This window comes from Janthinobacterium sp. OK676, assembly GCF_900103595.1.
Classification (GTDB): Bacteria; Pseudomonadota; Gammaproteobacteria; order Burkholderiales; family Burkholderiaceae_D; genus Janthinobacterium.
The window spans coordinates 572,490-684,435 of the sequence record NZ_FNHA01000002.1; the positions used below are offsets into that span (position 1 = coordinate 572,490).

Here is a 111,946-nt window from a genome sequence, read left to right on the forward strand (position 1 = left end):
CAATCTGAACCTGGTGCACATGAAGCCGCTGCGCGGTACGGCCCTGATGGTCTTCGATCCGGGCCTCGTCTTCCTGCTGGTCGACAACCTGTTCGGCGGCGACGGACGCTTCCATACGCGCGTCGAAGGGCGCGACTTTACGCAGACGGAGCAGCGCATCATCCTGCGCATCCTCGACATCGTCTTCGAAGCCTATACCAAGTCGTGGGAACCGGTCTTCCCCGTCGAGTTCGAATATATCCGTTCAGAAATGAACACGCAGTTCGCCAATATCGCCACGCCGAACGAGGTGGTCGTAGCGTCCACGTTTACGGTGGAACTGGGCTCCGTTTCCGGACAGATCCACTTCTGCATGCCGTATTCGATGATCGAGCCGATCCGCGATTCGCTGACCTCGAGCCTGCAGGGCGAGGCGCTGGAAGTGGACAAGCGCTGGATCCGCCTGATGACGCAGCAGATCCAGATCGCCGAAGTCGAGCTGGTGGCGTCGCTGGGCACGGCGCGCGTGTCGTTCGATGAAATCCTGAACATGAAGGTGGGCGACATCATCCCCCTGAATATTCCCGAACTGATCGCCGCCACCGTCGACGGCGTGCCCGTGATGGATTGCACATACGGCGTGTTGAACGGACAATATGCATTGAAGGTGGAGAAACTCCTCGCTAATGCCGATAACATGAACAACCACTAAACACCTGACCAAACCTACTGCGCGTCGCGCTTTGCGGCCTGCGATGCTCACCGTGCTCCAGCACGGTTGCGCTTCTTAGCCACAAATCACTGCCGCTCGCTACGGTTTTGCCGGGCGTTACAATTAATATATACACTGGCCGCTTGGCGGCCAACTCTGTACAACAGGAGAAACACATGTCTGACAACCAAGACGACCAAAGCGCGGAAGACGATTGGGGCGCGGCCATTGCCGAGCAGGCCAAGGCGGAAGCCGAAGCGCTGCAGAACCAGGCGGCCAATACGGCCAGCGCGGCCAGCGCCGCCGTGTTCAAGGACTTTTCCAAGCAGGCGTCGAAGTCGGAAACGCACAACGATATCGATTTCATCCTCGATATCCCCGTGCAGCTGACGGTCGAACTGGGCCGCACCAAGATCGCCATCAAGAACCTGCTGCAGCTGGCGCAGGGTTCCGTGGTCGAGCTCGACGGCCTGGCCGGCGAACCGATGGACGTGCTGGTCAACGGCTGCCTGATCGCCCAGGGCGAAGTGGTGGTGGTCAATGACAAGTTCGGCATCCGCCTGACCGACATCATCACGCCGTCCGAACGCATCCGAAAATTGAATAAATGAAGCCTGGCCTGTTGATTTCCACCGTGCTGCCGCTCATGGCGGCATGCAGCATTGCCCTGGCTGAAGCGCCAGCCGCGTCCACGCCGGCGGCCAGCGCCGCCAGCGCTTCCGTCGCGGTGGCCAGCGAGACACCGTCAGCGGTAGCGGCGCCGGCAGCGGCGCCTGCCGTGTCGCCGGCCGCCGCCCTGCCCGCCATGCCGCCCGGCGCGCCGGCGACGATGGCGCCGGCAAGCTCGGCCGGCAGCCTGCTGCAAACCATTTTCGCGCTGATGTTCGTGCTGGCCCTGTTGATCGGCCTGGCCTGGTTCATGAAACGCTATGGCCCCAAGGTCATGGGCGGCAACAACAAGATGCGCGTCGTCAGCTCGCTCAACCTGGGCGGGCGCGAACGCATCGTCCTCGTCGAAGTGGCCGACCAGTGGATCGTCGTCGGCGCCTCGCCCGGCAGGATCAACGCGCTGGCCACCATGCCGCGCCAGGAAGGCGATCTGCCGCAGCTGGCCACGGCGCAAAACGGCCCCGCGGCCGCCAATTTTTCCGAGTGGCTGAAACAGACCATCGAAAAACGCAATGGGAAATAAGCAGCAGATGGCGTGGTCCACCTTGAAGACTCCCCTGACGTGGCTGCTGGCGGCCGCCACCCTGGCCTTGCCGCTGTGGGCGCTGGCCGAACCGGGCATCCCGGCATTTACCAGCACGCCGGCGCCGGGCGGCGGCCAGAATTATTCGCTGCCGGTGCAGACGCTCATCCTGATGACGTCGCTCACCTTTTTGCCGGCGGCCCTCTTGATGATGACCTGCTTTACGCGCATCATCATCGTGCTGTCCCTGCTGCGCCAGGCCATCGGCACGCAATCGGCGCCGCCGAACCAGGTGCTGGTGGGCCTGGCCCTGTTTTTGACCCTGTTCGTCATGGGCCCCGTGTTCGACAAGATCTATACGGATGCGTATCTGCCCTACCAGGAAAACAAGATCACCATGCAGCAGGCGATGGACAAGGGCGTCGATCCCCTGAAAACCTTCATGCTCAAGCAGACGCGCCAGGCCGACCTGGCCCTGTTCGCCAAGATGTCGCGCTCGCCCGCCCTGCAAGGCCCGGAAGACGTGCCGCTGCGCATCCTCGTGCCCGCCTTCGTCACGAGCGAACTGAAGACGGCGTTCCAGATCGGCTTTGCCATCTTCATCCCGTTTTTGATCATCGACATGGTGGTCGCCAGCGTGCTGATGTCGATGGGGATGATGATGATGTCGCCCGCGACGATCTCGCTGCCGTTCAAGCTGATGCTGTTCGTGCTCGTCGACGGCTGGCAATTGCTGCTGGGCTCGCTGTCTCAGAGTTTTTACTAGGGGAAGCAGATGACACCCGAAAGCGTCATGACCCTGGGCCGCCATGCGATGGAAATCACCCTGATGGTGGCCGCGCCCATGCTGCTCGTCGCCCTCATCATCGGCTTGATCGTCAGTATCTTCCAGGCGGCCACGCAGATCAACGAGGCGACCCTGTCCTTCATCCCCAAGCTGGTCGGCATCTTTGTCGCCATCGTCGTGGCCGGCCCGTGGATGCTGTCCGTCATGCTCGACTACATGCGCCAGGTATTTACGGGCATCCCGAACCTGGTGGGCTAGTGCCGCGATTGCTGCCATGCTGACCCTGTCCAGCATCGAACTGAACACGTGGATCGCAGCATTGCTGTGGCCGCTTAGCCGCATCCTCGGCCTGATCGCGGCCGCGCCCCTGTTCGGCAACGCGGCCGTGCCGGCCACCGTCAAGGTGAGCCTGGGCGCGCTGCTGGCCATGATCATCGCCCCCACCGTGCCGGCCTTGCCTGCCGTCAACCCGATGTCCCTGCCCGGCTTGCTGATCCTCACGCAAGAGATGCTGGTGGGCCTGGCCATGGGCTTTTCCATCCGCATCGTGTTTTCCGCCATCGAAATGGCGGGCGAACTCAGCAGTCTGACCATGGGCCTGGGCTTTGCCTCGTTCTTCGACCCGCAAACCAAGGGCAGGTCGTCGGCCATCAGCCAGTTCCTCGTCATGCTGGCCACCTTGATGTTTTTGACCGTCAACGGCCACCTGGTCTTGCTGGCGGCGCTGGCGGAAAGCTTTGTCAGCCTGCCCATTTCGGCCAGCCCCATCAACGGCGGCGGCTTCCAGCAATTGGCGGCCTGGGGCGGAGAAATCTTCCGTTCCGGCCTGCAAATCTCGCTGCCCATCATCGCCGCCCTGCTGCTGACCAACGTGGCCCTGGGCATATTGACGCGGGCCGCGCCGCAGCTGAACATTTTCGGTATCGGTTTTCCCGTCACCCTGGGCGTAGGCTTGCTGGTGATCGGCATGGTCCTGCCCTACCTGGCCACGCCCTTCCAGAACATGTTCCTGCGCGGCATAGAAACGGCGCGTTTGCTGCCGCGCGGCTTTGCCACGCGCGACCGGCCACCGCCGCCGGCGCCGCCGAATCCCCTGCGCCCGGCGCCACCGGCGCCGCTGCCTGCCGCGCGCTGATCAGGGCTATCAGCCCAGCGCATGGCGCAGCAGCAGCGCCGACAGTACGAACATGGTCACGCCGATCAAGCCATCGAGCACTTGCCAGGCCCGGGGCCGCGCAAACCACGGCGCCAGCCAGCGCGCGCCATAGCCGAGCGAGGCAAACCACAGCAGGCTGGCCGCGCTGGCGCCCGCGATAAACCAGGCACGCAGCGCGCCCGGCTGCTGGGCACCGATGCTTCCCACCAGCAATACCGTATCCAGATAGACATGGGGATTGAGCAAGGTAAAGGCGGCCGCCTGCGCCAGGATGGCAGCCAGGCCGAGGCCAGCCCCGCCCTCGGCGGCGTGCAGCTGCTGGGGACGGCGCGCGCGCCGCAGGGCTTGCCAACCGTAGACGGCCAGGAAAATGGCGCCGCCCAGCGCCAGCGCGCTGGCCAGCATGGGACGCTGGCCCAGCGCCCGGGACATGCCCAGGACGCCGGCGGCAATCAGCGCCGCGTCCGCCAGGGCACAGAACAGCACGATGGCGCCCACGTGGTCGCGGCGCAAGCCTTGCCGCAAGACAAAGGCATTTTGCGAACCGATGGCAACGATGAGTCCCAGGCCCAGGGTCAGGCCCTGCGCAAAGACGGAAAAAACCAGTGGTGTGGTGGCGGTCGAGAGTGTCATGCAACGATCTTGCCAGCCGCATGCAATGAAGGCAAACTACCTTTTCTACAGTTAATTAAGGAAAACTTCATTCATGCTCGATTATGCCGCCCTCGCCGCACTGGCCGCCGTCATCCGCGAAGGCAGTTTCGAGCGCGCGGCGCGCGCCTTGCACGTGACGCCATCGGCCATTTCGCAGCGCATCCGCGTGCTGGAAGAGCGCGTCGGCTGCGCGCTGGTGATACGCGACCAGCCCTGCCGCGCGACGGAAACGGGCCGGCGCCTGTGCCAGCACGTGGACCAGGTGCAATTGCTGGAACAGGATTTGCATGGCACCTTGCCGGCGCTGGCAGCGCAGGGCATGTCGCGCGCCAGCGTGCCCGTCGCCGTGAACGCCGACAGCCTGGCCACCTGGCTGGCGCCCGCCATCGCCGCCTTCGCGGCCGCGCATCCGGTGCTGCTGCAAGTGGCCGTCGATGACCAGGACCATACGGCCGAATGGCTGCGCAGCGGCGCCGTGCTGGCGGCCGTCAGCGCCACGGCCCGGCCCGCCTCGGGTTGCAACAGCCGTCCGCTGGGCGCCATGCGCTACCTGGCGGCCGCCAGTCCCGCCTTCCTGCGCCGGCATTTTTCCCATGGCGTGGGCGCCGCCAGCCTGGCGCTGGCGCCCAGCCTCGTCTTCAATGCCAAGGACGAGCTGCAGGCGCGCTGGGTGCGGCGCCTGTGCCACCGGCACGTGGAATTGCCGCGCCACGCCCTGCCCTCGTCGCACGCCTTCGTCACGGCCGCGCTGGCCGGCATGGGCTGGGGCTTGCATCCGCAGGCGCTGATCCAGTCCCATCTCGACAGTGGCAGCCTGGTCGAACTGCTGCCCGACACGCCCCTGGACGTGCCTCTGCACTGGCATACGGCGCGCGCCGCCTCGAGCCTGCTCGACGGCTTGAGCGCCGCCATCCTGGCGGCCGCCCGCACGGGACTGCTGCCGCTCTGACAGCTGGCGTCAGCGCTGGTCGCTGCTGAGTGCGAAGCGCCAGCGCCGCAGGTCGATGTTCAAGCGCAACTGGTGATGCCTGACCAGGTAGCGCACGCCGACGAGGGCCGCCGCCAGGCCCGACAAAGCGCCGATGCCCATTGCCCAGCGCGGGCCGAAGGTGTCGGCCACCCAGCCCACGATGGGCGCGCCCAGCGGCGTGCCGCCCGCCGAAATGGCCAGCACGATGGCCATCACGCGGCCCCGCATGGCGGGCGCCGTCGACAGTTGCACGCTGCTGTTGACGCTGGTGGTAAAGGTTTGCGCCGCGATGCCGATGACCACCAGCATCATGCCGAACAGCCAGTAATTGGGCATCACGGCGGCCAGCGCGCAAGCCAGGCCGAACAGCGCTGCCGCCCCCAGCAGCAAGGCCAGGGTGGGCTGGCCGCGCCCCGCCGCCAGCAGGGCGCCGGCCACGGAACCGCAAGCCATGATCGAGCTGAGCACGCCATACTGGCCGGCGCCCGCATGGAAGGCCGTCACGGACATGGTCGAGAGGAAAATCGGGAAATTCAAGCCGAAGGTGCCGATCAGGAACAGCATCAGCAGGATGGCCATCAGGTCGGGCCGCTGGCGCACGTAGCGGAAACCCTCGCCCAGGCTGGCGCGCGTGGCCTTCAGGCGCGGCGCGCGGCGCAGCAATTCCACGCGCAGCAGCAACAGCGAACCGATCACGGCGGCAAACGAGACGGCGTTGATGATGAAGACCCAGCCGCTGCCGACGCTGCTGATGAGCAAGCCGGCCACGGCCGGGCCCAGCATGCGGGCCGCGTTGAACGAGGTGGAGTTGAGCGCCACGGCATTGGTCAGGTCTTCCTCGGCGACGATTTCGGAGACAAACGTCTGGCGCACGGGCGAATCGAAGGCCGTCACGCAGCCGAGCAGGAAGGCAAACACATACACATGCCACAGTTGCACGAGTCCGCTAATACAGAGCAAGCCCAGGCCCAGCGCCAGCAATCCCATGGCCGCCTGCGTGCACAGCAGCAGTTTGCGCCGGTCGAGCAAGTCGGCCGCCATGCCCGTCAGGGGCAGCAACAGCAGTTGCGGGCCGAATTGCAAGGCCATGACGATGCCGACGGCGCTGGCATTGTGCTGCGTCAACTCACTGAGCACCAGCCAATCCTGCGCCGTGCGCTGCATCCAGGTGCCGACATTCGACACGAGGGCGCCGCCGGCCCAGATACGGTAATTGGGATTGCGTAGCGAACGGAATGTGTTGTTCATCTGCGGGGGTAAGGCCTCCTTGCCTTGGGTTTCAGGGTAGCAATGACGAGCTCATTGCGCCAAACGGTTGAGTAGCGCCACCGCCCTTTCCAGTTCGGTGACTTCGGCCGGCGCGAGCCGGGTTTCGATGGTGCGCGCCAGCCAGTCTTCGCGCGCGGCGCGGCTGGCCGCGATCCAGGCGCGGCAGCTGTCCGTCAGGGTCAGGATGGTTTGCCGGCCGTCAGCCGGATCGGGCGCGCCCGTCACCATCCGCGCTTCCGTCAAGGCTTGCACGGTGGCGGCCATCGACTGGGGCCGCATGCCTTCGGCGCGGGCCAGGCTGCTGGCTGTGGCGGGGCCGTCGCGCTCGAGACGGCTCAGGACGGATGCCTGCGACATGCTGACGTCGCCAAGGTGCGCTTCCTCGCGCAGGCGGCGGCGCAATTTGCCGATCAGGATGCGTAATTCTCCGGCCAGTTGCAGCACTTGTTCGTGGTCTTCTTGCGGGGTGCTCATGGTAGCCGTGTGGTGGATCAACGGGCTCCACTATAACAGATAGCCAGTTAGACTGCACAGTTTGCCTGTACATATTATCCAAGTGACCAGATTGCGGACGCAAAAAAGCCGGGGCGGGAGATGCACTCCCTGCCCCGGCCCGGCTGGCCGTCGTGCTGAAATGACGGCTTAGCTGATGTAATTGAACAGCGACAAACCCGAGATCGAGGTGAACGATTTCTGCGCCGCCTGCAGGGTCACCTGCTGCTGGCTGAAGGTGGAAATGGCTTTGACCATGTCCAGGTCTTGCAGGTCGGACAGGGTGGTGGCGTACTGGATGTCGAGGTCGTCGCCGGCACTGTCGAGGTAATCGAGTTCCTTCATGCGGGCACCCACTTCCGCGCGCACGGACAGCACGTTGTCGTAGGCCGTGTCGAGGATATTATGGGCGGCATTCAAGCCGTTCGTCAGGCGCGCCTGGCCCGCATCGCCGCTGCCTGGCTGGCGCAGCACGCCGATCAGGTTTTTCACGGTGGTAAACAGCGATTCCTTGGCGCTCGGCTCCAGGGTGAAGCTGTCCTGGTCGGCCGGCTTGCCCGTGATGCTCACTTGCTGGCCGTCGAAGGTGATGGCGTCGCCCGCCTTGTAGGGAACGGGCACGGCGGGGTTCGGCACCGTCTGGCCCAGGGTGGCGTCGGTGACGGTATAGGTGGTGACGGCGTCCGTCCCCGTGCCCGTCACCTTGAAGTCGATCGAATACTTGTGCCCCGTCAATGCCGACGGGTCCGTCACCGTGCCGCCCGAAACCACGCCCGAGCCGCCGCGCGTGAAGTTGGCGGTGGCGGCGGCCGTGGTGAACTTGCCGTTGCCCGTCAGGTTGTTTTCAAACACGGCGGCACCGGAATCGCTGGTGGCCAGGTAGCGCGCCGAACCGACCTGCAGTTCGCGCTGGCCCTGGTCGCCCACGTAACTGGCGCCCGTCGGCGTCTGGCTGAATGGCTGGGTCGTGGATTTATAGCCGGAAAACAGGTAGCCGCCCGCGCCGTCGGCCGTATTCGCGATGCCCAGCAAGTCCGTCAGCCGGCCTTCCAGTTCCCTGGCCAGGGTATCGCGGTCGACGTCCTTCAGGGAAGGATTGCCGGCCTTGACGACCAGGTCCTTGACGTCGGCGATCAGCGACGTGGTGCTGGCCAGCGCCAGCTCTTCCTGCGACAGGAAATTCTTCGCGTTCGAACGGTTCGTCACGAACTGGGTATTGATCGATTGCGACTGCGTCACTTCGAGCGCGCGCGCCGAGGCGATCGGATCGTCGGCCGGCGTCAGGTTGCGGCGGTTGGACGACAGTTGCATCTGCGTGCGGTTCAAGGCGCCCTGCAGCGTATTGAGCTGCGAGCTGCCCTGGTCATAAATCATTCGTGTGCTGATGCGCATGATGCTGCCCTTCCAGAAAGCCGCCGCGCGCTGCGCCGCGGCAAAAAATTGATTAACGTCCCAGGCCGATCACCACGTCGAACAGGGTGCTGGCGATCTGCATGACCTTGCCGCACGCCTGGTAGGACTGCTGGTAACGCAGCAGGTTGGCGGCCTCTTCGTCGAGGTTGACGCCGGAAACGGCCTGCTGCTGGGTGCTAACCTGCTGCAGCAGGGCCAGGCTGGCCAGGCCGCTGACCTGCACTTCGCGCGTCTTGTTGCCCACGAAGCTGACGGTTTGCGCATACGAACCCTGGAACGTGGTATTGCCGCCATCGAGGATATTCTTCGTCTGCAAGCCCGCCAGCAGCGCCGCATTGCGGTTGTCGCCCACGCCGCCCGTATTGGGCTTGATGCTGAAGGTATCGCCCTGCGCCGGCGCACCCGTCATGCTGACGTTGATGCCGCCGAAGCTGAAGCTGTCGCCTTCCGTGTAGGGGATGTTGGCCGTGCCGGCCGGATAGGTCGTGGTGGCGCCATTCAAGCCCTTGACCGTCACCGCCTGGCCTGCGGGGAAGCCCGTCAGCGAGGTGGTCGCCTTGTCGTACGTCAAGGTCACGGGACCTGCCAGGGCATTGCCCGGGGCCAGGTAAGCCTTGTCGACGGAGCCGGCGCTGAGCTTGCCAGAACCCGTATTGGCGACGGGCGCCGACGTGGCGATGGGCGCCGCGGCGGCGATCTTGTTGCGGTCGGTGATCAGCACGTTCAGGCCGGCCGCGCCATTCGCCGTCGGCCGGATGACGTAATTGTCGCCCTGGGCGGCCGTGCCCGAGATCGAGAAATCGACGCCGTCGATGGTTTGCGGCCCCGTTTGCGGATACGGATTGATGATGGTGTGGGTACCGTCGGATTCGCGCGTCACCACATAGTTGCTGCCGTCGTATTTCAGGCTGTAATCGCTGGCCGTCAGCTTGGTCGGATCGCTGACCTTGGCCGACAGCACGGTGGTGCTGCTGGTGTTGTTGCCGCGGTCGGCGCCGATCACGGGGTCGGGTATCTTGAAGAAGTCGCCGCCCATGGCGCCATTCAAATCCTGGCCCAATTTGTGCTGGTCGTTGAAGGTGCTGGCCAGCGCGATGGCCACCTTGCCCAGCGAGTTCTGGACGTTGTCCAGGGTGCCGCTGCGAAATTCCAGCAGGCCGCCCAGCGAGCCGCCGGTCAGGGAACTGTCCGGCAGCACGGTGACGGTACTGCCCGTGACATAGCCCACCTCGATGCGGTTCGGATCCGTGCGCGAAGGCGTGGCCGCCAGTTCGAAGCTGCGGTCCGCCACCACCAGGGGCTGGCCCGCGCCGATGGAAATGGTGACGGTATTGTTGGCGGCGGGCTGCACCGTCGCCTTGACGTATTTGTTCAATTCCGTGATCAGCTGGTCGCGCTGGTCCAGCAGATCGTTGGGCTGGTTGCTGGCGTCGACCGACAACTGGGAAATCGATTTGTTCAGGTCGGCCAACTGCTTGGCGTAGGTATTGATGACCGTCACGTTCGACGTGATCTGCGAATTGACGCCGTCGCCGATCTCCGTCAGGCGCGCGCTCAGGCCCTGGAAACGCGAAGCGAGCGAGCCGGCGCTCGACAGCAGCGCCTGGCGCGACGCGACCGACGAGGGATTGGCGCTGAAATCCTGCACGCCCTTGAAGAAATCCTGCATGGCGGGCGACAGGCCCGCCGTGGGATCGGCCAGCAGGTTGTCGATCTGGCTGATCTGCGTGTAATACGTATCGAGGGCGCTGGTCGCGCTTTGCGCGGCATTGACCTGGGTGGCCATGAAGCTGTCGTACTGGCGCTTGATCTGCGACACTTCCGTGCCCGTGCCGACGAAGCCATAGCCGGCAAAGTTGGACTGCGAAGTCTGCTGCAGCACCGTCTGGCGATTGTAGCCCGGTACATTCGCATTGGTGATGTTATGCCCGGTCGTCGACAGGCCCACCTGCGCTGCAAGCAAACCGCTCTTACCGATGCTGAGGAGATTCGAAGTCATGGTGTCTTATTGGTTACCGTCAAATGTATTTACGGCAGCCGCGGCGAAAACTTGAAGCGCGCGGCCTGCACAAGGGACAGGCGGGGGATTAGCCGACCAGCGAATTCTTGATAATTTTTGTCAATTTGGCAGCGTAATTCGGGTCCGTCGCGTAGCCGGCCTTCTGCAGGCCATGGGCGAACGTGCTGGCGTCGCCCGCGCTGGCCAGGACTTTTTCGTAGCGCTTGTTGTTGGTAATTAACTGCGCATAATCCTTGAAGCTGTCCGCATAGCTGTCGTAGGCGCGGAATTTTTCCACCTTGCGCTGCGCCTTGCCATTCACGTATTCCGTGGTGACGGCTTCCGTCACCTTGCCCTTCCAGTCGCTGGAGGCCTTGATGCCGAACAGGTTGTGGCTGCTGCTGCCGTCGCGGGCGATGATTTCGCGCTTGCCCCAGCCCGTTTCCAGCGCTGCCTGGCCCAGCATGAACTTGGCCGGGATGCCCGTCGCGCGGCTCGCTTCTTCCGCATGCACGCCCAGCTTTTCCTGGAAGGCGCGCACGTGCGGCGCCTGCGTGGCGTTGGCCTTGTCGCTCAGCGTCTTGACGGTGGCGCCGCCTGCGCCATCCGTCAGCGCGCCCTGCTGCTGGCGGAACGCGGCCAGCGCCTGCGCCATGCTGGAGGAACGGGGCGACGGCGCTTCGGCGCCATCGGCGGCCAGCGCCTGGTTCGACGACGACAACTGGCGGATCAGCATGTCCGCCAGGCCCGTGCCCCGCTTGGCCAGGTTCTGGCTCGTCTGCTGGTCCAGCATCGAGGTGTACATCTTGCTTTGCTGGCTATCCATGATGCCGTCCTGCGGCGTGGCTTCGCGCATGCTTTTCATCATCATGTTGATGAACATGGCTTCGAATTGCGTGGCCGCCTCTTTCAGGGCGGCGGGGTCCTTCGCCTTGGCGGACTGGCGCAAGCCATCCATGCCCTTGACGTCATAGGCGGCGGTATTGCTGAGGTCGGTTTGGCTGATCATGGCAAGCCCATCAAATGATTTCAAGTTCGGCGCGCAGCGAACCGGCCGCCTTCATCGCCTGCAGGATGGCCAGCAAGTCTTGCGGCGAGGCGCCGATGGCGTTCAAGGCTTTCACCACGTCGGACAGCGAAGCGCCACCCTTGACCAGCATGACCTTGCCCGGTTCCTTCTTGATATCGATCTGCGCCGTCTGCGTGACCACCGTGCGTCCGCCCGACAATGGCGGCGGCTGGCTTACCTGCGGCTCGACATTGATGGTGACGGACAGGTTGCCGTGCGAAATGGCGCACGTTTCCAGGGTCACGGACTGGTTCATCACGACGGAGCCGGTGCGCGCGTTCATGATGACCTTGGCCGCCAGGCGGGCCGGATTGACTTCGATGCTTTCCAGCTGGCCCAGGAAGGACACGCGCTGGTCGCTGCCGCCCGGCGACTGCACCTGGATCACGCGCCCATCGAGCGCGGCGGCCGTGCCGGCGCCGTAGCGGCTGTTGATGGCGTCGACCACGCGGCTGGCGGTGGCAAAATCGGTGGCGTTCAATTCCAGGCGAATCGTGTTGTTGGCGCCCAGCGCCGAAGGCACGCTGCGCTCGACGGTCGCGCCGCCCGAGATGCGTCCCACGCTCAGGTGATTGATGACGACCGAGCTGCCGGCCGCCTGCGCGCCCACGCCGCCGACGAGCACGTTGCCCTGCGCCATGCCGTACACCTGGCCGTCGGCACCCTTCAATGGGGTCATCAATAAAGTGCCGCCACGCAAGCTTTTCGCATTGCCCATCGACGACACCGTCACGTCGAGCAGCTGGCCCGGCTGGGCAAACGCGGGCAAGGCCGTCGTCACCATCACGGCGGCCACATTTTTCAGCTGCAAACTCGTGCCTTGCGGCAAATTGATGCCCTGCTGCTGCAGCATGGCCGCCACGCTCTGGATGGTAAATGGCGTTTGCGTGGTCTGGTCGCCGCTGCCGTCGAGGCCGACGACGAGGCCATAGCCCATCAGCTGATTCTGGCGCACGCCGGCGATGCTGGCCAGGTCCTTGATGCGCTCGGCTTGCGCCACGGGCGCGAGCAGGGAGAGTGCCAGGCCGCACAGGGCCAGCAAGCGGGGAAAGGTCACGGTCGCCATGGTCAGAACGGCAGCAGGCTGAGGAAGAAGCGCGACGCCATCGAGGCCATTTCGGCGCGGTCGATCTGGCTGTTGGTGCGGTACTCGACGCGCGCGTCGGCCACCTGGGTCGATGGCACGACGTTGCCCGTGCCGATGGTGTCCGGATTGACCATGCCCGAGAAGCGGATGAATTCCGTGCCCTTGTTCATGGCGATCTGTTTTTCGCCGGCGACGATCAGGTTGCCGTTCGGCAGCACTTCAATCACCGTCACGCCGATCACGCCGGAAAAGGTGTTGCTGGCGGACTGGTTGTCGCCATCGGCAAATTTCGTCGCGCCATTCGCCGCCACGGTGGCGCCGAAGCGGCCCTGGGCGATGCCGGGCGTGGAAAAGCCCACGCTGCCCGACTTGTTGCCGGAACTGGCGCCCGCCTTGACGGCATTCGTGCGCTCGGTGATGGCGATCGTCATGGTGTCGCCCACGTGGCGCGCGCGGCGGTCTTCGAAGGCGGGACGGTAGGTCGACGGCTGGTAGATGGAGCCATTGTTGACGACCACGGGTTCCGGCATCGGCGCGCGCGTGGTGGTCGGATATTGCACGATGGACGTGGGCGTGATGGCGCAGCCGGACAGCAGGACTGCAGAGAACAAAGCGATGATGGGGTATTGCATGGCGAACCTCCGCTGCCATCCGGCGGCGGATGGCATGACGACTATGAAAATTAAAGTTGCGACAATTTCTGCAGCATTTGATCGGACGTGGTGATGGCCTTGCTGTTGATCTCGTAGGCGCGCTGCGTCTGGATCATGTTGACCATTTCCTCGGCCACGTTGACGTTCGACGTTTCGATATAGCCCTGCATCAGCACGCCGGCGCCGTTGGTGCCCGGGGTGTTGGTCTGCGCCACGCCCGAGGCGCCCGTTTCCATGTACAGGTTTTCGCCCTTCGACTCGAGGCCGGCCGGATTGACGAAGGTGGTCAGCTGCAGCGAGCCGATCTGCGATGGCGCCACGGTGTCGGGCAAGGTGACGGAAACGGTGCCGTCGCGCGCCACGGTCAGGCTCAGCGCATTGGTCGGCACGGTGATGGCGGGCTGGATGACGAAACCTTCGGAAGTGACGAGCTGGCCGTTGCTGTCCGTCTGGAACGAGCCGTCGCGCGTGTAGGCGGTGGCGCCGTCCGGCAGCAGCACCTGGAAGAAACCGGTGCCGTTGACCATCACGTCGCGCGAATTGCCCGACGCCTGGGGATTGCCCTGGGTATGGATGCGCTCGGTAGCCACGGTGCGTACGCCCGTGCCGATCTGCAAGCCCGATGGCAGCTGGGTTTGCTGCGACGATTGCGCGCCAGGCTGGCGCACATTTTGATACAGCAAGTCTTCAAACACGGCGCGCGACTTCTTGAAGCCCGTCGTGCTGACGTTGGCCAGATTATTGGAGATCACGTCCATCTGCGTCTGCTGCGCTTCCAGGCCGGTCTTGGCTATCCAAAGGGAACGAATCATGTTTTTTCTCCAATAACAGCGCTAACCAGCCCTGTAGACTATTTCTATGCAAGCATTATGCGGTGGTCCCCATCAATTCAAAGCGAGGATCTGGGTTGCTTTCGCCGCGTTATTCTCGGCATTCTTCAATAAACTCATTTGCGTTTCGAATTGGCGCGCCAGGGCGATCATGCTGACCATGGAGTCGACGGGGCTGACATTGCTGCCTTCCAGTGCACCGGTGGTCAGCTTGACGGCCTGGTCGGCCTGGGCCACCGTGCCGTCCTTCAGGCGGAAGAGACCGTCGTCGCCGCGCACCAGTTGCTGCTCGGGCGGGTTGACCAGCTTGATGCGTCCCAGCACCGTCGATGGCCCCGGCGGCACGTCCGTGGAAATCGTGCCCACGGTGCCATCGCTGGCGATGGATACCGTCACGCCGGGCGGAATGGCCATGGGGCCCGTATCGCCCTGCACCATCAGGCCCGACTGCGTTTGCAGCATGCCGTTTTCATTGAGCTTCAAGGCGCCGTTGCGCGTGTAGGCTTCGGAACCGTCGGCCGACTGCACGGCGATCCAGCCCCCGTTTTCCACGGCCACGTCGAGCGCGCGGCCCGTGTGCTGCATGGGGCCTTGCGTGAAATCGGAACCGACCGTCGAATCGACGACAAAGGCGCGCGTCGGCATCATGCCGTCGGCCACCACGGGCACGGCGCGGAACGAGTCAAGCTGGGCGCGGAAACCCGTGCTGGTGGCATTCGCCAGGTTGTTCGCCGTGGTCGCCTGCTTGTCCAGGATGTGCTTGGCGCCCGAGCCGGCGGTGTAGATGAGACGGTCCATGTGTTTCTCCGTGCAAAACGAAAGCTGGGGTCAGACCCGGCGGGGGAATGCGCCGCAATGCGGTACATTCCGGTCACGAAGTGACTGCCCCCGGTACCATTAACGCAGGTTAACCAAAGTCTGCAGGACCGAGTCCTGCGTCTTGATGGTCTGCGCATTCGCCTGGTAGGCGCGCTGGGCCGTGATCATGTTGACCAGTTCAGCCGTCAAGTCCACGTTCGACACTTCCACGGCCGAGGCCCGCAAGTCGCCCAGGCCGCCCGAGCTCGGCTCACCCGTCATCGGGCTGCCCGAGGTCGAGCTTTCCGCCCAGGCATTGTTGCCCAGCGGTTCGAGGCCATTCGGATTGGAAAACTTGGTCAGCACCACCTGGCCCAGGTCGCGCGTCTTGCCATTGTTGTACTGCCCCTGGATCACGCCATCGCTGCCCACGACGAAACGGTCCAGCTGGCCGGCCGCGTAGCCATCGGCCACGGTGCGCTTTTCGCTGGTGGAGGAACTGAGCTGCGTCGAATTGGTGAAGTCGACCTTGATCGCCAGGTTCGCGTTCGCGCCCGTGGCGGGGAAGACGGGCAGGTTGACCGTCACCGGCAAGGTTTGCGGCGGCGTCAGGGCCAGCATGGCGGCCTTGTCCAGGCTGCCGACGCTGTTGAATACCAGCGACGCGGACCGCACGGCGGGCACTTCCGTCACTGCGGAGATCCTGCCATCGATCTGGTCTGGCGTCAGACTGGAATTGACGCCGTCCGGCACGGCGCTGCCATAGGTGGCGCTGATGGCGGCCAGCTGGGCGGGGCTGGCGCCAGCCGCCGCCGCGGCGGTGCGTATGGCGGCACCGGCCGCATTGCCGTAGGCAACGGCGGCGGCCGTGATATTGGCCGGCACCAGCGGCACGGCCGTGACGGCGGCCTGGTAGGCGGCGCGCGCGGCCAGCGACGCGGCATCGGTTTGCGCCGCGGCCACTACTTTCGCGCTGGTAATTTCCTTGCCGTCAGTGGCCGTGTAGACGTCCCAGGTATTGGTGCCCGTCTTGACGTAGAAGTTGGACATGGTGTGCGAGTTGCCCAGCGAATCGTAAACGGGCACGGGGAATTGCTTGGTCCACGATTTTTGCTCGCCCACGGTAAACGGCACCACGGTCGGCATGGCCGAGTTGGAATCGAGGTTGACCTGGGTATCGACCTTGGTGGTCGCCTGCGGCGCCATGTCGGCCGGGTCGATCTGCAGCGGCACGGTGGCGCCGGCCAGGATCTTGCCGTTCGCGTCGGCCGGATAGCCGGTCAGCTGGGCTTTCTGCGCATTGATGATGAAGCCGCTCTTGTCGACCTGGAACTGGCCATTGCGCGAATACTGGATGGCGCCGTTCACGCTGGTGCGGAAGAAACCGCCGCCGTTGATGGCGATGTCGAGCGGATTGGACGAACTTTCCAGGTTACCCTGGTTGAACAGCTGCGCCACTTGCGACACGGATACGCCGATGCCCGGCTGGTTGCCGCCCACGCCATACAGCGAGTTGGCATAGATGTCGGCGAACTGCGCCTGCGATTGCTTGAAACCCACGGTGGCCGAGTTGGCGATATTGTTGCCGATGACGTCCAGCGATTTGGCGGCACCGTTCAAGCCGCTCAGGCCTTGTTGGAAAGACATTGTGTTCTCCTGGTAGAAAATAGGGGTAGAGGGTCTACGCTACAAATGAGCGGCTTACAAAATCTGCTTCACATCGGCCATGGTGATGCTGCCCACGCCAGGCACGTTCAATTTCACGCCGCCGGCGCCCGTCGACACGCTGGCGACCGAACCGAACATCAGCGCCGCCGCATCGGTCAGCTTGGCGCCGCCCCGCTTGGCTTCCACGGAAAACGTGTAGGCGCCGTCAGGCAGCACGATGTTTTTGCCGTCCTTGTCAAGCTCGGCCGTGGAACCGTTCCAGCCCAGCGGCAAGGTACCCGCATCCTGCGGTCCCAGGTCGATGGAATGGACTTCCTTGCCCGTGCTGTTGTAGATGATGACCTTGACGCTGTCGACCGGCGTCGCCAGGTCGACGCCCAGCAGGGCCGCGCTCTTGCTCAAGGTGATGTTCTTGCCTGCCGTGAGCACGCCGTGGCCGATGATATTGGCCGCCTGCATGGATTCGGCCTGCTGGTAACTGGTCTTGAGCGTTTCCAGCGTGGTATTGAGCTTGTTGACGCCCGTCACCGTGGACAGCTGGGCCAGCTGGCTGGTCAGCTGTGCATTGTCCAGCGGGTTCATCGGATCCTGGTTTTGCAGCTGGGTCACCAGCAGGGTCAGGAATTTATTCGTTTCTTCCTCGACGCTGCCTTTCGCGGCCGTCGTCTTCTTCGGATTCATCGTCGCCATCAGGTCGGTGACTTTGGCGGTGCTGGTATCGATGGTTGCCATAATGATCAGTCAGCCTTATTGGCCGATGGAGAGGGTTTTCAGGAGCAGCGACTTGGCCGCGTTCATGGTTTCCACGTTGGTCTGGTAGGAACGCGAAGCCGACAGCATGTTGACCATCTCGTCGACCGCGTTGACGTTGGGCATGGTGACGTAGCCCTTCTCGTCGGCGAGCGGATTCTTCGGGTCGTAGACCAGCTTCATCGGCGACGGATCCTCGATCACCTTCTGCACCTTGACGGCCGTGGCGCCGTTGGCCATGGGCACGGCCTCGAACACCACCTGCTTGGCGCGGTAGGCTTCGCCCGTGGCGCTGGTGGCGCTGTCGGCATTGGCCAGGTTGCTGGCCACCGTGTTCAGGCGCTGCGCCTGGGCGCTCATGGCCGAACCGGACACATTGAAGATATTAAACAGCGACATGATTATTGTCCTCCCTGGATGGCCGTCAGCATGCCCTTGATCTGCGAGTTGAGGAACGTCACGGCCGCCTCGTAGCGGATGGCGTTGTCGGCAAAGGCGTTGCGCTCGAGGTCCATGTCGACCGTATTGCCATCGACGGCGCCCTGGGCCGGCGCGCGGTACAGCAGCGGCGTGCCGTCGACCAGGGTCTCGACCTTGCCGCCACCGGTCGCGCCCGCAGCTGCGGCCACGCCCTTGCCCGGCATATGCTGCGGCGCCGTGCCCTTCAGGGCTGGCGGCACGCCGTCCTTGCGCGCCATCGCGCCCTTCAGGGCGGCGGCGAAATCGACGTCGCGCGCCTTGTAGTTGGGCGTGTCGGCATTGGCGATGTTCGAGGCGAGCAATTCCTGGCGCGTCGAGCGCAGGCTCAGCGCCGCCTCGTTGAAGCGCATGTAATCGTCGAGTTTCCCTATCATGTCAGGCTCCGGAAAGATCTGCCACTGGCGCCCGAGATGGCGGAAGGATGGCGGTATAGTGATGACAGGAAACATAGTACGGCGCCCACCAGCAAGACCATCGCCGGATCAGACCGTACTTTTACCCCTTAATCGGCGCTTCGAACGGCGCGGCGCGCACTATCATGGCACTATTCCAGAGGCCTATCACCATGAAAACACCGCTTGCTTCCCTCTTCGCTCTTGCCGCCCTGCCACTGCTGGCCCAGGCGCAAAACGCCGGCCGGCAAACGCCGGAAGCGCTGCGCAACAGCGTGGAACAGTTCCTGCAGGTGCAAAGCAATGGTTTACCAGGCAAGGTGACGGTCACCGTCGGTGCCGTCGATCCGCGCCTGAACCTGGCCGCCTGCCCCGCGCCGCAAGCGTTCATGGCGCCGGGCGCCCGCGCCTGGGGCAAGACCACCGTCGGCGTGCGCTGCACGGCGCCCAGCAACTGGACTATCTATTTGCAAGCGAACGTGGCCGTCGTCGGCGACTACGTCGCCAGCGCCGTGCCGCTGGCGCAGGGACAAGCCATCGACGCCAGCCAGCTGGTGACGATGCAGGGCGACTTGGCCGCATTGCCGGCAGGCATCGCCACGGACATGGCCCAGGTCGTGGGCGCCAGCACGAATATTTCCTTGCCACCAGGCACGCCTATGCGCCTCGACACCCTGCGCCGCAAGCCGGTGGTGATGCAGGGACAGCTGGTGCGTGTCGTTTCCAGTGGAAACGGTTTCCAGGTGGCATCAGAAGGACGCGCCATCGGCAGCGCCGGCGATGGCCAGACGGTACAGGTACGCACGCAGAGCGGCCAGCAGATCAGCGGCGTGGCGCGGGCTGGCGGCATGGTGGAGGTCGCTTTTTAAACTCGAATGGACAGCGATATTGTGGTCCGGCGCACTAAAGTTTCGGAAGAAGGTGCCGATAATGACACATATCCCGGAGTTTTTTGACTTCGACCAGACGAGGATCACGCTGTGAAAATTACCGATAACACCATTAAAAGCAATCCCGGCCTGCCGGTGGCGCCCGCGAGTACCTCGGGCGCCCGGAATGCCGAGAAAGCCCAGGCAACACCGACGACGTCGGACAATGTACGCCTGTCGCCGCAAGGACAGGCATTGGCGGCCAGTGCAACCGCCGGCAGCGGCGCCGTGTTCGACACGAAAAAGGTCGAACGCATCAAGCTGGCGATCGCCGACGGCCAGTTCCAGGTCAACTCAGAAAAAGTGGCGGACGGTCTCCTCGACACGGTCAAGGACTTGCTGCACTCACGAAATAGATAGGTTCCCTCATGCAATCAGTGACTCCGTTTTCCAGCCTGCGCGACGAGCAACAGCTCATGACCACATTGCTGGCATTGATGAAAGAAGAACAGCGGCATCTGGTTGCCGCTGACATCGATGCAATCACGGAGCTCACGGCGCGCAAGACGGCACTGGTCGGACAATTGAGCCAGCTGGCGGCGCAACGCCACCAGGCGCTGGCGGCAGCAGGCTTTACCGCCGCCGAAGCGGGCATGGAAGACTGGCTGGTCAGCGCCAGCGAAGCGGAAGCGGCGCCGCTCTGGAAAGCCCTGCTCGAGACGACGCGCGAAGCGAAGGAGCAGAACCGACTCAACAGCCTGCTGGTCAACAAGCACATGCTGCACACGCAAGGCGCCCTGAACGCCATGCGCCCCACGGCCCAAAGCGGCAATTTCTACGGCCCCAGCGGCCAACCGATGACGAACACGGCCAGCCGTCGCGTCGTGATCGGCTAAGTTCTCACTCGACGTTCACTACTCCAGGCCAGGAAACAGCAGCGACAGGCACAGCAACAAGCCATTGCTGCTCGCATGTGCCGCAGCCGCCGCCACATAGGCGGGCGCCACGCCCATGCTGCGCGCCGCCAGGTAGCAGGCCGCGAAGAAGCCGCCTGCAATGAAAGTCATGCCAGCGTGCAAAATGCCGGAACCACCCATGACATGCAACAGGGAAAACAGTGCCGCGCTGGCCAGCAGGCTGTATCCGGCACGCACCCTGTAGCGGCGCAACACCTCAAGCGGCAGCCACTGCCCGATGATCGTCTCGAACAGCGGTGCCCAGACGACGACCATCCAGAAGATCGTCGCCATGCCGGCGCCTTTCAGCGATGACGCAGCGGTGCCGCCCAGCTGCTCCGGCGAAAACAGTGCCATGGCTGCCAGCAACAACAATATGCAAATGAGACAATTCACGGCGCCTGCGCACAAGCCCAGGCATATGGCGCCCCGCATGGGCCGCGCCGCCATGCGCGCCCGCAGCGCGGCCAGGCTCACAGATGGTTGCAATATTGGCAAATTCATCGTTTTCAACATCCGTGTGCCGCTCCTCATGCGTATCTTGCCCACCCAGGCAAATGTGCGGCCATCATAGCCCGGCGCGGCAGTCACAAACTACGCCAATTGTTGCAAGCCAATGCGGACACGGGCGCAGCAGCCATTCCCTCCAGAACGCCGCACACAGAAACAACAACGGCAGCCCTTCGAAGCCGCACCTTTGAGCGCGCTCAAACTTGAGACGGATGATGACTATATGCTAATCCCTAGCATACGCCGCACATCTCCAGGTGAGACTTTCCTCGCCGACACGAACATCGTTCCGCAGGCATAGCTAATCCATTTCACGCGTCCAGCCTGCGCTTTGCGCTGCGCCATGACGCACTCCACTTCAATCGCAAGTAGACAGGAGCATGATATGAACTCTCTCTCAGTAAGCAAGGCTGGCGCGGCGCTGTTGCTCGGCTGCACCCTTCTGGCGCCGGGCGCCCAGGCCGAAACGCAAGCCGTTTTCTACAACCATCTCGTCTCGACGGCCGTGGTGGCCGCGCCACTACTGGCGCAAGACACCTTGTTCGTCGACACCTTCACGACGGAGCGCGGCTCGCTGCTGCAAACGACCACGTTTACGATCGGCGCCGGCGTGCAGTCGTTCGCGGGGAATGCCGCCTGGCTGGTCACGGGCGCCAACGAAGTCGGTCCCCGCCTGACTGGCGTCAACATTGACTTGTTCGACTCCAGCAATAATCTCGTGCAATCGGATACCTTTGCCGGCATGCTGGGCGCGTTTGCCCATTCGACTTTCAACGGCCTGCTGGGGCCTGGCACCTACACCCTGGTGGCAAGCGGCATCGGCGAGCGTGATTCCGTGCTGGACATTTCCATCACGACGGCCGTACCCGAACCGGCCACCTATGGCATGCTGCTGGCGGGAATCGGCCTGATCGGCTATAGCATACGGCGCCGCAAGACGGCTGACTGAGCGGCATCCGGGCGTCTGCAAGCACTGCCATTGCCGGCAGACATGGGGCCGCGAGGCGGCTCCATGCACGGACTGTGGCTTATGTACGGCTTAGTTTGTGCATGGCTTCGCTCATGCAGGAGCCGCTTCATGCAAGCGCTGGCTTAACACGGGCCAGATTGCGCAGGGGCGGGCTCACGCACTCAACCGTGTGCGGGCCGGCCCGTATGCTGGCGAAATTTCGCGGCGATGCCATTCGCCTTGATGAGGGCGGCGGCCTGCTGTTCCGGCGTCAGCTCGTTTTGCAGCCAGTGCCAGTACTCATCCTGGTAAGGGTTCGTCGTGCCCGGCGTAAGGATATCGCTGTACACCATGCGCAGGGCCAGCAGGTAGCCATACGCTTGCGGCGCGTCTTTCTGCACCACGTCGCCATCGCGCAGATACGCCATCATCAGGGTCGACACGCTGGTCATCTCCGCCTCGTCCGCCTGCGCCGTCAGCTGGGCGATGGCTTGCCGTTTCCATGCCTGCACCAGCGGATCGTCGGGGCGGTTGCGCAGCGCGCTGCGGTCGCCGAACGGGCCTTCCGACAGGAACAGGGTAGCCGCGCCCGGCACGCCGGCCTTCGCGGCGGCGGCCAGGTAGCCGAGGCGGTCTTCGCGCTGGCGCTGCGTCAGGCCCGCGCACAGCTGCTGCTGGGCCGTCTTTTCTTCCACCGTCATTTCGCGCCCCAGCTCGAATTCCAGCCCCGGCAAGCGGCTTTCCTGCTGGAAGACGATGCAGTCGTCGATCAGGTTGTAGGCCGCATACGCGTCTTCCGGCTTGCCGCTGGCGGCCAGGCGCGCAAGCTGCTGCGCCAGGGTCACGGGAGCAGGCCCGGCATCGGCGGCCGGAGTGGCGTCGATATTCAGATACGACGCCAGGCTGCGGCCCGGCGGCGCGCTGGCGACAGCGGTGGCGGCAGTGTCCGGCGCGTCGTCATCAGGCGCCGGCCAGTAAGCGAACGCCAGCACTGCCGCGATGGCGGCGGCGATGGCGATACCGGTCAGTTTGCTATTCATGATGAGGTGGCGCGCGTGATGGGAAACGCACGTTACCACAGGCGCGCGGCAGCGGGCCGCACGCCTCCGCACGCACGCGTCCCGCCTAGCCGCCGGCCTTTTTCGGCTGGTGCCCCAGTTTCACCAACGCGGCCAGGATGATGTCGACATGGTCGCCCTGCACTTCGATCACGCCATCCTTGACCGTGCCACCCGAGCCGCACTGCGTGCGCAGCTGCTTGCCCAGCAGGGCCAGCGCGATGGCGTCCAGCGCCAGGCCCTTGACCACGGTGACGCTCTTGCCGCCGCGCCCCTTGGTCTGGCGCGACACGCGCACCACGCCATCGCCGGCGGGCGCCGCCTTCGCTTGCGCCTTGCACGCGCATTGCGCCAGCGGCTGGCGGCAGGCGGGGCACATGCGGCCCGTTTCGGTGGAATAGACGAGACCGCCCTGGGAGCTGCTTTTCATGATGAAGAAATAAAAGAAAGAAGGCCGCGATTGTACCAAGCGGGGACGGTGCGGGATCAAGCGGGATCCCGCACCGTCCGGCGGCGCACGGCCGACGATGCTATTAACGCAAGGTAAGGAACACGGGATTCGCATAGAACCACAGGCTGCGGTAATTGCGGTCGTTGATATCATTGAAACGCTGGGTGCTGTCCGTCGTGCCCGTGCGCTGGTCGGCCAGCGGCTCGCCACCCTGCGTCAGGCCGGCGACATCGGTTCCCAGATTGGTGCCACGCAGACGGAAATACTGGTTCTTCGTCGCCGTCGTTTCGTAGCTCACGCTGTAGTAGCCGTCAGCCCCGAGTTTCCAGTCCGCGCTGGTAAAGCGCTTGAGCACCCGCGTGCTGGCATTGGCGGCAACATGGTAGGCCGGCGTGCCCGCCGCCGCCTTCGCTCCCACATCACCGACGATCAGGTCGACATGATCGACCACGGGCTTGACGCTGGCGGCCACGCCGCTGTCGACGGGCTTTTCGTGGTTGTTTTTGGCCGGGCTGCGGAAGCGGATGGTGATGGTGACTTTCTCGCCGCTGGCCACTTTCAGCTCTCCGCCCATCTCCTTGCGGTCGTCCTTGCTGGCCAGGTTGAAATCCAGCGCGTTGATCAGGTCGCCATAAGTGGAAAACATCTTGCCCGAACGCAAACCGGCCAGCAAGTCCTTCGCCAGCGGCGCACCCTGCGCGCCGTTGAACACATAGTTCTTCGCATATTCGCCAGGGAAGTAACCGCTGCTGTTGCCGCCGACGATCTTGAAGTGGGTATCCGAATCGGTCAGGTTCCAGATGCGGCGTCCCTCGCCCAGCAGCGCATCCCATGGCCCCCCCAGCTTGGCCACCACGTAATCGACACCGCCATATACGCGCAGCAGCGCATTGTCGTCCGTGTAGGCAGCCGTATAGCCGCCGCGGTCCGGCTCCATCTGGTTGCCGACCATGCCTTCGATGGCGAACATGATGTTGGGGGCGGCATCGTTAAAGGCGCGGAAATCGGCAATGCTGTAGCTGCCCTTGTTGCGCGACGGATGGTTGATGACGGCGTAGCTGGTTTCCGGGTAATTCTGCTTGAGCCAGTTGATGGCTTGCAGTGCATCGGCAGCCGTCCTGTTATAGCGGGCCTCGCCATATTTGCCTTTCCATGCCGCGACGTCGGCGGCGTCGAACATGGCCGCGTCGCGCGTGGTAAACAAATATTCGAACTCCTTCATGCCCCGGGTGCTGGTGCTGAGCTTGTCGGCGCCGTCGAACAGGCCGATGCCGACGTGATCATGGGTCGGCATGTCCCACTCGAAGCCGGAGAAGACAAGCTTGTCGGCGTAGGTGCCGGCGGCCTGCAGCGCCTGGACGCGTGGAATTTCATAGCGCTCGGCGCCGATGGACATCGGGATGGGCGCCGCCAGCGGCGCGCCCAGCGCGTCGCGCGTGGAGACGCGCAAATGGTTGGACAGCGCCATCCAGTCGAGTCCATACGTGGTGAACGACTTGGCCAGCACCTTGTCCAGCGTCTGGCTGACATCGGCGTCGGCCGATTGCGTGGTGTGGGTATGCAGGTCGCCGGCGATCCAGCGGCCGGCTGGCAGCGGCGGCACGCCGCCAGCGGGATCACTATCGCCGCCGCAAGCGGCAACGCTCAACAGGATGGCGATGGCCGAAGGAAGCAACGTTCTGGAGTAAGACATGGGATCGACCTGGAGGCTGAAAAGAAGTGCGACAGCCTAGCATTCCAGTATGACCAGCGAATGACACGCGCCCGATCCGCCGGACTGGCGCCGGCCCGCAAGCCCGTCCTAGTTGGCCGGCGGCGCCGTCGGCACTTCCGTCACCGTTTCGGGGATGCCCGACAAGATCGTCACGGCGACCCGGCGGTTGCGCGCGCGCCCTTCCGCCGTGTCGTTGGGGGCGACGGGAATGTTGTCGGCGTGGCCGACGGCCGTCAGGCGCGACGCTTGCACGCCGCTGGCGATGAACAGGCGCACCACGGCGCTGGCGCGCGCGGCCGACAATTCCCAGTTCGAGGCGAAATTGGAATTGCTGATCGGCTGCACGTCCGTATGCCCTTCCACCTGCACGTCGTGCGTATCGTCCTTGAGCAGCACGGCAACGGCGCGCAGGGCCTGGTCCGACTCCGTCGTCAGGCGCGCCGCGCCCGGGTCGAACAGCACGCTGGCATTGATTTCCACGCTCACGCCGCGGCTCGTCTGCGTGACCCGCACCTTGCCTTCCTTGACCAGCGGCGCCAGCGTGGACGTCAAGTCTTGCGCCAGGCGCGTCATGTGTTCGCGCTCGCGGCGGATGGCTTCCGTGCGGCGTTTCAGGGCGGGGTTCGGCAGCGGGATCGCTTGCGGCGCTTCCATGACGATGGGCGGCGCACCCTTTTCCAGGCTGAAGGCCTGGCCGATGGCGTTCTGGAAGACGCGGTACTTGCCTTCGTTGACTTGCGAAATCGCGTACATCACGACGAAGAACGCGAACAGCAGGGTGATGAAGTCGGCGTACGAGATCAGCCAGCGGTCCTGGTTGTCCGGTTCCTCGTCATACTTCCTGCGCGCGCGCCGCATCATGGTCAGTGCTCGTGCAGCAGGCTGGAAACGCGCTCTTCGATGATGCGCGTATGGTCGCCCGTGGCGATGTCGTACAGCACGGCGGCCGTGATTTCGTACTGCAGCACGCGGCGCGAGACGATGGCCTTGAGTTTGTTCGCCACCGGCAGGAACAGCAGGTTGGCCAGGCCCACGCCATAGATGGTTGAGACAAACGCCACGGCGATGCCGCTGCCCAGTTTGCTTGGGTCGGTGAGGTTTTCCATCACGTGTATCAGGCCCAGCACGGCGCCCAGGATGCCGATCGTGGGCGAATAGCCGGCCGCCGATTCCCACACCTTGACGGCCTGGCGCTCGGCCATCTCATAGGCGGAGATTTCCACGTCGAGCAGCTGGCGCAGCTTGTCGGGCGCGATGCCGTCGACGATCATGCGCAAGCCCTTGGCGTTGAAACGGTCGGCCGTGTTTTCCATCAGGCGCTCGAGCGCCAGCGGGCCGTCGCGGCGCGCCGTCAGGCTCCATTGCCCGATGTCGCGCGCCAGCGCGGCGCGCGTGTCGGCCGGCGGCAGGAAGACCCAGCGCAGCATTTCCAGGCCGCGCACGAAAGTACGCAGCCGCGTTTGCAGCAGTACGGCGCCGAAGGTGCCGATGATGACGATGGCAAAGGCGGCCGGCTGCAGCAGGGAGGCCATCTTGCCGCCTTCCAGTGCCTGGCCGACCAAGAGGCCCGCCAGCGCCAGCGCCAGCCCGATTACGCTGGACCAGTCCACGCCTGCTCCCTCAAGGTTGCGCGCAGGCGCGCGACGGCCTGGGTATGCAGCTGCGAGACGCGCGATTCCGACACGCCCATCACCGCGCCGATCTCCTTCAGGTTCAGCTCTTCTTCGTAGTACAGGCCCATGAGTATTTTCTCGCGTGGCGGCAGCGCATCGATGGCATCGATCACGGATTGCCGAAAATCGGTATCGAGCAGGGACCGCAAGGGGTCGCTGTCCTCGTCCACGCAGTGGCGGTCGAGGAAGCTGTCATTGCCGTCCGGGTCGTGAAAGTCTTCGTAGTACACGAGCTGGTGGCCGCCGCCGTCGCCCAGCATTTCCTGGTAGTCGGCCAGCGACATTTTCAGCAGTTTCGCCACTTCCGACTCGGTCGGCGGGTGGCCGAGGCGCTGCTGCAAGGTGCTCATCGCCTCCTCGATCTTGCGCATGTTCTGGCGCATGCTGCGCGGCAGCCAGTCGCTGGTGCGCAATTCGTCGAGCATGGCGCCGCGGATGCGCAGCACGGCATACGTCTCGAACTGCGCGCCATGCGTTTCTTCATAGCGGCTGATGGCATCGAGCAGGCCGATCATGCCGGCCTGGATCAGGTCATCGACCTCGACCGAAGGCGGCAATTTCGCCTTCATATGGTGCGCCAGACGCTTCACCAGCGGAATGTGCTCCGTCAGCAAATAGTCCTTGTTCGATTTCCCTTTGACCGTGTACATAGGCTGCTTATTGTTTTCTCGTCTTATCTGGTGCTACGGTTGGCTTCAGGCGCTGAACTGGTGGGCGCTCCCCGTCTGGTACAAGGTGCCGCCCAGCACCGGCGCCGCCGAACGGGCCAGCCGCTCGGCCAGGCCGCGAAACGCCACCGAGGCGCCGGCCAGCGGAAACGCATCGACCACGCTGCGGCCGAGGCGCGCCGCGCGGTGCAGATACTCATCGGCAGGCACCGAACCCATCGACGTCAGCTTCACGGCCAGGTAACGGCTCGCCGCCTGTGCCATATTATCGTATACCACTTTTGCCTCGGATTCGGAAGCGCCGGTGACGAGAATGCCGAACGGACGGCGTCCCAGTTCCTGGCTCAAGCGCTTGATCAGGCAGTAGGCCGCCTTGATCGAGGTGGCGCTGGTGGACACTTGCACGACGATATCGGACGACGCCATCAAGGGCACGGGGAAACAGGCGCCCTCTTCTGCCACGACGCCGTCGACGAGCACGATGCCGCTCTGGCGCGCCAGCACGTCGAAGGTCTTGCCCAGGCGGCGCAGTTCATCTTCGCCCGCGTAGTCCATGCTGTCCATCAAATGGTTGCGCGCGCCCAGGCTGGCCACGCCGAAGCCTTGCGGCACCTGATGGATGACCTGGTTCAAGCCGCACTGCTGGCGCGCCACGTCGCGCAGGCTGGCGCCGTGCGCCAGTCCCAGGCGCGCGGCCACGCCATCGCTGCCGCCGCTGGCGTCGAGCAGCAGCACGTCATTGCCGCCGTAGGCGAGCGAAGCACCCAGGTTGACCAGCATGGCGCCCTTGTCGTCCTGCGGCGTGGCCGACAGGAACGTCATGACACGCGGCTGCGGGCCGGCCAGCATGCGGCGCAAGCCTTCGGCCTGGTCGAAATCAAAATTAGCCAAGATGCACCCCGCGCGCTTCATTGTTGCGGGCGGCCGCCTGCGCCATCAGCAGCGGCAGTTCGGCATCGGAAAACTGCGTGGCCGCCGAGTCGCGCTTGAGCTTGAAGGCGCGGTCGATCAGGTAACCGCGGTCGGCCAGGTACAGGTCTTCCGGCACGCGCTGGCCGTTCGACACATAGAACAGGTTCAGCTTCTGGCGGATCACCACGTCGAGCACGTTGCCGATCGAGGCCGCTTCATCGAGCTTGGTCATGATGCAGCCGGCTAGGCCGCTGCCTTGATACGCGCGCACCACTTCGTTGAGGGTTTCCTGGGTCGCCGTGGAGTTCAGGCACAGCAAACGCTTCACGTCGGCGCCGGCGCCCGACAGCATGGCCACCTGTTCCGTCACCATCTGGTCGCGCTGGCTCACGCCCACCGTATCGATCAGCACCGTGTGCTTGTTCTTCAATTCTTTCAGGGCGATGCGCAAGTCCGCTTCATCCTTCACGGAATGCACCATCACGCCAAGGATCTTGCCGTAGATGCGCAGTTGCTCATGCGCGCCGATACGGTAGGCATCGGTGGTGATCAGGGCCAGCTTTTCCGGGCCGTGGCGCATCACGCAGCGGGCCGCCAGCTTGGCCGTGCTGGTGGTCTTGCCCACGCCGGTCGGGCCGACCAGGGCGAACACGCCGCCCTGCTCGAGCATGGCGTCTTCATTGGCCACCGTATTGAGGTTGCGGCTGAGGACCGTCTTGATCCAGCGCATGCTTTGCGCACCGTCGAGGCCGGCGGGCAGCTTGTCGATCAGGTAGCGCGCCAGGCTGGCGGAAAAGCCGGCGGCCAGCATTTCGCGCAGCACGACGGCTTTTTGCGGCTCGCGCTGCTGCGTCGAACCCCAGGAAATTTCCGCCAGCTGGGTTTCCATCATGCCGCGCATGGCGCGGATTTCATTCATCATGCCGCTCATCTCGGCGGCGGCGTTCTCTTTGACGTGCGCCAGCGCGCTGGCCATCATCTGCTGCATGCGGGCCATGTCCACTGGCTCGGAGGCAGCCTGGCGCGGCGCGGCAGGACGTGGCGCGGCCGGGCGCTGGGCCGGGGCGGCCGGACGCTGCGGCGTGGCGAACTGGGTCTGCAACTGGGGACGGGGCTGGGCCATTTCGGACGCGGCCGGCGGCGACGCCAGCGAAGCGGCATCGTCATTGGCCAGCGCGAGGATTTCCACCACGCCATCGGCCTGGCGGTTCGACAGGATCACGGCATCGGGGCCCAGCGCTTCGCGCACCTTGCGCAGCGCATCGCGCGACGAGGCGCCCGTAAATTTCTTCACATTCATGACCGGCCTCCCAAGGCGGGGGTGGCGCAATATTGGCTGAACTGTGTGACCATCATCGACTCCTGTTGCTTGAGTGCTGTCTTCCACATGGACACAGATCACCCGGACAGTTTCCATTATTAGCGATGCTTGCAGGAAACGATCGAAGGAACAGGACGGGAAAGTACCCGTTATTCAGTTTGCCGGGAGGAAATTGATGTTTTTCTTGACCCAAACGAAGGCTGGGGTCAGACCCGGCGGGTCTGACCCCGGTACTAATGAAGATAACTACTGCGCGCCCACCAGCGCCGTGACGCGGATCGTCTTGGTTTCCGGCACTTCCGCATGCGACAGCACCTTGAGTTGCGGCAAGGCGCGGCGCAGGAAGCGCGACAGCAGGGCGCGCAGCGGCGCCGGCACCAGCAGCACCGGCGTCAGGCCCAGCGCTTCCTGCTGCTGGGCAGCCAGGCCCGCCTGGTGGGCGATGGTGTCGGCCAGGCCCGGCTCGATGCCGGCGCCGTCGCCGCCATTGCCCATCGCCTGCATCAGCAAACGCTCGAGGCGGCTGTCGAGCGTCATCACGGACAGTTCGGCCGCGCCGGGGAACAGTTGCTGCACGATGGCGCGGCCCAGGGACACGCGCACCAGCGCCGTCAGCTCGTTCGGGTCTTGCGTGCTGACCGTGTACTCGGCCAGGGTTTCGATGATGGTGCGCATGTCGCGGATGTGCACGCCTTCGGCCAGCAGGTTCTGCAGCACTTTTTGCAGGGCCGACAGCGACAGCATCTTCGGCACCAGGTCTTCCACCAGGCGCGGCGCGTCCTTGCCCAGGTGATCGAGCAAGGACTGCACTTCCGCGCGGCCCAGCAACTCCGACGCATGCGAGGTGATCAGGTGATTCAGGTGCGTGGCCACCACGGTGCCCGCATCGACGACCGTGTAGCCCATCGATTGGGCCTGGTCGCGCAGGCTGGCGTCGATCCAGGTGGCGGGCAAGCCGAACGCAGGGTCATTCGTGGCCAGGCCCGGCAGGGTGCCGCTGGCCATGCCGGGGTTGATGGCCAGGAACTGGCCGTTGAACGCTTCGCCCACGCCCACTTCCACGCCCTTCAGGGTGATGCGGTAGGCGGACGGCTTCAATTCCAGGTTGTCGCGGATGTGCACGGGCGGCGCCAGGAAGCCCACTTCCTGGGCGAACTTCTTGCGGATGCCTTTAATGCGCTTGAGCAATTCGCCACCCTGCGTCTTGTCGACCAGGGGAATCAGGCGGTAGCCCACTTCCAGGCCCAGGGTATCGACGGGCATGATGTCTTGCCAGCTGGCTTCTTCCTGCTCGGGCGCCACGGTCGCTTGCGGCGCTTCGGCCGGCTTCTCGGCCGCCTCCTTCGCCTGCTCGCGTTTCTTGCTGATCAGATAGGCGGCTCCCGCCAGCATGGATGCCAGCAGGATGAAGACCATGTTCGGCATGCCGGGAATGAGGCCCATGCCGCCGATGATGCCGGCGGTAATATACAGCACTTGCGGTTTCGCAAACAGCTGGCCCACCAGCTGGGTGCCGATGTCCTGTTCGCTGGCCACGCGCGAGACGACGATACCGGCCGCCGTGGAAATGATCAGCGAAGGAATCTGCGCCACGAGGCCGTCACCGATGGCGAGCAAGGTGTAGTTCTTGAGCGCATCGGCAAAACCCATGTCGTGCTGCAGCAAGCCCACCAGCAAGCCGCCGATGATATTGATGACGGTGACCATGATGCCGGCGATGGCGTCGCCGCGCACGTATTTGCTGGCGCCGTCCATGGCGCCGTAGAATTCCGCCTCCTGCGCCACTTCCGTGCGGCGGCGGCGCGCTTCGTCTTCGCCGATCAGGCCGGCGTTCAGGTCGGCATCGATGGCCATCTGTTTACCTGGCATGGCGTCCAGCGCGAAGCGGGCGCCCACCTCGGCGATACGGCCCGCGCCCTTGGTCACGACGGTAAAGTTGATGATGGTCAAAATAATGAAGACGACGATACCGACCGTGTAATTGCCGCCGATCAGGAAGTGACCGAACGCTTCAATCACCTTACCGGCCGCGTCGGCACCCGTGTGGCCTTCCGTCAGCACCACGCGCGTGGACGCCACGTTCAGCGACAGGCGCAGCATGGTCGACACGAGCAAAATGGTCGGGAACGCCATGAAGTCGAGCGGCTTGACCGTGTACAGCGCCGTCAGCAGCACGATGATCGATAGCGCGATATTGAAACTGAAGAAGATGTCGAGGATGAAGGCGGGCAGCGGCAGCACCATCATCGCCAGCAGCATGATGATGATGACCGGCGCGGCGATGCCCTTGCTGGCGTTGCCTTTCAATCCGCTGAGCCAGGCTGGCATGGTCAGGCCGTTCATGGTGTGCTTCCTTTATTCTTGTCTGCCGCGTCTGCCGCGGGTTTGGTCTGCGATGCGGGGTCGAGCGGGTCGAGCTCGGGCGGCACGTCGAGTTTTTTCGGCTTGTCGGGACGCTGGCCGTGGCCGCTGCCATAGCTGCGCAACTGGAACACATAGGCCAGCACTTCGGCCACGGCGCCGTACAGCGCCTCGGGAATCTCGTCGCCGATGTCCGTGTGTTTGTACAGCGCGCGCGCCAGGGCGGGCGCTTCGAGGATGGCGACCTTGTGTTCGCCCGCCAGTTCGCGGATCTTCGCCGCCACTTCGTCGATGCCCTTGGCCACCACTTGCGGCGCGCCGCGTGAATTCTCGCCATACTTCAGCGCCACCGCGTAATGGGTAGGATTCGTTACCACCACGTCGGCCGTCGGCACGTCGGCCATCATGCGGCGGCGCGACATTTCATGCTGCATCTGGCGTATCTTCGCCTTGATCTGCGGATTGCCGTCCGATTCCTTCGACTCTTGCTTGACTTCCTGCAAGGTCATTTTCATCTTGTTGGCGTAGTGCCACATCTGGTACGGGCCGTCGATGGCGGCGATCAGGCCCAGCGCGCCGACGATCAGCAAAAAGGCCGTGATCAGCAGGCTGATCAGATGGGCCGAACCGGCGCGCAAGGATTCCACCGACAGGCCCAGCACGGCGTCCTTTTGATGCTGCATCACCATCCAGGCGACGACGCCGACGACGAGGGTCTTGGCGATGGCCTTGAGCAACTCCACCAGCGCGTTCTTCGAAAACATATTGCCCAGGCCGCGAATCGGGTTGAGCTTGCCAAAATTGGGAGTAAACGCCTTGGAACTGAACAGCCAGCCACCCACCAGCACGGGCGAAGCCAGGGCGACGAGCATGATGGCCGCGGCGTACGGCAGGCAGGTCAGCAAGACCGAGCCCACGTCATAGCCGATGCGCAACATCATCGCATCCGGATTGAGGATTTGCTCGCGGTCCAGCGTCAGTCCGGAAACCATGACGGCCGTCAGCCGCCGCACGATGGCGTCGCCGGCAAACCACAGGCAGCAGCCGGACGCCATCAGCACCGTAAACGTGGCCACTTCACGCGATCGCGGAACGTCGCCTTCCTCACGCGCCTGCTCGAGGCGCTTCGGTGACGCGGCTTCGGTCTTTTCTGCGTCGCTGTCTTCCGACATCAATCAACTCCGGTGAAGTCCTGCAGCCTGGCTAGGCGCAATACGGACTGGGCATGGAGCATTATCGGTTCCAGCGAGAGAATGCCATCGGGGGAACAGGGGGGCAATTCCCCTGTATTTCCTTTGCTCCTCAGAAACCTTAGCGCGACTTCCTGGCTTCCGCCTGCTTCACCGTCTGTTCGATGGCGCCAAACAGCGATTTGCCATCATCACCCAACATTTCCAATCGAACAACATCACCAAACAGCAGATACGGTGTGCTGGCGACACCATCGGCGATCATCTCCTGGTTACGTCGTTCAACGATACTGGAAAACCCCTTCTTGACTTCCTTGTTGGCGACGCCGCCCGCGCTGACCACGCTGCCGGCGCGCGCATTGCGCGTCTGGCACAGATGGGCGAGCAATTGCGGGTAATTGAAGGCCATGTCGGCGCCCGCGTGGGGCTGGCCCGTCAATTTGCCGTTCAGGCTGCAGCGCAAGGCGTAATGCACCTTGCCGCCGCGCCAGGCGTCGCCCAGTTCGTCGGGCGTAATCGCCACGGGAGAACAGGCCATGGCCGGTTTCGCTTGCAGGAAGCCATAGCCGCTGGCCTGCTCGTCGGGCGCCAGGTTGCGCAGGGTGATGTCGTTAACCAGCATCAACAGCTTGATGTTCAGGTGCGCCTGGTCAGGCGTCGCCCCCATGGCCACGTCGTCCGTGATGGCGGCGATGCCGGCCTCGTAATCGATGCCCCACTGCTCGTGCGCCAGGATAATGTCATCGTGGGCGCCGAGGAAATCGTCGCTGGCGCCCTGGTACATCCTTGGCGCATCGCGCAAATTGGCGGGCGTCTCGACTCCCGCCGCCTTGCAGGCCCGCTCGATCTGCTGCAGATAGGATGCGCCTGCCACGCGCAAGCTGCTGCGCGGCAAAGGCGCCATGCAGTTGGCAGGATCGAACTCGAAGGCGCGATGGCCGCGGCCGCTATTGATGGTCTGGTACAGCAAGTCGAGCTGGGGCGCGATGAAGCTCCAGTCGTCGAGCGCCTTTTGCAGGGTCGAGGCGATGCCATCGGCCAGGTGGGCCGTTTTCAGGTCGCGCGAGACGACAGCCAGCTGGCCATCGCGCGTGCCATCTTTTAGAGTTGCTAATTTCATGTGCGGGAAACTTCGTCAGATGCGGGCAGTTGGAGGCTAAAGACGCCAAAAAGCCGGGATATCCCCGGCTTTGGCGATCAGGAAGAGATTACGCCAGCAGCGCTATTTGCTCAGGCGTGAGATAGCACCACTCGCCTTCGGCAATGCCCAGCGATTCCAGGGTCAGGCTGCCGATGGCGGAACGGTGCAGCGCGCTGCAATGGTTGCCGGCGGCGGCCAGCATGCGCTTGACCTGGTGGTATTTGCCTTGTTCGAGCACGATTTCCAGCTGGTGCTCTCCCCGCTTGATGCAGACGAGGGCCGCCAGCGGGGCCGGCTCATCGTGCAATTGCACGCCAGCCAATAGCTGTGCCACCAGTTCATCGGTCACGGGCTCTTGCGTGGTGGCCTGGTAAATTTTCGGAACGTGGCGCTTCGGCGACGATTGTGCATGGATAAACGGGCCATCGTCGGACATCAGCAGCATGCCGGTCGTATCGTGGTCGAGCCGGCCGACGGGCTGGACTTCGCGCCAGGTGAACTGTTCCGGCAGCAGGGTCAGCACGCCAGGATGATGGCTGGGCTTGCGCGAGCATTCGAAGTTGGCGGGCTTGTTCAGCGCCAGGTACAGGTGCGCGCGGTAGACCCACTCTTCTTCGAACACGTGCAGCACCAGGCCTTCAGTCTCGACGGTGGTGCGGTAATTGGTCTGGGTGACGCCATCGATGATGACATCGCCATCCTCGATAAGGGAACGACAGTATTTACGGGTGCCAAAACCCTGCGATTGCAGGATGCGGTCTAGGGATAATTTACTCATGGGCGTGACTTTACCAGAAGCGGCTGACAGCGTGAAGCGGCGCCGTAGCGCGCCTGCGCCAGGCTGCGGAGGGCGCAGCAGGCTTGCGCACGCACAGATAAGCTGAAGTACAAGGTGAGATTTCGATATAAATGGCCAATTCCTTTGAGAAATATCAAGCGCTCGGAATATCGCATTGATAGACTGAAACTTCGTTAGGAATCCGCCTAATGAGCTTTAGGAATAATAACCAAGCAACGACTCACAAGGACATTGTATGAAGCATATCGATACCATCGCCTTACAAGGCAGCATCGCCGACATGCGCCAACGCATCGCCGAGGAACAGGCGGCCATGCACAAGGTGAGACTGGGCGTGGCGCGCTGGAGCAGCGCCCCTGCGCCGCAGGATGAGGACGCCCCCCCATCGCCAGCGAGCCAGACGCATTGGCATGCCGAAGCGCAATGCCATTTCATGTGCTGGCTGGAACTGGGCGGTTTTGCGCACGCGGATGCGGATGCCGACGATGTGACCACGGCCCCCATGGCAAACACGGCGTCCGACAGAGGCTCCAGCAACAGCGTCAGCACCAGCGCTGCGGCAGCCCGTCAGGTCAACGCGTCTCCCCTGCCCATCCACTGCAACGGATGCGCCGTCTGAACCCGGCCCACCCGACCAGCCATGCCCCGCCCTCGCATGCCTGCCTTGCCGGCACATCCAGAATACACATCCAACGCCGTCAACCCATACGGCACGCACGACGCACAAAAGGAAACGGCGGCATTGCGCCGCCGTTCCCAAGCCCCATCGGGACTTTAGTGAGGAATGTAAATTCACTCAAAACCACATCTGCGATGCGGCGAGTAGTTCCAAGACCTGCCAATCAAGTTAGTACTGACAACATAGTTGATATATCGCCCCTCCTTGAAAAGAACTACGTCTTCACTATAGCCCAAGCGGCCCCATTTTCAAGCCAATTTACCACCTTATTGAAAACGATTCTCGATTGGATTGCCTGCCAGTCAAGAGTGATGTCCTCAGCGCAACGCCGGTTGTGACTGCTGTACGGCCGCCTTCATGGCGCCCGCACCCATGGCGGCGCCAAATTTCTTGAGCACCCGTTCCGGCAAGCCTTCGTGCTGCGTGTAGTCGACGATGTCTTCCGCCTTGACGACGTCGCGCGCCACGCTGTCGACCGTGCCGAAATCGTCGGCCAGACCCATTTCCACGGCTTTCGCGCCCGTCCAGTACAAGCCGGAGAAGGTATCGGCCGTTTCCTTCAGGCGCTTGCCCCGCCCCGCCCGTACCACCTCGATGAATTGCTGGTGGATTTCATTGAGCATGCCTTGCGCATACGCCTTGTGTTTTTCCGTCATGGGGCTGAACGGGTCCATGAAGCCCTTGTTCTCGCCCGCCGTCAGCAAACGCCGCTCGACGCCCACCTTTTCCATCACGCCCGTAAAGCCGAAACCATCCATCAGCACGCCGATGGAGCCGACCACGCTGGCCTTGTTGACGTAGATGCGGTCGGCGGCGGCCGCGATGTAATAGCCGCCCGAAGCGCACATTTCATCGACCACCACATATAAAGGCTTGTCCGGATAGCCCTTGCGCAGGCGCTGCATCTCGTCGACGATCATGCCGGCCTGCACGGGACTGCCGCCGGGACTATTAATATGCAGCACCACGGCCACGGAGCCGCTATCGGAAAACGCCTTGTCCAGCGCGGGGATGACGACGGCGGCCGAACCGCTGCCTTCGGACTCGATGGCGCCGTTGATGTCGATCAGGGCCGTGTGGCGGCCCAGGGTTTCGCCGTCGTCGGCCGTGTTGTAGTCATAAAACACCCACAGGGCGAACAGCACGATCAGCAGACCGAAGACCTTGAAAAAGATGCTCCAGCGGCGGTGCGCGCGTTGCTCTTGCAAAGTGGCAAATACCAGCTTTTCCAGCACGTCGCGCTCCCAGTTCCCCGCAGGGGCGCCGTGACCGGCCGCTGGCGCGCTGCTGTCCAGCTTGTCATTCGTGTTATCGCTCATGATTCACTTTGCTTAAATTACAATAAGGCCGGCAACGGCTGGACATACTCGTCGGGCTGCCAGTACAGCTGGCCGTCGCGCTCGACCACGGCGATCGGACGCAAGCGCCCGCCCTTGCAGGGGCCGCCCGCGCAATAGCCGCTTTCCGGCACATAGATGGCGCCATGCGTCGAACACATCAGGTACAAGCCGCTGGACTCGAAAAACTCGCCCTCCGCCCAGTCCAGTTCGATGGGCACGTGGGCGCAGCGGTTCAGGTAGCCATACGCCTTGCCGCCGTGGCGCACGACAAAGCCCGTGGTCGTTTCGCCACCGGCCGAGACGGGAAAGCGCACGCCCTTGCCGCCATCGGCGACGGCGTCGGCGGCACAGATGAAAACGTCGACAACATCGCTCATCATGCGTGCTCGCTCAGCCATTGATGCAGATCGGCCACCGTGGCGGCCGAGTACAGGGGCTTGCAAGCCTGCAATTGCTCCACAGGATGCGCCCCATACTCTACGGCAATACCCGCCGCGCCTGCATTGCTTGCCATCAATAAATCATGACTGGTGTCGCCGATCATCACGGTACGACGCATGTCTTGCCCCAATTCGCGCGTCAGTTCCTGCAACATGGCCGGATGCGGCTTGGAAAACGTTTCATCGGCGCAGCGCGTCGCATCGAACAGGGACAGCAGCTTGACGGCATTCAGGGAGCGGTTCAGGCCGACACGGCTCTTGCCCGTGGCCACCGCCAGGAAGTACGCCTGCTGCGACAGTTCCTGCAGCATCTCGTGTACGCCGGGAAACAGGGTCAGCTCATGGTCGCGCGACAGATAGTGATAGCGGTAGCGCTCGGCCATGCGCGCATGGTATTTCGGCTCCACGTCGGGTATCACCAGCTGCATGGCTTCCTGCAAGCCCAGGCCGATCACGTGCGAAGCGAGCAACTCGGTGGGAATGGGCAAGCCGAGGTCTTTGGCCGATGCCTGGATGCACTTGACGATGGTCGAGGTACTGTCTATCAGGGTACCGTCCCAATCGAAGACGATCAGATCAAATTGCTTTCTTGCCATGTTTCCCGACGATATAGCCGCCGGCTCCTTGAGAATGAATGATGGCGACTGACTACCTTGTGAGTAGTGTCGCGCGCACGCGGTGGATACTATACTTATCGTGCGGCAACGGCCAATGGTTTGCCCAAGCTTACCAAGAAACGCTCGCATTCGGCAGCCAGCGGCGCATTCAGGGTCATCGTCTTGCCCGTTTCCGGATGCACAAACGTGATCTGGTGCGCATGCAGGAACATGCGTTTCAGGGCGCCGCGCGTGCTGTCGGCTTTCAACAGGGCACGGTTGAGGGCGAAGTCGCCATATTTATCATCGCCGGCGATGGGGAAACCGGACGAAGACAGGTGCACGCGGATCTGGTGCGTGCGTCCCGTCTTCAATTCCGCTTCCAGCAAGGCGAAGTTGTGATATTTATGCAACAGTGAAAACACCGTGTGCGAGGCCAGGCCATCGGCCTGCACGGCCACCCGGCGTTCGCCTTCGGCCGTCGTATATTTGTGCAATGGCAACTTGATATGCTGGCGCGCATTCTTCCAGTCGCCGGCCACCAGCACGAGGTAACGCTTGTCCGTGACGCCGTCGCGCATCTGTTCGTGCAAATTCGTCAACGCGGAACGTTTCTTTGCCAACAACAACAAGCCGGACGTGTCGCGGTCCAGGCGGTGCACCAGTTCCAAAAACTTGGCGTCGGGGCGCGAAGCACGCAATTGCTCGATCACGCCGAAGGACACGCCCGAGCCGCCATGCACGGCCACGCCCGCAGGCTTGTCGATGACGAGCAGCTGCGCATCTTCGAAGATGATCTTGAATTCGGCGGCCGGCGCGCCCGTAGGCGCCTTTTCGGCCACGCGCACGGGTGGAATGCGCACCACGTCGCCGGCGGCGAGACGGTACAGCTGATCGATACGGCCTTTATTGACCCGCACTTCTCCCGATCGCAATATCCGGTAGATGTGGCTTTTAGGCACTCCCTTGCACACTCTTAATAAGTAGTTGTCGATACGCTGGCCTGCTTCTTCTTCGGCGATCGTGACGAATTGCGCTTGCGGCTGAACCGGGGGTGTTGAAGGGGGAACAACATCATTTTGACTCTTCATTTACTATGTCTTCCCAGAAATCTCTCTAAGTCCTTCATTTTGAATATATAATTGTTTTTGCTGCGGCCCTGGCTGCTGCGAGTGTAAGAATAAAAGCACATTTTACACAGGGGCGTCTCCACCGGCCTCGCCAAATTGCAAATTCGGTGGAAAAAAATGTATATGCACCATCCCTGCGCGAATCAAGGTTGCACCGTAGTTGTAATCGGATAACGCGTGGAGATGCTGAAGTGAGTGTGGGATTATAAGGATAAGTACCCGTTAGCGCGACTTATCGAGTCGGGCTCGCGGGTTGATGAAGTTGATAACGCTTGCCGTTTTCGCCAAACCCCGTATGTGGCCAAATACTGAGGGTTGTCGATGATAGGCTGAGGCCAAGCCTCGCCATCGCGATCCCTGTAATGAGCCGGCTAACGATTTTGGCTCTGAATTTGCTGACCACTTGCATTCTCTGTCCCCGATGCAGTTCATTCTCATCCGGGCTGTTTCAGATGAGTTGCAAGTGTCCCGTGCACTCGGCATGACGATCGACCTCACCGCGCCTGTTGCGGCCGTAACGTATACCTCGTACGCGTTGTTGCTCCGCACGCCTGGGCATTTCCCCCGCCAGCACTCCCGTTCTCGCATATATCCCTGTACTTCGCCGCTTCCCCGGAAGCGGCTTTGAGATGGCCTACGGGTCGCGGAGTTATAAAAATGAAACGCATGTTGTTTAATGCCACGCAGCAAGAAGAACTGCGCGTAGCGATTGTCGACGGACAAAAACTGATCGACATCGATATCGAGACAGCCGGGCGCGAACAGCGCAAATCCAACATCTACAAGGGCGTGATCACGCGCATCGAGCCATCGCTCGAAGCGTGCTTCGTCAGCTATGGCGAAGACCGCCACGGCTTCCTGCCTTTTAAGGAAGTTGCCCGCACGTATTTCCGCGAAGGCGTCGACGTCCGTAACGCCTCCGTCAAGGAAGCGTTGCGCGAAGGCCAGGAAATCATGGTCCAGGTTGAAAAGGAAGAGCGCGGCAACAAGGGCGCCGCCCTGACCTCGTTCGTTTCCCTGGCCGGCCGTTACCTGGTATTGATGCCGAACAACCCGCGTGGCGGTGGCGTATCGCGCCGCGTGGAAGGCGAAGAGCGCCAGGAATTGCGCGAAACCATGGATAAACTGGACTTGCCAGCTGGCATGTCCGTGATTGCCCGCACGGCAGGCATCGGCCGCAACGTCGATGAACTGCAGTGGGACTTGAATTACCTGATGCAACTGTGGCGCGCCATCGAAGGCGCCGGCAAGTCGGCCAACGGCGCTTTCCTGATCTACCAGGAATCGTCGCTCGTCATCCGCGCCATCCGCGACTACTTCCAGCCCGACATCGGCGAGATCCTGATCGACACCGACGAGATCTACGACCAGGCGCACCAGTTCATGAGCCACGTGATGCCCGACATGGTGCACCGCGTAAAACGCTACAGCGACGACGTGCCGCTGTTCTCGCGCTTCCAGATCGAACACCAGATCGAAACGGCCTACAGCCGCACCGTGCCGCTGCCATCGGGCGGCGCCATCGTGATCGACCATACCGAAGCGCTGGTGTCCGTCGACGTCAACTCGGCCCGCGCCACGCGCGGCTCGGACATCGAGACGACCGCCTTCAACACCAACTGCGAAGCGGCCGAAGAAGTGGCCCGCCAGCTGCGTCTGCGCGACCTGGGTGGCCTGATCGTCATCGACTTCATCGACATGGAAGTGGCGAAGAACCAGCGCGAAGTGGAACAGCGCCTGAAAGACGCGCTGCACCATGACCGCGCCCGTGTACAAATGGGCAAGATTTCCCGCTTCGGCCTGATGGAACTGTCGCGCCAGCGCTTGCGCCCTTCGCTGTCCGAAGGTTCACACGTGACGTGCCCGCGCTGCTCCGGCACCGGCCACATCCGCGATACGGAATCGTCCGCCCTGCAGGTGCTGCGCATCATCCAGGAAGAGGCGATGAAGGAAAACTCGGCCACCATCCACGTGCAAGTACCCGTGGACGTGGGCGCCTTCCTGCTCAACGAAAAGCGCGGCGAAGTGCTGAAGATCGAGAACCGCCACCGCATCGCCGTGATCCTGATCCCGAACAAGCATCTGGAAACGCCGCACTACAAGCTGGAACGCATCAAGCACGACGATCCGCGTCTGGAAGACAGCCAGGCCAGCTACAATCTGGCGGAAAGCGCTGAAACCGACATGGCGTACAGCAAGCGCCAGAAGGAAGAAGCCAAGCCGCGCCAGGAAGCCGTCGTCAAGACGATCACCCCTGACCAGCCGGCACCGATGGTCGAGCGCAAGCCCGTCGAAGCGAAACCGGCTCCCGTGGCCGCGCCTGCCGCGCCACAGGGCCTGATCGCCAAGATCATCAGCTTCTTCACCGGCGCTCCGGCACCGGTGGCGCCCGCACCCGCCCCTGTCGCACCGGCCAAGCCGGCCGGCGCCGACCGTGGCGACCGCAACAGCCGTGGCCCGCGTGGCCGTGGCCGCAACGGCAAGCCAGGCCGCGAAGAACGCGAACCGGGCCAGGGCCGTCCAGCCCAGGACGATGCAGCGAAAGAAGCGGAAGCACTGGAAAAAGCGGCACGTCCGCCACGCCCACCGCGTCCGCCACGCGAACCGCGTGAAGCGCGCGAGAACGGCGATACGGCAGCAGCACCACGCGAACGCGGTGAACGCCCTGAACGCGCCGAGCGTCCGGAACGCGCGGAACGTCCAGAGCGCGCCGAGCGTCCGCCACGCCAGCCACGCGAAGCGCGCGAACCACGCGCCGACAAGGCTGTTGTTGCTGAAGTGAAAGCTGAAGAGCTGGCACTGGTTGGTGCCACCGCCAGCGCAGTCAACGTCGTCGTGACGTCGAACGGCCCTGAATTCGACGCCGCACCGGCCAATCTGCTGAAAGCGCCGGCGAATGCCGGCCCTGAAGGCGAAGAGACGGAAAGCGACGTGGAAGGCGAAGAACCGCGCCGCCGCCGTCGTCGTGGCGGCCGCAACCGCAACCGCCGCGACCGCGAAACGGGCGAGCTGATTGAATCGGCAAACGGTGACAACGAAGGCCAGGACGCGCCAGTGATCAGCTTTACGGTTGCTCCGGCGCCGGAAGCCGCCGCTGCCGCCGTTGAAGCCGCCGCACCGATCGCCGTCGTCGCTGCCGCTACTGTCGTGGCCGTCGCTGCGCCAGTGGAAGCTGCTGCCGAAGCCGCACCAGCCGTCGTGACTGAAGTAGTCGAAGTAGTCGAAGTGGTCGAAGTGGTCAAGGCCGTGGAGATCGCCAAGGTCGAAGAAGTCGCTCCGGCTGCTGAAGTGATCGTGCCGCCAGCTCCTGTGGAAGCCGCCGTTGCTGCCGAACCAGCGCCAGCTGCCGAGTACAGCTTTGCCGAGAAGACGGAAGTTGCGCCGACTCCAGCTCCAGCGCCAGCGGAAGTGAACGCCGAAGCGGCACCAGCCGTGGAAACGCCAGCTGCCGTGGAAACCGTCGCCGTGGCGGAAGAAGCGCCAGCAGCCGCGCCAGCACCAGTAGCGGAAGCTGCCCCGGCGGTTGCCGAAGTTGCTCCTGCGCCTGTCGTTGCTCCCGCTCCTGCTCCGGCGCCAGCCCCTGTGGCGGCGCCGCTGGACTTGAGCGCAGTGCTCGGCTCGGCCGGCCTGACCCTGGCTGCCACCGATCCGGAAAAACTGCGCCTGGCGCAGGAAGCGGCCGCCAAGGCAGTCGCTCCGGTACGCAAGCCACGCGAACGCAAGCCATTGCCGCCGCAATCGGATGAGCCGTTGATCCAGGTCAACACGCAGCGTCCATAAGCGCGCCGGGTTCGCCCAGCCGCCAATGATGAAAGGGGAAGCTCAGGCTTCCCCTTTTTTATGTCCACTTTTTGCTGCCATCCGCCCGCCATGCACGAGAACGCCAATCTGCCTCCCGCCCCCGTCAGCCTGCGCAACGCCTTCTGGTACTGGCTCAAGCTGGGCTGCGTCAGCTTTGGCGGCCCGGCCGGGCAAATCGCCATGATGCATGCGGAACTGGTGGAAAAGCGGCGCTGGATTTCCGAGCAGCGTTTCCTGCACGCCCTGAACTACTGCATGCTGCTGCCGGGGCCGGAAGCGACCCAGCTGGCCATCTACATCGGCTGGCTGATGCACCGCACGCGCGGCGCCCTGGTGGCGGGCCTGCTGTTTTTGCTGCCCTCGCTGCTGGTGCTGATCGTCCTGTCCTGGCTGTATATGGCGTATGGCCACGTGGGCGCCATCGCCGGCGTCCTGTACGGCATCAAGCCGGCCGTCGTCGCCATCGTGGTGGCGGCCGCCTGGCGCCTGGGCCGGCGCACCTTGCGCAGCCCCGGTCTGATCGCCATCGCGGCGGCCGCATTTGCCGCCATCGCCGCGCTTCATCTGCCATTTCCGCTGATCGTGCTTGCCGCTGCCCTGCTGGGCATGGCGGGCGGGCGCTGGCTGCCCGCGCACTTTCATGCCAACGGCGCGTCGCATGGCGGCGCGGCCCGCTACGGCGCCGCCCTGATCGATGACGACACGCCCACGCCGGACCACGCGCGTTTCAGGTGGCCGCGCCTGCTGGCCACCTGCGCACTGGGCCTGGCGCTGGCTTTCTTTGTCTGGCTGGGCCTGGCACTGGCGGGCGGTACGGACCAGCCGCTGGCGCAGATGGGCGTGTTTTTCAGCAAGGCGGCCCTGCTCACGTTCGGCGGCGCGTATGCCGTGCTGCCCTACCTGGTGCAGGGTGCCGCCGACCATTACCACTGGATCACGAGCGCGCAAATGATGGATGGCCTGGCCCTGGGCGAAACGACGCCCGGCCCCCTGATCATGATCGTTGCCTTCATCGGTTTTGTCGGCGGCTGGAGCCATGCGGCAGGCATCGCGGGCGAGCAGCTGTGGCTGGCGGGCGTGTGCGGCGCGCTCGTCGCCAGCTGGTTTACTTTTCTGCCTTCGTTCATCTTCATCCTGGCCGGCGCGCCGCTCGTGGAAGCGTCGCGCGGCAATTTGCGCCTGAGCGCGCCCCTGACGGCCATTTCGGCGGCCGTGGTGGGCGTCATCGCCAGCCTGGCCCTGTTCTTTGGCCGCCACGTTTTCTGGCCGGACAACCCGCTGCCGCACTGGGACTGGCTGGCGACGCTCATCGCGCTGGCGGCCGGCGTGGCGCTGATCAAGTTTCAAATGGGCACCATCAAATTGCTGCTCGCCTGTGCCATCTTCGGCCTCGTGCTATCGTATCTGCCTTGAACGACTTTACGTAAGCGCATTACCTTTCATGGCTGACAAGATTATCTACCTCGCCGAGGCCCGCAATGGGGCCGTGGCGATACCCGAGCGCCTGGAAAGTCCCAGCGGCAACGTCGCCGACCGCCTGGGCAGGCCCCTGCACGACTTGCGCATCTCGATTACCGACCGCTGCAATTTCCGTTGCGTGTATTGCATGCCGAAGGATGTGTTCGACAAGAACCACGTGTATCTGCCGCACACGGATTTGCTGTCGTTCGAGGAAATCACGCGCGTGGCGCGCCTGTTCGTTGAACACGGCGTGGAAAAGATACGCCTGACGGGCGGCGAACCGCTGCTGCGCAAGAATATCGAAAAGCTCATCGCCATGCTGGCCGAGCTGCGCACGCCATCGGGCCAGCCGCTGGACCTGACCCTGACGACCAATGGTTCCTTGCTGGCCAGAAAAGCGCAAGCGCTCAAGGATGCGGGCCTGAACCGCGTCACCGTGTCGCTCGACTCGCTCGACGACGCCACCTTCAAGCGCATGAACGACGTCGATTTCGCCGTCGCCGACGTGCTGCACGGCATAGCTGCGGCGCACGCGGCGGGCCTGGGTCCCATCAAGATCAATATGGTCGTCAAGGCCGGCATGAACGAGCAGGAAATCGTGCCCATGGCGCGCCACTTCAAGGATACGCCCTACATCCTGCGCTTCATCGAATACATGGACGTGGGCGCGTCGAACGGCTGGAACTTGCAGGAAGTCATCCCGTCCGCCGAAGTCGTGCGCCGCATAGCCTCACACATGCCCTTGCTGCCCATCGACCCGAACTACACGGGCGAGACGGCGGCGCGCTGGCGCTATGCGGATGGCGGCGGCGAAATCGGCCTCATTTCCAGCGTCACGCAAGCGTTCTGCGGCGACTGCAGCCGCGCCCGCCTCTCGACCGAAGGCAAGCTGTACACGTGTCTGTTCGCCAGCAGCGGCCACGACTTGCGCAGCCTGCTGCGGGGCGGCCATAGCGATGCGGAAATTTCCTCGGCCGTGGCGCAACTGTGGCGCGGCCGCGGCGACCGCTATTCGCAATTACGCACCAGCCAGACGGATTTGACGGGCGGCGCACTTGAGCACGGTAAAAAGAAAGTGGAAATGTCGTACATCGGCGGCTGAATCCGGGGCGGCGCACGCCCCGCGCTGCTACCATGGCGCATGCACCAATTTTCCTACCTGACATGATCAACAAACACGACATTACCGGCCTGATCCTGGCCGGCGGCCTCGGCACGCGCATGGGCCAGCGCGACAAGGGCATGCTGCCACTGCATGGCCAGCCCCTGGCGCGCCACGTGCTGCAGCGCCTGGCGCCGCAAGTGGGCCAGCTGGCCATCAGCGTCCACGCCGATGCGGGCGAGTACGCGCGCTTCGGCCTGCCCGTGTGGCCCGATGCGCTGCCGGGCCAGCTGGGCCCGCTGGCTGGTTTACACAGCGGCATGCGGCACGCCGGCACGCCCTACCTGCTGACGGTGCCCTGCGATTCGCCATTGCTGCCACCCGACCTGGCGGCGCGCCTGGCGGCCGGTTTGATCGACGGCGATGCCGACCTGGCCATCGCAGTCACCGAGGAGATCGACCCGGCGACGGGCTTGGCCGTGCGCCGCCCGCACCCCGTCTTTTGCCTGGTAAAAACCTCGGCCCTGCCCCAGTTGGACTCGTATCTGCGCGCCGGCGAGCGCCGCATGCGCACCTGGCACGGTCCCTTGAGACTGGCCGAAGTACTGTTCGAGGACGGCGCCGCGTTCGGCAACATCAACACCCCGGACGAACTGGCCGCCCTGCAGGCGCAGGGATTGAGCGTGCCGATGGCGCAAGCCATCCTGGCCGACACGGTCGCGCCCGTCGCCGAGATCGAGGAACTGCCGCTGCCGCAAGCGTTCGAGCGCATCCTGGCGGCCGACATCATCTCGCCCATCAGCGTGCCCGCGCACGACAATTCCGCCATGGATGGCTATGCGCTGCACGGGGCCGACCTGGGCGGTAGCGTGCCGTTGACCCTGGCCGTGGTCGACACCATCCTGGCCGGACGTCCCGGCACGGTCAACGTGCGGCGCGGGCAATGCGCGCGCATCATGACGGGCGCCGTCATGCCCGATGGCTGCGACAGCGTCGTGCCGCAGGAACTGGTGCGGCAAGCCAGCGAGCACAGCATCACCATCGCGCCCGACTGCATCCGCCCCGGCGACAACCGCCGCTTCAAGGGCGAAGACTTGATGCAGGGCCAGCCTGCGCTGCTGCAGGGCAAACTACTCGGACCGGCCGAGCTGGGGCTGCTGGCCTCGCTGGGCATCGCCACGGTGCCCGTGCGCCGCCGCCTGCGCGTGGCCTTCTTTTCCACGGGCGACGAGTTGCGCTCGATCGGCGAGCCGCTCGACGCCGGCTGCATCTACGACAGCAACCGCTACACCCTGCTGGGCATGCTGACCCGTTTGGGCTGCGAAGTGCTCGACATGGGCATCGTCAAGGATAATCCGCAAGCGCTGGAAGCGGCCCTGCGCGGCGCCTGCGCCCAGGCCGACGTCATCGTCACCTCGGGCGGCGTGTCCAGCGGCGCGGCCGATTTTACGCGCGAGATCCTCGCCCGCCTCGGTGAAGTGGCTTTCTGGCACATCAACATGCGCCCGGGGCGCCCCATGGCCTTTGGCCGGATAGCCAGTGACGGCGACACGGCATTGCTGCTGGGCCTGCCCGGCAACCCCGTGGCCGTGATGGCCGCGTTTTATTTTCTCGCCCGCCCCACCCTGCTGCGTCTGATGGGCGCCAATGCGGACACATCCACCCTGCCGCTGCTGCAGGTGGCGGCGCAAGCGCCCATCCGCAAGAAACGGGGCCGCACGGAATACCAGCGCGGCATCGTCGAACGGGGCGCGGACGGACGCCAGCACGTGCGCGTGACGGGCGCGCAAGGCTCGGGCATCCTGCGCTCGATGACGCAAGCCAATTGCATGATCGTGCTGCATGAAGCGCAGGGCCACGTGGCGGCCGGCGACCTGGTCGACGTCGTGCTGTTCCATGGATTGATATGAAACTGCTGCTGGTAATGGCCCTGCTGCAGGGCATGACGGCATATGCAGGCGAAGTCCGCAGCAATGGCTACACGGTGCGCTTCGACGAACGCATCGAAACGGCGCCAGGCGACTTGCACGGCGAAACTGTGGGCGGCATCCGCCTCGTGCGCACCGCCGACCAGGCGCTCGTGTGGCAGGAAAACACGCCTTTGCGCCCCGGCTGCGGCAACGTTGCGGCCGTGACCGCCATTAATGATCGCTACATGGCCCTGTGCGGCCACCTGGGCGGACGCCATTACACGCAGAAGATCATCTTCACGCAAGGCAGCTCACTCTCCATGGCCAGCGTCGACCAGTACGATTCGCCCAGTCCCGTGCGCGTGGAGCGCAACGGATCGCTGGCCATCGACGTCCTGCGACGCGACCTCTTCCCTGGCGAACTGACGGGTCCGCATTACTTCCCCACTGTGTACCGCTTGCGCCACGATGACGCCATGTTCGGCTTCCTCCCCAGCTTTGATGGCGACGTCGCCGAGCGCTACTGGCTGCACTACCGGGCCACGCGCCAGGCGGCGCCTGCGGCTGAGGTGCTGCCAGAACTGCTGGCGTCGCTGCTGGCGGCCCAGTCCGGCAAGCAATCCATCTGCGCGGAACTGGACACCCTCGCCGCAGATTTGCAACAAGGGCGACAGTACGATGCACAAGGCGCGCGCACCTTGATGCGCACGTGGCTGCACAAGCTGCCCGCCGTTGGCTATCCCGCCTTCGATACGCAAGCCTGTCCAGACCGCATCTAACACGCATTTCCGGCCTCACCGCCGCCTGCCGACGGCGCGCCCGCCTCACCTTCACCTCATTCCCACCGGCCCGCCCTGCGCGGGCCGTTTGCATTTCCCCTTTGCACAAATTTTCCCTGCGCGGCAGGCGCTTGCCCATCGAGATAAAAATATTAACCATTTCCACTTACAACAGATCAATAAACACAACACTAATTGTAATAATTTTATTTATTAGTTGATATTGAAGTTTCTTCGGTGATAACATTCGGACTCACATAAAAAGTTCAATTTTGATATTGTTTTCACGAGGAAACTAAGAATGAGACACAGCTCTTGGATCGCGGGAGTCAGCTTGCTGGGTGCGGCATGCCTGCTTGCCACCTTGTCCCTGGCGCCCGTGCCCGCCAGCGCGAAAGGCATCGCGCGCGCCGACGTGCTCGACAACTGCAACTGGAACCGTCCCGGCGTCGACCCGTTCATGGGTGACGTGGTCGCGGCCGTGGACCGCTATACGGATATCGCGCCGCCCGTGCGCGAACAATTGAAGGAGCGCATGCGCACGCGCCAGTACGATGAGATCGTCGTGATCAGCCGCGACGCCATCCGCGGCAAGGGCAATTACAACGCGCGCATCAGCGACATGCATTTCGGCCCGGGCCGTGTCTGCCGCAATGTCACGCGCGCGGGCTGGAGCGAGCAGATGCAGGAAAGGGGACTCGTGTATTGCGTGCAGGGTCAGTGCATCCTCGTGCCGACGATTTGCCGCAACGTCAGCCGTATCACGCAGGCGCCCGCATCGGCGCCGCCGGCGGCCGGTGCCGCGCCCGGCGGTGCGGCACCCGTCGCCGCCGTGCCCGCCGCGCCGGAAGCGGCAGGCGTGCCCGTGATCGACAATCCCGACGCCTTGCGCGGCGGTTCTTTCACGGGCGGCACCATGCCGCCCGCAGTGACCAGCATTCCCTTCCTGCCCTTCGATCACGTGCGTACCGTCGGCAGCATCACGCCGCCGGCCGGATTCGGCGGCGGAAGCGGCGGCGGTGGCGGTGGCGGCATGCCGCCAGACCAGGGCAGCAGCATCATCGTGCCGCCCACGGTGATCATCCCCACCTTGCCGCCCACCGGCCCGACAGTCTTGCCGGCCGTGCCGGAACCGCAAACCTGGGGCATGCTGCTGGCAGGACTGGCGTTTCTGGCCTTCGGTGCCAGAAAAAACCGTGCCGGCAAGCATGCCGCCTGAGGCGTAGCCAGCCGTGTGAGGACTTGTTACTATGGTGCATTCCAGACAAGGACCGCCATGCCCGACATCGATAGCCGTTCGACACGTCTCATTGCACTGCGCAACGAGGGCCGGCATGCGGAAGCGCTGCCGCTGCTGCAACAGCTGTTCGCCGAGGCCGGGCAAACCCTGAATCCGGCGAGGTCGAGCTATTTCATGATCATGCTGGAGTGGAAGTTTTTGGCCGAGGCATACGCGCCGGCGTACGCCGCCCTGCAGGCGGAGCGTGATGCGCAAATCCAGTTGCTGCTGTCGGGCCAGCATGATTTCGGCCGCCACGACAGCCGCGCGCCGCAGGCAGGCAACACGTTTGGCCGCAGGTCGCGCTTCTCGCTCATCGCCAAAATGAACGACACGCTCGGCGATGCCCGCTCCACCGCCGAGCTGTTCGCCCAGCTGGACACATGCGCCCCCCGAACTGGCGCGCCAGTACGCCTGGCAAGCCTTGCCAGCCGTCGTCGAAGCGGGCAATTTCGCGCTGGCGCAGCGTTATCACCGCGCCCCGCTGGAACACCTCGATATGGTCAATGCCCTGTCCGCCAGCCTGCCCCTGTTTCCTGCGCCGGACACGCCGCCGCGCCTGGCGGCGGAGTTGATGAATCTGGTAAAAGACGTGCTGATCGCCGCTGCCATACTGCGCGGACAGGGACAAACCGCCGAGGCGGACGCACTGTGCGCCGCCTTGCCAGCCGGCCTGGCAAATGACGCCATGCGCGCGCTGGCACAGCGCGAACTCGATGCGCCGGGCAGCATCACCGCTGAACTAGTCAACCATCAGATGGCGCAGGAACAGCAAGACCAGCAGACTTAGCCGGCCGCTGCGGCGAACGAGGCAGCGCTATTCGGCGTCCGCCTTACCCAGCAGCAAGGCGGCCGCCTCGCCCGGCAAGGCTTCCACGGATTTCAATTTGCGCGCCATCTGCCGGCTGCGCACTTCCGCGCTTTCGATATTTTTCGCCGCCTTTTCCAGGGTCAGCCGGGTTTGCGACAGCACCTCGCCGAACTTGCCGAATTCCGTCTTCACGGCGCCCAGCACCTGCCACACTTCGGACGAGCGCTTTTCCAGCGCCAGGGTGCGGAAACCCATCTGCAGGCTGTTGAGCAAAGCCGTCAGGGTGGATGGCCCCGCGATGCTGACCCGGTGCACGCGCTGCAATTCGTCGGCCAGCCCCGGGCGGCGCAGCACTTCCGCATACAGCCCTTCCGTAGGCAGGAACAGGATGGCAAAGTCAGTGGTCAGCGGCGGCGCCAGGTATTTCTCGGCGATGGTTTTCGCTTCACCGCGCACGGCCCGCTCCAGCTCGCGGCCGGCCAGGGCCACGCCATCGGCATCGGCCCGCTCGGCCGCCTCGACCAGGCGCTCGTACTGTTCCTTGGGGAATTTCGCGTCTATCGGCATCCACACGGGCGGTCCGCCGTCGACCATGCCCGGCAGTTTCAAGGCGAATTCCACGCGCGCGCCGCTGCCCGGCACCGTTTCCACGTTCTTGGCGTACTGGTCGACAGTGAGTACCTGCTCCAGCAGCATTTCCAGCTGCACCTCGCCCCAAGTCCCGCGCGTCTTGACGTTGGTGAGCACCCGCTTCAAATCGCCCACGCCCAGCGCCAGCTGCTGCATCTCGCCGAGGCCCTGGTGGACTTTTTCCAGCCGCTCCGACACTTGCTGGAACGAGGCGGACAGGCGCGTTTCCAGGGTCGCGTGCAGTTTCTCGTCGACCGTCTTGCGCATCTCTTCCAGGCGCGCGCCATTGTCGGCCTGCAAGTCGCGGATCTTGTTCTCGAGCGTGGCGCGCACTTCCAGCATGCGCTGCGCATTCGATTCCGTCAGCTGCGCCAAAGTTTGATTGGTACTCTCGGCAAAGCGCGCCAGGCTTTGCGCCTGTTCTTCGCGCCCGACCTTGCCCTGCGCCTGCATCTGCGTGCGCAGGCTGTCGAGCTGCTGCAGGGTGGCCGCCTGGAATTGCGCCAGGCCGGCCGCCAGGTCTTGCCGCGTCGCTTGCGCCGACGCCTGCAGCTGCAGCCGCACCTCGCGTTCGACCCGGTCGATGCGTTCCAGGCTTTGCTGCTGGTGCTGCTGCACCAAGGCCAGGGTGGTGGCGCCATCGCCGGCCGCGCCACGGGGGCGCAGCAAGATCAATAGCAACAGGACGATGGCGACGATGGCGGCGCCCAGCAGGCTGTAAAACTCGATTGGGCTCATGGGTGTCAGTCAGGTTTGTTGCGCATCCAGTCGGCCGTCTGATAGAACGATTCCATCAGGCGCACGCGCAAGGACTCTTCGATGCCCGTGTCTTCCATGGCCCAGGCCATGGCGCGCAGCCACTGGTCGCGCTCGCTGGTGCCGATGGCATACGGCAAGTGACGGGCGCGCAGGCGCGGGTGGCCGAATTTCTCGATATACAAATCCGGTCCGCCCATCCAGCCTGTCAAAAAGAAATACAGCTTGTCGCGCGAGCCGTCCGTCGACGGCGGATGCATGACGCGGATGCCGGCGAACTCGTGCTCGAGCTCCATCAAGTCATAAAAACGGTCGACCATTTCGCGCAGCACGGAGGCGCCGCCGATGGTCTCGTACAGGGTGGGGGCAGTGGTATCAGTCATGGCCGCCATGATAGCGCAAGCGCCGGCGCTCTCTGCCACAATAAATGGCGATATACTTGACTAATCAAGCTTTTATCAAATACCATGCAATTTTTAACGAGAGATAAAACAGCATGTCAACCACCGCCCAACCTCCTTTGCTACGCAATACCAACTTCCGCTGGCTGCTCGGTGGCGGCCTCGTGTCCATGCTGGGCGACCAGTTCAGCATGCTGGCCCTGCCCTGGCTCGTGCTGAGCCTGACAAACGATAGCCTGAGCCTGGGCATCGCCGTGGCCCTGATGGGTGCGCCGCGCGCCGTGCTCATCTTGTTGGGCGGCACCGTCGCCGACCGTTACTCGCCCCGGCGCGTGCTGCTGCTGAGTAAATATGCGAACGCCGCCATCCTGCTGGCGCTGTCCGGCCTGCTGATGCTGGACCAGGCCAGCCTGGCGCTCGCGTATGCGGCCGCGCTGGCGCTGGGTATCGCGTCCGCCTTCGCCATTCCCGCCGGCACGGCCATCCTGCCGCAAGCCGTGCCGCTGCAAACACTGCAGACGGCCAACAGCCTGCAGATGGGCGCACGACAGCTGTCCTTGCTGGCCGGCCCCTTGCTGGCGGCGCTCGTGCTCGGCGCCCACGATGGCGGGCAACAAACCGGCATGGCGGCGCTGGCCGCCGCCTTTGCCATCGATGCGCTGACGTTTCTGTTTTCCGCCTGGACCTTGCGGCAAGTCAGCCTGCGGCCACCGGCGGCCGCGGCGGCGCAGGGCATGTGGCGCGACATGGCGGCGGGCCTGGCCATGGTGTGGCGCGACATGGCCTTGCGCAGCTGCTATGCCTACTGGGCCGTGGTGGCCTTCTTCGTCATGGGTCCGTTGCAAGTGGCCTTGCCCGTGCTGGCCAGCGAACGCCTGCACGGCGCCCCGGCGCTCGGTTTATTGATGGGCGCGCACGGCGCCGGCACCCTGGCCGGCATGCTGGCGTCCAGCCTGGGCGGCGCCTGGCTGCGCCGCCGCTTCGGCGCCACCCTGCTGCTCGTCGATGCGGTCGTGGGCTTGCTGCTGATGGCGCTGGGCCAAATCGATACCGCCTGGCAGGGCGCGGCCTTGCTGGCCGTCACGGGATTGCTGGGCGGCTACGTGCAGGTGGCCATCTTTACCTGGATACAGCGGCGCGTGGCGCCCGCCATGCTGGGCCGGGCGATGGCCGTGTTCATGGGTATCTTCCTGGGACTGGCGCCCCTGTCGGCGGCGGCCACGGGCGCGCTGCTGCGCCACCTGAGCGTGGGCGAACTCTTCTGCGCCGGCGGCGCCCTGCTGCTGGCCGCCGCCATCGCCGCCGCCCTGTGCACGAACATTGCGCGCATCGCAAGCACCGACCACGTCACCCAAACTTGAGGAAACCGCACCATGGATAAAACACAGCAAGCCGCCCTGAAAGCAGCTTACCGGCAACAAGCGCCCGCGCTGGGCATCATCGCGCTGCGACATGTGCCCAGCGGATGCACCCTGCTCGAACGCAGCCGCAACGCGCCCGGCGCGCTGAACCGCCACCGTTTCGAACTCGCGCTGGGCTCGCACCGCAATGCGCGCCTGCAGGCGGACTGGCGGCGCGACGGCGAGGCGGCTTTCCGCTTCGACATCATCGACACCGTCATGCCATCGGCCGATCCCGCTTTCGATGCGGATGCCGAGCTGGATGCCCTGCTGGCACTGCACCTGGAACAACTGCAGGAGCGGGGGCAGCCACGCTATTGAGCGCCCATGCTTTACACTTGCGCACTCACGCACCACGCAGCAAATGAAAAGGACGTCATGACCGATCACACTTCCCCGCCGCCGGACGGCGGCAGCGCGCTGGACTTTTGCCTGCGCCTGGCGCGCGCCCAGGCCATGCTGGTGCGCCGCTTCGACAGCACCCTGGGCAATCTGCATGGCCTGAGCTTTGGCGATTATCAATTGCTGTACCACTTGCAGCGGGCGCCCGGCGGACGCCTGCGCCGCATCGACCTGGCCGAGCGCCTGGCGCTGACGGCCTCGGGCATCACGCGCTCGCTGATGCCGCTGGAAAAAATCGGCCTCGTGGCGCGCCAGGCCGATGCGCGCGATGCCCGCGTCGGCTACGCCGCCATCACCGAGGCGGGACTGGCATTGCTGGCGCACGCGAATACGACAGCGCAGGCGCTGGGCCAGGAATTGCTGGGCAATGCCAGCGCGGAACAGCTGGCGCCCCTGTCCCTGCTATTGAACGGCATCGCCGGCAACCTGCCTGGCCAGGCCTGACGTTTACACCAGCGCCAGCTTGCGCAAACGCCGCGTCGATGGCCAGCGCGCCATGCTCGTCTCGTCGCGGATCGCGGCGCAGGCGGCCAGCACTCTGGCGCACTCGTCCTCGCGCAAGCCCGCATTCAGGGTCAGCCGCACCAGCGAACGGTTTTTCGGCGTGGCTGGCGCGCAGAACACGGCGCCATAAATGCCATGCCGTTCCAGCGCCTTGCGCAAAATTAAGGTATCGGGTTCGCTGCCCGCTTCCAGCGCGATGATCTGCTCGGTCCCGTCGCTGACGTTGTAGCCCAGATCCATCAGTCCCTGGCGCAGCTGCACGCTGTGGCGGCGCAAGGCGGCGCGGCGGACGTCGGCGACGCGGATGAAGTCGAGCGCCGCATCGAACCACGCCAGCTCGTGTTCGAGCAGGCAGGAGCTGAAGATGGCGGGCCGCGAGGCGGACAAAAAATACCCCTTGAAGCGGGCCGAACAGGTGATCAGCCCGGCCCGGCCCGCAAACGCCTTGGCCAGCGACGCCGTGCGGAAATGCACGCGCTCGGCCAGGCCCAGCTCCACCACCAGGCCCGCGCCTTGCGGGCCGTGGGTGCCCAGCGAGTGCGACTCGTCGACGATCAGCATGCTGCCGCTGCGCTCGGCGATGTCCACCATCTCCAGCAGCGGCGCCACGCTGCCATTCGTGCTGTACAGCGCATCGACGACGATGATGCCGGGGCCATGCTTGTCGAGCTGGCGCTGCAAATGGGCGCCATCGTTGTGCAGAAAAGCAACAGGCACGGCTTGCGCCGATTGCACGCCCTCCCACAGCGACGCATGGGCCTGCATGTCGAGGTACACGGGGATGCCGGGCCCGGCCAGGCTTTGCAGCAAGCCCACGTTGGCGGCCCAGCCCGACTGCGCCAGCACGCACGCTTCGCTGCCCAGATAGTCCGCGAATTTTTGTTCGAGCCGGTGCTGGCGGCTGCCTTCCTGCAGGAATACGGACGACATCAGCATCGCGCCGCCGCCCTGCAAGACGCGCGCCTGGGCCGCCAGCAGGGCCGCCTCGCCGGCGATGTTCAGGTAATCATTACCTGCCAGCATGACCGCACGGGCTGGCATGGCTTGCCATTCATGCAAGTGCTGGCCGCCGAGCAGCTTTTCAATGCGCTCGACGTAATGTTCATCCATGCGCGCACACACAAAGGCGGGCATCATTTGTTCGGCGCGGACGGCGGGGGATTGCAGGGGGGAAATGGCGTTTAACATAAGAACTCCTGATTGGTTGCGAGGGAACTACCGCGTCCAACATGCGCGAGCCATCCGGCAAGTGTTTGATACAGCTCAACAGTTATGTCGATATTGTGCAGATACAGAGGGAACCCGCCGATCATGGTGTATTGACCCGCCTCAACGAACACGCCCCCCTGACCATGATGCATGCGCAGTCCCCTTCCGGAAAACAGTGGCAAGGCAAGCTGCTCCAGCCTTTCCTGCATTTCCACGACGCCATCGAACACACGCCCGCGCGGCGCGCCCAGGTGCGTACGCTGGCGCTCATCGGTGCGCTGGGCATGCCCCTGTACTACGCGCTATGGCATTATTTCTTTCCACAAGAATACGAACCGCCGCTGCTGCGCACCGTGGCGGCCCTGCTGTTCCTGCCCGCGCTATGGCCTGACCGCTTCAGCAATACCTGGTTCAGCGTCTACCTGTTCCTGGGACTGACCTTCGAACTGCCGTTTTTCTTCACGTACATGTTCCTGATGAATCACGCCTCGCCCATGTGGATGCATTCGCTGCTGGTGGCGCTGGTCGTGCTGTTTCATTTCGATACGCGCATCGCCATGCTGGCCTACCTGAGCGGCACCTTGCTGGCCTGCCTGACGTTTGCCGTGGCCGGCGATCCCGCCTTCCTGCTCAACCGAGACGTCTTGGAACAATTGCCCGTGCACTGGTTCACGATTGCCGTGCTATCCGTGGTCAAGGTGGGGCGCAACGTGGGCGCGCAAGAGAAACTGGCCGGGCTGGCGGCCGGACTGGGCAGCGTGGCGCACGAATTGCGCACGCCCCTCGTCAGCGTCGAGGCGAATGTGCGCGGGCTGCAGCGCAACCTGCAAGGCCAGCCGCCGGACGCGGCCAGCCGGGAAGCGCTGGCGCGCATCCAGTTTGAAGTGCGGCACATGCACCACATGATCGACCTGTTCCTGCTCAGCGCCAGCGCCGTCAACCGCAAGCTCGAAGCCAACGAAGCCGTGGCCATGCACGACAGCGTGGCGGCCGTGCTGCGCCGCTATCCGTTTACCAGCACGGCCCAGCGCGACATCGTCAAGGTCGACGTGCGCGCCGATTTCACGTTTCCCGGCCAGTCGGAACTGTGCGTGGTGATCCTGCTGAACCTGCTGCGCAATGCCTTGAAAAGCATCCACCGCGCCGGCAAGGGGCGCGTGCGCATCATCATCGATGGCGCCCATCCTGTGCCGCGCGTGCTGTTCATCGACACGGGCTGCGGCATCGCCACCAGCCGCCTGCCGCTGATCTTCGACCGCTTCTATTCCTATCCCTCGCACAACGGCAGCGGCATCGGCCTGGCCCTGTGCCGGCAAATCATGCAAGCCTGGCAGGCGCGCATCCGCTGCGTCGCGCGCGAAGGCGCCTACGCCATCTTCGTGCTGGAATTTCCCCAGCCCCTGCCCGTGCCCACGCACAGCCGTTTTCCATCCATCCACCGCGCGAGGTGACGCATGCAACTGCCCGTCTACACACATCCGACCCTGACCGTATTGATCGACGACAGCGATTCCTTCCTGAAAAGCCTGGCGTTCCAGCTCGATCCCTGCCTGGCGCGCAAGACGTTCCACGACACGAGCAGCGCGCTGCACTGGCTGCGCCAGAGCACGCAGCCGGGCGAGACGCCCCTGCACGTCAACTTCGACACGCAAAACCTGCCGCCCGACCAGTGCAACGTGGCGCTCGACATCGAACGCATCTGGCGCATCAGCGGCCAGGCGCAGCGCTTTGCCATGCCCTCCGTGCTGGTGGTCGATTATTCGATGCCGCAGATGAATGGCCTGGAATTCTGCCAGGCCGTGCGCGACCTGCCGTGCAAGAAGATTTTATTTACGGGGGCGGCCGATGAAAAGGTGGCCGTGACGGCCTTCAACCGGGGCTTGATCGACCGCTACATCAAGAAGAGCGACGACGATGCGCTCGACATCCTGGAACAGGAAATCCATGCCCTGCAGCGCGAATTCTTTATGCAGCAGACGGACACCGTGCGCGACTTGCTGATGCTGCACGACTACAGTTTCCTGCAAGACGAAGCGCTGGCCGCCGTCGTGCACGAGCTGTGCCAGCGCCATGGCTTTGTCGAATACTATATTTTCCCCAATCCCAGCGGCATCCTGTTCTTCACGCGCGACGGCCACGCCAAGCTGATGATCATCGAGACGGAACGCAGCCTGCACACGCAGTACGAAATGGCGCGCGACAGCGACGCGCCAGAATCCCTGCTGCTGGCCCTGCTGGAAATGCGCGTGATCCCCTACTTTTCCGACGCCGACAGCGACGGCATGTACGCGGCGCAGATCGGCGAGAACTGGTTCCGCTACTGCGCCGCGCCCACCATCTGCCTGGGCCGCGTGACGTACTTCTGGGCCCTGTTCGACGTGCCGGCGCACCAGCTGGGGCAACCGGTCATGTCCTATGCGCAATTCTTGCGCGCGGGGGCGGGCGACAGCGTCAGTGCTTAGCCTTCCCTCAAGGTTTGCAACGGCGGATGTTTCAAGACATTGCGCAAGCCCAGCCAGCCGCCGGCGATCGCGCACAGGGCGCCGGCCAGCAGGCCGAATGCCCACACGCCGGGCGCGAAGCTCCAGGCGAACTTGAACTGGTAGGTCGCCAGGGCCCAGCCCATGGCGGCCGCGCCCGATGCCGCCAGCAAGCCGGCCAGGGCGCCGACGAGCGAGAATTCGATCAGCTGCGCCTGCGCCAGTTGGCGCCGCGTGGCGCCCAGCGCGCGCAGCAATCCCGCTTCGCGCGTGCGCTCGTCCTGCGAACCCATCAGGGCCGCATACAGCACCAGCAAGCCCGACGCCAAAGTAAACGCGAACAGGAATTCGACGGCCGTCACCACCTGGTCCAGCACGCCCTGGATCTGTTTCAATACGCCCCCCACGTCGACCACCGTCAGGTTCGGATAGTCGCGCAGCAAAGCATTCCCCAGGTCCGCCTGCGCGGCCGGCAAGTGGAAGGCCGTGATCCACGTCTGCGGCGTGTCCGCCATGGCGGCCGGATTGATGATGACAAAGAAATTGACGCGCATCGAGCCCCATTCCAGCTTGCGCAAACTGGTAATGGCCGCTTCCACGGGCTGGCCGGCGATGTCGAAGCGCAGCTTGTCGCCCAGTTTCAGCTTCAGGGTCTTGGCGATGCCCTCTTCCACCGACGCTTCGGCAGGCGCGCCCGCTGCGTTGCTGAACCACTTGCCGGCCACCAGCTTGTTTTCTTCCTGCATGGTGGACATCGTCGACAGGTTGAACTCGCGGTCGGCCAGGCCCTTGGCACGGTCATCCTCGTAGGTGGTTTCCGTGATCGCGTTGCCGTTCACGGCCACCAGGCGCCCCCGTATCATCGGATACAAGGGGGCATCGGCCACGCCGGCCTTGGCCAGGCGCGCGGCGATCGGGTCTTTCTGTTCCGGCAGAATATTGATCATGAAGCGGTTCGGCGCATCGGGCGGCGTGGCGTTGCGCCAGGCCACCATCAAGTCGCCGCGCACCACCGTCAGCAGCAGCAAGGCCATCAGGCCCAAGGCCAGCGACACGACCTGGATGACGGTGGCGCCCGGACGGCGCTGCAAGGACGTGACGGCAAAGCGCCAGCCCTGGTGCTTGAAAGCGCCGCGCAGGGTTTTCAGCGACTTGATGCCCAGCCAGCCGGCCAGCGCGAACAGGGCGAAGCCGCCGAGGAAGCCGGCCGCCGTCAGCAGCGCCAGTTTCACGTCGCCCGCCTGCCACAAGAGCAGCACGACGAAGGCGGCGATGCCGAGGCCATACGTGGCCACGGCCAGCGCCTGCGGCGGCTCCTGTTCGCGGCGGATCACGCGGTTATGGGGCACATTGCGCAACTGCAAAATCGGCGGCAGGGCAAAACCCAGCAAGAGCAGCATGCCGGTGGCCACGCCCTGCAAGGCGGGCAGCATGGAAACGGGCGGCAAGTCGCTTTGCACCAGTTTTCCCAGCAACTCGAGCAGCACCAGGTGGCCGCCGAAGCCTACCACCACGCCGACGACGCTGCCGGCCAGCCCGACGAGCAGGAATTCGATCACGTACATGGCCGTGACCTGGTTTTGTGTCAGGCCCAGGCAGCGCAGCATGGCGCAGGCGTCCAGGTGGCGCAGCATGAAGCGGCGCGCGGCCATGGCCACGGCGACGGCGGCCAGCATGGCCGACAGCAAGCCGACGAGGGACAGGAAACGGTCGGCGCGGTCCAGGGTCGATTGCATTTGCGGGCTGCCCGATTCCAGCGACTCGATGCGCACGCCCTTGATGGCCTGCGTCTTGATCTGGCTTTCCAGCTTGGCTTGATATTGCGCAAGCTCGGCGGCCTTGGCCGGTGGCGCCGACAGCAGCAGCCGGTACGACACGCGCGAGCCGTTCTGCACCAGCGCCGTGGCGGCCAGGTCGCCCAAGGGCAGCATCACGCGGGGCGCGAAGTTCAAAAAGGACGCGCCGCGGTCCGGTTCACTGGCGATCAGTTGCGTGACGGTAAATGCCTTGTCGCCCAGGGTCAGGGTGTCGCCCAGCTTCGCGTTCAGGCTGGACAGGATCGCCGCATCGACCCATACGGTGCCGGGCGCCGGCACCTGGTCCGTGGGCCGGCCCACGGCATCCTGCGCTTCGCTGGCGCTGGTCGTGATTTTCAGCTTGCCCCGCTGCGGGTAGCCGGGCGAGACGGCCTTGATGGACGCCAGTTGCGACAGCGATTGCTCGCCCTCGCCCGCCTGCGCCATGCTGGGAAACGTCACCGTGTCGGCCAGGATGAACCCGCGCTTCTGCGCCTCGGCGCGCCACGCGGCATTGACGGGCTGGTCGGCGTTGATGACGAGGTCGGCCCCCAGCAGCTGGTGCGCATCGCGGTTCAGGCCCGCGCGCAGGCGGTCGACGAAGAAGCCGACGGCGGACAAAGCCGCCACGGCGACGATCAGCGCGACGAGCAGGAAACGCAGTTGCCCGGCGCGCCAGTCGCGGCCGGTCATTTTCAGGGAAAGGCGGAACATGGGCGGCGGGTCTTTATGCGAGTTGATTGTGATGCGTTATTGCGCGCTGCCGTGGGCGGCCGCGTGCTGGGCGAAATATGCATCGACGGTGGCGAGGAAGGCGTCTTTCTGTGCCTGCGGCAGGAAGGCGGCGATAAAACCGTTGCGCGCCAGGCGATGCGCGTGGGACAGGCCCAGTGGCAAGGCGTCGAAGATGGCGTCGAAATTGTCGTTCATGTAGCCGCCGAAATACGCGGGATCGTCCGAATTCACCGTCACCAGCAGGCCGGCGTCGAGCAGTTGCACCAGGTTATGGTCATGCATCTGGTCGAACACGCGCAGCTTGGTGTTCGACAGCGGGCACACGGTCAGGGCGATCTGTTCGCGCGCCAGACGGGCAGTCAGTTCCGCGTCTTCCAGGCAGCGCACGCCATGATCGATGCGTTCGACCTGCAAGTCGTCGAGCGCCGTGCGGATGTAGGCCGGCGGACCTTCCTCGCCCGCGTGGGCCACCAGGTGCAGGCCCAGCTCGCGGCAGCGGGTGTACACGCGCGAGAATTTCTCGGGCGGGTTGCCCACTTCCGACGAATCGAGGCCGATGCCGATGAATTTGTCGCGGTGCGGCAAGGCGTCTTCCAGGGTCTCGAACGCTTCTTCCTCGCTCAGGTGGCGCAGGAAGCACAGGATCAGGGCCGCGCTGACGGGGCTGTCCTGGCAGGCGCGGTGGATGCCGTTGATCACGTCGGCCATGGCCACGCCGCGCGCCGTGTGGGTTTGCGGATCGAAGAAAATTTCCGTGTGCAAGACGTTATCGGCCTCGGCGCGCCGCAGGTAGGCTTGCGTCATGTCGTAGAAATCCTGCTCTTTCAAGAGCACGCTTGCGCCAGCGTAATAAATATCGAGAAAAGACTGCAAATCCGTAAAAGCATAGGCGCTGCGCAAGTGTTCCACCGATTCATAGCCCAGAGGCACGCCATTGCGCGCCGCCAGTGCGAAAATCAGTTCTGGCTCCAGCGAGCCTTCGATATGGATATGCAATTCGGCTTTCGGCATGCCGCGGACGATCGCGCGCAATGGGGAGTTCATCATGGGTGTTCCTTATAGGGTGACGATAAAAATGCTGGCTCGCGCACGCGCGGCGCGCGGGGCCATCAGACATGCAGGCATCTTAGCGCAAGATGGCCGGCCTCACCGGCGAGCGGCCGCCATGGCGCCGGCTGCGGCAGCGCCATGGCACGCACCGGCACGCGCTGGCGAATTGTCGTATGATGGTTTAAAAGGTATATAAAGGTTCATTGGAATCGATGAAAAATTTGATGATTTATCCAATTAAATCAACAATTTACAAACAAGTATTAAGGATATGCTGACATATCTTTTGACTTCCTGATCCTTTAGAGCAATAATTAATTTCATCGGGTAAAGGTAAGTGCAACAAGCGCTATCAACAGTGAAAAATAAGCCGGCTGGCCACGTCAGCACACGGCATCAAGCGCCAGTTTTTTGGTCCGGGCAATCCGGACTCGCAAAGACAGCCGGGCTTGAAACAACAATAAAAATCGGTACGGGGTACAGGAAAAGTTCAGACGGCAAGCCCAGGCGAGTGCCAGGCGGGCGGCCATGGTGACTGGCAGTTCAGGTTTACATTAAAGGACATTGACATGACCATTTTTGATAACTATGCAGCACGCTACGAGCGCACCCGCGAAGAGGAAATGTCGCTCACCGAATACCTGGCCCTGTGCAAGAAGGACAAGCTGACGTACGCCAGCGCGCCCGAACGCATGCTGGCCGCCATCGGCGAGCCGCAGCTGGTCGACACGCGCAACGACACGCGCCTGTCGCGCATCTTCGCCAACAAGGTGATCAAGATCTATCCCGCCTTCCGCGAGTTCTACGGCACCGAGGAAGTGATCGAGCAAGTCGTCTCGTATTTCCGCCACGCGGCGCAAGGCCTGGAAGAACGCAAGCAGATCCTGTATTTGCTGGGGCCTGTCGGCGGCGGCAAATCGTCCATCGCGGAAAAACTCAAGTCGCTGATGGAGCACGTGCCCTTCTATTGCCTGAAAGGCTCGCCCGTCAACGAATCGCCGCTGGGCCTGTTCAACGAGGAAGAAGACGGCACCATCCTGGAAGAGGATTACGGCATCCCGCGCCGCTACCTGCGCAACATCCCCAGCCCGTGGGCCGTGAAACGCCTGCATGAATACAATGGCGATATCAACCAGTTCCGCGTCGTCAAGCGCTATCCGTCCGTGCTGAAACAGATCGCCATCTCGAAAACGGAGCCGGGCGACGAAAACAACCAGGATATTTCGTCCCTGGTGGGCAAGGTCGACATCCGCAAGCTGGAAGACTATGCGCAGGACGATCCGGACGCCTACAGCTATTCGGGCGGCCTGTGCCTGGCCAACCAGGGCTTGATGGAATTCGTGGAAATGTTCAAGGCGCCGATCAAGGTCTTGCACCCGCTGCTGACGGCCACGCAGGAAGGCAACTACAAGGGCACGGAAGGCTTCGGCGCCATTCCGTTTGACGGCATCATCCTGGCCCACTCGAACGAGTCGGAATGGAAGACGTTCAAAAACAACCGCAACAACGAGGCGTTTCTTGACCGTATCTATATAGTCAAGGTGCCGTACTGCCTGCGCGTGTCCGATGAAATCAAGATCTACGACAAGCTGGTGGCCAATTCCTCGCTCGTCAAGGCCCCGTGCGCGCCCGGCACCCTGCGCATGATGGCGCAGTTCGCCATCCTGTCGCGCCTGAAGGATCCGGAAAACTCGAGCATCTTTTCGAAGATGCTCGTCTACGATGGCGAAAACCTCAAGGATACGGACCCGAAAGCCAAGTCCATGCACGAATACGTCGATTACGCGGGCGTGGACGAAGGCATGAACGGCCTGTCGACGCGCTTTGCCTTCAAGATCCTGTCCAAGGTATTCAACTTTGACAATTCCGAAGTGGCGGCCAATCCCGTGCATCTATTATATGTACTGGAACAGCAGGTCGAGCGCGAGCAGTTCGCGCCGGAACTCGAGCAGCGCTACTTCTCGTATATTAAAGAGCACCTGGCGCAGCGCTACGTGGAATTCATCGGCAAGGAGATCCAGACGGCTTACCTGGAAAGCTATTCGGAATACGGACAAAACATTTTCGACCGCTACGTGACGTTTGCCGATTTCTGGATACAGGACCAGGAATACCGCGATCCGGACACGGGCGAAAGTTTTGATCGCGAATCGCTGAACAATGAACTGGAAAAGATCGAGAAGCCGGCGGGCATTTCCAATCCGAAGGATTTCCGCAATGAAATCGTGAACTTCGGCTTGCGCGCGCGGGCCTCGAATGGCGGCAAGAATCCCGCCTGGACCAGTTATGAAAAGTTCCGCACCGTGATTGAAAAGAAAATGTTTTCGAATACGGAGGAATTGCTGCCCGTGATTTCCTTCAATGCCAAGGCCAGCGCCGACGATGCCAACAAGCACGCCGATTTCGTGGCCCGCATGGTGGAAAAAGGCTATACGGCCAAGCAGGTACGCCTGTTATGCGAATGGTACTTGCGCGTGCGCAAGTCATCCTAGCGCGGACAGCGAAGGCGCGCTCCCGCCTGACGACCGGCGGGGCGCGCAAGACGAGAGGCAAGGAGGCACCCTTTGACATATCTCATCGACAGGCGCTTGCAAAGCAAGAATAAATCCGCCGTCAACCGCGAGCGTTTCCTGCGGCGTTACAAGGGCCAGATCAAGGATGCCGTGGGGCGCGCCATCAAGGGGCGCTCGATCACGGACGTCGAGAATGGCGAGAAGGTCAGCATCCCCGTCAAGGACGTGGGCGAACCATCGTTTGGCCATGCGCATGGCGGCGTATGGGAAGTGGTCAATCCCGGCAACAAGGAATACCTGAAAGGCGACCAGATCGCCCGGCCGAAAGGCGGCGGTGGCGCCGGGCGGGGCAAGGCGGGCAATAGCGACGAGACGACGGAAGACGATTTCATCTTCGAATTGTCGCGCGAAGAATTCATGAATTACTTCTTCGAAGACCTGGAATTGCCGCACATGGTAAAAACCCAGCTGACGACCACCACGGAATTCAAGAACCAGCGGGCCGGCTACAATATGTCGGGCACGCCATCGAACATCCACGTGCTGCGCTCCCTGCGCGGCGCACTGGGGCGGCGCATCGCCGTCGGCGGCGGCGCCCGCAAGCAGCTGGCGCAGGCCGAGGAAGACTTGGCGACCCTGCTGCATGAAGGCGCGCCCGACAGCGATCCGCTGGTGGTGGAACTGCGCCGCGTGATCCATCACCTGCACACGCGCTTGCTGGCGATTCCCTTCATCGACCCGTTCGACTTGCGCTACAGCAACCGCATCAAGGTACCCAAGCCCATGACGCAAGCCGTCATGTTCTGCATCATGGACGTCTCCGGTTCCATGGACGAATCGCGCAAGGACACGGCCAAGCGCTTCTTCATCCTGTTATATCTGTTCCTCAAGCGCGTCTACGACAAGATCGAGGTGGTCTTCATCCGCCACCATACGGCGGCGGCCGAGGTGGACGAGCATGAATTCTTCAATTCGCGCGAGTCCGGCGGCACCGTCGTGTCCTCCGCGCTGCACTTGCTCAACACCATCATCGACGAACGTTATGGCGCCGGGCAATGGAACAGCTACGTGGCGCAGGCGTCCGACGGCGACAACTGGGACAACGATTCCATGCTGTGCCGCCAGTTGCTGATCAATACCATCATGCCCAAGGTGCAGTACTACACCTATGTCGAGATCACCGACGGCCCGCAGCAAAACCTGTGGGAGCAATATGCGGGCGTGCTCGACCATCACGCCCATTTCGCCATGCAAAAGATCGTCACGCCGGCCGATATCTACCCGGTCTTCCGCGAACTGTTCAAGAAACAGGTGAAATGATGAGTGCAGCCTTTGACCGCGCCAGCAATACTCCGGGCGAACCGTTCGTGCGCCTGCGCCACCCGAACGCCCTGCCCGAGCAGTCGGAATGGACGTTCGAGCTGATCGAGCAAATCCACGAGGAAATCCGCAGGGTGGCGAAACAGTTTGGCCTCGACACCTATCCGAACCAGCTGGAAATCATCACGGCCGAACAGATGATGGATGCCTATACGTCGGTGGGCATGCCCGTCTCGTACAACCATTGGTCGTTCGGCAAGCACTTTCTGTCCACCGAGAAAAGCTACAAGCGGGGCCAGATGGGCCTGGCCTACGAGATCGTCATCAACTCGAACCCGTGCATCGCCTATTTAATGGAGGAAAACAGCCTGACCATGCAGTCGCTGGTGATCGCGCATGCGGCCTACGGCCACAATTCCTTCTTCAAGGGCAATTACCTGTTCCGCGCCTGGACGGATGCGGACGCCATCATCGACTATATGGTGTTTGCCAAGAATTACATCGCCGAATGCGAGCAGCGCCATGGCGTCGACGCCGTGGAATTGCTGCTCGACTCGTGTCACGCCATCCAGAACTATGGCGTCGACCGCTACAAGCGTCCGGCGAAACTGTCGATGGCAAAGGAATATGCGCGCCAGAAAGAGCGCGAAGCCTATGTGCAGTCGCAGATCAACCAGCTGTGGCGCACCCTGCCCCGGCGCGACGAAGACGAGGACGAGGACGACCAGCGCAAGGCCGCGCCCCGCTTTCCGCCCGAACCCGAGGAAAACCTGCTGTACTTCATAGAGAAGTACGCGCCGCTGCTGGAACCGTGGCAGCGCGAGATGGTCCGCATCGTGCGCAAGATTTCCCAGTATTTCTACCCGCAGCGCCAGACCCAGGTGATGAACGAGGGCTGGGCCACCTTCTGGCACTACACGATATTGAACCAGCTCTATGACGAAGGCGTGGTGGGCGACGGCTTCATGATGGAATTTCTCAAAAGCCATACCAACGTCGTCTACCAGCCCCCCATCGACAGTCCTTATTACAGCGGCATCAATCCGTATGCGCTGGGTTTTGCCATGATGAGCGACATCCGCCGCATCTGCGAGCACCCGACGGACGAAGACCGCGCCTGGTTCCCCGACATGGCCGGCAGCGACTGGCGCAAGAGCCTGGACTTTGCCATGCGCAATTTCAAGGATGAAAGCTTTATCGCCCAGTATCTGTCGCCGCGGCTCATCCGCGAATTCCACTTCTTTGCCGTCCTCGACGACGACAAGAATGAAAAGCTGGCCATTTCCGCCATCCACGACGATGCCGGCTACCGCTACGTGCGCCAGCAGCTGGCCGAGCAGTACAACCTGGGCAACCGCGAGCCGAACATTCAGGTCTGGTCCGTCAATACGCGCGACGACCGCGCATTGACCCTGCGCCACACGCAGTTCCAGCGCCGCCCGCTGAACCAGCAGGCGGCCGAGGTGCTCAAGCACGTGGCGCGGCTGTGGGGCTTCGACGTGCACATCGATACGGTCGACCCGCAAGGCGTCGTCCTGGGCACCTTGAATTGCCGCAGGGAAAAGCGCAACCGGCGCGATGATCCCGTTGTCCGGCCATGAAATGATTTGTTGATAATAATCAATGGCAAGAATATAAGCGTTTCCTATGCCTACATAGGAATTCCGTATGGCCTGGCGGCCTCAAATGGGCCGCCAGGACCGCCTTTTTTGACCTGGGTGAAGACCGTTCCGCACTTGTTTGGTGCGCGCGTACGGCTAAGTGGTCTGGTTCCGGCGCAAAACATTTCCAAAAAGAAAGATTTTCCTCCAAATTTAGCGGTTTCCATATTGAATATCACGAAATATAATTCCGCCATATGGGCACATCGGAGAACTTAGCAGTGGTAGCCCAAAACGGCTGTAAAAAACCGATAAGACCGCCTTTTTTTCTGTCCGAAAGCGTGCAAAGATGGCATAAGCAAGTACGTTTTCAGGGCGCAAAAGCGCCAAAAATTTAACCGGTTTTAGGCGTTAAAAATCTGTGTAAAATAAAGAATTCGTATGTATAATTCGGCGACGTCCCGGATACGGCTGGAGCTTTGTGTCGTCATTTTGGGGTTCAGTTGCAAGACAAGAGATGGTATTTGGAGAAAGCAGGCATGAATTTTTCGAACGAGAAAAGTCCCAAGAACTACACAGGCATCACTATCGTTGTCCTGCTGCACGTTCTCGCGGCTTACGGGATCGTGACGGGCTTGGGCAAGCGGTTGGTCACCAAAATGATGGAACCGGTTGAAACCAAGATTATCGAGGAAGTCAAACCGCCTCCACCGAAGGATCTTCCACCGCCACCACCGCCGCCAGAAATGAAAGCGCCACCGCCGCCATTCATTCCGCCAGTCGAGGTGAACGTGCAGCAGCCGCCACCACAGCAAAACGTGATTGCAAATACGACTGCTGTGAAGCCAGCCACGAATGTATTGGCACCGCCAGCACCGCCTGCACAGCCTGCGCCAACTCCTGGACCAGCCAAATCGGTGCGTACGCCGGCCGTGGTTGACTTCAGTGTCTGCGAAAAGCCGGCTTATCCAAAGTCGTCGCAGCGCAACGAGGAAACCGGTGTGGTGACACTGTCGTTCCTGATCGGTGTAGACGGCAAGGTCGCTGATTCGAAGATCGTGAAGTCCAGCGGCTTCAGAGACCTGGACAAAGCCGCGGTGCAAGGTATCAGCCGCTGTACATTTAAGCCGGCAACAGTAGACGGCAAGCCGGAACAAGGCTGGCAGCAAATGCAATACGTTTGGTCGCTGGATTAAAACCCGAGACAGTTATCCCCTGTCTCACACTATGATTTCGTTGTCATTACGTTCAGCGATCTGTTATTTTTAATTTTGGAGGAAGCATGTTTAAGAATACCCGTTTGTCCGCATTTTTTGCCGCGGTTCTGTTGTCCGTTACCGCTACTACCGCTCTGGTAGCAGCTCCGGCATTCGCTGACGCGCCAGCATCGGCTGCCGCTTCGGCTCCAGCGGCAGACGCTGCAGCAGCACCAGCACCAGCTGCTGATGCAGCAGCTCCAGCAGCAGACGCAGCAGCTCCAGCCGCTGACGCAGCAGCTCCAGCCAAAACCGAAGAAGTCCACAACCCGTTCGGCCTGCAAGCAGTGTGGGACGGCGGCTTCGTGCCACGCGCCACCCTGATCATCCTGGCCATCATGTCGATCGGCAGCTGGTACATCATCATCACCAAGCTGATGGATCAAATGAAGATCTTCAAGCAAGCCAAAGAAACCGCTGCCAAATTCTGGAAAGCTCCTTCGATCGCTGCCGGTTCGGCAACCTTGACCGAAGGCTCGCCATTCCGCTTCATCGCTGAATCGGGCACCAAGGCAACGGCTCACCATGACGGCGCCCTGCTGGAACAAATCGACCTGTCGACCTGGGTGACGATGTCGATCCAGCGCGCTTCGGACAAAGTCCAATCGCGTCTGCAAGATGGCCTGTCGTTCCTGGCAACCGTTGGTTCGACCGCACCGTTTATCGGTCTGTTCGGTACCGTTTGGGGTATTTATGGCGCGCTGACCAACATCGGCATGACCGGTAACGCTTCGATCGACAAAGTTGCAGGTCCAGTTGGTGAAGCACTGATCATGACCGCTTTCGGTCTGCTGGTCGCCGTTCCTGCCGTTCTGGGTTACAACTGGCTGGTGCGTCGTAACAAAACCGCAATGGAAGACGTACGCTCGTTCAGCGCCGACGTTCACTCGGTACTGATCTCCGGCGCAATGTCGACCAGCGAAGCTGGCCGTGCTGCCGGCGCTAAAAAGATCGGATAAGAATCATGTCGATGTCCGTCGGCTCCGACAGCGGAGATGAAGATCAAGTAATGTCAGAAATCAACACGACGCCGCTCGTCGACATCATGTTGGTTTTGCTGATCATTTTCTTGATCACCAGTCCGGTTGTCCTCAAATTGCAGAAAATCGATCTGCCGATCGAGGCCAACCAAGCCCTTCAAAGCAAGCCAGAAAACGTCAACATCGTTGTCAACAAGGATGGCGAGATTTATCTGGGCCAGAAGAAACTGAAAGATACGAGCGAACTGTTCGATTATCTGAAAGTTGAAGCAGTGAAAGTACCGCAGCCGGAAGTACACGTTCGTGGCGACCAAGAAACACGCTACGAATCGATCGGCCGGGTTATTTACACGACCCAACGTGCCGGGATCCAGAAGGTCGGCTTCATCACCGAACCACCTGACAAGGGCTGATAGCAACTGGCGGCGGCGCCCCGGCAACAAGGGCGCGCCACTGCCGGAAGCTGACCGGGCGGCAGTTTCGCCCGGTGCTTCGTTGGACTTCTTAAAGGAAACACTATGAGTATGAATGTCGGTTCGGGAAGCGCTCCAGGCGCGGATCCGGAACCAATGATGGAACTGAACATGACGCCCCTCATCGACGTGATGCTGGTGCTGATTATCATGTTGATCATCACGATTCCTAAGCAAAACCACTCGGTGAACTTGAACATGCCGGTCGGCACCCCGCCGCCACCGACAACCGAACCAGTGGTCGTCACGATCGATGTCGATTTTGACGGTACGATCTTGTGGGACAATCAGGTCGTTCCTGACCGCGCTTCGCTGGAAGCCAAGCTGAGCAACGTTGCTGCGCAAGCAGACCAGCCGGAAGTGCATCTGCGTCCGAACAAGCTGGTGGAATACAAAGTCGTCGCCGGTGTGATGGCGTCGGCGCAGCGTCTGGGCGTGACCAAAATCGGTCTGGTCGGCAACGAGCAATTCCAGTAAGCTGCAGCAATCAGGTTCTCTTTACATCCGAATAGGCAGGACTTCCTGCCTATTCGCTTTTTACTGAAAGACTTTCTTATGTCCAAGTTTCGTCTCGCTCATCTCGGCCTCGTCATGGCCGCTATCGGTTTTACCGCAGCAACTCCCGTAATCGGCCTGGGCTCGCTGGCATACGCCGCGGACACCGTGCGTGCCGAAGTGGGCAAGCCACTGCAAGAAGCGCAAAAACTCGCTAGCAGCGGCAAAAACAAGGAAGCGCTGGCCAAGCTGCGCGAAGCTGACAGCGTCGGCGGCAAGACCGCCTTTGAAAGCTACCAGATCGAGCGCGTGCGCGCCTCGGCCGCTGCCGCCGCCGGCGACAACGGCACCGCCATCAAGGCGTTTGAAGCCGTCATCAATTCCGGCCGCCTGAGCGCCGCCGAAGCCCCCAAATTCACGCAAGCGCTGGCAGGCATGTACTACCGCGCCAAGGACTGGCCGAACACCATCACCTGGATCAAACGTTCGCTGAAAGACCGCGAAGATCCACAGATGCGCGAACTGCTGATCCAGACCTACTACGTCAGCGGCAACTACGCCGAAGCGGCGAAAGAACTGCAATCGCGCGGCGGCAACTCGGAAGCGAGCCTGCAAATGCTGGCCAACATCCAGCTGAAACAGAACGACAAGGCTGGCTACGTGGCCACCCTGGAAAAACTGGCCGGCAGCTATCCGAAGACCAGCTACTGGGCCGACCTGCTGAACCGCGTGTCGGGCAAGCCTGGTTTCTCGCAGCGCCTGGGCCTGGACGTCCAGCGCCTGCGCCTGGCTAACGGCCTGTTCAGCAAGCCATCCGAATACATGGAAATCAGCCAGCTGGCCTTGCAAGCAGGCAATCCTGGCGAAGCGCTGAGCATCATCGAGCAGGGCTACAAAAAAGGCGTGCTGGGCACCGGCGCCGATGCCGCCCGTCACCAGCGCCTGAAAGACCTGGCCCTGAAGACCCAGGCCGACCTGAAGGCCAATGCCGCCAAGTCGGAAGCGGAATACGTCAAGAACAAGGACGCCGACAGCTTGAGCAAGCTGGGCTTCGCCCTGGTCTACGATGGCCAGGCAGAAAAAGGCCTGGGCTTGATGAATGACGCCGTGAAAATGGGCACCGCCAAGTATCCGGAAGAAGCCAAGCTGCACCTGGGCATCGCCTACATCCACGCCGGCAAGAAATCCAACGCATCGACCGCGCTGAAAGCTGTCAAGGGCACGGATGGCGCGGCTGACCTGGCCCGCTACTGGGCATTAATGAATAAGTAAGACAATATCGCCAAGATATTGTCGGGCAGCTAGTCGAGTGCCCGCCGCAAAAAGCGTTGCCAGCACACCCGCCGGCAACGCTTTTTATCATTTCAGCAGGGAAATTACCCCTGCGCCCGCCCTGCCGGGTGTGCATCCCTGAAACAGTCCGTATAATCCCCCTTTTGGCACAGTTTTTCATCAGATTCCTATGAAGGTATTCCGCGGACTTCCCAATGCCCAGGCACGAGCGCCTTGCGCTCTGACCATCGGCAATTTTGACGGTGTCCACATCGGCCATCAGGCCTTGCTGGCGCGCGTGCGCGAAGCTGCCACCGAACTCGGCATCGAAGCGGCCGTGATGACGTTCGAACCGCACCCGCGCGAGTTCTTTGCGCAGCGCGCGGGCGACCTGTCGAAGGCGCCGCAGCGCATCGCCAACCTGCGCGACAAGCTGCAGTCGCTGGACGACGCCGGCATCGACCGTGTCGTCGTCGAGCACTTCAGCGCCCAGTTCGCCGCCCTGACGCCGCAGGAATTCACGGAAAAAGTCCTCGTCGACGGCTTGCACGTGAAATGGCTGATGGTCGGCGACGACTTCTGCTATGGCGCCCGGCGCGCCGGCGACGTGGCCATGCTGCAGGAAGCGGGCCGCCAATACGGTTTCCACGTAGAAACTCTGCCGACGGTGATGAATGGCAGCACGCGCATCTCCTCATCGGCCGTGCGCCTGGCCCTGGCCGCCGGCGATTTCCCGCTGGCCACGCAATTGCTCGGCCATCCCTACGCCATTTCCGGCCATGTGATCCACGGCCAGAAACTGGGCCGCACCCTCGGTTTCCCCACCCTGAACCTGCGCGTGGCACACCGCCCCGCCCTGTCCGGCGTCTTCATCGTGCAGGTGCACGGCCTGGGGCCGGCGCCGCTGCCGGCCGTGGCCAGCCTCGGCGTGCGCCCCACCGTCGACGACAGCGGCCGCGTCTTGCTGGAAGTGCATCTGTTCGATTTCGCCCAGTCCTGCTACGGCAAGCTGGTACGCGTGGAATTCCTGGAAAAGCTGCGCGACGAAGAAAAGTACGACGACTTGCCCACCCTGACGGCCGCCATCGAGCGCGACTCGAACCAGGCGCGCGCCTACTTCGAGCAGCGCAGCGGCGCCATTACCGCCACCGACCGAATTTGACGCCGGCCAACTCCGCCGACTGGCGGCACCCGCCGCCGCAAACCATTCAATATCATTAAAGAAGATTATGTCCGATCAAAACAAGCCAGCCACGCCCAAGCAGAACAAGAAGCCAGAAAGCAAATACCCGGTCAACATGACGGAAACCCCGTTCCCGATGCGTGGCGACATGGCCAAGCGCGAGCCGCAATGGGTACAGCAATGGCAAGACAAGAAAATCTACGAACGCGTGCGCAAGGCCGCCGCCGGCCGTCCGAAATTCATCCTGCACGACGGCCCGCCGTACGCGAATGGCGATATCCACCTGGGCCACGCCGTCAACAAGATCCTCAAGGACATGGTCGTCAAATCGCGCTCGCTGGCCGGCTTCGACGCGCCATACGTACCGGGCTGGGATTGCCACGGCATGCCGATCGAGATCCAGATCGAAAAACTGCACGGCAAGAACCTGCCGACGGCCGACGTGCTGGAAAAAGCGCGCGCCTACGCCAACGTGCAGGTCGAGCGCCAGAAGAAGGATTTCATCCGCCTGGGCGTACTGGGCGAGTGGGACAACCCTTACCTGACGATGGCGCACGGCAATGAAGCGGACGAATTGCGCGCGCTGGGCAAGCTGCTGGAAAAAGGCTATGTCTACCGCGGCCTGAAACCCGTCAACTGGTGCTTCGACTGCCAGTCGGCCCTGGCCGAGGCGGAAGTGGAATACGCGGAAAAACGCGATCCCGCCATCGATGTCGGGTTCAAGTTCGCCGAGCCGGCCAAACTGGCGGCCGCCTTCGGCCTGCCATCGCTGCCGACCGATAACGGCTACATCGTCATCTGGACCACGACGCCGTGGACCATCCCGTCGAACCAGGCGCTGAACGTGCACCCGGAAGTCAAATATGCGCTGGTGAAGACCGAGCGCGATGGCCAGCCACTGCTGCTGATCCTGGCGCAAGACCTGGTCGTGGCCAGCCTGGCGCGCTTCAAGTTAGAGGGCACGACGATCGCCACCTGCGACGGCGCGGCCCTGGCCGGCATCAGCTTCCGCCACCCGCTGCATGCATCGGACGCGTTCTACGACCGCCTGTCGCCCCTGTACCTGGCCGAATACGTGACCACGGAAAGCGGCACGGGCGTGGTGCACTCGGCGCCAGCCTATGGCCTGGACGACTTCATCTCGTGCAAGGCGCACGGCATGAAGGACGACGACATCATCAAGCCCGTCATGGGCGACGGCAAGTTCGCCTCGACCCTGCCCCTGTTCGGCGGCATGACCATCTGGGAAGCGTCGAAGCCGATCTGCAACGCCTTGCGCGAAGCGGGCGCGCTGTTCGAAGTCAAGATGTTCGACCACAGCTACATGCACTGCTGGCGTCATAAAACGCCGATCATCTACCGCGCCACCTCGCAGTGGTTCGCCGGCATGGACGTGACACCAAAAGACGGCGGCGCGACCCTGCGCGAAACGGCCCTGAAAGGCATCGCAGAGACCGAGTTCTTCCCGGACTGGGGCCAGGCGCGCCTGCACGGCATGATCGCCAACCGTCCCGACTGGACCCTGTCGCGCCAGCGCCAGTGGGGCGTGCCGATGGCCTTCATCGTGCACAAGGAAACGGGCGACCTGCATCCACGCACGCCGGAATTGCTGGAGCAAGTGGCCAAACTGATCGAAAAAGACGGCATCGAGGCATGGCAGGCGCTGGACCTGCAAGACCTGATCGGCGACGAAGCGGCCATCTACGCGAAGAACAAGGACACCTTGGACGTGTGGTTCGATTCCGGCGCCACGCACCAGACGGTGCTGGGCGGCCCGCAAGCGCACGGTTCGCACTCGACGCAACTGCAATTCCCGGCCGACCTGTACCTGGAAGGCTCGGACCAGCATCGCGGCTGGTTCCATTCGTCGCTGCTCGTGTCGTCGATGCTCAATGGCCGTCCGCCGTACAAGGCCCTGCTGACGCACGGCTTCACGGTCGATGGCGAAGGCAAGAAGATGTCCAAGTCGCTGGGCAACACGCTGGCGCCGCAAAAGATCTCGGACACCCTGGGCGCGGACATCCTGCGCCTGTGGATCGCCTCGACCGACTACACGGGCGAGCTGTCGATCTCCGACGAGATCCTGAAGCGCGTGACGGAATCGTACCGCCGCATCCGCAACACCCTGCGCTTCCTGCTGGCGAACACCTCGGACTTCAATCCGGCCACGGACGCCGTGCCGGTGGCGGAAATGTTCGAGATCGACCGCTATGCGCTGGCCAACATGGCATCGCTGCAAACGCAGATCGAAAACAACTACGCGCGCTACGAATTCCACCCGGTCGTCTCGAAGCTGCAGACGTACTGCTCGGAAGACCTGGGCGGCTTCTACCTGGACATCCTGAAGGACCGGTTGTACACCTCTGGCTTGAGCTCGCACGCGCGCCGTTCCGCGCAGACGGCCCTGTGGCACATCACGCAAAGCCTGCTGCGCCTGATGGCTCCTGCCCTGTCGTTCACGGCCGAAGAAGCATGGGCCGTCTTCGCCGGCAGCGAAGCGTATGCCGCCAGCGATGAAACCATCTTCACGCAAACCTGGTGGCAGCTGCCGGCGGTGGCGGATGCGGCCGAGCTGCTGGAAAAATACACGGCCCTGCGCGCCGTGCGCACGGATGTCACGAAACAGCTGGAAGACTTGCGCACCTCGGGCGCTATCGGTTCGTCGCTGCAAGCGGAACTGACGATCAAGGCCGCGCCGATGAAATACAAGCTGCTCACCACCCTGGGCGAGGACCTGAAGTTCGTCTTCATCACCTCGCAGGCAAGCGTGGTCGAAGTGCTTGAGGAAGCGGCAGAAGAGGTGGTCGTGGCCGCGTCGACGGCGCCGAAGTGCGAGCGCTGCTGGCACTACCGTGCGGACGTGGGCACGGACGCCGCGCATGCTACCCTGTGCGGCCGCTGCGTCAGCAATCTGTTTGGAAAAGGCGAATCGCGCCGCTTCGCCTAAAGCAGCAAACCGGGACGGGATGACTCCCGCCCCGCTCCCACCGCCGCTGCCCGCAAGAGTAGCGGCGGCTTTATCTTCCCTGGAAAAATATGGCCACTAAAAACCGTTTTTCATCGAAATCGTCATCGTCGGCGTCGCTCGTGCCCTGGCTGGGCATTGCCGCCATCGTCATCCTGTTCGACCAGATCACCAAGATCACGATCCTGAAGACCTTCCGCTATGCGCAAGAGATGGTCATCACCTCGTATTTCAACCTGGTGCTCGCGTATAACAAGGGCGCCGCGTTCAGCTTCCTGTCCGACCAGGGCGGCTGGCAGCGCTATTTCTTCACCGGCATCGCCATCGCGGCCGCCGTCTACATCATCTATCTGCTGAAAAAGCACGCCGGCCAGCGCATGTTCTGCTGGGCCCTGGCGCTGATACTCGGCGGCGCGCTGGGCAACGCCATCGACCGGCTGATCTACGGCCATGTGGTCGACTTCCTCGACTTCCACTGGAAAAGCTGGGGCCATTTCCCCGCTTTCAATATCGCCGACAGCGCCATCTGCATCGGCGCGGCCCTGTTCATCATCGATGAACTGCGCCGGGTAAACAAATAAACACGCGGGAGAACGGCATGGAATTGTCCGGCAAAAAAATCGTCCTGGGACTGTCAGGCGGCGTCGCCTGCTACAAGGCGGCGGAACTGTGCCGCGCGCTGACCAAGGCCGGCGCCTCGGTGCAAGTGGTGATGACGGGTGCCGCCAGCCACTTCATCACGGCCGTCACGATGCAGGCGCTGTCCGGCCACCCCGTGCACACGAGCCAGTGGGATGCGCGCATAGCCAACAACATGGCGCATATCGATCTGACGCGCCATGCGGACGCCATCCTGATCGCCCCGTGTTCGGCCGATTTTCTGCGCAAGCTCGCGCATGGCGTGTGCGACGACCTGCTGTCGACCCTGTGCCTGGCCCGCCCATCCCACCTGCCCCTGCTGGTGGCGCCGGCCATGAACGTGGAAATGTGGCAGAACCCCGCCACGCAACGCAATGTGCAGCAGCTGCGCGACGACGGCATCAAGCTGTTCGGCCCGGCCGCCGGCGAACAGGCATGCGGCGAAGTTGGCCTGGGCCGCATGCTGGAACCGGAGCAATTGCTGACGGAGCTGATCGCCGCCTTCCAGCCGAAAGTCCTGGCGGGCAAGCGCGTGCTGGTCACGGCAGGACCCACGTTCGAGGCCATCGACCCCGTGCGCGGCATCACCAATCTGTCTTCGGGCAAGATGGGCTATGCGGTGGCGCGCGCGGCGCGCGAAGCGGGCGCCGAGGTGCTGCTCATTTCCGGCCCCACGGCCCTGGACGCGCCATTCGGCGTGCGCCGCATCGACGTGCAAAGCGCGCAGCAGATGCATGACGCCGTGCTGGCCCACGTCGACGGCCAGCACGTCTTCGTCGCCGTGGCCGCCGTGGCCGACTGGCGCGTGGCCAACGCCAGCGACCAGAAGATGAAAAAGCAGGCCGACGGCTCCGTGCCCGAACTGCAGTTCGTGCAAAACCCCGACATCCTGGCCACCGTGGCGGCACGCACGAACCTGGCCGGCTACCCGTATTGCGTGGGCTTTGCCGCCGAATCGGAAAACCTCGTGGAATTCGGCTCGACCAAGCGCGAGAAAAAGGGCATTCCCCTCCTGGTCGGCAATATCGGCCAGAACACGTTTGGCCAGGACGACAACACCATCATCCTGTTCGACGAGGAAGGCCATACCGTGCTGCCGCGCGCCTCGAAACTGAACCTGGCGCGCCAGCTGATTTCGGAAATCTCGAAGCGCATTGCCAAGAATTCGCTGCTCAAATAATCCCATTAAACGACTTAGCTTAGTTAGTTAGATTCATGAAAAATATCGACATCAAGATCCTCGACGCCCGCATGAAAGAACTGCTGCCGGCCTACGCCACGCCAGGCAGCGCCGGCCTGGACCTGCGCGCCTGCATCGATGAAGCCATCACTATCGAAGCCGGCCAGACGGTGCTCATACCCACCGGCCTGGCCATCCACATCGGCGACCCGTCGTATGCGGCCATGATTTTGCCGCGCAGCGGCATGGGCCACAAGAACGGCATCGTCCTGGGGAATCTGGTAGGCTTGATCGACTCCGATTATCAGGGCCAGCTGATGGTATCGACCTGGAACCGGGGCCAGAGCGCTTTCACGCTCAACCCCATGGAACGCCTGGCGCAGCTGATTATCGTGCCGGTGCTGCAAGTGGGCTTTAACGTCGTCGAGGAATTCGGCGACAGCGAACGCGGTGTTGGCGGTTTCGGCAGCACCGGCAAACATTAAGGACTTTTTTATGCCAGGTTTCCGCCATCTGATCCCAGCCCCAACCTCGCTGCGCCGATTGGCCACTCCTCTCCTGTTGGCCACTGCGGCCATCCTTGCCGGCTGCACCACGCCGGCGACGAATGTCAGCGGCCCGTTCAACATCGTGCCGGCGCCCGATGCGCCCGCGCCGACGGCGCAGCAAAAGGCGGCGCAGGAAGAGCTGGTGAAGATGGTGGCGCTGCAGGACCGCCTGTCGAAAGTCTCGGCGCCCCTGCTGATCAACAATGCGGACCTGTGCAAGACGTATGCGCGCAACCTGCTGGGCTTCACGGCGCAGAACAAGTATTCCTACCCTGGCATCTATGCCGACGCGGCGCAGGCAGCGCTCGGCTACGGTGAACAGATGCAGGTGTCCGGCGTCTTGCCGGGCAGCGGCGCCGCGCGCGCCGGCTTGCGCAAGGGCGACGGCTTGCTGGCCGCCGAAGGCAAGCCGCTGCCGGCCGGCCCGAAAGCGGAAGGCCCGTTCGGCGCCATCGTCGGCCCGCTGGCCTCGAAAAGCGCGAGCCTGAACATGACCATCGCCCGCGACGGCCAGCAGCAGGACATCAAGATTCCCGTCACGCGCGCCTGCGCCTTCCGCGTCGCCCTGGGCAATGCGGACAATATCAACGCGTATTCGGATGGTTCGCGCATCATGCTCACGCGCGGCATGATCAACGCGGCGCAAAACGACGAAGGCATCGCCTTCGTCATCGCCCGCGAAATGGCCCACAACATCCTCGACCACGCGCGCAGCCAACGCACGGCAGGTACGGCCGCCACCATCATCGACAGCCTGGGCGCCGTGCAGCCCGACGTGTCGATGCTGACGGGCACCGCCGGCATCAAGGCCATGCCGCAGGAACTCGACGTGCAGGCCGACACCCTGGCCATCTACCTGCTGGCGCGCGCCGGCTACAACGTCGACAATGCCGCCCGCTTCTGGCAGCGCCTGGCCACGCAAGTGCCGGCCACGGTCGCCAACGGCTACACGGCCCTGCATCCGGGCACCAACTCGCGCATGGCGGCCATCAACCGCGCCGTCATCGACGTGCGCGCCAAGCAGGCGGCGAAGAAGCCGTTGAAGCCTTAACGCGACAGTTTAGTTCAGGCGCCCGGGAAATTCGGGAAATACGTTCCCATGATCCAGGTCAGGGCGCCGCAAAACACCACCGCCAGGAACAGGGCGATGAGCAGTTTGCCAAACTTGGGGATGCCGTCGTCTTGCGTTTTTTGGTCGTTCGACATGAAAACTCTCCGCAGGCTGTTGGAGAGCGTAGTATAGCCACAATATTGAAGAATATTCCATACTTTGCCGCGTACTTGCGGCTTTCCTTCCGCGCCCCATGGACAGTATCGACCTTGAAGTTCTGAAAACCAGCGCCGCCTGGCTCGCCGCAGGACACCGCTGCGAACTCGTCACCGTCATCAAGACCTGGGGCTCCAGCCCCCGCCCCGTGGGCGCCACCCTGGCCATCTGCGACGATGGCACGGTGGTCGGTTCCGTCTCCGGCGGCTGCATCGAGGATGATCTGATCGACACCGTGCGCGTGCACGGCATCGTGCGCACGCAGCCTGAAATCGTCAGCTACGGCATCAGCGCCGACGAAGCGCACCGCTTCGGCCTGCCCTGCGGCGGCACCATCGAACTGGCCATCGAACCGCTGCATGCGGGCAGCGGCGTGGCCGAACTGCTGGCGCGCCTGGAAGCGCATGAACTGGTCGAACGCCGCCTGGATCTCGAAAGCGGCGCCGTCACCCTGCGGCGCGCCACGCCGGGCGCGGTGCTGGCCCTGGAAGATGGCGTGCTCACCACGCAGCACGGCCCCCGCTGGCGCTTGCTGATCATCGGCGCCAGCCAGCTGTCGCGCTTCGTCGCGCAAATCGCCACGGCCATGGACTACCACGTCATCGTCTGCGACCCGCGCGAGGAATACCGGGGCGGCTGGAACGTGCCCGGCGTGCCGCTGCTGCACGCCATGCCCGACGACCTCGTGCTGGAATTGAAACTCGACAGCCGCAGCGCCGTCGTCGCCCTCACGCACGACCCCAAGCTCGACGACTTGGCCCTGATGGAAGCGTTGAAATCGCCCGCGTTCTACGTGGGCGCCATCGGCTCGCGTGCGAATAACGCCAAACGGCGCGAGCGGCTGCTGCAGTTCGACGTCAGCGCGGAACAGCTGGCGCGCCTGCATGGCCCCATTGGCCTCTACATCGGCAGCAAGACGCCGGCCGAAATCGCCATTTCCATCCTGGCCGAACTGACGGCCGTGAAAAATGGCGTGCCCGACGCCCTGCAGATCCAGCATGCGGCGGCCCTGAGCCCGCCCACCACCGACATCTGCGCCCGCTAAGGCAAAAAGCAAGAAACGCGGTGCGCCCGCAGCGCTTCCCTGATACGCTCCCTGATTTCCCGCCCACCATGACCCTGCTGCACTGGACCCTCCCCCTGCCCGCCGGCTACCGCCGCGACGACGTCATCGCCTTCCACAGCCGCGATGGCGAAGCCGTGGCGGAACAAGTCACGCCGACTGGCCTGCGCAAGGGCATCCTGCTGCACGGCGTGCCGGTCGTGCTGGACGTCGCTTTCACGGATGCTGCCGCCGTCTGCCAGGCAGACATCGATGGCGATGCGGACCTCCAAACACCGCTGCACGGCGCCTTGCTCAACATCCTCGGCCTGCGCATCGACCCGCAGCCGTTCGCGCAACTGGCCGCCGGCGACCCGCTGCTGGCGCCCCTGGTGCGCGCCAACCCGGGCTTGCGCATCGTGCAGTCGGCCAGCCCGTTCGAGGCGCTGACCTGGGCCATCATCGGCCAGCAGATCAACCTGCCGTTCGCCATTTCCCTGCGCCGCACCTTCATTCTGCAGGCGGGACGCCGGCACGGCAGCGGCTTGTGGTGCTATCCCGAGGCGCGCGACGTGGCCCGACTGGCGGTGGAAGAGCTGACCGGCCGCAAATTCTCGCGCGCCAAGGCGGAAACCGTGCTGCGCCTGGCACGCCTCGTCGATGAGGGAGAACTGTCGCTGGAACTGCCCCCTTCCGGCGACGTGGCCGCCATATCGCAGGCGCTGCTGGCCGTGAAGGGCATCGGCCCGTGGACCGTCAACTACGCGCTGCTGCGCGGCTACGGCTATGCCGACTGCTCGCTGCACGGCGACGTGGCCATCCGCGCGGCCCTGCAAAAGCTGCTCGGCGAAGAGAGCAAGCCGGACATGGCGCGCACGGAACAGTGGCTGCGCCAGTACGCGCCGCACCGCACCATGGCGGCCGCCCACCTGTGGGCCAGCCTGCATGCAAAAAATAATCCGACGGCGGCGGAATAAACGGCGGGCGGCATGCGTCTATCCCTTGCAAGCCCTCAAAACCTCAAGGAGACCATCATGCGCTTTACCACTTTTGCCGCCACCGCCCTGTTCACCGTCTTGTCCGCCCCGCTGGCTTTCGCCGCCGACGTCATGCCCGCCAACGGCATGCTGGTCAACGCCAGCGGCATGACCGTCTACGTGTTCGACAAGGACGTCGCCGACAGCGGCAAGAGCGCCTGCAGCGGCGGCTGCCTGGTGGCCTGGCCCGCCGTCATCGCCACCGATGCGGCGCCCACCGCCCCGTACGGCAGCATCAAGCGCGAAGACAATGGCGCCATGCAGCTGACCTACAAGGGCAAGCCCCTGTACCTGTACAAGGAAGACAAGAAACCGGGCGACGTGGCCGGCGACAATTTCAAGAACGTGTGGCACGTCGTCAAGCCATAACAAAGCTGCGCCGCCATGACCGCGTTCGATGACAACCGCCAGCTGCATGCGTGCCTGCCCGGCCTGCGCCGCTATGCGCGCGCGCTGGCGGGCGCCCTGCACGCGGACGACCTGGTGCAGGACACGGTGGAGCGGGCATGGCGCAAGCTCGACCAGCGCAGCGGCGAGATGCGGCCCTGGCTGTTTTCCATCATGCACAACCTGCACGTGGACCAGTTGCGCCGCCCCGGCCTGGCGCTGCAGGAACTCGACGATGACGCCCTGCTGCCCGCGCCCGAGCGCGCGCCGGGGCAGTTGATCGCCATCGGCGAAATGGATGCGGCGCTGGCCCGCTTGCCGCTGGGGCAGCGCGAAGTGATCCTGCTCGTCGCGCTGGAACAGATGCCCTACGAGCAGGTGGCGGCCACCTTGGCCATCCCCGTCGGCACCGTGATGTCGCGTTTGTCGCGCGGGCGCGAGCGGCTGCGCGAACTGCTCGACGGCCGCCCAGCCGGCAGCCATGGCGCCCCAACCCTGAAAGTCGTGAAATGACAACGCAAGCCATCAGCGAAGCGCAATTGCACGCCCTGGCCGACGGCGTCCTGCCCGAGGAACAGCGCGCGGCCATCGACGCCCACCTGCGCGCGCATCCCGAGGATGCCGCCAGGGTCGACGCCTGGCGCGAGCAGAACCGGCAACTGCGCGCCCTGTTCGATCCCGTGCTGGACGAAGCCGTGCCTCCGGCGCTGCTGCAATCGGCATCGCCACCGGCGGCAAACGGCGCCTGGCGCCGCCACGCCATGCAGACGGCAGCGGCCGTCGTGCTGGTGATCGCCGGCGGCGCGGGCGGCTGGCTGCTGCGCGGCGACGGTGGCGACATGCCGATCGCCAGCGCCAGCCCGATCTCCCTGGCGCGCAGCGCCGCCATCGCCCACGCCGTCTACACGCCCGAAGTGCGCCACCCTGTCGAAGTGGGGGCGGAACAGGAGGCGCACCTGGTGCAATGGCTGTCGAAACGCCTGGGCACGAAATTGCAGCCCCCCGCGCTGTCGCCGCTCGGCTATCGCCTGATCGGCGGACGCCTGCTGCCCGGCGATGGCGACGGCCCCGTGGCGCAATTCATGTACGAGGATGCCGGCGGCAAGCGCCTGACCCTGTACGTGGCGAAAGAGCGGGCCGGCAGGCAGGAAACAGCCTTCCGCTACACGCAGGAAAAGGACCTGAGCGTGTTTTACTGGATCGACGGCCAGCTCGGTTATGCCCTCTCGGCGAACCTGCCCAAGCAGGCACTGGGCAAGATCGCCGACGCCGTGTACGCGCAGCTGGAACAGCCGCGCTGAAGCAGGTCGGACAAGGGACAAGCATCGCTACCCTTGACATGACGCGCGGTGGAACTGGACGTCAGCCCAGCGCGCGTTTGAGCTCCGCATACGCGTCGACCAGGCACTCCTTCGAATAGCCGCGATTGAGGCCGCTGGGATTGGGCAGTATCCACACGCGCGCGCCGCCGAAGCGCTCCGCCTGTTCGCCCCATTCCAGCTGGCGCTTGCCCGTCATCGCCGCGTAGGCGGCCTTGCCCAGGAAGGCGATCCACTGCGGCTGCGTCACGGCCAGTTTGTCCCGCAGGCCCGCCGCCGCTTGCGCGAATTCGTCCGCCCCCACCTGGTCCGCGCGGCTGGTCGGGCGCCCGACGGCCGCCGTCAGCCCCAGTCCGAAAGCGAGCACGCTGGCATCGTCCTGCGGCGCCAGCAGATGCGGCGTGAAACCGGCCAGGTGCAGCACGGGCCAGAAGCGGTTGCCGCGGCCGAGAAAATGGTGGCCCGCGACGGCCGCGTCCACGCCGGGATTGAGGCCGCAAAAAACCACCTGCAAGCCGGGCGCGAGGATGTCCGGCAAGCCCTGCGCCGCTGCGATGTATGTCATGGAGAACTCCCATATCAGAAGCCGCAGTATGCCACCTGGCCCCACGGCCTGCAGAGCGCAGCGGCTGGTGCTACCATCCCCTACTGATGCGCTAATCCGTCCGGCGGATGGCCGTCGCGCTTTCCCGCACCATCCCCCACAGAGGAATACACATGACGACCCTGACCATCAATGGCAAGCAGCACGACCTTGCACTGCCTGAAGACACGCCCCTGCTGTGGGCCCTGCGCGACGAACTGGGCATGACCGGCACCAAGTTCGGCTGCGGCATGGCCCTGTGCGGCGCCTGCACCGTGCACCTCGATGGTGTAGCCATCCGCTCCTGCGTGACGCCGGTGTCGGCCGCCGCCGGCAAGAAGATCACCACCATCGAAGCCGTGGGCGAAGACAAGGTCGGCCTGGCCCTGCAGCAAGCGTGGCAGGAACACGGCGTGCCCCAATGCGGCTACTGTCAGGCCGGGCAGATCATGTCGGCCACGGCCCTGCTACACAAGACGCCGGCACCGAACGACCAGCAAATCCGCGAAGCGATGAGCGGCAATATCTGCCGCTGCGGCACCTACACGCGCATCCACGCGGCCATCAAGCAGGCCGCCACCAGCATCAACGCAAAAGGAGCGGCCAAATGAGCATCCATGACACTCCCGCCGTCCATTCTCCCGCGCGGCGCAACTGGCTCAAGGCCGCCGGCGCGCTGGCCGGCCTGACTTTGGTGGCCGGCCCTTCCGGCCTCGTGATGGCGGCCGATGCCGTCAAATACGGCGGCGACAAGATGGCCGGCGGCGTGGTCGACGACACCCTCGTCTTCCTCTCGGTGGCCGCCGACGGCATCGTCACCATCGTTGTGCACCGCTCCGAAATGGGCCAGGGCATCCGTACCAGCCTGCCCATGGTGGCGGCCGACGAACTGGGCGCCGACTGGGCACAGGTGCGCGTACAGCAGGCGCCCGCCGACGAGGCGCGCTACGGCAGCCAGGATACGGACGGCTCCCGCAGCATGCGCCATTCGTTCCGCGCCATGCGCCACGTGGGCGCCACGGCGCGCCTGATGCTGGAAACGGCGGCCGCCGTGCGCTGGGACGTGCCCGTCACCGAGGTCAAAGCCGTCAATCATGCCGTCGTGCATGGGGCCAGCGGACGCTCGCTGTCGTTTGGCGCACTGGCCGAGGAAGCGGCCAAATTGCCGGTACCGCCGCGCGCGCGCATCAGCCTGAAAACGGCGGACGAGCTGCGCTACATCGGCCAGACCAGCACGCGCGGCATCGACCTGCGCGACATCGTCACGGGCAACACCCACTTCGGCATCGACACGCGCCTCGACGGCATGGCATATGCCGTCATCGCCCGTCCGCCCGTCTTCGGCGGCAAGCTGAAAAGCGTGGACAAGACGGCGGCCCTGAAGGTGCCGGGCGTGCTGCGCATCGTCGAACTGGCGGGCAGTCCGCCGCCGGCCATGTTCAATCCGCTGGGCGGCGTGGCCGTCATCGCGCGTAACACCTGGGCCGCCATCAAGGGCCGCGAAGCGCTGGTGCTGGAATGGGAAGATGGCCCGAACGGCGATTACGACTCGAAGGCCTTCCGCAAGACCCTGGAAGCGGCCGTACGCCAGCCGGCCAGCCCCGCGCGCGATCAGGGCAAGACGGTGGCCACCCTGGCCGCCACTCCCGCCGCGCGCAAACTGAGTGCCGAATACTATCTGCCCCACCTGGCCCACGCCACCATGGAGCCGCCCGCCGCCACCGTGCGCATCGCCGGCGGCAAGGCCGAAGTATGGGCCTGCGTGCAGGCGCCGCAAGCGACGCGCAGCAACGTGGCCACGGCGCTGGGCTTGTCGTACGACGACGTCACTGTGCACGTGACCCTGCTGGGCGGCGGCTTCGGGCGCAAATCGAAGCCCGATTTCGCCGTCGAGGCGGCGCTGCTGTCGAAAGCCATGGATGGCGCGCCCGTCAAGCTGACGTGGACGCGCGACGACGACCTGCAGCACGATTACCTGCACACGGTGTCCGTCGAGCGGCTGGAAGCGTCACTGGACGCGAAAGGCATGCCGACGGCCTGGCTGCACCGCACGGCCGCGCCCACGATCACCTCGACCTTTGCGGCCGGCGCGAACAAGCAGGCGCCGTTCGAGCTGGGCATGTCGGCCATCAACGTGCCGTTCGCTATTGCGAACATCCGCGTCGAGGTGCCCGAAGTGCCGGCGCATACGCGCATCGGCTGGTTCCGTTCCGTGTCGAACATCCCGCACGCGTTTGCCATCCAGTCGTTCACGGCCGAACTGGCCCACGCGGCAAAGAAGGACCACCGCGACTACCTGCTGGCGCTCTTGGGCCCCGCGCGCAAGATCAACCCGGCCGACCTGTCCGACGGCTGGAACTATGGCGAAGACCCGGCGAAGTATCCGGTCGATATCGGCCGCATGCGTCACGTGATCGAGCTGGCGACGGCCAAGGCGGGCTGGAGCCGCAAGCTGCCCAAGGGACGGGGGCTGGGCCTGGCCGTGTCCTACAGTTTCGTCACCTATGTGGCGGCCGTGATCGAAGTGGAGATCAATGCGGCCGGCGAAGTCATCGTGCCCAGGGTCGACATCGCCATGGATTGCGGCCCGCAGATCAACCCGGACCGCGTGCGCTCGCAGATCGAGGGCGCCTGCATCATGGGCCTGTCCTTGGCCATGAGCGGCGAGATCAGCTTTAAAAATGGCCGGGTCGAGCAAAGCAATTTCCACGACTATAGCGTGCTGCGCGCCGCCGACGCGCCGCGCGTGATCCACACGCATCTGGTGCCTGGCACCCTGGACATGGAGCTCGGCGGCGTGGGCGAGCCGGCCACGCCGCCCATCGCCCCGGCCCTGTGCAACGCCATTTTCGCCGCCACGGGCAAGCGCATCCGCGCCCTGCCCGTGGGCATGCAGCTGGCGAAGAAAGGCTAGGAGCGCCGCGCCACTGGCAACTGCAGCAACAGCGCCGCAGCTGCCACGGCTGCGGCGCCGGCCGCCAGCAGCCACATGGGCCAGTTGAGCAGTAGCAGTACTGCGCCCATGGCGGCGCCGATGGCGCTGCCCAGGTAGAGCGCCGATTCGTTGAGGGCGATGGCCAGGTTGCCGTCACCCTGCCGCGCGCGCACGGCCAGCAGCTGCTGGTTTTGCGGCACTTGCAGGGCCCAGCCAGCCGCGCCCCACAGCGCAATCGGCGCCAGCATCAGCCAGGCCGACCAGCGGGCCGCCAGCGGCAGCGCGCACAAGGCCAGCGCCAGCAGCAGCAAGATGACGCAGGTCAGCTTCGGCGCCGCCACCTTGTCCGCCCATGGCCCGACCAGCACGCTGCCCACGATCCCCCCAACGCCCCACGCCCACAGAAAGGGCGTGACGGACATCGCCGCGCCCTGCGCGGACCACGCCAGCAGCGGCGCGATAAACGTGTACATGCCCAGGCTGGCGATGGCCGCCAGCAAGGACACGAGCAGGATGGCCAGCACCTGCCCATCGGCCAGCAAGGCCAGCTTGCGGCGCAGCGAGATGGCCGGTGCCGCCGGCAGCGCGGGCAGCTGCCACAGCAAGCCCGCCAGCGCCAGCCCGCCCAGGATGGCGACCAGCCACAGGGCCGCCGTCCAGCCCAGCTGCTGCGCCAGCAGCAAGCTCAATGGCACGCCCAGCACCGTGCCGCCCGCCATGCCGCCCATGATCAAGGCGATGGCCTTGCCCCGCTGCCGCGGCGCCGACACGCCCGCCGCCGCGGCGATACCGAGCGCCAGATAGACGCCCGCACCGATGCCGGCAATGGCCCGCCACGCGAGCAAACTGCTGAAACCGGGCGCCAGCGCGCTGGCCCCGTTCGCCGGCACGAACATGGCCAGCGCGGTCAAAAGGCCCGAGCGCTGCGCGCGCGCCGGCAGCAAGGCCACGGCCAGCGGCGAACCGAGGCCATAGGCCAGGGTGAACGCCGTCACCAGTTGCGCAGCCATCGCCAGGGAAACGGAAAACGCGCCGGCGATCATCGGCATCAAGCCCGCCGTCACATACGACGCCATGCCCAGCGCGAACGCACCGATGGCAATCAGGTAGACGGTGGCGGGCAGCGCGGCAACAGCAGATACAGGCGTGCGGGAAGATGAATAGTCAGACATGGGCCAGCCCTCAGGAAGAAAGCAGGCATTCTGGAATACAATATAAACGATTACAATTTAACTGTTTATGCTATTACTGGCAGCAACAGACTCACAGGAACAAGCTCACCATGCGCACTTTGGCCCGCACCCGCCACGAACTGGCCGCCTACCTGCAGGCGCGGCGCGCGCGGCTGTCGCCGGAAGACGTGGGTTTACCCGGCGGCGGACGGCGCAGGACACCGGGCTTGCGCCGCGAAGAAGTGGCGGCGCTGGCCGGCGTGGGCCTGACCTGGTACACGTGGCTGGAGCAAGGGCGCGACATCGGCGTCTCGAGCGCCTTTCTCGACAAGCTGGCCGAAGTGCTCAAACTGGACGCGGCAGAACGCCGTCACCTGTTCCTGCTCGCGCATGCGCGCCCGCCCGCCGAAGAGGGCAAGACCTTTTGCGTGGTGCCGCCGCCGGTGCGCCGATTGATGCACGAGCTGGCGCATCCGGCCTATGTGCTCAACCTGCGCTGGGACGTGCTGGCGTTCAATGCGGGCGCCGACACCCTGTTCGGCTTCGGCGCGCATGGGCCATCGCGCCGCAATCTGCTGTGGCTCTTGTTTACCGACCCGCTGCTGCGCTCGCGCTTCACGGCCTGGGAAGAGCAGGCGCCGCTGATGCTGTCGAGCTTTCGCCGCGACTACGCGCGCGCCACGCAGGAAGCCGATATCCACGCGCTGGTGGAGGAGCTGGAAAAAGTGTCGCCCGAATTCAAGCGATGGTGGCGCCGCCACGACGTGCATGCGCCGTGTGCAGGCGTGCGCCAGCTGACAATCGACGGCGAGCAGGTCGCCTATGAGCACACCTCGCTGACCATCGATGCGGACCGCCATCTGCGGCTGGTCGTGTATGCGCGCCAGGCGCCGGAGTAAACGGGACGCACAACGGGGCGCGCAACGAAAAAACCGCTGGCCCTCTTGCGAGGAACCAGCGGCTTCGAATTGGTTGCGGGGACAGGATTTGAACCTGTGACCTTCGGGTTATGAGCCCGACGAGCTGCCAGACTGCTCCACCCCGCACAAGAATTATAAGGGCAAACGGGTGGCTTAGGCAATAGCTATCTCAAATTCAACCGCAATAGACCAATCTAATGAATGCGCGGGCGATATGAGCGGCAGCCAATCGTGCCTGCACAGCTCGCCACGCGGCACGCAATCGGTGTACAGTAAGCGTTACACTAGACATCTCTTATCCTAAGCCTGCCCATGAAATTCTGTTCCGAATGCGCCCATCCTGTCAGCCTGTCCATTCCGGAAGGCGACAACCGTCCCCGCTATGTGTGCGCCAACTGCGACGCCATCCATTACCAGAACCCGAAAATGGTGGTCGGCTCGATTCCCGTCTGGGAAGAGGATGGCCAGTTGCAGGTCTTGCTGTGCAAGCGGGCCATCGAGCCGCGCCTCGGCTACTGGACCCTGCCGGCCGGCTTCATGGAAAACGATGAAACCACGTCCGACGCGGCCGAGCGCGAAACGGTGGAGGAAGCGGGCGCGAATATCGAACTGGGGCCCCTGTTTTCGCTGCTGAACGTGCAGCGCGTGCACCAGGTGCACCTGTTCTACCTGGCGCGTTTGCGCGACCTCAATTTCGCGCCCGGCATCGAAAGCCTCGACGTGCAGCTGTTTACGGAAGCGCAGATACCCTGGGACGACCTGGCCTTCCCCACCATCCGCGCCACCCTGGAACTGTTCTTTGCCGACCGCGTGAAAATCCGCGAAGGCGGCAGCTACGGCGTCCATACGGGCGACATCACGCGCCCGATGGCCCGCGCGGACGCAGAGTAAGCCACCACGCCGCATGATTCCCTGGCTCGATATCCACACCCCGTTCCCCGACGTCGCGCGCGCCCTGACCGACGAGGCACCCGGCCTGCTGGCGGCCGGCGCCGACCTGTCGCCCGCGCGCCTGCTCGACGCCTACCGGCGCGGCATCTTCCCCTGGTTTTCCGAAGGCCAGCCTATTTTGTGGTGGAGCACCGATCCGCGCATGGTGCTGATGACGGAAAACTTCAAGGTGTCCGACAGCCTGGCCAAGGCGATCCGCAAGGTCGAGCGCAGCGCCGCCACGGACGGGCGCTGGCAGCTGCGCTTCGACGGCGATTTCGAGGCCGTCATGCGCGCCTGCGCGGCGCCGCGCAAGGATGGCCCGGGCACCTGGATTTCGGACGAGATCATCGCCGGCTACACGGGCTTGCACAAGCTGGGCTACGCGCACTCGTCGGAACTGTGGCTGGACGGTGAACTGGTGGGCGGCGCGTATGGCGTGTCGATCGGACGCATGTTCTATGGCGAATCGATGTTCGCCCGCGTCTCGGATGGCTCGAAGATCGCATTGGCGCACCTCGTACGGTTTTTGCAAGCGCGCGGCGTGACCATGATTGACTGCCAGCAAGAAACCAGACACCTGGCCTCGCTGGGCGCGGCGCCCATTTCGCGCGCGCGCTTCCTGGCCCATGTGCGGATCGCCATTGAAGCAGCGCAAATCACGGATTGGCATGCTGCGCCACCGGCGTAAAAAAGCTATGATAGCTCCAGGCACACCGACAGGCACACCGCCGCGGACAGACCAGACAGGACCAGCATGACGCACCTGAACGAACTACCGTTTGCCACCCTGCAGTTCTACACGACGGCACCGTACCCGTGCAGCTACCTGGACGACCGCCAAGCCCGCTCGCAGGTGGCCACGCCTTCGCACCTGATCAACAGCGACGTGTATTCGGAACTGGTGCGCAACGGCTTTCGCCGCAGCGGCATTTTTACCTACCGCCCGTATTGCGACGGCTGCCAGGCCTGCATCCCCGTGCGCGTGGTGACGGGCGATTTCACGCCCAACCGCAACCAGCGCCGCGCCTGGAGCCGGCACGCCGGCCTGCAGGCGGGCGTGGCCACCCTGTCCTTCCTCGACGAGCACTACGAACTGTATCTGCGCTACCAGAGCACGCGCCACGCGGGCGGCGGCATGGATCAGGACAGCCGCGACCAGTACGCGCAATTCCTGCTGCAAAGCCGGGTCAATACCCGCCTGGTGGAATTTCGCGACGCCGACGGCACCCTGCGCATGGTCAGCATCATCGACGTGCTGGCCGACGGCCTGTCGTCCGTCTACACGTTCTTCGATCCGGACGTGCCGGGCGCCTCGTACGGCACCTACAACGTGCTGTGGCAAATCGCCCAGGCGCAGGAACTGGGCCTGCCCTACATCTACCTGGGCTACTGGATCGAACAGAGTCCGAAGATGGCGTATAAAATCAATTTCAAGCCGCTGGAAGCGAGGATCAAAGGGCAGTGGGTGATCCTGTAAATTAAACCCAACGGCGAAGGGCCGGGGTCGGACCCTCAGGGTCCGACCCCAGTCTTTGCATCGGGGGTTTCCGTTTTATTTGCTCTTGTCCGGAAACGCAGGACGTGCAGGCCGCACGGGCGGGTTCTTCGCCAGCTCGGCCTTTATCACTTCAATCGCCTTTTCCAGCTGCGGATCGCGGCCCGCGATGACGTCGGCCGGCGTTTGCTCGACTTCGATATCGGGCGGCACGCCCTCGTTTTCCACGCCCCAGCCGTTTTCGCGGGTCCAGAACGCCAGGTTCGGCGCCGTGATGGTGCCGCCATCCATCAGCACGGGGAAGCCGAGGATGCCCACCAGGCCGCCCCAAGTCGCCTTGCCGATCAGCGGCCCCATGTTATTTTTGCGGAACATCCACGGCAGCAGGTCGCCGCCCGAGCCGGCCGTCTCGTCGATCAGCATGGCGCGCGGACCCTGGATCGACGCGGACGGCGTCTTCATGTCGGCGCCGTAGCGCATCGTCCACCAGGCGATTTCCTTCTTCTGCAGGATCTCGATGTAGTAATCGGCCACGCTGCCGCCGCCATTGAAACGCTCGTCGACGATGATGGCCTGCCTGTCCGCCTGCGGGAAGAAATAGCGCTTGAAGTAGGTGTGGCCCAGGCCCGCCGTATTGGGCACGTACACGTAGGCCACCTTGCCGCCGGTTGCCGCATTCACCTTGCGCATATTGCCTTCGATCCAGTCGCGGTTGCGCAAGGCATCCTCGGTCGGCACGGGCACCACGGTGATCGTGCGCGCACCCTTGCCGTCGGCCGATGGCCCCACGGTCAGGTCGATGGCCTTGCCGGCCGTGTTCTCGAAGGCGCTGTACAAATTGGTGGGCGGCGCCAGCGGGCGGCTGTCGACGGCCAGCAGGTATTCGCCCGCCTTGACGTTCAGGCCCGGTTCCGTCAGCGGCGCGCGCAGGGCAGGATTCCAGTTCAAGCCGCCATACACCTTCCTGAAGCGGTAATGGCCATCGCTCACGTCGTAATCGGCACCCAGGAGTCCACCCGGCACCTTCTTCGCCTCGATGAAATCGTCGCCGCCACCGCCGCGGTGGTGGCCCACGGCCAGTTCGCTGCACATCCACTGGATCAGGCGGTTCAGGTCCGCGCGGCTCGACAGCTCGGGCAGGAAGACGGCGTACTTGTCGCGCATGGCCTTCCAGTCCACGCCATGCATGCCCGGGTCATAGAAGTAATCGCGGTTGATGCGCCACACCTCGTTGAAAATCTGCGTCCATTCGGCGCGCGGGTCCGCTTTCACTTCGATGGCGTCGACCTTGATCTTGCCCTCGCCCGGCGCCAGCAGCTTGCCCGTGGCGGAGCCCATGGCCCAGTTGTCCTTCTGGCGGTACAACAGCTTCTTGCCGTCGGCGGAAACGTCGAAGTCGTCGGCGTCGGCCACCACGGTTTCCGCCTTGCGCTCCTTCAGGTCGAAGCGCTGCACGGCCTTCTTGCCATCGCTTTCGCGCAGCAAAAATATCTGCCCCGCGGCGCCGGCGGCCAGGCTGGAAAACTGCGCGGCCGGCAGCGGCAGGTCGACGATGCGCGTGGCGATGCCGTCGAAGTCGATGCTGATCGGCGCCACCGGCGCCACGACCACTTTCGGATCGTCGCGGCCCGTCTTCGGATCGATCTTCGGTTCAGTCTTCGACTCCGCTTCCGCCTTCGCCGTGTCTTTTTTCGCGTCCGTACCGGCGGCCTTTTCCTCGTCGCTCTCCTTGATCAGGGGCGACGGCAAGTCGCGCCGCAGCACGGCCATCCATACGGTGCGCGTCACCAGATTGTCTTCGTTCTGCTGCGAAAACCAGTTGTTGCTGGGCCCCGCATTCGTCGACGCGAAGAAGTACAGGTACTTGCCGCTCTTGTCGAACACGGGTTGGGCCACGTCGGACAGGCCATCGGTCACCGGCATCGACTTGTTCTGCTCGACGGAATAGATGTAGGCGCTGCGCGTGTAGGTGGGCGAATTGAGCGTGTAGGCCAGCCAGCGTGAATCGGGCGCCCACGAGGCGCGCATGCTCTTGTCGACGCCATACATCGGCTCCGTGGCGACCTTCTGCACTTTGCCCGTGCCGACGTCGATCACGTACATGCTCCAGCCATTGTCGGCAAACGCGATCTTCCTGCTGTCGGGCGACCAGACGGCATTGTCATAGAAGCCGCTGCCATTGAGCTTGAACTTGCGCACGACGCCCTTGCCATCCTGCGCCCGCACATGCAATTCATATTCGCCCGATTCGTCCGAGAAATACGCGACCGAGCGGCCATCGGGCGACCAGATCGGCGTGCGCTCGTGGGCGCCGGCCGTCTGCGTCAGGTTGCGCACGTCGCCCTTGTCGGCGGGGATGGTGACGATCTCGCCCCGATACTCGAAGGCGATGCGCGCGCCCGATGGCGAGATCGACGCGTCGCGGATGTATTTCGCATTCTTGACCCAGCGGGGGCGCGTCTGTCCCAGGTCGCTGGCCACGCCGATGGTCAGTTTGTGCGCCTGGCCGCTGGCGATGTCGAACGCGTGCAGGTAGCCCGCCTGCTCGTAGACGATGGTGCCGTTCGCGGCCGATGCGTTCAGCACGGGGAAATCCGTGTGCCGCGTCAGCTGGCGCACGGCCTTGGTTTTGACGTCATACGCGAACAGGTTGAATTCGCCGTTGCGGTCGGAGCGGAAGTAGACGGTGTCCTTGATCCAGATCGGGTCGACGTCGTTCGAGCGCGTCGTCGGCTGGGGGATTTTTTCAATCGACTTGTCGCTGGACGAAAACAGCCACAGCCAGGAATTGGTGCCGCCCCGGTAGCGCTTCCACTGCTTGAAGGCGGGCGCCAGCGGGTTGTAGGCGATGCGCTTGCCATCGGGCGAATACGTGGCGCGCGAGGCATTCGGAATCTCCAGCTGCGTTTCCACGCCGCCCGCTACCGGCACCGTAAACAGCTTCTGGAAGCGGTTGTTGAAGGCGGCGCGGGGCGAGGTAAACATCACGGACTGGCCATCGGGCGTGAACGACTGCGCCAGGTCCACGCCCGGGTGGAAGGTCAGGCGGCGCGGCACGCCACCGGCCGCCGCAATCACGTACACGTCGATATTGCCGTCGATATTCGCGCTATACGCGATCAGGCTGCCGTCGGGCGAGAACACGGGATGCGACTTGTCGCCCAGGTCGGAGGTCAGGCGCCGCGCGCCGCCGCCATCGAGGTTCGACAGCCACAAATCGCCCGCATAGATGAAGGCGATGTGGCGGCTGGAAACGGCCGGTTCGCTCAGCATGCGGGTGTCTTGCGTATTGGGCAGGGCCAGGGCCGGGTGGCTCAGCAGCAGTGCGCTGGCGGCCGCGATGGCCGTCAAGATGCGTGTCTTTTTCAATCGATGTCTCGCTTATGAAGTCAACAGAACAGAGAAAAAACAGGAAGGTCCGCGGCCCGATGCGAATTATGAATGAATTAATGTTGCATTAGACAAAAGAGAACTATACACCCGGCAGCCACGCGGAACACGGTAAAATACGGCACTTATTTCGCGCGCCGCCAGCCCTTCCCGGCGGCCCGCACACCTACTCAAAGCGCCCCATGTCTGAAAAATTCCTGTACTCCCTCGCCCGCCCGCTGCTGTTCTCGATGGATGCCGAAGCGGCCCATCATCTCACCCTGCCCGCCCTGAAACGCGCCAGTGCGCTGGGCCTGACGAAGCTGGCCGGCAAACCGGCGGCGGATCCGCGCACGGTGATGGGCATCACCTTCCCCAACCCGGTCGGCCTGGCCGCGGGCCTGGACAAGGATGGCGCCTACATCGACGCGCTGGCCGACCTGGGTTTCGGTTCCATCGAAGTGGGCACCGTCACGCCGCGCGCGCAGGCGGGCAATCCGAAACCGCGCATGTTCCGCCTGCCGCAGGCGCAGGGCATCATCAACCGCATGGGTTTCAATAATGGCGGCGTCGACGCCTTTGTCGCCAACGTGCAGGCGTCGAAGTTCTACCAGAACCGCGCCGGCGTGCTGGGACTGAACATCGGCAAGAATGCCGACACGCCCATCGAGCGCGCGGCCGACGACTATCTGCTGTGCCTGGAAAAAGTCTACCCGTATGCCAGCTATGTGACGGTGAACATCTCGTCGCCGAACACGAAAAACCTGCGCCAGCTGCAGGGCGCGTCCGAACTCGACGCCCTGCTGTCGCAGCTCAAGGAAGCCCAGGCGCGCCTGGCGGACAAACACAAGCGCTACGTGCCGCTGGCCCTGAAAATCGCGCCTGACATGGATGGTGAACAGGTGAAAAGCATCGCCGAGTCGCTCACGCGCCACAAGATCGACGGCGTCATCGCCACCAACACGACCCTGTCACGCAGCGCCGTCGAAGGCATGCCGCACGGCGCGGAAGCGGGCGGCCTGTCCGGCGCGCCCGTGTTCGAGCTGTCGAACAATGTCATCCGTCTGCTGAAGGCGGAACTGGGCGACGCGCTGCCCATCATCGGCGTGGGCGGCATCATGCAGGGCAGCGACGCCGTGGCCAAGTTCGAAGCGGGCGCGCAGCTGGTGCAGCTGTACAGCGGCCTGATTTACGCAGGCCCCGCCCTGATCAAGGATTGCGCCCGCGCGCTGCGCGGCAAGCAGGCAAAATGATCGCCAAGGTCAAGCTGGGTTCCAGCAGCCTGGAAGTGAGCACGATCTGCCTGGGCACGATGACCTTCGGCGAGCAGAATAGCGAAGCCGAAGCGCACAGCCAGCTCGATTACGCGCTCGAACGCGGTATCAACTTCATCGACACGGCCGAGATGTATCCGGTGATGGCCAGCGCGCAAACGCAGGGCAGCACCGAGCGCTACATCGGCAGCTGGCTGAAGAAAAGCGGCAAGCGCGACCAGATCGTCCTGGCCAGCAAGGTAGCCGGACCGAACTCGCGCATGCACTGGATACGCAAGGGCAAGACGGACCACGACGCCGTCAACATCCGCGCCGCCGTCGAGGACAGCCTGCGCCGGCTGCAGACGGAGCATATCGACCTGTACCAGTTGCACTGGCCCAGCCGCAACCTGCCCATCTTCGGCGCCAGCGTGTACAACCCGCGCAAGGAGCACGCCTCGGTCGCCATCGAAGACACCCTGGCCGTGCTGGGCAAGCTGGTCGACGAGGGCAAGATCGGCCACATCGGCGTGTCGAACGAATCGTCGTGGGGCGTGTGCGAATACATCAAGCAGGCCGAGCTGAAAGGCTTGCCGCGCATCGCCTCGATCCAGAACCTGTACAACCTGACGGCGCGCCATTTCGAGACAAGCTTGCTCGACGAAACCTGCCACCGGGAAAACGTCAGCTTGCTGGCCTACAGCCCGCTGGCGTTCGGCCAGCTGACGGCGAAATACCTCGACGATCCGCAAGCCAGGGGCCGCCTGACGATTTTCCCGCCCGGCTGGAGTCCCCGCTACGTGCGCCCCGCTACCATAGCAGCCGCCGCCCAGTATGCGGCGCTGGCCCGCGCGCACGGCTTGACGCCGGCGCAGCTGGCCCTGGCCTGGTGCTACTCGCGCTGGTTCGTGGCCTCGACCATCATCGGCGCCACCAGCGTGGCGCAGTTGCAGCAAAATATCGATGCCCATCAAGTCAGCCTGTCGCCGGACCTCGTGGCGGCCGTCGACGCCATCCACGCCAGTCTGCCCAATCCGGGCCAGTAAGCGCGCTCCGCCTGGCGGCGCAGGCCGCCGCCAGGCTCCCCCCCCTCTCATCGCAACTAGTCGTATTTATACAACAGCTGGCAATTTACTGCTGTGCAGCATTGCGGCCTTGCCCTGCGCGGTCGTATGCTGGAAACGAGGCCATATGCGCTACTCGCGCCATGTTGACGTCTTTCAGATATTTATTGCATATCGATAGACAGAACGATTCGTAAGCACGCCGCGTGCCCACTGTTAATCTGATTGCATCACCGGACCGCCATGGTCCGCGCAACCACCAACCGAAGAGATATCGTCGATGAGTTCAAGCACCGCCCGCTCCCAGCTTCCCGCCCTCCCCGTGAAAACCGTTATCGCCGCCAGCCTGGTCGCCTGCTTCAGCCTGCCGATGCAGGCGCAAGCGCAGCAAGAACTGCCGGCCGAAGGCGAATTGCAGTCGGTCGTGGTCACCGGCACCTTCGCCAAGAACCGCCGCACCATCGATTCCGAGTCGCCGATCGACATCCTCACGTCGCGCGACCTGCAAAGCACGGGTTCGGGCGAACTGGCCACCGTGCTGGCGCGCCTGCTGCCATCGCTGAACTTTGCCCGCGCCACGGGCGCCGACGCCAGCGACGCCGTGCGTCCGGCCCAGCTGCGCGGCCTGTCGCCAGACCAGACCCTGGTGCTGGTGAACGGCAAGCGCCGCTACACGTCGGCCGTCGTCAACGTCAACGGTTCGCTGGGCCGCGGCTCGGCGCCCGTCGACCTGAACGCCATCCCGCTGGCCGCCATCGACCACGTGGAAGTGCTGCGCGATGGCGCGGCGGCCCAGTACGGTTCCGACGCGATTGCCGGCGTGATCAACATCATCCTGAAAAAAGGCGCGGCCGGCGGCGACGTCGAAGTGGGCTATGGCCAGACGCAGGAACGCGACGGCAAGCAGAAATCCATCAAGGGCTCGGCCGGCTTCGCGCTCGGTGACGACGGCTGGGTGCGCGTCTCGGCGGAAGTGGCGGAACGCGATCCGACCAACCGCGCCGGCGCCGACTTCCGCAATCCGCTGGAGCCGCGCTACGGCAAGGTCAACCAGCGCTATGGCGATCCGGAAAGCAAGCCGGCGACGATTTTCCTCAACAGCGAATACCGCATCAATGACAACATCGACTGGTACGCCTTCGGCAACTATGGCAAGCGCGACACGTCGGCCGCCGCCACCTGGCGCACGGCGCTGATCGCGGACCCGAATAATTCGAAGCAGTTCGTCCAGCGCACGCCGCTGTTTCCGGAAGGCTTTCTGCCGCTGCAAAACAGTACCCTGACAGACCAGTCCATCGTCACGGGCTTGCGCGGCGAAGCGGCCGGCTGGCGCTGGGATGCCAGCCTCAATTACGGCAGCAACAAGTTCGAACTGGACCTGGACAACACGGTCAACCAGTCGCTGGGCGCAGCCAGCCCCACGCATTTCTATGCCGGCTCGCTGAAAAACGAACAGACCGTCTTCAACCTCGATGCGGCGCGCGAGTTTCCCGTGTCTTACTTTACGGGTCCGCTGACGGTGGCCGTGGGCGCCGAAGCGCGCCATGAAAAGTACAGCATCGGCGCCGGCGACGCAGCGTCGTACACGGGCGGCGGTTCGCAAGGCTTTGCCGGCTTCCGTCCCGCCAATGCGGGCAGCCACTCGCGCCACAACGAGTCGATCTATGTGAACCTGGAAGCGGAAGCGACGAAAAACCTGTCCGGCGGCGTGGCCCTGCGCCATGAGCGCTACAGCGATTTCGGCAGCACCACCTCGGCCAAGGGTTCGGCCCGCTATGCGTTCACGGACGCCCTGTCGCTGCGCGGCACCGTGTCGAGCGGCTTCCGCGCGCCATCGCTGGCGCAGCAGTACTACACCATCACCACCACCAACTTCCAGGTCGTCAACGGCGTCAACACGCCGATCGAGACGGGCACCTTCGCCGTCAACACGCCGCAGGCGCGCGCTCTGGGCGCACAGGATCTGAAACCGGAAAAAGCCCGCAACTACAGCCTGGGCCTGCAGTTCCAGCCCAGCCGCAACTTCACCACCAGCATCGACGCCTACCGCATCGACATCGACAACCGCATCCTGTTCTCGGCCAATCTGGTGCTCAACAATGCGTTGAAAAGCGTCCTGGCCGCGCAAGGCACGCCTGTGGGCTCGGGACGTTATTTCACCAACGCCGTCGATACGCGCACGGAAGGCGTGGACATCGTCAGCACCTACCGCATCGACCTGCAGGACAAGAACCGCCTGGACCTCACCGTGGCGTACAACCACAACAAGAGCAAGGTTCAGAAAATCGCCGACAATCCCGCCATCCTGACGGCCAACAACCTGAAACTGATCGACCGCCAGAGCATCGACCGCATCACGGTGGCCTCGCCGAAGGACAAGTTCAGCCTGGCCGCCGACTACGGCTTCGGCATCTGGAATGCGCACGGCGTCGTCACGCGCTACGGCAGCTTCACCGTGCCGCAAAACGACGTCAAGCTGGACCAGACGTATGACCCGCAATGGGTGCTGGACGTGTCCGGTTCCGTGAAACTGGGCAAAAACTGGCGCCTCGTGGCCGGCATCGACAACGTCACCAACCGCTACCCGGCGCAAGTGACGAGCGCCGGCAACCTGAACGTCAACGGCACCCAGCCCTACAGCATCTTCGCGCCGAACGGTTTCAACGGCCGCTATTACTACGCCAAGGCTGGCTATAGCTGGTAAATAACGCTCTGCCATGCAAAAAGCCCGGAACGCATTGCGCGTTTCCGGGCTTTTTCATGTCTTGCGCCCGCAGGCGCATCAGGCTCAGGCTCAGGCGCGGCGGCGGCGCGCGGCAAAACCGACCAGGCCCAGGCCCAGCATCAGCATGCCGTAGGTCGCTGGCTCAGGCACGGCCGAGACCGAGTTGAACGCGCGGAAATTGCTCAGGCCACGCGGCAAGTTGGCAATGCTGAAAACCGTATTGGCGGCCAGCGGCGTATCCCAGTGGAACAACAGTTCGCCACGGCCATAATGCACGGCCAGGTAGTCGAAGCTGGAGTTGACGGTGAAGGAACCGGACTTGCTGCTGGCCAGGTCGCCCTGGGCGGCAAAGACCAGCGAGCCGGTGCCGCTCGATGGCAGACCAAACTTGCTGCTGACCAGGCTCTGGATGGCGGCCGCACTTTGCGGGCCGGACGGGTTGGCGCCGTCATAGACCCAAACCGAGTCCGCAGCCACGCTGCCGTAGGTGACGGTCTTGCCGCCCACCGCAAAGCCGCTCATGGCAGGATCGGTGATTTCCACCCAGCTCGCCGCTTGGGCCAATGGTGCGAGGCAAGCCGAGACAGCGAGGCAGAGACCCAGTACAGCACGTTTAGTCATGTTCATAGTTTCCCCTGTTAATAAATTTCAAAAATTACAATGTTGTTTATATTTTTATTACACTTCTTTGCGATTGGACAAAAGATATCATTCAGGAAATCAAAATGCAATAAAAGAAACATCTTCAGTCATTGAAAATTTCAATCGCTCTCATGCATTGATTGCATCAGCCCGCTTTGCGCGGCGTCATGCTTCGTGCAAGCCCGGCCGTGACATTGGCGGGCTGGACTGAAGTGTTGTTAATTCACACTGGCGCAGGCGCCGTTCAGGCAAGCCCGGCCTGCGTTATCGCACGCCGTCTTGCGCCAGCGCAGACAAACGCCATCCTTCCTGCCGGACGGCCCGTCGCCGCGCCCTATCATGCATGCTCCTGCCGACATCCATCACGGAGCACGCCATGCTGACTTTAAGCAAATTGAGTCCCTCCATCACCGACATGATCCGCTTCGACCATAGCCACGTGCTGCTGGCCTTCCATCAGTACACCACCAGCAAAAAGCCCGCCGTCAAAAAAGCCCTGGCCGACACCATCTGCAGCGCGCTGGAAATCCATGCGAACCTGGAAGAAGAAATTTTCTATCCGCAGATGCGCCTGCTCGACGGCGATGCGGCCGTACGCCAGAAAAGCGTGCCCGAGCACCAGGAAATGCGCCGCCTGATCGCGCAATTGCGCGCGACGGATGCCGCCGCCACGCGCCATGACGCCTTGCTGCTGGAACTGATGCGCGACGTGCTGCACCATGTGGCCGATGAGGAAACCGTGCTGCTGCCGGAACCGGAAGCGCAGCTGACAGCAAGGCGCTTGAGCGAGCTGGGCGCGCAGATGAGCAAGCGGCGCATGGCCCTCGTCAAGCCGCAAGCGGGCAAGATCGCCGCCAATACACTGATCGGTTTTTCCGGCAGCACCGCCGCCTGGGTCATGGGGGCGGCCGGCGTGCTGCTGGCGGCCCGGCTGTTTTCCCGCAAGACGGCCTGAACTGGCCAGGCGAGTAGCCAGGCCGGCGGGCAATCGGCTACCATGGGAGTTCTTCGACTCCGATGACGGACCACCATGCCCAGCTGGCACCTGGCCGACGCCGCCGAACTGGCGGCGCGCCACCCCTATACTTTCTATAAATCGCCGCCCGAGGCCATTGCCCAGGTGCGACCGGGCGAGGTAGTCAAGCTGATCTTCGCCTTCCACAGCGACGATCCGCAGGCGCCGGGCGCCGAGCGCATGTGGGTGCTGGTCGATACGGTCGAGCCAAATGGGCACTTCACCGGCAAGCTCGACAACATGCCCGGCTACATCCCCGATTTGCATGCCCAAGACCCCATCGCCTTCGATGCGCGCCACATCATCAATACGCAGCACGACGATGACGACAACCTCGTCAACCGCTACGCGGGCCTGTGCTTCGTGACGAAAAAAGTGCTGGAAGACGGTGCGCCCGTCGGCTATCTGTACCGCGAGGAACCGGACAACGACAGCGACAGCGGCTGGCGCTTCACGGCCAACGACGAAAGCGACGACTACATGAACGACAGCGCCAACGTGGCCCTCGTGTCGCTGGGCGCCGTGCTCAGCGTGGACGACCGTTTTATTGCGCTACTGGATGCGCCTGCCGGATCGGCCTATGCCTTCCACCACAGCACGCAACAATTCATGGCGGTGGACGAATGACGACAGATGAACTGAAGGATTTTTGCGCGGCCCGGCCCGGCGCGCAAGCCGTGCTGTACGGAGCGCCGTCGAACATCCTCGTGTTTGAAGTGGGCGGCAAGAAGTTTGCCTATTTCAAGACCAGCGCGCCCGAGCAGTGGCGCTTCAGCCTGCGCGTCAGCGCCAAACGCTTCGTCGAACTGACGGACATGCCGGGCGTCAAACCGGCCCGCTACATGGGCCGCTTCCACTGGGTGACCATCGTCGACGTGGCGCGCTTCCCCGCCGATTATCTGACGGAACTGGTGCGCGATAGCTACGCGCGCGCCGTGGCCAGCCTGACGCGCGCGCAAAGGGCCGAGCTCGCAGCGGCCTAGAGCGCTTCCTCTCCCGCCATGGCGCGGTCGATGTCTGCGCGCGTCAGGTCCGGCGCCAGTTGCAGGATGAACTCGTAGGCGTAGGCGCGCAGGTAGGCGCCGCGGCGTACGGCCAGGCGCGTCGTGTTGGTGGCGAACAGATGCGACGCTTCCACGGCCCTTAGCCCCTTGTCGCGGCCATGGTCGAAAGCCATCGAAGCGACGATGCCCACGCCCAGGCCCAGCGCCACGTACTGCTTGATGACGTCGGAATCCATGGCCGTCAAAATGATGTCGGTCGCCACGCCCGCCTTGGCAAACGCGTCGTCGATATGGCCGCGCCCCGTGAAACCTTTGTCGTAGGTGATCAAGGGATACTTGGCCAGGTCTTCCAGGCGGATGGGCGAGTGATCGAGCAGCGGGTGGCCGTCCGGCACGACGATCAGATGGCTCCAGCGGTAGCACGGGAACGACACGAGGTCGGGGAACTGGCTCAAGCCTTCCGTGGCGATGCCGATGTCGGTCTTGCCCGACAGCACCCATTCCGCGATGTGCTCGGGCGCGCTTTGCTGCAGCGCGATGCGCACGTCGGGGAAGGCGGCGCGGAAGCTTTGCACCACTTTCGGCAGCGCATAGCGCGCCTGCGTGTGCGTGGCCGCCACGGATAGCGTCCCGCTGGTCTGGCCGCTGTATTCGAGGCTGGCCTGCTGCAGGTTTTCCGCCTCGATCAGGAGGCGGTCGACGATCTTCAAAATGCCCTTGCCCGGCTCCGTCAAGCCCGTCAGTCGCTTGCCGTTGCGCTCGAAAATCACGACGCCCAGCTCGTCCTCGAGTTCGCGGATTTGCCGGCTCACGCCCGGCTGCGACGTGAACAGGGCATTGGCCACTTCCGTCAGGTTATAGCCGCGGCGGGCCGCTTCGCGGATGGAGCGCAGTTGTTGAAAATTCATGGTGTTCCAGCCTCTCAGGTTCTTGTCGGTTCAACGAACACGTGCAGACGTTTCGGGCGCACGACCAGGGTCTCGCCTTCCTTCAGTTGCAAATGCGTAAAACGCTCGTTCGACATCACCGCTTCGATCAGCTCGCTGTTGTCGACGCGCTGCAAGTCCAGCTGGGCCAGCGGACCGATCGCATGCGCGCGGCTCAATTTCACGACGATGCCTTCAGCGCCCTGCGTGTAGCGGTCGATTTCCAGGTCGTGCGGACGCACATAGGCCGTGCCCTTACTGTCGCTCACGCCCGCATAATCGGGCACTTCGAAGCTGGCGTCGCCCGTCGCCATCACGCCGTCATGCACGCGGCCGTGGAACAGGTTGACGTTGCCCAGGAAGCCATACACGAAGGGCGACGCCGGGTGGTTGTAGACTTGCTCAGGGGAACCGAGTTGCTCGACCGTGCCCTTGTTCATCAGCACGACCTGGTCGGCCACTTCCAGCGCTTCTTCCTGGTCATGCGTGACGAAAATGCTGGTCACGTGCAAGTCGTCATGCAGGCGGCGCAGCCAGCGGCGCAATTCCTTGCGCACCTTGGCGTCAAGCGCACCGAATGGTTCGTCGAGCAGCAGCACGCGCGGCTCGACGGCCAGGGCGCGCGCCAGGGCGATACGCTGGCGTTGCCCGCCCGACAGTTGCGGCGGATAGCGGTCGGCCAGCCAGTCCAGCTGCACCAGTTCCAGCAAATCTTTCACTTTGCGGCGGATCTGGTCTTCCGAAGGACGCTCGCTGCGCGACTTCACGCGCAAGCCGAAGGCCACGTTTTCAAACACGGTCATGTGCTTGAACAGCGCATAGTGCTGGAACACGAAACCGACTTGCCGTTCGCGCACGTGGCGGTTCGATGCATCTTCCGCGTCCAGCAGCACCTGGCCGCTGTCCGGATGTTCGAGGCCGGCAATGATGCGCAGCAAGGTGGTCTTGCCGCAGCCGGACGGGCCCAGCAGGGCCGTCAGTTCGCCGGCGGGAAAGTCCAGCGAGATATTGTCGAGGGCGACGAAATCGCCGAAGCGCTTGTGGATGTTGTTAACTGCGATGGTCATGTCAGTGCTCCGTAGAACGTAAGGCGGAATCGTCGGCGTCGCTCTCGTTCAAACGCCACTCAATGAAAGCTTTCAGGGCCAGGGTCACCAAGGCCAGCAAGGCCAGCAGGGAGGCGACGGCAAATGCGGCGGCGAAGTTGTACTCGTTGTACAAAATTTCGACTTGCAGCGGCATGGTGTTGGTTTCGCCGCGGATATGGCCGGACACGACGGACACGGCGCCGAACTCGCCCATGGCGCGGGCATTACACAGGATCACGCCATACAGCAGACCCCACTTGATGTTCGGCAAGGTGACCCGGCGAAAAGTGTTCCAGCCCGACGCGCCCAGCACGATGGCGGCCTCTTCCTCTTCGCTGCCCTGCGACTGCATCAGCGGGATCAGTTCGCGCGCCACAAACGGGAAGGTGATGAAGATGGTGGCCAGCACGATGCCGGGCACGGCGAACAGGATCTTGATGTCGTGCGCCTGCAGCCACGGGCCGAACCACCCCTGGGCGCCAAACATCAGCACATAGATCAGGCCGGAAATCACCGGGGAAACGGAAAACGGCAAGTCGATCAGGGTCAGCAGGATGCTCTTGCCGCGGAACTCGAACTTGGCGATGCACCAGGAAGCGGCCACGCCGAATACCAGGTTCAGCGGCACGGCGATGGCGGCCGTGATCAGGGTCAGCTTGATGGCGGAAATGGCGTCCGGATCGATGATGGCGGCGATGTACGCTTCCCAGCCCTTCTTGAACGCTTCCGCAAACACGGCCACCAGGGGCACGATGAGGAAGGCCGTCAGGAACAGCAGGGCGATGGTGATCAGGACCGTGCGCACCCACAAGGGTTCCAGCACGACGGGGCCGACGTTCGGCTCGAAGCGGCGCGCCGTCGGCAGCGCCTTGTCCACGCCAGCGGCGGCAGTCGTATTCGTACTCATGATTTCTTCGCCTTTCCGCGCGTCCATGCTTGCAGCAGGTTAATCGTCAACAACAGCAAAAAGGAGACCACCAGCATCACCACGGCGATGGCCGTGGCACCTGCGTAATCGTATTGCTCCAGCTTGGTAATAATGAACAGCGGCGTGATTTCCGACACCATGGGCATATTGCCGGCGATAAAGATCACGGAACCGTACTCGCCCGTGGCACGGGCAAAGGCCAGCGCAAAGCCCGTCAGCAGGGAGGGCAAAATCGTGGGGAAGATCACGCGGATAAACGTTTGCAGCGACGAGGCGCCCAGGCTGGCGGCTGCTTCTTCCAGTTCCTTTTCCGCGTCTTCCAGCACCGGTTGCACGGTGCGCACGACGAAGGGCAAGCCGATGAAGGTCAGCGCCACCACCACGCCCAGCGGCGTGAACGCCACCTTGATGCCCAGCACGCCTTCGATGAACTGGCCGAACCAGCCGTTCGACGAATACAGGGCCGTCAGGGTGATGCCGGCCACGGCCGTCGGCAGGGCGAACGGCAAATCGACGAGGGCGTCGATGATGCGCTTGCCGGGAAATTTATAGCGCACCAGCACCCAGGCCAGGATGCCGCCAAACACCACGTTCAGCAGCGCGGCGATCAGCGAGGCGCCGAACGTCAGGCGGTAGGACGCCATCACGCGATCGGACGTGACGGCGCTGAAGAAGGCGTCCCACGTCATGGTGAAGGTCTTCAGGAACACCGACGACAGCGGAATGAGGACGATCAGAGCCAGGTAAAAGAGCGTGAAGCCCAGTGACAGCTTAAACCCCGGCATGACCCGAAACGGCGCTCCCCGCGCCTTGAACGGTGTTGCTGATGCTGCAGACATAGAAACCCCTTCTTATTACATTTTTGAGTTATAGGGCGCAATAATCACATGCAAGCGTTATAAAAAGAACTAACCATTTCTCATTTGCTTAGATGGATTTTGCATACTTGCTGGCGGAATCTATGGGCGAAAAAAAAGGGGTCGGACCCTGCGGGTCCGACCCCGGCTTTTGGGGTGGGGTTGGGGTGGGCACACACTTAACCCAACACCTTGACGGCTGGGGTCTGACCCCGTTCTTACTTGTTCGGCTGCGGCGTGAGGCGTAAATACGGCTTGGCGGCCGTAAATCCCTTCGGATACTTCTGCTTGATCACGTCCGGGTCTTGCACGGTCAATGGAATGATGACGTCGTCGCCATCCTTCCAGTTGCCGGGCGTGGCAACCGTATAGCCATCCGTCAACTGCAGGGCGTCGATGACGCGCAGGATTTCGTTGAAGTTGCGGCCCGTGCTCAGCGGATACGTGAGGATCAGCCGCACTTTCTTGTTCGGGTCGATGATGAAGACGGAGCGCACGGTGGCCGTGACGGACTGTTCCGGGTGAATCATGTCGTACAGCACCGACACTTTCTTGTCGACGTCGGCGATGATGGGGAAGCCCACCACCGTGTTTTGCGTCTCTTCGATATCCTTGATCCAGCTCTTGTGCGACTCGGCCGCGTCCACGGACAAGGCGATGGCCTTCACGTTGCGCTTGTCGAATTCCGGCTTGAGCTTGGCCGTCAGGCCCAGTTCCGTCGTGCACACGGGGGTAAAGTCGGCCGGGTGGGAAAACAGCACCACCCAGGAATTGCCCGCCCACTCGTGGAACTTGAGCGGGCCGATCGAGCTGTCTTGTTCAAAATCAGGGGCGACATCGCCCAGGCGTAAAGTCATCGTGATCTCCTGTGAGGTTATGTGGCAATCGAATTGTCGAATCAGGCTGCCTGACGGTGGCGCTTGTCGCTTTGCGCCAGATCAAACAGCGTTTGTAATTGCGCCTGGCCGTAGACCCAGTCGCCAAGGCGCGACTCGGCGTTGATATGGCCCAGCGCACCGCCATCAATATACTTGCAATTCCAGCGCCGTGCCCACTGCGCCGCATGTTCGGCCGTCATCCACGGATCGGTCTGGCTGGCGATCAGGATGCCGGGGCAAGGCAGCCGCTTTTGCGGCAATGCCTTCGCCACGCCAAACTTGTCCGGGTCGGCCGGCCCCACCAGCAGCACGCCGGCCACGCCCTGCGGGTCGCGGGCCAGGCTGTGCGCCGTCGTCAGGCAGCCGAAGCTGTGGGCGACGATCAGGGTCGGGCGCGCATCCTGCCGCCGCACCTGGTCCAGGCGCGACGACCAGGTGGCCAGGTCGGGCGCGTTCCAGTCGTCCTGCTCGACCCGCTCGAATTGCGGATACAGGCACTGCCAGCGGCTCTGCCAGTGCTCGGGACCGCTGTTATGCAAGCCCGGCACGATGAGTACCCGGTAATCGGAAAAGCTGCGCAGCGCCATGATGTGTCCTTTTAGTAACGGTATGGCAATCGTGCCATCCGATATTATTTAGGCTGGTAGATCTGGTCGAAGATGCCGCCGTCGGCAAAGTGCGCCTTTTGCGCGGCCGTCCAGCCGCCCGCCACTTGCTCGATAGTGAACAGGTTGACCTTGGCGAACTGCGACGCGTATTTCTTCGCCGCCTTGTCCGTTGCCGGACGGTAGTAATTCTTCGCGATGATGTCTTGCGCTTCGTCCGTGTACAGGTAGTTCAGGTAAGCCTCGGCCACCTTGCGCGTGCCGTGCTTGTCGGCAAACTTGTCGACGACGGCCACGGGCGGCTCGGCCAGGATGCTGACGGATGGCGTGATGATGTCGAACTTGGTCGGGCCCAGTTCCTTGACGGCCAGGTAAGCCTCGTTTTCCCAGGCGATCAGCACGTCGCCGATGCCGCGTTCGACGAAGGTGGTGGTGGCGCCGCGCGCGCCGGAATCGAGCACGGGCACGTTTTTATACAGTTTGCCGAGGAAATCCTTGGCCTTCGCTTCGTTGCCGCCCGGCTGGCGCAGCGCGTAGCCCCACGCGGCCAAGTGGTTCCAGCGGGCGCCGCCCGAGGTTTTCGGGTTCGGCGTGATGACGGAGACACCAGGCTTGATCAGGTCGTTCCAATCCTTGATGCCTTTCGGGTTGCCCTTGCGCACCAGGAACACGATGGTCGAGGTGTAAGGCGAGCTGTTGTGCGTCAAGCGCTTTTGCCAGTCGGCGGCCAGCAGCTTGTGCTCGGCCAGCGCATCGATGTCATAGGCCAGGGCCAAGGTGACGACGTCCGCTTCCAGGCCGTCGATGACGGCGCGCGCCTGCTTGCCGGAACCGCCGTGCGATTGCTTGATCTTGACGTTGTCGCCCGTCTTGCCTTTCCACTCCTTGGCAAATGCCGTATTCACATCCTGGTACAGCTCGCGCGTCGGGTCATACGACACGTTGAGCAGGGTGATATCGGCAGCCTGCGCCGTTTGCAGAATGGCAAACGCGCTGATGGCGGCGGCAATGATGATTTTTTTCGACAGCATCTAAGATCCCCGTGTGGTTGAACTTGCAGAGCCACCAGATTACGGCGCCATGGCCGCAAAGAGAACGAAGCGTTTCGCCGTTTGATATGCGTTTTCCGCATATGGACGGCGCGCAGCGGGGATTTAGTGCTTAATAAAAACGGTTGAACAGGATGACGGACCAGGTGGCGAAGGCCAGGATGCAGGTCAGCAGCACGGCCGCGCTACCGAAGTCCTTGGCGTTTTTCGACAGCGGATGGCGTTCGAGCGAAATACGGTCGACCACGGCTTCGATTGCCGAATTGATCAGTTCGACGATCAGCACCAGCAGCAGCACGCCGATCAGCACCAGCTTTTCAAACGCGGAAATGCGCAGCAGCAAGGCGATCACCGTGCCGACGAGGAACAGGCCCAGCTCCTGGCGGAACGCGTGTTCATGACGCCAGGCTGCCTTCAAACCGTCGAGCGAGTAGAAAAAGGCGGAGAAAATCCGTTTCAAGCCGCTTTTGCTCTTGAATTCATTCACAGGTTGCATGGTTTTCCAAAGTTACACACGTGGTCACATTATGATGGCCGGCATAGGGATTGTGACAATTTTTTCGCTATCCATCTCGGAACATTTCACTATTTTTTCACATCATGGTATAAAGAAGGATGAATACTGCATTGCACCAAATCCATCATGAAAATTGAACCGGTCGCTGCCCCGAAGACGACGATCCAGGTGATCGAGCGCATGGTCGCCCTGCTCGACGCCCTGGCCAAATATTCCGACCCGGTCAGCCTGAAGGAATTGTCAAAAGTTTCCGGTCTGCACCCCTCGACGGCGCACCGCATCCTCAACGACATGGTGCTGACGCGCTTTGTCGACCGCATCGAACCGGGCACGTACCGGCTGGGCATGCGCCTGCTGGAACTGGGCAATGTGGTGAAAAGCCGCCTCAGCGTGCGCGAAGCGGCGCTGGACTTCATGCGCCAGCTGCACAAGAAAACCCAGCAAACCATCAACCTGTCCGTGCGCCAGGGCGACGAGATCGTCTATATCGACCGCGCCTTTTCCGAACGCTCGGGCATGCAAGTCGTGCGCGCCATCGGCGGCCGCGGGCCATTGCACCTGACCTCGACGGGCAAATTGTTCCTCTCCGTCGACGAGCCGAAAGCCATCCGCGCCTACGCCACGCGCACGGGACTGGCTGGGCACAACAAGAATTCCATCACGGATCTGCAAAAGCTCGAGCGCGAACTGAGCCTGGTGCGCGAACGCGGCTATGCGCGCGACAATGAAGAGCTGGAACTGGGCGTGCGCTGCATGGCCGCCGGCATCCGCGACGATTCCGGCAAGCTGATCGCCGGCCTGTCGATCTCGGCCCCGGCCGACCGTCTGCAGGATGAGTGGCTGGTGGACCTGGTGGAAACGGCGAACCAGATTTCAGTGACTTTGGGGTTTATTCCTCAGGACTAAAGCTGGGGTCTGACCCGACGGGTCAGACCCCGGTCAACGCCGCCATGGACATTTTTAGCCGCCGGGCAAGCTCATGTTGGCAGGTTTCAATGCTTCCAGCCACTTGCGCATGCGTCCCGCATCGGCCGTACGCGACTGTTTACCCTTGGAATCAAGGAAAACCATGATCACGGCCCGTCCTTCGATGACGGCCTGCATCATCAAGCAACGTCCAGCCTCATTGATGAAGCCCGTCTTTTGCAGGCCGATCTCCCAGCCCGGGTTGGCCACCAGGTGATTCGTATTGCCGAACTGCATGGGCTGGCCGCTGGCTTCGACGATGGCTTTCGGGTCCGTCGAGTACTCGCGCAGCAACGGATGGCGGAAGGCGGCCATGGCCAGCTTGCCCAGGTCGCGCGCGCTGGCCACGTTCATCTTCGACAAGCCGCTGGAATCGACATAATGCGTATCCATCATGCCCAGCTGGCGCGCCTTGCTGTTCATGGCGTCGACAAAGGCCGGCAAGCCGCCCGGATAATTGCGACCCAACGCCGAGGCGGCGCGGTTTTCCGAGCTCATCAGGGCGATGTGCAGCATATTCGCGCGCGTCAATTGCGAGCCCACTTTCAGGCGCGAGCTGCTGAACTTGGCCCGGTCGACGTCCTCGTCCGTGATCGTCAGCAATTCATCCATGTCCTGGTGCGCTTCGACCACCACCAGGCCCGTCATCATCTTGGTGATGGAGGCGATGGGCAGGGCAACATTTGAATTCTTTTCAAACAGCACTTCCGAATTGTTCTGGTCCAGCACCAGCGCCACGCTCGATTTGAGGTCGAGCGGATCGCGCGTGAGGTTCAGGCCGGCCAGGTCGCCCATGGTGGGCATCGGCGCGGCCATGGGAACGGCCACGCTGCTGACCTTTTGATAGATGACCTTGCGTTTGCCGCGCACCATGACGACCCGGCGCACGGTCTTTTCGCGCGGTGCGGCCGTCGCGCCCTTGCGCAGCACGACTTTGACTTTCTTGGTGTTGTGTTTCTTGGAGGCTGAGGATTTGCCGTTCGCTTCCTTGGCGTGCACGGCCGCAGCCGGCGCCAGTGCAAACAGCAGGGAAGCCAGGACACCCAGCGCAAGTTTAAACTTAGCCATTCGATAATTCCCCGTGAAGCTGTTGCCTAATTGCAGTGTAGCGAAATGCAGAGTAATCGCAAGCCCATTTAACAGTTAGGACAGTATTTATTGCAGTACTGAAAGACAAATCGTTGGCGATCAGCAAACAAGCTCATCCTTAATCGGCTGTTTGCTTGTGCTCATCGCTGGCATGTCTATTTGTCCATGAATTTAACAAAGCCGGCCAGCGGCTCGCGTTCCGTGCTCAGGCGGTTTTCGATCTTGTCCGGATCGGCATAGCCGAGGGCCATGCCGCACACCACCATTTCGCTGGCCGGCACGTCCAGCTCGTCGCGGATGATGTCATGGTAATGGATGAAGGCTGCCTGCGGGCACGTGTCGAGCCCACGCGCGCGCGCCGCCAGCATGATGTTTTGCAAGAACATGCCATAGTCGAGCCAGGAACCCTGCTCCAGCACCCGCTCGATGGTAAAGATCAGGCCGACGGGCGCATCGAAAAACTGGAAATTGCGCCCATGCTGGGCCGCCATGCCGGCCGTATCGCCCCGCTCCAGGCCCAGCAGCTGGTACAGGTCCAGGCCGATCTTGCGCCGGCGCTCGATGAACGGCGCCGTCCACTGGCGCGGGTAATAGGTGTACGACGCCGTGCGGGCGGGCGCATCGGGCACTTTCGGCGCCGCATACGCTTCCAGGATGCGGCGCGACAGGCGCGCGCGCGCCTCGCCCGACAGCACATACACTTTCCACGGCTGCATGTTGGCACCCGAGGGCGCGCGCGCCGCCACCTCCAGGATGCGCGCGATATCGTCCTGCGCCACCGGCGTGGGCAAAAAGGCGCGGATAGAACGGCGCGACAGAATGACGGCGTCGACGGCTTGCTGC

General features: G+C 63.4%; 107 protein-coding genes and 1 tRNA gene (2 of these 108 only partly in view). 56 read left to right on the forward strand and 52 right to left on the reverse strand.

Features of this window, described 5'->3' with window-relative positions; genetic code table 11:
- From fliM to fliR, 6 genes are all read left to right on the forward strand, one after another.
- A protein-coding gene (gene fliM, locus BLU39_RS06145; protein ID WP_034754035.1) for a flagellar motor switch protein FliM crosses the window boundary here: on the forward strand, window positions 1-691 show its 3' portion. The gene continues 296 nt to the left of window position 1, outside the view; only the last 691 of its 987 coding nucleotides appear in the window; its start codon lies beyond the left edge, outside the window; the stop codon is at window positions 689-691.
- A 176-nt stretch (window positions 692-867) separates the two neighbouring features.
- Window positions 868-1,302, forward strand: a complete 435-nt coding sequence (gene fliN, locus BLU39_RS06150; RefSeq protein ID WP_034754038.1) for a flagellar motor switch protein FliN — start codon at window positions 868-870, stop codon at window positions 1,300-1,302.
- Window positions 1,299-1,883 (forward strand): flagellar biosynthetic protein FliO, encoded by a 585-nt coding sequence (fliO, locus tag BLU39_RS06155; RefSeq protein WP_092711021.1) that lies wholly within the window; start codon window positions 1,299-1,301, stop codon window positions 1,881-1,883. Before fliN ends, fliO begins: the two co-directional genes overlap by 4 nt.
- Complete coding sequence (fliP, locus tag BLU39_RS06160; protein WP_092711024.1) at window positions 1,873-2,649, forward strand: flagellar type III secretion system pore protein FliP; 777 nt, start codon at window positions 1,873-1,875, stop codon at window positions 2,647-2,649. Before fliO ends, fliP begins: the two co-directional genes overlap by 11 nt.
- A gap of 9 nt (window positions 2,650-2,658) precedes the next feature.
- Entirely contained in the window at window positions 2,659-2,928 is a 270-nt protein-coding gene (fliQ, locus tag BLU39_RS06165; RefSeq protein WP_034754044.1) for a flagellar biosynthesis protein FliQ, read from the forward strand.
- A gap of 16 nt (window positions 2,929-2,944) precedes the next feature.
- Window positions 2,945-3,805, forward strand: a complete 861-nt coding sequence (gene fliR, locus BLU39_RS06170) for a flagellar biosynthetic protein FliR (RefSeq protein WP_092711028.1) — start codon at window positions 2,945-2,947, stop codon at window positions 3,803-3,805.
- Window positions 3,806-3,814: 9 nt separating this feature from the next.
- Here fliR and BLU39_RS06175 read toward each other — a convergent pair whose 3' ends face one another.
- Entirely contained in the window at window positions 3,815-4,459 is a 645-nt protein-coding gene (locus BLU39_RS06175; RefSeq protein ID WP_092711032.1) for a LysE/ArgO family amino acid transporter, read from the reverse strand.
- A gap of 73 nt (window positions 4,460-4,532) precedes the next feature.
- On the opposite strand from BLU39_RS06175, the gene BLU39_RS06180 reads away from it, so the two are divergent.
- Window positions 4,533-5,429 carry a LysR family transcriptional regulator ArgP gene (locus BLU39_RS06180; protein WP_092711035.1) on the forward strand — a complete coding sequence of 299 codons (897 nt, stop codon included), beginning with the start codon at window positions 4,533-4,535 and terminating at the stop codon, window positions 5,427-5,429.
- A gap of 9 nt (window positions 5,430-5,438) precedes the next feature.
- Here the strand turns inward: BLU39_RS06180 and BLU39_RS06185 are convergent, their stop codons facing one another.
- From BLU39_RS06185 to flgB, 13 genes are all read right to left on the reverse strand, one after another.
- Window positions 5,439-6,698 carry an MFS transporter gene (locus BLU39_RS06185; protein ID WP_092711038.1) on the reverse strand — a complete coding sequence of 420 codons (1,260 nt, stop codon included), beginning with the start codon at window positions 6,696-6,698 and terminating at the stop codon, window positions 5,439-5,441.
- 51 nt (window positions 6,699-6,749) lie between these two features.
- Complete coding sequence (locus BLU39_RS06190; protein WP_092711041.1) at window positions 6,750-7,193, reverse strand: MarR family winged helix-turn-helix transcriptional regulator; 444 nt, start codon at window positions 7,191-7,193, stop codon at window positions 6,750-6,752.
- 168 nt (window positions 7,194-7,361) lie between these two features.
- A complete protein-coding gene (gene flgL / locus BLU39_RS06195; RefSeq protein WP_175539221.1) occupies window positions 7,362-8,603 on the reverse strand; it encodes a flagellar hook-associated protein FlgL in 1,242 nt (413 codons plus the stop codon).
- A gap of 52 nt (window positions 8,604-8,655) precedes the next feature.
- Window positions 8,656-10,623, reverse strand: coding sequence for a flagellar hook-associated protein FlgK (flgK, locus tag BLU39_RS06200; protein WP_092711047.1), 1,968 nt, complete (start codon window positions 10,621-10,623; stop codon window positions 8,656-8,658).
- Window positions 10,624-10,711: 88 nt separating this feature from the next.
- On the reverse strand, window positions 10,712-11,632 hold the full coding sequence (flgJ, locus tag BLU39_RS06205) for a flagellar assembly peptidoglycan hydrolase FlgJ (RefSeq protein ID WP_092711050.1): 921 nt from the start codon (window positions 11,630-11,632) through the stop codon (window positions 10,712-10,714).
- A gap of 10 nt (window positions 11,633-11,642) precedes the next feature.
- Window positions 11,643-12,758, reverse strand: a complete 1,116-nt coding sequence (locus BLU39_RS06210) for a flagellar basal body P-ring protein FlgI (RefSeq protein ID WP_092711053.1) — start codon at window positions 12,756-12,758, stop codon at window positions 11,643-11,645.
- Between the two features lie 2 nt (window positions 12,759-12,760).
- On the reverse strand, window positions 12,761-13,411 hold the full coding sequence (locus BLU39_RS06215; RefSeq protein WP_092711056.1) for a flagellar basal body L-ring protein FlgH: 651 nt from the start codon (window positions 13,409-13,411) through the stop codon (window positions 12,761-12,763).
- A 50-nt stretch (window positions 13,412-13,461) separates the two neighbouring features.
- The gene (flgG, locus tag BLU39_RS06220) at window positions 13,462-14,244 is read right to left on the reverse strand and encodes a flagellar basal-body rod protein FlgG (protein WP_092711059.1); all 783 of its coding nucleotides are present in this window, start codon (window positions 14,242-14,244) and stop codon (window positions 13,462-13,464) included.
- A 72-nt stretch (window positions 14,245-14,316) separates the two neighbouring features.
- On the reverse strand, window positions 14,317-15,060 hold the full coding sequence (locus tag BLU39_RS06225; RefSeq protein WP_092711061.1) for a flagellar basal body rod protein FlgF: 744 nt from the start codon (window positions 15,058-15,060) through the stop codon (window positions 14,317-14,319).
- Window positions 15,061-15,159: 99 nt separating this feature from the next.
- Window positions 15,160-16,707 (reverse strand): flagellar hook protein FlgE, encoded by a 1,548-nt coding sequence (locus BLU39_RS06230; RefSeq protein WP_092711064.1) that lies wholly within the window; start codon window positions 16,705-16,707, stop codon window positions 15,160-15,162.
- A gap of 54 nt (window positions 16,708-16,761) precedes the next feature.
- On the reverse strand, window positions 16,762-17,460 hold the full coding sequence (locus tag BLU39_RS06235; RefSeq protein WP_092711067.1) for a flagellar hook assembly protein FlgD: 699 nt from the start codon (window positions 17,458-17,460) through the stop codon (window positions 16,762-16,764).
- Window positions 17,461-17,475: 15 nt separating this feature from the next.
- Window positions 17,476-17,877 carry a flagellar basal body rod protein FlgC gene (gene flgC, locus BLU39_RS06240; protein ID WP_092711070.1) on the reverse strand — a complete coding sequence of 134 codons (402 nt, stop codon included), beginning with the start codon at window positions 17,875-17,877 and terminating at the stop codon, window positions 17,476-17,478.
- 2 nt (window positions 17,878-17,879) lie between these two features.
- Window positions 17,880-18,332 carry a flagellar basal body rod protein FlgB gene (flgB, locus tag BLU39_RS06245; protein ID WP_092711072.1) on the reverse strand — a complete coding sequence of 151 codons (453 nt, stop codon included), beginning with the start codon at window positions 18,330-18,332 and terminating at the stop codon, window positions 17,880-17,882.
- A 191-nt stretch (window positions 18,333-18,523) separates the two neighbouring features.
- On the opposite strand from flgB, the gene flgA reads away from it, so the two are divergent.
- The 3 genes from flgA to BLU39_RS06260 all read left to right on the forward strand — a co-directional run bounded on the left by flgA (window position 18,524) and on the right by BLU39_RS06260 (window position 20,115).
- Window positions 18,524-19,219, forward strand: a complete 696-nt coding sequence (gene flgA / locus BLU39_RS06250; protein ID WP_092711075.1) for a flagellar basal body P-ring formation chaperone FlgA — start codon at window positions 18,524-18,526, stop codon at window positions 19,217-19,219.
- Between the two features lie 111 nt (window positions 19,220-19,330).
- Complete coding sequence (gene flgM, locus BLU39_RS06255; RefSeq protein WP_034787161.1) at window positions 19,331-19,639, forward strand: flagellar biosynthesis anti-sigma factor FlgM; 309 nt, start codon at window positions 19,331-19,333, stop codon at window positions 19,637-19,639.
- 8 nt (window positions 19,640-19,647) lie between these two features.
- On the forward strand, window positions 19,648-20,115 hold the full coding sequence (locus tag BLU39_RS06260; protein WP_092711079.1) for a flagella synthesis protein FlgN: 468 nt from the start codon (window positions 19,648-19,650) through the stop codon (window positions 20,113-20,115).
- Between the two features lie 18 nt (window positions 20,116-20,133).
- Here BLU39_RS06260 and BLU39_RS06265 read toward each other — a convergent pair whose 3' ends face one another.
- Window positions 20,134-20,532, reverse strand: coding sequence for a CPBP family glutamic-type intramembrane protease (locus tag BLU39_RS06265; protein ID WP_157808812.1), 399 nt, complete (start codon window positions 20,530-20,532; stop codon window positions 20,134-20,136).
- 538 nt (window positions 20,533-21,070) lie between these two features.
- Here BLU39_RS06265 and BLU39_RS06270 point away from each other — a divergent pair.
- Window positions 21,071-21,634 (forward strand): FxDxF family PEP-CTERM protein, encoded by a 564-nt coding sequence (locus BLU39_RS06270; RefSeq protein WP_254788900.1) that lies wholly within the window; start codon window positions 21,071-21,073, stop codon window positions 21,632-21,634.
- Window positions 21,635-21,816: 182 nt separating this feature from the next.
- On the opposite strand, the gene BLU39_RS06275 is transcribed toward BLU39_RS06270, so the two are convergent.
- The 12 genes from BLU39_RS06275 to BLU39_RS06330 all read right to left on the reverse strand — a co-directional run bounded on the left by BLU39_RS06275 (window position 21,817) and on the right by BLU39_RS06330 (window position 34,901).
- The gene (locus BLU39_RS06275; protein ID WP_092711083.1) at window positions 21,817-22,674 is read right to left on the reverse strand and encodes a hypothetical protein; all 858 of its coding nucleotides are present in this window, start codon (window positions 22,672-22,674) and stop codon (window positions 21,817-21,819) included.
- Window positions 22,675-22,759: 85 nt separating this feature from the next.
- Window positions 22,760-23,122 (reverse strand): translation initiation factor Sui1, encoded by a 363-nt coding sequence (locus BLU39_RS06280; RefSeq protein ID WP_092711344.1) that lies wholly within the window; start codon window positions 23,120-23,122, stop codon window positions 22,760-22,762.
- Window positions 23,123-23,225: 103 nt separating this feature from the next.
- A complete protein-coding gene (locus tag BLU39_RS06285) occupies window positions 23,226-24,836 on the reverse strand; it encodes a CehA/McbA family metallohydrolase domain-containing protein (protein ID WP_092711085.1) in 1,611 nt (536 codons plus the stop codon).
- Between the two features lie 108 nt (window positions 24,837-24,944).
- A complete protein-coding gene (motD, locus tag BLU39_RS06290; RefSeq protein WP_092711346.1) occupies window positions 24,945-25,715 on the reverse strand; it encodes a flagellar motor protein MotD in 771 nt (256 codons plus the stop codon).
- A gap of 5 nt (window positions 25,716-25,720) precedes the next feature.
- Window positions 25,721-26,467 carry a flagellar motor protein gene (locus BLU39_RS06295; RefSeq protein ID WP_046685945.1) on the reverse strand — a complete coding sequence of 249 codons (747 nt, stop codon included), beginning with the start codon at window positions 26,465-26,467 and terminating at the stop codon, window positions 25,721-25,723.
- Window positions 26,449-27,180 (reverse strand): RNA polymerase sigma factor FliA, encoded by a 732-nt coding sequence (locus BLU39_RS06300; protein WP_010400804.1) that lies wholly within the window; start codon window positions 27,178-27,180, stop codon window positions 26,449-26,451. Before BLU39_RS06300 ends, BLU39_RS06295 begins: the two co-directional genes overlap by 19 nt.
- A gap of 45 nt (window positions 27,181-27,225) precedes the next feature.
- A complete protein-coding gene (locus BLU39_RS06305) occupies window positions 27,226-28,089 on the reverse strand; it encodes a MinD/ParA family ATP-binding protein (RefSeq protein ID WP_092711087.1) in 864 nt (287 codons plus the stop codon).
- Window positions 28,082-29,410 carry a flagellar biosynthesis GTPase FlhF gene (gene flhF / locus BLU39_RS06310; RefSeq protein ID WP_034754102.1) on the reverse strand — a complete coding sequence of 443 codons (1,329 nt, stop codon included), beginning with the start codon at window positions 29,408-29,410 and terminating at the stop codon, window positions 28,082-28,084. Before flhF ends, BLU39_RS06305 begins: the two co-directional genes overlap by 8 nt.
- A 267-nt stretch (window positions 29,411-29,677) precedes the next feature.
- Window positions 29,678-31,774, reverse strand: a complete 2,097-nt coding sequence (gene flhA, locus BLU39_RS06315; protein ID WP_092711089.1) for a flagellar biosynthesis protein FlhA — start codon at window positions 31,772-31,774, stop codon at window positions 29,678-29,680.
- Window positions 31,771-32,964 carry a flagellar biosynthesis protein FlhB gene (flhB, locus tag BLU39_RS06320; protein WP_092711091.1) on the reverse strand — a complete coding sequence of 398 codons (1,194 nt, stop codon included), beginning with the start codon at window positions 32,962-32,964 and terminating at the stop codon, window positions 31,771-31,773. Before flhB ends, flhA begins: the two co-directional genes overlap by 4 nt.
- Window positions 32,965-33,103: 139 nt before the next feature.
- Window positions 33,104-34,102: a fumarylacetoacetate hydrolase family protein gene (locus BLU39_RS06325; RefSeq protein ID WP_092711093.1), complete on the reverse strand. Its 999-nt coding sequence runs from the start codon at window positions 34,100-34,102 to the stop codon at window positions 33,104-33,106.
- An 88-nt stretch (window positions 34,103-34,190) separates the two neighbouring features.
- Window positions 34,191-34,901, reverse strand: coding sequence for a pseudouridine synthase (locus BLU39_RS06330; protein ID WP_092711095.1), 711 nt, complete (start codon window positions 34,899-34,901; stop codon window positions 34,191-34,193).
- Between the two features lie 256 nt (window positions 34,902-35,157).
- Here BLU39_RS06330 and BLU39_RS06335 point away from each other — a divergent pair, with 256 nt between their 5' ends.
- Window positions 35,158-35,541, forward strand: coding sequence for a hypothetical protein (locus BLU39_RS06335; RefSeq protein ID WP_092711097.1), 384 nt, complete (start codon window positions 35,158-35,160; stop codon window positions 35,539-35,541).
- A gap of 377 nt (window positions 35,542-35,918) precedes the next feature.
- Here BLU39_RS06335 and BLU39_RS06340 read toward each other — a convergent pair whose 3' ends face one another.
- From BLU39_RS06340 to BLU39_RS06355, 4 genes are all read right to left on the reverse strand, one after another.
- The gene (locus tag BLU39_RS06340) at window positions 35,919-36,920 is read right to left on the reverse strand and encodes a S49 family peptidase (protein ID WP_092711098.1); all 1,002 of its coding nucleotides are present in this window, start codon (window positions 36,918-36,920) and stop codon (window positions 35,919-35,921) included.
- 17 nt (window positions 36,921-36,937) lie between these two features.
- A complete protein-coding gene (locus BLU39_RS06345; protein ID WP_175539222.1) occupies window positions 36,938-37,321 on the reverse strand; it encodes a Rieske (2Fe-2S) protein in 384 nt (127 codons plus the stop codon).
- On the reverse strand, window positions 37,318-37,977 hold the full coding sequence (locus BLU39_RS06350; RefSeq protein WP_092711100.1) for an HAD-IIIA family hydrolase: 660 nt from the start codon (window positions 37,975-37,977) through the stop codon (window positions 37,318-37,320). The genes BLU39_RS06345 and BLU39_RS06350 overlap by 4 nt, the downstream gene beginning before the upstream one ends.
- A gap of 95 nt (window positions 37,978-38,072) precedes the next feature.
- Complete coding sequence (locus tag BLU39_RS06355) at window positions 38,073-39,068, reverse strand: RluA family pseudouridine synthase (protein ID WP_092711101.1); 996 nt, start codon at window positions 39,066-39,068, stop codon at window positions 38,073-38,075.
- Between the two features lie 696 nt (window positions 39,069-39,764).
- On the opposite strand from BLU39_RS06355, the gene BLU39_RS06360 reads away from it, so the two are divergent.
- The 7 genes from BLU39_RS06360 to BLU39_RS06395 all read left to right on the forward strand — a co-directional run bounded on the left by BLU39_RS06360 (window position 39,765) and on the right by BLU39_RS06395 (window position 50,229).
- Complete coding sequence (locus tag BLU39_RS06360; protein ID WP_092711102.1) at window positions 39,765-42,887, forward strand: Rne/Rng family ribonuclease; 3,123 nt, start codon at window positions 39,765-39,767, stop codon at window positions 42,885-42,887.
- Between the two features lie 60 nt (window positions 42,888-42,947).
- Window positions 42,948-44,321: a chromate efflux transporter gene (chrA, locus tag BLU39_RS06365; protein ID WP_232731180.1), complete on the forward strand. Its 1,374-nt coding sequence runs from the start codon at window positions 42,948-42,950 to the stop codon at window positions 44,319-44,321.
- A gap of 28 nt (window positions 44,322-44,349) precedes the next feature.
- Window positions 44,350-45,471, forward strand: coding sequence for a GTP 3',8-cyclase MoaA (gene moaA / locus BLU39_RS06370; protein ID WP_092711103.1), 1,122 nt, complete (start codon window positions 44,350-44,352; stop codon window positions 45,469-45,471).
- Window positions 45,472-45,533: 62 nt separating this feature from the next.
- A complete protein-coding gene (gene glp / locus BLU39_RS06375) occupies window positions 45,534-47,381 on the forward strand; it encodes a molybdopterin molybdotransferase MoeA (RefSeq protein ID WP_254788901.1) in 1,848 nt (615 codons plus the stop codon).
- The gene (locus tag BLU39_RS06380) at window positions 47,378-48,160 is read left to right on the forward strand and encodes a hypothetical protein (protein ID WP_092711105.1); all 783 of its coding nucleotides are present in this window, start codon (window positions 47,378-47,380) and stop codon (window positions 48,158-48,160) included. The genes glp and BLU39_RS06380 overlap by 4 nt, the downstream gene beginning before the upstream one ends.
- A 301-nt stretch (window positions 48,161-48,461) precedes the next feature.
- Window positions 48,462-49,379, forward strand: coding sequence for an MHFG family PEP-CTERM protein (locus tag BLU39_RS06385; RefSeq protein ID WP_139178182.1), 918 nt, complete (start codon window positions 48,462-48,464; stop codon window positions 49,377-49,379).
- Window positions 49,380-49,782: 403 nt separating this feature from the next.
- Window positions 49,783-50,229, forward strand: coding sequence for a hypothetical protein (locus BLU39_RS06395; RefSeq protein WP_092711111.1), 447 nt, complete (start codon window positions 49,783-49,785; stop codon window positions 50,227-50,229).
- A gap of 27 nt (window positions 50,230-50,256) precedes the next feature.
- Here the strand turns inward: BLU39_RS06395 and rmuC are convergent, their stop codons facing one another.
- Both rmuC and BLU39_RS06405 read right to left on the reverse strand, forming a co-directional pair.
- On the reverse strand, window positions 50,257-51,618 hold the full coding sequence (gene rmuC / locus BLU39_RS06400; protein WP_092711113.1) for a DNA recombination protein RmuC: 1,362 nt from the start codon (window positions 51,616-51,618) through the stop codon (window positions 50,257-50,259).
- Window positions 51,619-51,623: 5 nt separating this feature from the next.
- Window positions 51,624-52,019, reverse strand: a complete 396-nt coding sequence (locus tag BLU39_RS06405) for a group II truncated hemoglobin (RefSeq protein ID WP_092711350.1) — start codon at window positions 52,017-52,019, stop codon at window positions 51,624-51,626.
- 113 nt (window positions 52,020-52,132) lie between these two features.
- Here BLU39_RS06405 and BLU39_RS06410 point away from each other — a divergent pair, with 113 nt between their 5' ends.
- From BLU39_RS06410 to BLU39_RS06420, 3 genes are read left to right on the forward strand one after another with little or no spacing between them, the layout of a single operon-like run.
- On the forward strand, window positions 52,133-53,398 hold the full coding sequence (locus BLU39_RS06410; RefSeq protein ID WP_092711115.1) for an MFS transporter: 1,266 nt from the start codon (window positions 52,133-52,135) through the stop codon (window positions 53,396-53,398).
- A 12-nt stretch (window positions 53,399-53,410) separates the two neighbouring features.
- Entirely contained in the window at window positions 53,411-53,758 is a 348-nt protein-coding gene (locus tag BLU39_RS06415; protein ID WP_092711117.1) for a GIY-YIG nuclease family protein, read from the forward strand.
- 57 nt (window positions 53,759-53,815) lie between these two features.
- A complete protein-coding gene (locus BLU39_RS06420; protein ID WP_092711119.1) occupies window positions 53,816-54,283 on the forward strand; it encodes a MarR family winged helix-turn-helix transcriptional regulator in 468 nt (155 codons plus the stop codon).
- Between the two features lie 3 nt (window positions 54,284-54,286).
- Here the strand turns inward: BLU39_RS06420 and cqsA are convergent, their stop codons facing one another.
- The gene (gene cqsA, locus BLU39_RS06425; protein WP_092711121.1) at window positions 54,287-55,531 is read right to left on the reverse strand and encodes an alpha-hydroxyketone-type quorum-sensing autoinducer synthase; all 1,245 of its coding nucleotides are present in this window, start codon (window positions 55,529-55,531) and stop codon (window positions 54,287-54,289) included.
- Between the two features lie 131 nt (window positions 55,532-55,662).
- On the opposite strand from cqsA, the gene BLU39_RS06430 reads away from it, so the two are divergent.
- Complete coding sequence (locus tag BLU39_RS06430) at window positions 55,663-57,003, forward strand: sensor histidine kinase (RefSeq protein ID WP_254788902.1); 1,341 nt, start codon at window positions 55,663-55,665, stop codon at window positions 57,001-57,003.
- A gap of 3 nt (window positions 57,004-57,006) precedes the next feature.
- Window positions 57,007-58,014, forward strand: coding sequence for a response regulator (locus tag BLU39_RS06435; protein WP_092711123.1), 1,008 nt, complete (start codon window positions 57,007-57,009; stop codon window positions 58,012-58,014).
- Here BLU39_RS06435 and BLU39_RS06440 read toward each other — a convergent pair.
- Window positions 58,011-60,542 carry an ABC transporter permease gene (locus BLU39_RS06440; protein WP_092711125.1) on the reverse strand — a complete coding sequence of 844 codons (2,532 nt, stop codon included), beginning with the start codon at window positions 60,540-60,542 and terminating at the stop codon, window positions 58,011-58,013. The two genes, BLU39_RS06435 and BLU39_RS06440, sit on opposite strands and share 4 nt — an antisense overlap.
- Window positions 60,543-60,578: 36 nt before the next feature.
- Window positions 60,579-61,610, reverse strand: a complete 1,032-nt coding sequence (locus BLU39_RS06445) for an adenosine deaminase (RefSeq protein ID WP_092711127.1) — start codon at window positions 61,608-61,610, stop codon at window positions 60,579-60,581.
- 572 nt (window positions 61,611-62,182) lie between these two features.
- Between BLU39_RS06445 and BLU39_RS06450 the strand changes: the two genes are divergently transcribed.
- The 14 genes from BLU39_RS06450 (at window position 62,183) to BLU39_RS06515 (ending at window position 79,089) form a co-directional block, all read left to right on the forward strand.
- Window positions 62,183-64,105 carry a PrkA family serine protein kinase gene (locus BLU39_RS06450; protein WP_034754154.1) on the forward strand — a complete coding sequence of 641 codons (1,923 nt, stop codon included), beginning with the start codon at window positions 62,183-62,185 and terminating at the stop codon, window positions 64,103-64,105.
- A 72-nt stretch (window positions 64,106-64,177) separates the two neighbouring features.
- On the forward strand, window positions 64,178-65,446 hold the full coding sequence (locus BLU39_RS06455; protein ID WP_092711129.1) for a YeaH/YhbH family protein: 1,269 nt from the start codon (window positions 64,178-64,180) through the stop codon (window positions 65,444-65,446).
- A complete protein-coding gene (locus BLU39_RS06460; protein ID WP_092711354.1) occupies window positions 65,446-67,047 on the forward strand; it encodes a SpoVR family protein in 1,602 nt (533 codons plus the stop codon). Before BLU39_RS06455 ends, BLU39_RS06460 begins: the two co-directional genes overlap by 1 nt.
- A gap of 539 nt (window positions 67,048-67,586) precedes the next feature.
- On the forward strand, window positions 67,587-68,243 hold the full coding sequence (locus BLU39_RS06465; RefSeq protein ID WP_034754161.1) for an energy transducer TonB: 657 nt from the start codon (window positions 67,587-67,589) through the stop codon (window positions 68,241-68,243).
- 86 nt (window positions 68,244-68,329) lie between these two features.
- Window positions 68,330-69,262: a MotA/TolQ/ExbB proton channel family protein gene (locus BLU39_RS06470; protein WP_166448878.1), complete on the forward strand. Its 933-nt coding sequence runs from the start codon at window positions 68,330-68,332 to the stop codon at window positions 69,260-69,262.
- A 5-nt stretch (window positions 69,263-69,267) separates the two neighbouring features.
- Window positions 69,268-69,696, forward strand: a complete 429-nt coding sequence (locus BLU39_RS06475; protein WP_034754165.1) for an ExbD/TolR family protein — start codon at window positions 69,268-69,270, stop codon at window positions 69,694-69,696.
- 105 nt (window positions 69,697-69,801) lie between these two features.
- Window positions 69,802-70,233, forward strand: a complete 432-nt coding sequence (locus BLU39_RS06480; RefSeq protein WP_176741207.1) for an ExbD/TolR family protein — start codon at window positions 69,802-69,804, stop codon at window positions 70,231-70,233.
- A gap of 78 nt (window positions 70,234-70,311) precedes the next feature.
- On the forward strand, window positions 70,312-71,523 hold the full coding sequence (locus BLU39_RS06485; RefSeq protein WP_092711131.1) for a tetratricopeptide repeat protein: 1,212 nt from the start codon (window positions 70,312-70,314) through the stop codon (window positions 71,521-71,523).
- A 190-nt stretch (window positions 71,524-71,713) separates the two neighbouring features.
- On the forward strand, window positions 71,714-72,685 hold the full coding sequence (locus BLU39_RS06490) for a bifunctional riboflavin kinase/FAD synthetase (protein ID WP_070303589.1): 972 nt from the start codon (window positions 71,714-71,716) through the stop codon (window positions 72,683-72,685).
- 67 nt (window positions 72,686-72,752) lie between these two features.
- The gene (ileS, locus tag BLU39_RS06495) at window positions 72,753-75,653 is read left to right on the forward strand and encodes an isoleucine--tRNA ligase (RefSeq protein ID WP_092711133.1); all 2,901 of its coding nucleotides are present in this window, start codon (window positions 72,753-72,755) and stop codon (window positions 75,651-75,653) included.
- An 89-nt stretch (window positions 75,654-75,742) separates the two neighbouring features.
- Window positions 75,743-76,252 (forward strand): signal peptidase II, encoded by a 510-nt coding sequence (gene lspA, locus BLU39_RS06500; protein ID WP_092711135.1) that lies wholly within the window; start codon window positions 75,743-75,745, stop codon window positions 76,250-76,252.
- A 17-nt stretch (window positions 76,253-76,269) separates the two neighbouring features.
- On the forward strand, window positions 76,270-77,490 hold the full coding sequence (gene coaBC / locus BLU39_RS06505) for a bifunctional phosphopantothenoylcysteine decarboxylase/phosphopantothenate--cysteine ligase CoaBC (protein WP_092711137.1): 1,221 nt from the start codon (window positions 76,270-76,272) through the stop codon (window positions 77,488-77,490).
- 35 nt (window positions 77,491-77,525) lie between these two features.
- A complete protein-coding gene (gene dut / locus BLU39_RS06510) occupies window positions 77,526-77,975 on the forward strand; it encodes a dUTP diphosphatase (protein WP_034785229.1) in 450 nt (149 codons plus the stop codon).
- Window positions 77,976-78,033: 58 nt separating this feature from the next.
- Window positions 78,034-79,089, forward strand: coding sequence for a M48 family metalloprotease (locus tag BLU39_RS06515; RefSeq protein WP_314606087.1), 1,056 nt, complete (start codon window positions 78,034-78,036; stop codon window positions 79,087-79,089).
- Window positions 79,090-79,103: 14 nt separating this feature from the next.
- Here BLU39_RS06515 and BLU39_RS28525 read toward each other — a convergent pair whose 3' ends face one another.
- Window positions 79,104-79,244 (reverse strand): hypothetical protein, encoded by a 141-nt coding sequence (locus BLU39_RS28525; RefSeq protein ID WP_175444556.1) that lies wholly within the window; start codon window positions 79,242-79,244, stop codon window positions 79,104-79,106.
- A gap of 98 nt (window positions 79,245-79,342) precedes the next feature.
- On the opposite strand from BLU39_RS28525, the gene BLU39_RS06520 reads away from it, so the two are divergent.
- The 5 genes from BLU39_RS06520 (at window position 79,343) to BLU39_RS06540 (ending at window position 83,072) form a co-directional block, all read left to right on the forward strand.
- Window positions 79,343-80,350 carry an XdhC family protein gene (locus tag BLU39_RS06520; protein WP_092711141.1) on the forward strand — a complete coding sequence of 336 codons (1,008 nt, stop codon included), beginning with the start codon at window positions 79,343-79,345 and terminating at the stop codon, window positions 80,348-80,350.
- A 68-nt stretch (window positions 80,351-80,418) separates the two neighbouring features.
- Window positions 80,419-81,324 (forward strand): DNA-3-methyladenine glycosylase family protein, encoded by a 906-nt coding sequence (locus BLU39_RS06525; protein ID WP_092711143.1) that lies wholly within the window; start codon window positions 80,419-80,421, stop codon window positions 81,322-81,324.
- 57 nt (window positions 81,325-81,381) lie between these two features.
- The gene (locus tag BLU39_RS06530) at window positions 81,382-81,753 is read left to right on the forward strand and encodes a COG4315 family predicted lipoprotein (protein ID WP_092711145.1); all 372 of its coding nucleotides are present in this window, start codon (window positions 81,382-81,384) and stop codon (window positions 81,751-81,753) included.
- A 15-nt stretch (window positions 81,754-81,768) separates the two neighbouring features.
- A complete protein-coding gene (locus tag BLU39_RS06535; protein WP_092711146.1) occupies window positions 81,769-82,284 on the forward strand; it encodes an RNA polymerase sigma factor in 516 nt (171 codons plus the stop codon).
- A complete protein-coding gene (locus BLU39_RS06540; RefSeq protein WP_092711148.1) occupies window positions 82,281-83,072 on the forward strand; it encodes an anti-sigma factor family protein in 792 nt (263 codons plus the stop codon). The genes BLU39_RS06535 and BLU39_RS06540 overlap by 4 nt, the downstream gene beginning before the upstream one ends.
- A gap of 61 nt (window positions 83,073-83,133) precedes the next feature.
- On the opposite strand, the gene mug is transcribed toward BLU39_RS06540, so the two are convergent.
- The gene (gene mug, locus BLU39_RS06545) at window positions 83,134-83,655 is read right to left on the reverse strand and encodes a G/U mismatch-specific DNA glycosylase (RefSeq protein ID WP_092711150.1); all 522 of its coding nucleotides are present in this window, start codon (window positions 83,653-83,655) and stop codon (window positions 83,134-83,136) included.
- A gap of 152 nt (window positions 83,656-83,807) precedes the next feature.
- Between mug and BLU39_RS06550 the strand changes: the two genes are divergently transcribed.
- Window positions 83,808-84,284: a (2Fe-2S)-binding protein gene (locus tag BLU39_RS06550; RefSeq protein ID WP_092711152.1), complete on the forward strand. Its 477-nt coding sequence runs from the start codon at window positions 83,808-83,810 to the stop codon at window positions 84,282-84,284.
- On the forward strand, window positions 84,281-86,587 hold the full coding sequence (locus tag BLU39_RS06555; RefSeq protein WP_092711154.1) for a xanthine dehydrogenase family protein molybdopterin-binding subunit: 2,307 nt from the start codon (window positions 84,281-84,283) through the stop codon (window positions 86,585-86,587). Before BLU39_RS06550 ends, BLU39_RS06555 begins: the two co-directional genes overlap by 4 nt.
- Here the strand turns inward: BLU39_RS06555 and BLU39_RS06560 are convergent.
- Window positions 86,584-87,780 (reverse strand): MFS transporter, encoded by a 1,197-nt coding sequence (locus BLU39_RS06560; RefSeq protein ID WP_092711156.1) that lies wholly within the window; start codon window positions 87,778-87,780, stop codon window positions 86,584-86,586. The genes BLU39_RS06555 and BLU39_RS06560 overlap by 4 nt on opposite strands.
- 110 nt (window positions 87,781-87,890) lie before the next feature.
- Between BLU39_RS06560 and BLU39_RS06565 the strand changes: the two genes are divergently transcribed.
- Entirely contained in the window at window positions 87,891-88,679 is a 789-nt protein-coding gene (locus BLU39_RS06565; RefSeq protein ID WP_092711158.1) for a helix-turn-helix transcriptional regulator, read from the forward strand.
- A 70-nt stretch (window positions 88,680-88,749) separates the two neighbouring features.
- Here the strand turns inward: BLU39_RS06565 and BLU39_RS06570 are convergent.
- Window positions 88,750-88,826 (reverse strand) — tRNA-Met (locus BLU39_RS06570).
- 186 nt (window positions 88,827-89,012) lie between these two features.
- Here BLU39_RS06570 and BLU39_RS06575 point away from each other — a divergent pair.
- From BLU39_RS06575 to BLU39_RS06585, 3 genes are all read left to right on the forward strand, one after another.
- The gene (locus BLU39_RS06575; RefSeq protein WP_092711160.1) at window positions 89,013-89,591 is read left to right on the forward strand and encodes an NUDIX hydrolase; all 579 of its coding nucleotides are present in this window, start codon (window positions 89,013-89,015) and stop codon (window positions 89,589-89,591) included.
- Window positions 89,592-89,604: 13 nt separating this feature from the next.
- Complete coding sequence (gene aat, locus BLU39_RS06580) at window positions 89,605-90,321, forward strand: leucyl/phenylalanyl-tRNA--protein transferase (protein ID WP_092711162.1); 717 nt, start codon at window positions 89,605-89,607, stop codon at window positions 90,319-90,321.
- Between the two features lie 66 nt (window positions 90,322-90,387).
- Window positions 90,388-91,110, forward strand: a complete 723-nt coding sequence (locus BLU39_RS06585; RefSeq protein ID WP_092711164.1) for an arginyltransferase — start codon at window positions 90,388-90,390, stop codon at window positions 91,108-91,110.
- A gap of 75 nt (window positions 91,111-91,185) precedes the next feature.
- On the opposite strand, the gene BLU39_RS06590 is transcribed toward BLU39_RS06585, so the two are convergent.
- Window positions 91,186-94,497, reverse strand: coding sequence for a S41 family peptidase (locus BLU39_RS06590; protein ID WP_092711166.1), 3,312 nt, complete (start codon window positions 94,495-94,497; stop codon window positions 91,186-91,188).
- Between the two features lie 203 nt (window positions 94,498-94,700).
- Between BLU39_RS06590 and BLU39_RS06595 the strand changes: the two genes are divergently transcribed.
- The 3 genes from BLU39_RS06595 (at window position 94,701) to BLU39_RS06605 (ending at window position 99,518) form a co-directional block, all read left to right on the forward strand.
- Window positions 94,701-95,750, forward strand: coding sequence for a quinone-dependent dihydroorotate dehydrogenase (locus tag BLU39_RS06595; protein WP_092711168.1), 1,050 nt, complete (start codon window positions 94,701-94,703; stop codon window positions 95,748-95,750).
- Window positions 95,750-96,796 (forward strand): aldo/keto reductase, encoded by a 1,047-nt coding sequence (locus BLU39_RS06600; protein WP_092711356.1) that lies wholly within the window; start codon window positions 95,750-95,752, stop codon window positions 96,794-96,796. The genes BLU39_RS06595 and BLU39_RS06600 overlap by 1 nt, the downstream gene beginning before the upstream one ends.
- Before the next feature lie 298 nt (window positions 96,797-97,094).
- Window positions 97,095-99,518 carry a TonB-dependent receptor plug domain-containing protein gene (locus BLU39_RS06605; RefSeq protein WP_092711170.1) on the forward strand — a complete coding sequence of 808 codons (2,424 nt, stop codon included), beginning with the start codon at window positions 97,095-97,097 and terminating at the stop codon, window positions 99,516-99,518.
- A gap of 90 nt (window positions 99,519-99,608) precedes the next feature.
- Here the strand turns inward: BLU39_RS06605 and BLU39_RS06610 are convergent, their stop codons facing one another.
- Window positions 99,609-100,160 (reverse strand): PEP-CTERM sorting domain-containing protein, encoded by a 552-nt coding sequence (locus BLU39_RS06610; protein WP_232731183.1) that lies wholly within the window; start codon window positions 100,158-100,160, stop codon window positions 99,609-99,611.
- 397 nt (window positions 100,161-100,557) lie between these two features.
- Here BLU39_RS06610 and BLU39_RS06615 point away from each other — a divergent pair, with 397 nt between their 5' ends.
- The 3 genes from BLU39_RS06615 (at window position 100,558) to BLU39_RS06625 (ending at window position 102,179) form a co-directional block, all read left to right on the forward strand.
- Window positions 100,558-101,136, forward strand: a complete 579-nt coding sequence (locus BLU39_RS06615) for a hemerythrin domain-containing protein (protein WP_175539223.1) — start codon at window positions 100,558-100,560, stop codon at window positions 101,134-101,136.
- A gap of 75 nt (window positions 101,137-101,211) precedes the next feature.
- Window positions 101,212-101,823, forward strand: coding sequence for an immunity protein Imm33 domain-containing protein (locus tag BLU39_RS06620; protein WP_092711174.1), 612 nt, complete (start codon window positions 101,212-101,214; stop codon window positions 101,821-101,823).
- A complete protein-coding gene (locus BLU39_RS06625) occupies window positions 101,820-102,179 on the forward strand; it encodes an MmcQ/YjbR family DNA-binding protein (RefSeq protein WP_092711176.1) in 360 nt (119 codons plus the stop codon). The genes BLU39_RS06620 and BLU39_RS06625 overlap by 4 nt, the downstream gene beginning before the upstream one ends.
- Here BLU39_RS06625 and BLU39_RS06630 read toward each other — a convergent pair.
- The 8 genes from BLU39_RS06630 to BLU39_RS06665 form a co-directional block, all read right to left on the reverse strand.
- Window positions 102,176-103,108: a CysB family HTH-type transcriptional regulator gene (locus BLU39_RS06630; protein WP_092711179.1), complete on the reverse strand. Its 933-nt coding sequence runs from the start codon at window positions 103,106-103,108 to the stop codon at window positions 102,176-102,178. The two genes, BLU39_RS06625 and BLU39_RS06630, sit on opposite strands and share 4 nt — an antisense overlap.
- Window positions 103,109-103,122: 14 nt before the next feature.
- Window positions 103,123-104,193 carry a sulfate/molybdate ABC transporter ATP-binding protein gene (locus tag BLU39_RS06635; protein WP_072455473.1) on the reverse strand — a complete coding sequence of 357 codons (1,071 nt, stop codon included), beginning with the start codon at window positions 104,191-104,193 and terminating at the stop codon, window positions 103,123-103,125.
- Between the two features lies 1 nt (window position 104,194).
- The gene (cysW, locus tag BLU39_RS06640; RefSeq protein WP_070301500.1) at window positions 104,195-105,121 is read right to left on the reverse strand and encodes a sulfate ABC transporter permease subunit CysW; all 927 of its coding nucleotides are present in this window, start codon (window positions 105,119-105,121) and stop codon (window positions 104,195-104,197) included.
- Window positions 105,118-105,981, reverse strand: a complete 864-nt coding sequence (gene cysT, locus BLU39_RS06645; RefSeq protein ID WP_092711181.1) for a sulfate ABC transporter permease subunit CysT — start codon at window positions 105,979-105,981, stop codon at window positions 105,118-105,120. Before cysT ends, cysW begins: the two co-directional genes overlap by 4 nt.
- A gap of 236 nt (window positions 105,982-106,217) precedes the next feature.
- Window positions 106,218-106,856: a peroxiredoxin gene (locus BLU39_RS06650; RefSeq protein ID WP_034747512.1), complete on the reverse strand. Its 639-nt coding sequence runs from the start codon at window positions 106,854-106,856 to the stop codon at window positions 106,218-106,220.
- A gap of 41 nt (window positions 106,857-106,897) precedes the next feature.
- Complete coding sequence (locus BLU39_RS06655; RefSeq protein WP_092711183.1) at window positions 106,898-107,464, reverse strand: RBBP9/YdeN family alpha/beta hydrolase; 567 nt, start codon at window positions 107,462-107,464, stop codon at window positions 106,898-106,900.
- Window positions 107,465-107,508: 44 nt separating this feature from the next.
- The gene (locus tag BLU39_RS06660; protein WP_092711185.1) at window positions 107,509-108,513 is read right to left on the reverse strand and encodes a sulfate ABC transporter substrate-binding protein; all 1,005 of its coding nucleotides are present in this window, start codon (window positions 108,511-108,513) and stop codon (window positions 107,509-107,511) included.
- Between the two features lie 130 nt (window positions 108,514-108,643).
- Window positions 108,644-109,027 (reverse strand): diacylglycerol kinase, encoded by a 384-nt coding sequence (locus BLU39_RS06665; RefSeq protein ID WP_092711187.1) that lies wholly within the window; start codon window positions 109,025-109,027, stop codon window positions 108,644-108,646.
- A 147-nt stretch (window positions 109,028-109,174) separates the two neighbouring features.
- Here BLU39_RS06665 and BLU39_RS06670 point away from each other — a divergent pair, with 147 nt between their 5' ends.
- A complete protein-coding gene (locus tag BLU39_RS06670; protein ID WP_046685991.1) occupies window positions 109,175-109,954 on the forward strand; it encodes an IclR family transcriptional regulator in 780 nt (259 codons plus the stop codon).
- Between the two features lie 54 nt (window positions 109,955-110,008).
- Here the strand turns inward: BLU39_RS06670 and pbpG are convergent, their stop codons facing one another.
- Complete coding sequence (pbpG, locus tag BLU39_RS06675) at window positions 110,009-111,082, reverse strand: D-alanyl-D-alanine endopeptidase (RefSeq protein WP_092711189.1); 1,074 nt, start codon at window positions 111,080-111,082, stop codon at window positions 110,009-110,011.
- A 176-nt stretch (window positions 111,083-111,258) separates the two neighbouring features.
- On the reverse strand, window positions 111,259-111,946 hold the 3' portion of the coding sequence (locus BLU39_RS06680) for a nitroreductase (RefSeq protein WP_092711191.1). 32 nt of this gene lie beyond the right edge of the window; 688 of the gene's 720 nt are visible here — the last part of the coding sequence; its start codon lies off the right edge, out of view; its stop codon occupies window positions 111,259-111,261.

What these genes read in the sequence shown, in the direction of transcription:
- fliN (WP_034754038.1), top strand. Translation starts at nt 868, where the DNA reads ATGTCTGACAACCAAGACGACCAAAGCGCGGAAGACGATTGGGGCGCG.
- fliO (WP_092711021.1), top strand. Translation starts at nt 1,299, where the DNA reads ATGAAGCCTGGCCTGTTGATTTCCACCGTGCTGCCGCTCATGGCGGCA.
- fliP (WP_092711024.1), top strand. Translation starts at nt 1,873, where the DNA reads ATGGGAAATAAGCAGCAGATGGCGTGGTCCACCTTGAAGACTCCCCTG.
- fliQ (WP_034754044.1), top strand. Translation starts at nt 2,659, where the DNA reads ATGACACCCGAAAGCGTCATGACCCTGGGCCGCCATGCGATGGAAATC.
- fliR (WP_092711028.1), top strand. Translation starts at nt 2,945, where the DNA reads ATGCTGACCCTGTCCAGCATCGAACTGAACACGTGGATCGCAGCATTG.
- BLU39_RS06175 (WP_092711032.1), bottom strand. Translation starts at nt 4,459, where the DNA reads ATGACACTCTCGACCGCCACCACACCACTGGTTTTTTCCGTCTTTGCG.
- BLU39_RS06180 (WP_092711035.1), top strand. Translation starts at nt 4,533, where the DNA reads ATGCTCGATTATGCCGCCCTCGCCGCACTGGCCGCCGTCATCCGCGAA.
- BLU39_RS06185 (WP_092711038.1), bottom strand. Translation starts at nt 6,698, where the DNA reads ATGAACAACACATTCCGTTCGCTACGCAATCCCAATTACCGTATCTGG.
- BLU39_RS06190 (WP_092711041.1), bottom strand. Translation starts at nt 7,193, where the DNA reads ATGAGCACCCCGCAAGAAGACCACGAACAAGTGCTGCAACTGGCCGGA.
- flgL (WP_175539221.1), bottom strand. Translation starts at nt 8,603, where the DNA reads ATGCGCATCAGCACACGAATGATTTATGACCAGGGCAGCTCGCAGCTC.
- flgK (WP_092711047.1), bottom strand. Translation starts at nt 10,623, where the DNA reads ATGACTTCGAATCTCCTCAGCATCGGTAAGAGCGGTTTGCTTGCAGCG.
- flgJ (WP_092711050.1), bottom strand. Translation starts at nt 11,632, where the DNA reads ATGATCAGCCAAACCGACCTCAGCAATACCGCCGCCTATGACGTCAAG.
- BLU39_RS06210 (WP_092711053.1), bottom strand. Translation starts at nt 12,758, where the DNA reads ATGGCGACCGTGACCTTTCCCCGCTTGCTGGCCCTGTGCGGCCTGGCA.
- BLU39_RS06215 (WP_092711056.1), bottom strand. Translation starts at nt 13,411, where the DNA reads ATGCAATACCCCATCATCGCTTTGTTCTCTGCAGTCCTGCTGTCCGGC.
- flgG (WP_092711059.1), bottom strand. Translation starts at nt 14,244, where the DNA reads ATGATTCGTTCCCTTTGGATAGCCAAGACCGGCCTGGAAGCGCAGCAG.
- BLU39_RS06225 (WP_092711061.1), bottom strand. Translation starts at nt 15,060, where the DNA reads ATGGACCGTCTCATCTACACCGCCGGCTCGGGCGCCAAGCACATCCTG.
- BLU39_RS06230 (WP_092711064.1), bottom strand. Translation starts at nt 16,707, where the DNA reads ATGTCTTTCCAACAAGGCCTGAGCGGCTTGAACGGTGCCGCCAAATCG.
- BLU39_RS06235 (WP_092711067.1), bottom strand. Translation starts at nt 17,460, where the DNA reads ATGGCAACCATCGATACCAGCACCGCCAAAGTCACCGACCTGATGGCG.
- flgC (WP_092711070.1), bottom strand. Translation starts at nt 17,877, where the DNA reads ATGTCGCTGTTTAATATCTTCAATGTGTCCGGTTCGGCCATGAGCGCC.
- flgB (WP_092711072.1), bottom strand. Translation starts at nt 18,332, where the DNA reads ATGATAGGGAAACTCGACGATTACATGCGCTTCAACGAGGCGGCGCTG.
- flgA (WP_092711075.1), top strand. Translation starts at nt 18,524, where the DNA reads ATGAAAACACCGCTTGCTTCCCTCTTCGCTCTTGCCGCCCTGCCACTG.
- BLU39_RS06260 (WP_092711079.1), top strand. Translation starts at nt 19,648, where the DNA reads ATGCAATCAGTGACTCCGTTTTCCAGCCTGCGCGACGAGCAACAGCTC.
- BLU39_RS06265 (WP_157808812.1), bottom strand. Translation starts at nt 20,532, where the DNA reads ATGGCACTGTTTTCGCCGGAGCAGCTGGGCGGCACCGCTGCGTCATCG.
- BLU39_RS06270 (WP_254788900.1), top strand. Translation starts at nt 21,071, where the DNA reads ATGAACTCTCTCTCAGTAAGCAAGGCTGGCGCGGCGCTGTTGCTCGGC.
- BLU39_RS06275 (WP_092711083.1), bottom strand. Translation starts at nt 22,674, where the DNA reads ATGAATAGCAAACTGACCGGTATCGCCATCGCCGCCGCCATCGCGGCA.
- BLU39_RS06280 (WP_092711344.1), bottom strand. Translation starts at nt 23,122, where the DNA reads ATGAAAAGCAGCTCCCAGGGCGGTCTCGTCTATTCCACCGAAACGGGC.
- BLU39_RS06285 (WP_092711085.1), bottom strand. Translation starts at nt 24,836, where the DNA reads ATGTCTTACTCCAGAACGTTGCTTCCTTCGGCCATCGCCATCCTGTTG.
- motD (WP_092711346.1), bottom strand. Translation starts at nt 25,715, where the DNA reads ATGCGGCGCGCGCGCAGGAAGTATGACGAGGAACCGGACAACCAGGAC.
- BLU39_RS06300 (WP_010400804.1), bottom strand. Translation starts at nt 27,180, where the DNA reads ATGTACACGGTCAAAGGGAAATCGAACAAGGACTATTTGCTGACGGAG.
- flhF (WP_034754102.1), bottom strand. Translation starts at nt 29,410, where the DNA reads ATGAATGTGAAGAAATTTACGGGCGCCTCGTCGCGCGATGCGCTGCGC.
- flhA (WP_092711089.1), bottom strand. Translation starts at nt 31,774, where the DNA reads ATGAACGGCCTGACCATGCCAGCCTGGCTCAGCGGATTGAAAGGCAAC.
- flhB (WP_092711091.1), bottom strand. Translation starts at nt 32,964, where the DNA reads ATGTCGGAAGACAGCGACGCAGAAAAGACCGAAGCCGCGTCACCGAAG.
- BLU39_RS06325 (WP_092711093.1), bottom strand. Translation starts at nt 34,102, where the DNA reads ATGAAATTAGCAACTCTAAAAGATGGCACGCGCGATGGCCAGCTGGCT.
- BLU39_RS06330 (WP_092711095.1), bottom strand. Translation starts at nt 34,901, where the DNA reads ATGAGTAAATTATCCCTAGACCGCATCCTGCAATCGCAGGGTTTTGGC.
- BLU39_RS06335 (WP_092711097.1), top strand. Translation starts at nt 35,158, where the DNA reads ATGAAGCATATCGATACCATCGCCTTACAAGGCAGCATCGCCGACATG.
- BLU39_RS06340 (WP_092711098.1), bottom strand. Translation starts at nt 36,920, where the DNA reads ATGAGCGATAACACGAATGACAAGCTGGACAGCAGCGCGCCAGCGGCC.
- BLU39_RS06345 (WP_175539222.1), bottom strand. Translation starts at nt 37,321, where the DNA reads ATGATGAGCGATGTTGTCGACGTTTTCATCTGTGCCGCCGACGCCGTC.
- BLU39_RS06350 (WP_092711100.1), bottom strand. Translation starts at nt 37,977, where the DNA reads ATGGCAAGAAAGCAATTTGATCTGATCGTCTTCGATTGGGACGGTACC.
- BLU39_RS06355 (WP_092711101.1), bottom strand. Translation starts at nt 39,068, where the DNA reads ATGAAGAGTCAAAATGATGTTGTTCCCCCTTCAACACCCCCGGTTCAG.
- BLU39_RS06360 (WP_092711102.1), top strand. Translation starts at nt 39,765, where the DNA reads ATGAAACGCATGTTGTTTAATGCCACGCAGCAAGAAGAACTGCGCGTA.
- chrA (WP_232731180.1), top strand. Translation starts at nt 42,948, where the DNA reads ATGTCCACTTTTTGCTGCCATCCGCCCGCCATGCACGAGAACGCCAAT.
- moaA (WP_092711103.1), top strand. Translation starts at nt 44,350, where the DNA reads ATGGCTGACAAGATTATCTACCTCGCCGAGGCCCGCAATGGGGCCGTG.
- glp (WP_254788901.1), top strand. Translation starts at nt 45,534, where the DNA reads ATGATCAACAAACACGACATTACCGGCCTGATCCTGGCCGGCGGCCTC.
- BLU39_RS06380 (WP_092711105.1), top strand. Translation starts at nt 47,378, where the DNA reads ATGAAACTGCTGCTGGTAATGGCCCTGCTGCAGGGCATGACGGCATAT.
- BLU39_RS06385 (WP_139178182.1), top strand. Translation starts at nt 48,462, where the DNA reads ATGAGACACAGCTCTTGGATCGCGGGAGTCAGCTTGCTGGGTGCGGCA.
- BLU39_RS06395 (WP_092711111.1), top strand. Translation starts at nt 49,783, where the DNA reads ATGCCCGCTCCACCGCCGAGCTGTTCGCCCAGCTGGACACATGCGCCC.
- rmuC (WP_092711113.1), bottom strand. Translation starts at nt 51,618, where the DNA reads ATGAGCCCAATCGAGTTTTACAGCCTGCTGGGCGCCGCCATCGTCGCC.
- BLU39_RS06405 (WP_092711350.1), bottom strand. Translation starts at nt 52,019, where the DNA reads ATGACTGATACCACTGCCCCCACCCTGTACGAGACCATCGGCGGCGCC.
- BLU39_RS06410 (WP_092711115.1), top strand. Translation starts at nt 52,133, where the DNA reads ATGTCAACCACCGCCCAACCTCCTTTGCTACGCAATACCAACTTCCGC.
- BLU39_RS06415 (WP_092711117.1), top strand. Translation starts at nt 53,411, where the DNA reads ATGGATAAAACACAGCAAGCCGCCCTGAAAGCAGCTTACCGGCAACAA.
- BLU39_RS06420 (WP_092711119.1), top strand. Translation starts at nt 53,816, where the DNA reads ATGACCGATCACACTTCCCCGCCGCCGGACGGCGGCAGCGCGCTGGAC.
- cqsA (WP_092711121.1), bottom strand. Translation starts at nt 55,531, where the DNA reads ATGTTAAACGCCATTTCCCCCCTGCAATCCCCCGCCGTCCGCGCCGAA.
- BLU39_RS06435 (WP_092711123.1), top strand. Translation starts at nt 57,007, where the DNA reads ATGCAACTGCCCGTCTACACACATCCGACCCTGACCGTATTGATCGAC.
- BLU39_RS06440 (WP_092711125.1), bottom strand. Translation starts at nt 60,542, where the DNA reads ATGTTCCGCCTTTCCCTGAAAATGACCGGCCGCGACTGGCGCGCCGGG.
- BLU39_RS06445 (WP_092711127.1), bottom strand. Translation starts at nt 61,610, where the DNA reads ATGATGAACTCCCCATTGCGCGCGATCGTCCGCGGCATGCCGAAAGCC.
- BLU39_RS06450 (WP_034754154.1), top strand. Translation starts at nt 62,183, where the DNA reads ATGACCATTTTTGATAACTATGCAGCACGCTACGAGCGCACCCGCGAA.
- BLU39_RS06460 (WP_092711354.1), top strand. Translation starts at nt 65,446, where the DNA reads ATGAGTGCAGCCTTTGACCGCGCCAGCAATACTCCGGGCGAACCGTTC.
- BLU39_RS06465 (WP_034754161.1), top strand. Translation starts at nt 67,587, where the DNA reads ATGAATTTTTCGAACGAGAAAAGTCCCAAGAACTACACAGGCATCACT.
- BLU39_RS06470 (WP_166448878.1), top strand. Translation starts at nt 68,330, where the DNA reads ATGTTTAAGAATACCCGTTTGTCCGCATTTTTTGCCGCGGTTCTGTTG.
- BLU39_RS06475 (WP_034754165.1), top strand. Translation starts at nt 69,268, where the DNA reads ATGTCGATGTCCGTCGGCTCCGACAGCGGAGATGAAGATCAAGTAATG.
- BLU39_RS06480 (WP_176741207.1), top strand. Translation starts at nt 69,802, where the DNA reads ATGAGTATGAATGTCGGTTCGGGAAGCGCTCCAGGCGCGGATCCGGAA.
- BLU39_RS06485 (WP_092711131.1), top strand. Translation starts at nt 70,312, where the DNA reads ATGTCCAAGTTTCGTCTCGCTCATCTCGGCCTCGTCATGGCCGCTATC.
- BLU39_RS06490 (WP_070303589.1), top strand. Translation starts at nt 71,714, where the DNA reads ATGAAGGTATTCCGCGGACTTCCCAATGCCCAGGCACGAGCGCCTTGC.
- ileS (WP_092711133.1), top strand. Translation starts at nt 72,753, where the DNA reads ATGTCCGATCAAAACAAGCCAGCCACGCCCAAGCAGAACAAGAAGCCA.
- lspA (WP_092711135.1), top strand. Translation starts at nt 75,743, where the DNA reads ATGGCCACTAAAAACCGTTTTTCATCGAAATCGTCATCGTCGGCGTCG.
- coaBC (WP_092711137.1), top strand. Translation starts at nt 76,270, where the DNA reads ATGGAATTGTCCGGCAAAAAAATCGTCCTGGGACTGTCAGGCGGCGTC.
- dut (WP_034785229.1), top strand. Translation starts at nt 77,526, where the DNA reads ATGAAAAATATCGACATCAAGATCCTCGACGCCCGCATGAAAGAACTG.
- BLU39_RS28525 (WP_175444556.1), bottom strand. Translation starts at nt 79,244, where the DNA reads ATGTCGAACGACCAAAAAACGCAAGACGACGGCATCCCCAAGTTTGGC.
- BLU39_RS06520 (WP_092711141.1), top strand. Translation starts at nt 79,343, where the DNA reads ATGGACAGTATCGACCTTGAAGTTCTGAAAACCAGCGCCGCCTGGCTC.
- BLU39_RS06525 (WP_092711143.1), top strand. Translation starts at nt 80,419, where the DNA reads ATGACCCTGCTGCACTGGACCCTCCCCCTGCCCGCCGGCTACCGCCGC.
- BLU39_RS06530 (WP_092711145.1), top strand. Translation starts at nt 81,382, where the DNA reads ATGCGCTTTACCACTTTTGCCGCCACCGCCCTGTTCACCGTCTTGTCC.
- BLU39_RS06535 (WP_092711146.1), top strand. Translation starts at nt 81,769, where the DNA reads ATGACCGCGTTCGATGACAACCGCCAGCTGCATGCGTGCCTGCCCGGC.
- BLU39_RS06540 (WP_092711148.1), top strand. Translation starts at nt 82,281, where the DNA reads ATGACAACGCAAGCCATCAGCGAAGCGCAATTGCACGCCCTGGCCGAC.
- mug (WP_092711150.1), bottom strand. Translation starts at nt 83,655, where the DNA reads ATGACATACATCGCAGCGGCGCAGGGCTTGCCGGACATCCTCGCGCCC.
- BLU39_RS06550 (WP_092711152.1), top strand. Translation starts at nt 83,808, where the DNA reads ATGACGACCCTGACCATCAATGGCAAGCAGCACGACCTTGCACTGCCT.
- BLU39_RS06555 (WP_092711154.1), top strand. Translation starts at nt 84,281, where the DNA reads ATGAGCATCCATGACACTCCCGCCGTCCATTCTCCCGCGCGGCGCAAC.
- BLU39_RS06560 (WP_092711156.1), bottom strand. Translation starts at nt 87,780, where the DNA reads ATGTCTGACTATTCATCTTCCCGCACGCCTGTATCTGCTGTTGCCGCG.
- BLU39_RS06565 (WP_092711158.1), top strand. Translation starts at nt 87,891, where the DNA reads ATGCGCACTTTGGCCCGCACCCGCCACGAACTGGCCGCCTACCTGCAG.
- BLU39_RS06575 (WP_092711160.1), top strand. Translation starts at nt 89,013, where the DNA reads ATGAAATTCTGTTCCGAATGCGCCCATCCTGTCAGCCTGTCCATTCCG.
- aat (WP_092711162.1), top strand. Translation starts at nt 89,605, where the DNA reads ATGATTCCCTGGCTCGATATCCACACCCCGTTCCCCGACGTCGCGCGC.
- BLU39_RS06585 (WP_092711164.1), top strand. Translation starts at nt 90,388, where the DNA reads ATGACGCACCTGAACGAACTACCGTTTGCCACCCTGCAGTTCTACACG.
- BLU39_RS06595 (WP_092711168.1), top strand. Translation starts at nt 94,701, where the DNA reads ATGTCTGAAAAATTCCTGTACTCCCTCGCCCGCCCGCTGCTGTTCTCG.
- BLU39_RS06605 (WP_092711170.1), top strand. Translation starts at nt 97,095, where the DNA reads ATGAGTTCAAGCACCGCCCGCTCCCAGCTTCCCGCCCTCCCCGTGAAA.
- BLU39_RS06610 (WP_232731183.1), bottom strand. Translation starts at nt 100,160, where the DNA reads ATGACTAAACGTGCTGTACTGGGTCTCTGCCTCGCTGTCTCGGCTTGC.
- BLU39_RS06615 (WP_175539223.1), top strand. Translation starts at nt 100,558, where the DNA reads ATGCTGACTTTAAGCAAATTGAGTCCCTCCATCACCGACATGATCCGC.
- BLU39_RS06620 (WP_092711174.1), top strand. Translation starts at nt 101,212, where the DNA reads ATGCCCAGCTGGCACCTGGCCGACGCCGCCGAACTGGCGGCGCGCCAC.
- BLU39_RS06625 (WP_092711176.1), top strand. Translation starts at nt 101,820, where the DNA reads ATGACGACAGATGAACTGAAGGATTTTTGCGCGGCCCGGCCCGGCGCG.
- BLU39_RS06630 (WP_092711179.1), bottom strand. Translation starts at nt 103,108, where the DNA reads ATGAATTTTCAACAACTGCGCTCCATCCGCGAAGCGGCCCGCCGCGGC.
- BLU39_RS06635 (WP_072455473.1), bottom strand. Translation starts at nt 104,193, where the DNA reads ATGACCATCGCAGTTAACAACATCCACAAGCGCTTCGGCGATTTCGTC.
- cysW (WP_070301500.1), bottom strand. Translation starts at nt 105,121, where the DNA reads ATGAGTACGAATACGACTGCCGCCGCTGGCGTGGACAAGGCGCTGCCG.
- cysT (WP_092711181.1), bottom strand. Translation starts at nt 105,981, where the DNA reads ATGTCTGCAGCATCAGCAACACCGTTCAAGGCGCGGGGAGCGCCGTTT.
- BLU39_RS06650 (WP_034747512.1), bottom strand. Translation starts at nt 106,856, where the DNA reads ATGACTTTACGCCTGGGCGATGTCGCCCCTGATTTTGAACAAGACAGC.
- BLU39_RS06655 (WP_092711183.1), bottom strand. Translation starts at nt 107,464, where the DNA reads ATGGCGCTGCGCAGCTTTTCCGATTACCGGGTACTCATCGTGCCGGGC.
- BLU39_RS06660 (WP_092711185.1), bottom strand. Translation starts at nt 108,513, where the DNA reads ATGCTGTCGAAAAAAATCATCATTGCCGCCGCCATCAGCGCGTTTGCC.
- BLU39_RS06665 (WP_092711187.1), bottom strand. Translation starts at nt 109,027, where the DNA reads ATGCAACCTGTGAATGAATTCAAGAGCAAAAGCGGCTTGAAACGGATT.
- BLU39_RS06670 (WP_046685991.1), top strand. Translation starts at nt 109,175, where the DNA reads ATGAAAATTGAACCGGTCGCTGCCCCGAAGACGACGATCCAGGTGATC.
- pbpG (WP_092711189.1), bottom strand. Translation starts at nt 111,082, where the DNA reads ATGGCTAAGTTTAAACTTGCGCTGGGTGTCCTGGCTTCCCTGCTGTTT.